Origin of the sequence: Microbacterium saccharophilum (assembly GCF_007992455.1) — a bacterium.
GTDB classification, from domain to species: Bacteria; Actinomycetota; Actinomycetes; order Actinomycetales; family Microbacteriaceae; genus Microbacterium; species Microbacterium saccharophilum.
Window position 1 is genome coordinate 1 of record NZ_BKAH01000008.1, and the last position, 114,459, is coordinate 114,459.

Here is a 114,459-nt window from a genome sequence, read left to right on the forward strand (position 1 = left end):
GATCGCGGGGAAACGCCCGGAGCGCGGTGGCGCGAGCTGGCGCGAGCTGGCGCGAGCTGGCGCGCGCGAGGGTGTCCGCGCGAGCGGCTCAGATCGAGACGCGCAGCACTTCCTCGATGGTGGTGATGCCTTCGAGGACCTTGCTGAACCCGTCCTCGCGAAGGGGGATCATGCCCTCCTCGAGCGCCGCCTGCCGCAGCTCCGTGCCGGTCGCATGGGCGACGATCAGCTGCTCGAGCCGCTCGCTCACCTCCATCACCTCGTGCAGCGCGACGCGCCCGCGGTAGCCGGTGCCGGAGCAGTCCGAGCATCCGACGGCGCGGTACAGCACGGGCGGATCGAGCGGGTTGTGCGGGAACTTCACCGACGACAGCACGTCGCGCGACTCGGTGTACGCCTCCCGGCACCGCACGCACAACCGCCGAGCCAGGCGCTGCGCGACCACGGCCGACAGCGCCGTCCCGACGAGGAACGGCTCGCAGCCGATCTCCGTCAGACGCGTCAGTGCGCTGGGGGCGTCGTTCGTGTGCAGCGTCGACAGCACGAGGTGACCGGTCAGCGCCGCCTCGATGGAGATCGTCGCCGTCTCCTGATCGCGGATCTCGCCGACGAGCACGACGTCCGGGTCGGAGCGCAGAATCGAGCGCAGCGCCGCCTGGAAGGTCATTCCGGCGCGCGGGTTCACCTGCACCTGGTTGATGCCGGCCATCCGGTACTCGACGGGGTCCTCGACGGTGATGACGTTGATCCGCGGGTTCGCGACCGTGTTGAGCGCCGTGTAGAGCGTGGTCGACTTGCCCGACCCGGTCGGGCCGGTCACGAGCACCATGCCGTGCGGACGTGTGATGGCGCCGCGGAACCGCTGCTCGTTGCGCATGGAGAAGCGCAGGTCGCCCATCGTCAGCGACTGCGCCGAGCTGTCCAGGATGCGCATGACGATCTTCTCGCCCCACACCGTCGGCAGCGTCGCAAGACGCAGATCGATCTGGCGGCCGTCATGGTGCACCGAGAGGCGACCGTCCTGCGGCTTGCGACGCTCGGCGATGTCGACGGCGGCCATGATCTTCAGTCGCGACAGCACGCCGTCCTGGATGGCGCGGTCGGCCCGCTGCATCTCGTGCAGCACGCCGTCGATGCGGTACCGCACCGTGAGCTGCCGCTCGCCGGGCTCGATGTGGATGTCGCTCGCCCGGTCGTTGATGGCCTGCGCGATGAGCAGGTTCACGAACCGCACGACGGGGGCGTCGTCGACACCCTCCTCGATCGACTCCGTCGCCGCGGCGCCCGAGTCGGCGGCGGCGATCTCGCCGATCTGCTCCGACAGGTCGATGAGTTCCTCGTCCGACCGCAGGAACCTGCCGAACATCGCCTCCAGCGCATCGGCGGCCACGACGACGGGGCGGATGTTCAGCTCGGTCGCCGTCGCGACGTCGTCGATCGCGATGAGGTCGGTGGGGTCCAGCATCCCGATCGTGAGACTGCGGCGGCCTCGCTCGACAGGGATGAGGTGGTAGCGGCGGCACAGGGATGCCGGCACAGTCGCGATCGTCTCGGCGCTGAGACCGGCAGAACCGAGGTCGACGAACGCATACCCGGTCTGCTCGGCGATGCCTTCCGCGATCTGCGTCTCGGTCACGAGGCGCGCCGCGACCAGCTGCTGGCGCAGCTCGGGGCCGTCGCCGAACTGCGCGACGGCATCCCACATGTCCTCGGCGCGAATGATCCCAGAGCGCACGAGGGTCTCGGCGAGTCCCTTCACCGTTTCCCCTTCCCCTGGGGTTATCCTATGCGGCTGGTGGCACGGATGTGAACACTGAGATTCGTGTGACTTCCGTGACGGATGAGAAAGACGCGCGACCCCGCCCGCCCCTGTCAACCCCCGCCGCTCGATCCGCGCGCCTCGATAGCCTGGCGCGATGAACCTGCAGCGGATCACGGCCTGGGTCCTCTCCAAGAAGATCGTCCGCGCCTACCTGCGCTACAGCGAGCACCGCGGCCCCATGCTCGCCGACAGCGTCACCTACCGCACCCTCTTCAGCGTCTTCGCTGGAGTGCTCCTCGGCTTCTCGATCGCCGGACTCTGGCTCGCCGGCAACCCGGACGCCATGGACGCGATCGTCGAGGCGGTCGACAACGTCATCCCCGGCCTCGTCGGCGAGAACGGGCTCATCGACCCCGCCGAGGTGAGCGCCCCGCTCAGCCTGTCCTTCGCCGGGGTCCTCTCGGCCATCGGCCTCATCGGCGCCGCGATCGGCGCCATCGGGTCGCTGCGCACCGCGATGCGCATCATCGCCGACAAGCTCACGGAGGACACCCTCTTCATCTGGGTCCTGCTGCGGAACCTCGTCCTCGCCATCGGCATCGGCGCCGCCCTCGGCGCCTCGGCCGGCGTCACGTTCGTCGGCGCCGCCGGCCTCGGGCTCATCGGCGATCTCCTCGGGCTCTCCGAGGACAATCCGCTCATCGTCTTCGGCGGGCGGGCGTTCACGATCGCCGTCACCTTCCTGCTGGATGCCGTCGCCATCGCCGTACTCTTCCGCTTCCTCTCCGGCGTCAAGGCCCGCGCCCGCACGGTCATCGCCGGCTCCCTGCTCGGCGCCGTCGGGCTCACCGTCCTCCAGCAGCTCTCCGGCCTCTTCGTCGGCGGCGCCGGCTCGAACCCGCTGCTCGCGTCGTTCGCATCGCTCATCGCGCTGCTGCTGTGGTTCAACCTCTCGGCGCAGGTGATCCTCATCGCGACGTCCTACATCGTCACGGGCGTCGAAGAGGATGCCGACCGCGTCCGCGCCCGCTACGGCGCGAAGACATTCCTGCAGCGGCGCGTCCGCAAGGCCGAGGATGCCGTGCAGCTCGCGACCGACGAACTGCGCGCGGCGCGCACCGCCGAGGCGGAGGAACGCCGCAAGGCCGAGGCCACGTCGAAGTGACATCACAGTGATGTAAACATCTCGGATATTCACGCTGGGAACGGTCACAGTTCCCAGCCGCAGTGTGTACCGTCGTACCGTGCCTGAGAACCCTAACTCGCCCGCCACCCACCCCCTCGGAGCGACGCACCCGCTCGCCCTCGCTCCGGTCACCGGACCTGCCAGCTCCGTCGACGGCTTCGTACGGCAGTTCCTCCGGAACCTCAACTACGAACGCGGCGTGCCGCTGTCCGCCTCGAGCGTCAACGACCGCTACTTCGCGCTCGCGATGACGGTGCGCGACTACCTCATGGCGCGGTGGCTGGAAGACCTCCGTCGTCAGCGCGAGACGAAGCCGAAGGGCGTCTGCTACCTCTCCGCCGAGTACCTCCTCGGGCGCCAGCTCGACAACAACCTCCTGGCCTCCGGTCTCGGCGAGATCGCCACCGAGGCGATGGCGCAGTGCGGCATCGACATCGACGAGATGCGCGCGCAGGAAGTCGAGCCGGGTCTCGGCAACGGTGGTCTCGGCCGCCTCGCCGCCTGCTTCATCGACTCGCTCGCCACCATGAGCGTCCCGAACGTCGGCTACGGCATCCGCTACGAGTACGGCATCTTCCGGCAGACCTTCGTCGACGGCCAGCAGGTCGAGCAGCCCGACGCGTGGCTCACCCTCGGCTCGCCGTGGGAGTTCCCGCACCCCGAGGGTGCCCGCAAGGTGGCCTTCGGCGGCCACACCGAGACGTACGACGACGGCGGCGTCACCCGCTCGCGCTGGGTGCCGGGCTGGCACGTCCAGGCCGTCCCCTACAACTACATGGTCCCCGGCTACCTCAACGGCCGCGTCAACACGCTGCGCCTGTGGAGCGCCGTCGCCACCGACGCGTTCGACCTGCGCATCTTCAACTCCGGCGACTACGAAGAGGCCGTCCGCGCGCAGACGTTCGCGGAGAACATCTCCAAGGTGCTCTACCCGGAGGACTCCACACCCCAGGGCAAGGAGCTGCGCCTCCAGCAGCAGTACTTCTTCGTCGCGGCATCCATCAGCGACTTCCTCGCCACGACGCTCGGCGACGACGACATCGCGACGCTGCCCGACCGGGTCATCTTCCAGCTCAACGACACGCACCCCGTCATCGCCGTCCCCGAGCTCATGCGCGTGCTGGTCGACGAGCGCCACCTCGAGTGGGATGCCGCGTGGGAGATCACGAAGCAGTGCTTCGCGTACACCTGCCACACGCTGCTGCCCGAGGCCCTCGAAGTCTGGTCGGTCGACCTCCTCGGCCGCCTCCTGCCGCGCCACCTCGAGATCATCTACCGCATCAACGACGACTTCCTCGACGAGGTGCGCGAGCGTTTCGGCGACGACGAGATGCGCATCCGCAACATGTCGATCATCTCCGAGTTCCCGGAGCGCTCCGTGCGGATGGCGTACCTCGCGACGGTCGCCGGCTCCAAGGTGAACGGCGTCGCCGAGCTGCACTCCCAGCTGCTGCGCGACAAGGTCCTGCCCGACTTCAACGAGTTCTTCCCGGGCAAGTTCACCAACGTCACCAACGGCATCACCCCGCGCCGCTTCGTGCGCCTCGCGAACCCCGGCCTGTCCGAGCTCATCACCGAGGCCATCGGCACCGGCTGGCTCACCGACCTCGAGCGCCTCCGCGAGCTCGAGTCCTACGCCGAGAACCCCGACTTCCGCGCCGCGTTCGGCGAGGTGAAGGCCGCGAACAAGCGCCGCCTCAACGAGGTGCTCTTCGAGCGGGACGGCTTCGAGGTCAGCGACGGGCACATGCTCGACGTCATGGTCAAGCGCCTGCACGAGTACAAGCGCCAGATGCTCAAGGTGCTGCACATCGTCACGCAGTACGAGAGCATCACGTCGGGCCGCGTCGAAGCAGCCGACATCCAGCCCCGCACCTTCATCTTCGGCGCGAAGGCGGCGCCCGGCTACGCGATGGCCAAGCGCATCATCCACCTCGTCAATGCGGTGGGCTCGGTCGTCAACGCCGATCCGCGCGTCGAAGGGCGCCTGAAGGTGCTCTTCCCGCCGAACTACAACGTCACGCTCGCCGAGCGCGTCATCCCCGCCGCCGACCTGTCCGAGCAGATCTCGCTCGCCGGCAAGGAGGCCTCCGGCACCGGCAACATGAAGTTCGCCCTCAACGGCGCGCTCACGATCGGCACGGACGACGGCGCCAACGTCGAGATCCGCGAGCTCGTCGGGGACGACAACTTCTTCCTGTTCGGGATGAGCGAGCCGCAGGTCGAGGACCTGTGGGCGGCGGGCTACAAGCCGGCCGACTTCTACCAGGCCGACGACAACCTCCGCCGCGCCATGGACCTCATCGCCTCGGGCGCGTTCTCCGACGGCGACAAGTCGGTCTTCGAGCCGATCGTGTCGAACCTGCTCTACGACGACCGCTTCATGGTGCTCGCCGACTACTCGTCGTACATCGCCGCGCAGGCGCGGGTGGATGCCGCCTACGCCGACACCGACGCGTGGACCCGGTCCGCGATCCTCAACGTCGCGCGCTGCGGGTTCTTCTCGTCCGACCGCTCGATGCGCGACTACATCGACCGCATCTGGCACACGCCCCCGATGCTCTGATCGCGCGCCGCTGCGGCGGCGGCGCGCCGAGCGGGCAGCGCGCTCAGCGGGCGTAGCGCTGGGCGAACGTGCAGAGGATCTCGCCGGTGTGCGTCACCGGCATCCTCCGCACGGCCGCGAGCGTGTCCTCCAGCTCGTGGTCGGCGAAGTACCCGTGATCGGCGTACGCGTGGATGCGGGTCGTGATGCCGTCGACGTCGAGCTCGGGGTGGAACTGCGTCGCGTAGACGTTCTGACCCACCCGGAACATCTGCACGGGGCAGCCGGGGGAGGTCGCGAGGAGCGTCGCCGACGGCGGGAGGACGCGGATCGCCTCCTTGTGGCCGACGAACGCCGTGAACGTGTCGGGCAGCGCCGCCAGCAGCGGGTCGCCGCGCCCCGCATCGGTGCGGGTCACCTCGATGACCGAGATGGGCTCCCGGTAGGTGCGGTCGATGACCGCCCCCTGGTGCGCCCCGACGGTGCCGACGCCGTAGCAGGCGCCCAGGAACGGGAAGTCGCGGGCGACGACCTCATCCAGGAGCGCGGCGAACTCCGCCTCCACCCGCCGCTGCACGGCGGACTTGCTCGCCGCCGGATCGGACGCGTTGAACGGCCCGCCGCCGACGAAGATGCCGGAGAGCGCATCCAGGTCTACCTCGGGCAGCGGCCCCGCCTCCATCCGCACCCGGACGAGGTCGCGCTCGTCGAGACCGGTGTAGCGCAGGAAGAGCCCGTACTCCTCGTCCGCCGGGACGTCCTCGGACCGCGTTGCGAGGAGGAGGAAGGGCTTCACCCGCAGAAGTCTAGGCGGGCGCGGCGGCCTCCTCCGCCGCGGCGACCGGGGCCGCGTCGCCCTGCACGGCGCGGATGTGCGCCGTGATCGCCGCGAGCGTCTCCGCGACGGCGGGATTGCGCGGACCCTCGTCCCGCGCGACCGCCCAGTACGCCAGCGGATGCGAGAACGTCTCGGTCAGCACCGGGACGAGCCGCGCATCGGCGTCGCCCAGGAAGTCGGGGAGGATGCCGATGCCCGCCCCGGCCGCCGTCGCCGCGACGTGCGCGAACACGCTCGTCGACCGGATCGACGGGGGAGAGGCCGGCAGTTCCTGGATCGCGCGGTCGAGCTCGTCGACCTGCAGCGACGACTCGACGTAGTAGACGAGGGGATGCTCGGCGAGATCGGCGACGGATGCCGGCTCCCCGTGCGCGGTCAGGTACTCCGGCGTTGCGTACAGCCGCAGGTCGTAGGAGCACAGCGGCGTCGCGTACGCCCGCAGCACCTGCGGGCGGCCGACGACGATCTCGAGGTCGACGCCCGACCGGTTCTGCTGCGCGCGTCGCGTCGCGGCGAGCAGTTCGACGGCGAGCCGTGGATGCCGTTCGCGCAGCGCCGTCATGGCCGGGACGAGGAAGACCGAGGTGAAGGCCTCCGGCGCCGCGATCCGCACCATCCCGTGCACGGCGTCGCCGTCCTCGTCGGCGACGAGCTCGCGGAGCGACCCCTCGATGCGCTGCGCGATCGCGACCGCGCGGCGGCCGAGATCGGTGACCTCCCACCCGCCCGTCGTCCGCACGAGCACGCGGCCCCCCATCGCGTGCTCGAGCGCGGCGATGCGCCGCGACACCGTCGAGTGGTTGACGCCGAGCACCTCGGCGGCCGCGGTGTACCGCCCGAGGCGCGCGACGGCGAGGAACGTCATGAGGGCATCGAGCGGCGGCTCGGGGGCAGCGGCGGGCATGGGCCGAGTGTGCACCCGCGCACAGCCGGAGTGCAAGATTGCCACCACCGTGTGCGTTGATCCGCATCGCGGGCCTGCTTAGCCTGGGGGTGCGGCGCGGTCGAGGACGACCCGCCGGTGACCTTCGACGCTGCAGGGAGCACACACATGTCCACGATCGCCTGGATCGGACTCGGCCACATGGGAGCGCCCATGACCGCCCACCTCGTCGCCGCCGGACACACCGTCCGCGGGGTCGACGTCAATCCCGCCGCCGCCGAGGCCGCCGCCGCCCGCGGCGTGCAGGTCGTCGGCTCGATCCGTGAGGCGCTCGACGGCGCCGACGCCTGCTTCACGTCGCTCCCCAAGCCCGAGCACGTGCGCCTCGTGTACGGCGGGGAGGACGGAGTCTTCGCGCACGCGACGCCCGGGACGCTGCTCCTGGACACCTCCACCGTCGACGTCGACACGTCGCACTGGTGCCACGACGAAGCCGCCGCGCGCGGGCTGTCCTTCGTCGACGCCCCGATCTCCGGCGGCACGGCGGGCGCGGAGGCGCACACCCTCACCTTCATGCTCGGCGGCCGTCCGGACGACGTCGCGCGCGCCGCCGACCTCGTCGCCCCCATGGCCGGCAACGTCATCCGCTGCGGTGAGGCCGGCGCCGGCATCGCCGCGAAGCTCGTCAACAACATGATGCTGTTCATCTCCGTCATGGCGATGTCGGAGGGCTCGCAGCTCGCCGAGCAGCTGGGCCTGGACGCCAAGGTCTTCTGGGATGTCGCGAGCGTGTCCTCCGGCTCGTCCTGGGCCATGCGCACGTGGTACCCGGTACCCGGCGTCGTCGAGAAGGCGGCCGCCAACAACAACTTCGAGCCGACGTTCTCCGTCGACCTCGCCCGCAAGGACTGCGGCCTCGCGGTGCAGGCGGGGGAGGCCACCGGCGTGCACCTGCCCGCCGCCGAGCTCGCGCTCGCCCAGCTCGACGAGCTCATCGCGGAGGGCCTCGGCGGCAAGGACTGCACTCTCGTCGCCAAGCTCGCCTCGCCCGACGGCACGCTGCGCGGCTACGACCCGTCCCGCGACGCGGCGCCCGCCGCATCCGCCCCCACATCCGTCCCCGCATCCGCCTGAGCCCTGGAGGATTCCATGAGCACCACGATCGACACCACCGCACTCACCGCCATCCCGCACGTCGTCGGCGGCCGCCGCGTCACGGCCGACGACCGGGTCGGCCCGGTCTTCAACCCCGCCACCGGCCGTCAGACCGGCGAGGTCGCGCTCGCGTCGGCCGACTTCGTGCACGAGGCGGCCCGCACCGCGCAGGCCGCGCAGCGCGGCTGGCGCGACACCGGCCTCGGCAAGCGGCAGCAGGTCATGTTCCGGCTCCGCGAGATCATCTCCACCCGCGCGGAGGAGCTCGCCCGCATCATCACCGCCGAGCACGGCAAGACCGTCGACGACGCGCTCGGCGAGGTGGCCCGAGGCCTGGAGAACGTCGAGTTCTGCACGAGCCTCATGCACCATCTGAAGGGCGACTACTCCGAGCAGGTGGCCTCCGGCGTCGACGTGCACCAGGTGCGGCAGCCCGTCGGCGTCGTCGCGTGCATCACGCCGTTCAACTTCCCCGCCATGGTGCCGCTGTGGATGGTGACGACGGCGATCGCCGCCGGCAACGCCGTCATCCTGAAGCCCTCCGAGCGCGACCCCTCGGCTGCGGTCTGGCTCGCCGAGGCGTTCGCCGAGGCGGGGCTGCCCGACGGCATCCTCAACATCGTGCACGGCGACAAGGTGGCCGTCGACGCGATCCTCGACGACCCGATCATCCGCGCCGTCTCGTTCGTCGGGTCGACGCCCATCGCGAAGTACATCTACGCGCGCGCCGCCGAGAACGGCAAGCGCGTGCAGGCCCTGGGCGGTGCGAAGAACCACATGATCGTGATGCCCGACGCCGACCTCGACGCCGCGGCCGACGCCGCCGTGTCGGCCGGCTACGGGTCGGCGGGGGAGCGCTGCATGGCCGTGTCCGTCGTCGTGGCGGTCGGCGACGTCGCCGACGCGTTCATCGCGAAGGTGTCCGAGCGCGTCGGGAAGCTCAAGGTGGGCGACGGCGCCGACCCCGCGAGCGAGATGGGACCCCTCATCACGCGCGACGCACTCGAGCGGGTCACCGGCTTCGTCGCCGGCGCCGAGGGCGAGGGCGCGCGCGTCGTCGTCGACGGCCGGGACCTCCCCGTGGACGGCGACGGGTTCTTCATCGGGCCGTCGCTCGTCGACGGCGTGCAGCCCGGCATGCGCGTCTACGACGAGGAGATCTTCGGTCCCGTCCTCTCCGTCGTCCGCGTCGCGAGCTACGACGAGGCCGTCGACCTCATCAACGGCAACCGGTACGCCAACGGCACCGCCGTGTTCACCCGCGACGGCAAGACCGCCCGGCAGTTCGAGTACGACATCGAGGTCGGCATGGTGGGTATCAACGTGCCGATCCCGGTGCCGATCGGGGCGTTCTCCTTCGGCGGCTGGAAGGACTCGCTGTTCGGCGACACGCACATGTACGGGCCGGAGGCGTTCAACTTCTACACCCGCCGGAAGGTCGTCACGACACGCTGGCCGGAGCCCAGCGAGAGCCAGATCAGTCTCGGGTTCCCCACGCACTAGGCTGGCCGCAGGAGGTCACGATGGCTATCGCACGACTGCAGGGAGGCCCGCTCGACGGGCAGGTCATTCCGATCGACGACGAGACGCAGGATCGCCTGATCCTGCCGTACAGCGAGACCCAGGTCGTCTACAGGCGCGACGGGGCGCCGGAGAACACCGGCGAGCACGACGGGCCCACACAGGCCACGTTCCGCTTCCTCGAGGCGCAGGACGACATCGACCCCGAGCGCGACGAGGCCGACCGGGACGACCGGGGGCTGTGACCGGCGCGACCGAGCCGACGCGCTCGCTCGAGATCGAGCGCAAGTACGACGTCGACGCCGGCACGCCGCTGCCGGACTGGCTCGCCCTGCCGGGCATCGCCCGCGTCGGCGACGCCGAGCCACGCGCGCTCGACGCGCGCTACCTCGACACCGCCGACGGCGCGCTCGCCCGTGCGGCGACAGCGCTCCGCCGCCGCACGGGCGGTCCCGACGCCGGCTGGCACATCAAGCAGTCCACGCCGGAAGGCAAGCACGAGACCCACTGGCCGCTCGGCGACACCGGTGACGCTGCCGACAGCGCGGACGAGCCGGTCGTCCCGGCCGAGATCGTCGCGGCTCTGGCCGGCATCGCCGCGCCGCCGTTCCTCGCGCTCGCCCGCATCCGCAACGCCCGCACCGCGTACGCGCTGCGGGACGCGGACGGGGGCCTCGTCGCGGAGTTCGTCGACGATCGCGTCGAGGCGACCGACGTCCGCCGCGGTGTCATGGCCTCGTGGCGCGAATGGGAGCTCGAGCTCGGGCCCGCCGCGCCGGCCGACCCTGCCGGTCGCGCCGCGCTGTTCGCCGCCGCCGACGAGCTCGTCGCGCAGGCGGGCGGCCGTGTCGCGGCATCCGATTCGAAGCTCGCGCGGATCCTCGGCGGCACGGTGCCGACCGCCCCGTAACCCGGGCCCGGAAAGCACTGACGCCGCCCCCGGCTTCGATGGGGCGGCGTCAGTCGTGGGAGCCAGGTTACCCTGAGCGCCCGGAGTGCATGCTCAGAGGTTGATCATGTGTCCCGCAAGACCGTGGAACGCCTCCTGCAGACCCTCCGACAGCGTCGGGTGCGTGTGCACGTTCCGGGCCGCCTCGAGGGCCGTGAGGTCCCACTTCTGCGCGAGGGTCAGCTCGGGGAGGAGCTCGGACACGTCGGGGCCGATGAGGTGGCCACCGAGCAGCTCGAGGTGCTCGCCGTCGGCGATCAGCTTGACGAAGCCGACCGGCTCGCCGAGCCCGTTGGCCTTGCCGTTGGCGCTGAACGGGAACTTCGCGACCTTGACGTCGTAGCCGGCGTCACGCGCCTGCTGCTCGGTGAGGCCGAACGAGGCGACCTGCGGCGAGCAGAACGTCGCGCGGGGCATCATGCGGTAGTCGCCGAGGGTCTGCGTCTCGGCCTTGCCGATCGTCTCGGCGGCGACGACGCCCTGCGCCTCGGCCACGTGGGCCAGCTGCAGCTTCGCGGTCACGTCGCCGATGGCGTAGATGCCCTCGACGTTCGTGCGCATGTGGTCGTCGATCTCGATCGCGCCGCGGTCGGTGAGCTTCACGCCCGTCTTGTCCAGGCCGAAGCCCTCGATGCGCGGGGCGAAGCCGATCGACATGAGCACCTTGTCGGCCTCGATGGAGCCCTTCGCGCCGTCCGCGTTCGCGGAGTAGCTGACGGTGACCTTGTCGCCGGAGTCGACGACCGACTCCACCTTCGTGGAGGTGAGGATCTCGACGCCGTACTTCTTGTACTGGCGCTGGATCTCCTTGGAGACCTCGACGTCTTCGTTGGGGAGGGCACGGTCGAGGAACTCGATGATCGTGACCTTCACGCCGTAGTTCGTCATGACGAACGCGAACTCCATGCCGATGGCGCCGGCGCCGACGATGACGATGGACTTCGGCAGGTCGCGGGTGAGGATCTGCTCCTCGTACGTGACGACGTTGTCGCTCAGCGTGACGCCCGGCAGCAGGCGCACGGTCGAGCCGGTGGCGATGATGGCGTTGTCGAAGGTGATGGTCTCGGTCGAGCCGTCGGCCTTCGCGACCCGGAGGCTCTTGGCATCCAGGAACGTGCCGCGACCCTCGTACTCGATCACCTTGTTCTTCTTCATCAGGAAGTGGATGCCCTTGACGTGGGTGTTCGCCACGGTGCGGCTGCGGTCCCACGCCGTCCCGTAGTCGAACTGGACATCGCCGCGGATGCCGAACAGCTCCGCCTTGTGCAGGAAGGTGTGCGCGAGGTCCGCGTTCTTCAGAAGAGCCTTCGAGGGGATGCAGCCGACGTTGAGGCAGACACCACCCCAGTACTTCTCTTCCACGATGGCGACGGACAGGCCGAGCTGGGCAGAGCGGACGGCCGCGACATACCCGCCGGGGCCGGCGCCGAGGATGACGACGTCGTAATGAGGCATGCCTCCAGCCTAGTCCTCGCGGGAGGGTCGTCTCCGTGCCAGCAGGACGGCGGCGAGGATGCCGGCACCGACGACGATCACGCCACCGCCGATGAGGAGAGGCGTCGCATCGAACGTCGATCCGTCGCCGCGGGGGGCGTTCGCTGCCTCGCACGTCGCATCCGCGCCGTCGTCGCCGACCAGGAAGGCGAACTCGCCGGAGATCGGGTGGCTGTCGCTGGAGACCGTCCGCCACAGCACCGTCACGGCGCCCGTCGCCTCGCCGGACAGCGCCTGCGTCACGCGGGTGCCGTCCACGACGGGCGCGCCGTCGGCGAGAGGCGTGCAGGAGGAGTCCAGCACGGAGACCTCGGTGGCCCCGGCGTCGGTCAGCAGCACGCCGGAGAACGTCAGCGTCAGCGACGCGGGCAGCGTCTCCACCGTGGTTCCCGCCGCCGGGTCGGTGCCGATGAGCTCATCGTGCGCGAACGCGGGCGAGGCCGTCACCGCCAGCAGGACTCCGAGCACGAGACCGGCCAGCGCCGTGGCGCGGCGGCGGGGACGAGGAGCGGGGGAGGTCACCCCAACGAGCCTAGCCATGCCTTCCGGAGGGGCGGCCGCCCGCCTAGCATGGCGGCAGGCGGGCACGCCGGCCCGCGGCTGACGAGAGCGGGTACGAGATGGACGCGATGATGAGGGACGCCATGTCGAAGGACATGATGTCGATGGAGGGCATGCCGGAGATCGACATGGCCGTCATGCAGGCGTGTATGGACGCGTGTGCGGCGTGTGAGCAGGCGTGCGTCGTCTGCTCCGTCCAGATGATGGACGGGCAGATGATGGACTGCGCGCCGGCGTGCATGAACTGCGCCGACATGTGCAACACGATGATGCGCGCCATGATGCGGATGCAGGGGATGACGCCGGCATCCCTGATGTCGATGCTCGACGCGTGCATCGCGATGTGTCAGACGTGCATGGACATGTGCATGCCGCACGCCGACATGAGCGCCGTGTGCAAGATGTGCGCGGACTCCTGCCGGGCCTGCATGGACGCGTGCATGGCGATGAAGAACGCGATGTCGATGGCGTGAGCCCCGACCGGTCCGCCGTCAGCCGAGGCGGAGCGCGTTGAACTGCCGCGTGCCGACACTCAGCACGTGGTAGCGGGGATGGAACGCGACGGGCGCGCCCGGCTGCACGGCATCCGCCGCGCCCGCCCCGTTCCAGAGCTCGATCCGCTCGCCGTCCAGCGTGTGGACGATGACCGTGCCGTCGTCGTGCCGCTCGCCCACGAGGGCGTCGACCCACTCGGCCGGCGTCGCGGAGACGAGCCGGGCCTGGATGAGGTGGACCGCATGACCCGGTGCGAACGTCGAGCAGGCTCCGCCGCGAGCGCACATGCACGCCGCGACCTGACGCACCGGGGTGGTCGTGAGGCGGCTGGGCTGCGGGGACACGGGATGCTCCTTGTGACTGAGCCGGTCGTTTCCGGCTGAGGCGGTCTCGGTAGGGAGAGGCTACGTTCCGGCCTCGAGCAGGTCACGCCCGCCGACACACGCGGAAACATTCCGCGCACAGCCCGAACCCCCGATTCGGCCTCTTCCTCGGAGGCCGTGATCCGTTAGGGTGTCAAAGGAGGAGGACACCGTGGAGGACAACGCTCGACCCGACGACGACATCCGGCGCGGCGCCGATGGTCGGGGACGTTCCGGATCGTCGGACACGACCCAGACATTCGGTCACGACGCCGACCTGTCGTTCATCCCGTTCGGGAGCGACTTGAGTGCTGTCGAGGTCGAAGCCATCGGTGCGCTGCCGTCCCGTTCCGCCCTGCTGCTGGTCCGCTCCGGCCCGACGGCGGGAGCCCGCTACCTGCTCGACACGGACGTGACCACGGTCGGTCGACACCCGGAGGCCGACATCTTCTTCGACGATGTCACCGTCTCGCGTCGGCACGCCGAGATCACCCGCACCGGCAACACCTTCGAACTCGTCGACCAGCGCTCCCTCAACGGCACCTACGTCAACGGGGAGCGGGTCGACCGTGCGGCACTGTCCGACGGGGCCGAGCTGCGCATCGGGAAGTTCCGGCTGAACTTCTTCGTGTCGCCTCTCGACCGCGGCGCGGTGACCGGAGAGTGACCCCGGCCGCAGCACCCCGCGGGCGTCCGTCGTCTGCGGGGCACCTCAGCATCGGCCAGGTGCTCGCGCGACTGACGCCCGAGTTCCCGAATCTCACCAGCAGCAAGCTGCGCTTCCTCGAGGTCCAGGGGATCGTCACGCCGATGCGGACCGAGTCCGGCTACCGCAAGTTCTCGCCCGCCGATGTGAACCGGCTCCGCGTGGCACTGACGCTGCAGCGCGACCACTACCTGCCGCTCGCGCGCATCCGGGAGTACCTCGAGGAGCACGGCCCCGACGCGGCCGCCGCACCCGGTGTCCCGGCATCCATCGTGCAGACGGCCCGCCGTTACCACCGCGACGAGCTGCTCAACGCCGCCGGCGCGAAGGCCGGCCTCCTCAACGACGCGATCAGCGCAGGCCTCATCACGGCGGCGGAGACGTTCGACGAGCGTGCGCTCGCGCTGCTGCGCACCCTCGTGGCGCTCGACGCCCACGGCATCCAGCCCCGCCACGTGCGGGGTCTCCGCCAGGCGGCGGAACGCGAGGTCTCGCTCGTCGAGAGCGCGCTCGCGCCGCTGCTGCGCCGGACCGACGCCGCCTCGCGCGGGCGCGCCGGGGAACTCGCTCCCGAGCTGCTGCGACGGCTCGACGAGGTCCGCGCGAGCTTCGTGCACGCGGCCCTCGAGCGGCTGCTGCCCTGACCGCGCGCGACACGCCGAACGCTCAGAGCGGATGTCGTTGCCGCACCGGCATCCCTCATCTAGCGTTAGAGAACGCCATGACACGCAGGAGGCTCACATGAACGCGCATGACGCGCCAGGCGGACAGCCGTTCGCCACCGACCTCCTGTTCACCGACGGCCTGCCGGCCATGGACGACGAGGTGGGCTACCGCGGCGCGGTCGCCGCCCGCGCGGCCGGCATCACGTACCGTCAGCTGGACTACTGGGCCCGCACCGAGCTCGTCGAGCCCACCGTCCGCGGTGCCAGCGGCTCCGGGTCGCAGCGGCTGTACGGCTTCCGCGACATCCTCGTGCTCAAGCTCGTCAAGCGGCTCCTCGACACCGGCATCTCGCTGCAGCAGATCCGCACCGCCGTCGAGCAGCTGCGCGCCGCCGGCATCCGCGACCTCGCCGGCACGACGCTCATGAGCGACGGCGCCTCGGTATACCTGTGCACGTCGAACGACGAGGTCATCGACCTCGTCAGCCGCGGCCAGGGCGTCTTCGGCATCGCCGTCGGCAAGGTGCTGCACGAGGTCGAGTCGACGCTGCTGGACTTCGACCCGCAGGCGCCGGACCCCGTCGACGAACTCGCCGCGCGCCGCTCCGTCAAGACCGCCTGACCCCGCGCCGCCTTCGCCCGGCTCGCCCGGGCGACGCGTCCGCCTGCGGGCCGCGGGTCTTCGCCCGCGCCGACATCCCTTCGCCCGGTCCGGCACGATCGCCCGCGCTGATTCGTTCGCCCGCGCCGATGTGCGGGTGTGCGCCGGTCTGATCCGCGATTTGACGCGGATGAGATTCAGCCCCGATGCTCGACCGCGCCGATGTGCGGGTTGAAGAGCTAGGGACCCGCAGTTTGCCCCGGATCAACGCGCCCGATCTTCGGCCAGGCTGACACCTCCGCCCGCGGCGACACGCTCGCCCGGGCCGCACCTCCCCCCGCGGCGACACGCTCGCCCGCGCCGATGTGCGGGTGTGCGGCGGTCCGACCCGCGATTCGGCGCGGATGAGATTCGGCCCCGGTGCTCGCTCGCGCCGATGTGCGGGTGGAGGAGCGGGGGACCCGCCGTTTGGCGCGGATCAACGCCCCCGATCTTCAGCACGGCTGACACCTCCGCCCGCGGCGACACGCTCGCCCGCGCCGATGTGCGGGTGGAGGAGCGTGGCACCCGCCCTTTGCTGCGGATCCACGCGCGGGCGCGGATGCCGGGCGGCGAGGCACTGGATGCCGGGCGCCGAGGCGCCGACGGCCCGGGGTCAGCCCGCGGCGCCGACGGCGGGGATCCGGCCGGTGCGGACGACCCGATCCAGCAGCGAGTCGAAGTCGGCCGCGAGCTCCTGGGCGGAGTCGCCGGGCCAGATGTGCAGCGGCTTCGCGGCGCCCTGCGCCTGCTGCAGCGACGTGCGCTCCGGCAGCTGCGGCGACAGCACGAGCGGGCCGAACATGTCGCGCAGCTCCTTGATGCGGAACTGGTGCTCGATCGACTGCGGGCGCACGCGGTTCACGACGATGCCGAGGGGCTGCAGGCGCGGCGAGAGACCGCGGCGGATCTCCTCGATCGCGCGCAGCGCGCGGTCGGCGGCGGCCACGGAGAACAGGCCCGGCTCGGTGACGACGATGACGCGGTCGGAGGCCGCCCACGCCGTGCGCGTGAGGGCGTTCAGCGACGGGGCGCAGTCGATCAGGACGAGGTCGTAGTCGGGCTCGATCGTCGCGAGCGCCTCCTCGAGCTTCCACACGTCGCGGACGCTCGGATGCGGTCCGTCGAAGTTGATCGCGGACGGGCTGCCGATCATGACGTCGATCGTGCCGGGGTGCACCTTCGCCCAGCCGCTGGAGGTGATCGCCTGACGGACGACCTTCTCCTTCGGGTTGGCCAGGACGTCGGCGACGTTCAGGCGACCGGCGACCTGGATGTCCATGCCCGTCGAGACATCCGACTGCGGGTCGAGATCGACCACGAGGGTCCGCACGCCCCGGGCGAACGCGGCAGAGGCGAGGCCCAACGTCACGGTCGTCTTGCCGACGCCGCCCTTCAGGGAGCTGACCGAGAGTACGTGCACGAGGCTCTACGTTACCTTCCCCTAGGCTGAGAGGGTACTCAGCCCGCTCGTGGCGGCCGCGCAGTGGCGCCCTAGGTCCATAGAGGTGCAGATGTTCCGCAAGATCCTGGTCGCAAACCGCGGTGAGATCGCTATCCGCGCATTCCGCGCAGCGTTCGAACTGGGGGCGCGCACCGTCGCCGTGTTCCCGTACGAGGACCGCTTCTCGTTGCACCGGCTGAAGGCCGACGAGGCATACGAGATCGGCGAGAAGGGCCACCCGGTCCGCGCCTACCTCGACGTCGCCGAGATCATCCGCGTCGCGAAGGAGAGCGGGGCGGATGCCATCTACCCCGGCTACGGCTTCCTCTCCGAGAACCCGGAGCTCGCCGCGCAGGCGGCTGCGAACGGCATCGCGTTCATCGGCCCGCCCGCCCGCGCCCTCGAGATGGCCGGCAACAAGGTCACCGCGAAGGAGCACGCCGTCGCCGCCGGCGTCCCCGTGCTCCGCTCCACGCCGGCCTCCGACGACGTCGACCTCCTCCTCGGGCAGGCCGACGACATCGGCTTCCCGATCTTCGTCAAGGCGGTCGCCGGCGGCGGCGGACGCGGCATGCGCCGCGTCGAGTCCAAGGATCAGCTGGCGCCCGCCCTCGCCGAGGCGATGCGCGAGGCCGACAGCGCCTTCGGCGACGCGCGCGTGTTCCTCGAGCAGGCCGTCCAGCGGCCCCGCCACGTCGAGGTGCAGATCCTCGCCGACAAGACCGGGCACACCGTGCACCTCTTCGAGCGGGACTGCTCCGTGCAGCGCCGCCACCAGAAGGTCGTCGAGATCGCCCCCGCGCCGAACCTCGACGACGGCGTCCGCACCGCCCTGCACGCCTACGCCGTCGCGTTCGCGGAGTCGATCGGCTACGAGAACGCCGGCACGGTCGAGTTCCTCCTCGAGACCGCCGGTCCCCGCACCGGCGAGGTCGTCTTCATCGAGATGAACCCGCGCATCCAGGTCGAGCACACCGTGACCGAGGAGGTCACCGACGTCGACCTCGTCCAGTCGCAGATGCGCATCGCCGCCGGGCAGACCCTCGAGGAGCTGGGCCTGCGCCAGGAGGACATCCGGCTGCGTGGTGCCGCGCTCCAGTGCCGCATCACGACCGAGGACCCGACGCAGGGCTTCCGCCCCGATACGGGCAAGATCACCACCTACCGCTCGCCCGGCGGGGCCGGCATCCGCCTGGACGGCGGCACGACCGCCGCCGGCTCGCAGGTGAGCCCCCACTTCGACTCGATGCTCGCGAAGCTCACCTGCCGCGGACGCGACTTCGCCTCCGCCGTGCAGCGCTCGCGGCGTGCTCTGGCGGAGTTCCGCATCCGCGGCGTCTCGACGAACATCCCCTTCCTGCAGCGCGTGCTCGATGACCCGGCGTTCATCGCCGGCGACCTCTCCACCTCGTTCATCGACGAGCGACCGGAGCTGGTCAAGGGCAAGGAGTCCAAGGACCGCGGCTCGAAGCTCGTCGCCTGGCTCGCCGACACGACCGTCAACCGCCCGAACGGCGACAACCCGCTCACCGTCGACCCCGCCTCGAAGCTCCCGAACGTCGACCTCACCACCGAGCCGGCACCCGGATCGCGGCAGCGGCTCCTCGAGCTCGGCCCCGCCGGCTTCGCGAAGGCGCTGCGCGAGCAGACCGCGCTCGCGGTCACCGAGACGACGTTCCGCGACGCCCACCAGTCGCTGCTCGCGACGCGTGTGCGCACGAAGGACCTCGTCACGGTCGCGCCCTACGTCGCCCGCCTGACCCCGCAGCTGCTGTCCGTCGAGGCGTGGGGCGGGGCGACGTACGACGTCGCGCTGCGCTTCCTCGGCGAGGACCCGTGGGAGCGCCTGGACGCGCTGCGCGCGGCGCTGCCGAACGTCGCGATCCAGATGCTGCTGCGCGGCCGCAACACCGTGGGCTACACGCCGTACCCCACCGCCGTCACCGACGCCTTCGTGAGCGAGGCCGCCGCGAGCGGCGTCGACATCTTCCGGATCTTCGACGCCCTCAACGACGTGTCGCAGATGCGTCCGGCGATCGAATCGGTCCTGCAGACCGGCACCGCCGTCGCCGAGGTCGCCGTCTGCTACACCGGTGACCTGCTGTCTCCGAGCGAGGACCTCTACACGCTGGACTACTACCTGCGCCTCGCGGAGCAGATCGTGGATGCCGGTGCGCACATCCTCGCGATCAAGGACATGGCCGGGCTCCTCCGCCCTGCCGCTGCCGCACGTCTCGTCACGGCCCTGCGGGAGCGCTTCGACCTGCCGGTGCACGTCCACACGCACGACACCGCCGGCGGGCAGCTCGCGACGCTGCTGGCCGCGAGCGCCGCGGGTGCGGATGCCGTCGACGCGGCCGCCGCCCCCATGGCCGGGACCACGAGCCAGCCCTCCCTCTCCGCCCTCGTCGCAGCCCTCGCGCACACGGAGCGCGAGACCGGACTCGACCTCGGCGCCGTGGCGGACCTCGAGCCGTACTGGGAGGCCGTGCGCCACATGTACCGCCCGTTCGAGTCGGGGCTCCCGGGCCCCACGGGCCGCGTCTACCACCACGAGATCCCCGGCGGCCAGCTCTCGAACCTCCGCCAGCAGGCGATCGCGCTGGGGCTCGCGGACGACTTCGAGCTCATCGAGGACATGTACGCCGGGGCGAACGCCATCCTCGGCCGCGTGCCGAAGGTGACCCCGTCGTCGAAGGTCGTGGGCGACCTCGCGCTGCACCTCGCCGCCGTCAAAGCCGACCCCGCCGACTTCGAGGCAAACCCCGAGAAGTACGACGTGCCGGACTCGGTGGTCGGCTTCATGGCCGGTGAGCTCGGCGACCTGCCGGGCGGGTGGCCGGAGCCGTTCCGCACGAAGGTGCTGCGGGGGCGCGAGGTGCGCGTCGGCGTCACCGAGATCTCCGACGAGGACACCGCGGCTCTCGCGGCCGACTCCGCGACGCGCCGCCACACCCTCAACACGCTGCTCTTCCCGGCGCCGACCCGGGCGTTCCGCGAGGTGCGCGACACGTACGGCGACCTCAGCGTGCTCGACACCGCCGACTACCTGTACGGTCTCGTGCCGGGCACCGAGCACGTCGTGGAGATCGAGCGCGGCGTGCAGCTGTACTTCGGGCTGGAAGCCATCGGCGAGGCCGATGACAAGGGCATGCGCACCGTCATGACCACCATGAACGGGCAGCTGCGGCCGGTCTTCGTGCGCGACCGCGGCATCACGGTCGAGGCGCGGCAGGCGGAGCGGGCCGACACATCGCGTCCGGGCCAGGTCGCGGCCCCCTTCTCCGGCGTCGTGACGCTGAAGGCCGGGGTCGGCGACACGGTCACGGCCGGTCAGCCGGTCGCGTCCATCGAGGCCATGAAGATGGAAGCGGCCATCACCGCATCCGTCGACGGCGTCGTCGAACGGCTCGCGATCCCCGCCACGGCGCAGGTGGAGGCGGGTGACCTTTTGCTGGTCGTCCGCCCCGCCGAGTAGTCTGGAACGTCGGGCGGACCGCCCGACAGCGACGTGGAGTGAGCACCAGTGACCCCTGACCGCAACAACCCGACGCCCGACGATCCCGAGAACGGCGTCCTCGACAGCACCGACAGCATCGACACGACGGGCATCGGCATCATCGACGGCGCCACGGCGCAGGTCGAGGTCGCGCTGCCGGCGTACGCCGCGGACGATGACGACGTCGACGACGACGTGGTCGACGACGGCCGCACGGAGCTCCTCGAGCAGGACGACGCCCCGACCGACGAGGTCATCGACACGGCGGCATCCGAGCCCGCGACGATCCACACCGACGACGTCACGGTCATCCCCGCCGAGGACGCGGCTCCTCCCGCGCCGGCGGCGGACGACGCCGACATCGAGGACGCCGTGATCGTCCCGTCCGTCACCGGGCCCCAGCCCGCCACGCGGCGCGCGGCGCACCACCTCGACGACGTCGACGCGAAGCACGCCGTCGAGCGCCTGCGCCACCCGCGCCCCGCCGACGTCTCGCTCCAGTCCCGCCGGCTCGACGACTTCGAGGCGAGCCGCGAGACCCCCGACCTGCTCACCGCCGACCGCCTGCTCGACCCCGCGCACGTCGTGCGCCCCGAGCCGGAGGGCGTCTGGCAGCACCTGCTCTACGTCGTCTCCGGTCACCGCCTCAACCTCGGGGACAGCAAGCGCGCCCGCGCCCGCAAGGAGATGGATCGCCGCATCGCGGCGCCCCTCACCGGCGGCGCGAAGTTCGTGCCGGTGCTGTCCCGCAAGGGCGGCGTCGGCAAGACGACCGTCACGACACTCCTCGGGATGGCGCTGGCCGACGCCAGGGAAGACCGGGTCATCGCGGTGGATGCCAACCCCGACCGCGGCACGCTCGCCGAGCGCGTCGGCAGCACGAGCGGCAAGACCGTCCGTGACCTCGTCCGCATGCGCGGCGAGGTCGTGGGCTTCAATGACCTCTCCGCGGTCGTCGCGCGGGATGAGACGCGTCTGGATGTGCTCGCCTCCGACGCCGACCCGCGCGTGTCCGAGGCGTTCAACGACCGCGACTACCACGACGTCGCCGCCGTGGCCGCGCACTACTACTCCGTCGTGCTGACCGACACCGGCACCGGCATCGTCCACTCCGTCATGGAGGCGACCCTCGAGCTGGCCGATCAGCTCGTCGTCGTCGCCGGCATGAGCGTCGACGAGGCGCGTCTCGCGTCCGAGACGCTGACCTGGCTGGAGACGAACGGCTTCGCCGAGCAGGTGCGCGGCGCCGTCGTCGTGCTGAACACCTCGCGCCCCGGTACGCCGCTCGTGCGCGCAGCCGAGCTCGAGGCGCACTTCCGCAGCCGTGTGCGCACCGTCGTGCGCGTCCCGTACGACCCGCACATCGCCGCCGGCAGTGCCATCAGCTTCCGCGAGCTCCGCCCCGAGACGCGCCTGGCCGCCCGCGAGGTCGCCGCCGCCGTCGTGGAGGGCCTGCGCGCCCTGTCCGCCGCCGCCTGATGGCCGTCCGTCCCATCCGCCTGTTCGGCGACCCCGTCCTCCGCACGCCCAGCGCGCCCGTGGACGTCGTCGACGACGGCATCCGCGCCCTCGTCCGCGATCTGCTCGATTCGGTCGAGCCCGCCGGCCGCGCGGGTGTCGCCGCGCCGCAGATCGGCGTCGGCCTCCGCGCGTTCAGCTACAACATCGACGGCGACATCGGGTACGTGCTGAACCCGGTGCTCGAGGTATCCGGCGACCCCGAGCCCGTCGGCGAGGGCTGCCTGTCGGTGCCCGGCTTGTGGCACGACGCGATCCGTCACCCGCACGCGAAGGTCACGGGCATCGACCTCGACGGCAACGAGATCGTGCTGGAGGGCGACGGGCTGCTCGCCCAGGCCCTGCAGCACGAGTGCGACCACCTCGACGGGAAGCTCTACCTCGACCGGCTCCCGGCGGAGACCCGCCGGCAGGCGATGCGCGAGATCCGCGAATCCAGCTGGTTCTGACAGCGGAGAGGGGCCCGGGCGGATGCCCGGGCTCCTCTCCGCGTCATCCGCCCGGTCAGCCGAGCGACACGTTCGTCGTGTTGACCGGCACCGCGTAGAGCTCCTCGACCTGGTCGGCGAAGTCGCTCATGATGACGTTCCGCTTGATGCTCATCTTCGGCGTCAGGTGGCCACTGGCCTCCGTCCACTCCGAGTCGAGGATCGCGAACTTGCGGATCGACTCGGCCCGCGAGACGTTCTTGTTCGCGATGTCGATGGCACGCTGGACCTCCGCGCGCACCTTCGGATCCTTCGCGGCGTCCGCGAGCGACATGTCGGCGGGCAGGTCGTTGTTCGCGAGCCACGTCGGCAGCATCTCGGAGTCGAGCGTGATCAGCGCGCCGATGAACGGCTTCTGGTCGCCCACGACGACGACCTGGCCGACGATCGGGTTGGCGCGGATCGGGTCCTCGAGGGCGGCCGGGGCGACGTTCTTGCCGCCGGCGGTGACGAGGATCTCCTTCTTGCGGCCCGTGATGGTGAGGAAGCCCTCCTCGTCGAACGCGCCGACGTCACCGGTCTTGAACCAGCCGTCGTCGAACGCCTCGGCGGTCGCCTCCGGGTTCCGCCAGTACTCCTTGAAGACGTTGATCCCGCGCACCTCGATCTCGCCGTCGTCGGCGAGGCGGACGCCGACACCGGGGAGCACGGGGCCCACGGTGCCGATCTTCGACTTCGTCGCGAGGTTCACCGTCGCCGGGGCGGTCGTCTCGGTGAGACCGTAGCCCTCGAGGATCGTGACGCCGAGGCTGTGGAAGAAGTGCCCGAGGCGCGGGCCCAGGGGAGCGGAGCCGGAGACGGCGTACTGGACGTTCCCGCCCATGGCGGTGCGGAGCTTGCCGTAGACGAGCTTGTCGAAGAGGCGGAACTTGATCGTCGTCAGCAGCGGGACCTTCTTGCCCTCCTGCTTGAGGCGGGAGTGCTCGACGGCGGTGTGCGCGGCGGCGCGGAAGATCTTGCCCTTGCCGCCGGCCTCCGCCTTCTGCTCTGCCGAGTTGTACACCTTCTCGAACACGCGCGGCACGGCGAGGAGGAACGTCGGCTTGAAGGAGCCGAGCGCGGGCAGCAGCTGCTTCGTGTCGGGCTGGTGGCCCGTCTTCACGCCGGCGTGGATGTCGAGGATCGAGATGAACCGTGCGAACACGTGCGCCGTCGTGATGAACAGCAGCGTGGACGCGCCCGGCTTGGCGACGACCTCGTGCAGCGCCTTCGCGGAGTTGCGGCTCAGTTCGACGAAGTTGCTGTGCGTGAGCACGCAGCCCTTCGGGCGGCCCGTCGAGCCGGACGTGTAGATGAGGGTCGCGATGTCGCTGCCCACGGCGAGGCCGCGGCGGCGCTGGATCTCCTCGTCGGCGACGTCGGCGCCCGTGGTGCGAAGCGTGTCGAGGTGGCCCTCGTCCATGACCCAGACGTCGCGGATGAGCGGCACCTCGGCGCGGATCTCGGCGATGCGGGCGGCGTGCTCCGCCGACTCGGCGATGACGGCGATGGCGCCGGAGTCGGAGAGGATCCAGCTCACCTGCGCCGCGGAGCTGGTCTCGTAGATCGGTACCATCACGGCACCGGCATAGAACAGCGCGAAGTCGACGAGGGTCCAGTGGTAGGTCGTGCGGGCGATGAACCCGACCTTGTCGCCGGGCTGGATGCCGGAGGCTGCGAGCCCCTTCGCGAGCGCGATGACCTCGCGCTCGAACTCGGCGGCGGTGATGTCGCGCCAGCCGTCGCCCTCCGGAACGGCGAAGAGCGCGAGCGAGGGCGTCGCCTTCACACGCTCGGCGAGAAGATCGGCGACGTTCGCCTGCGGGTCCGCGGGGACGATGGCAGGGACTTCGAACTGGACGGCGCTCATGGGCGGCAACTCCTTCGGTACCGGGTGGCGTCGGATGTGACGGGTTGGCACGAGTCTAGTCGCCCGCAGGCGCCTGCTAGTGAGACTCGGGTTCATCAATTGTGAAACCGGGATTCACCCGTTTCCAGCACGGCCGCCGCGCCTGCGGCGGCGACCGCCTGCGCACTAGAATTCACGGATGCCCCGCGGCGCACGCGGGCGGAAGGGATACGTGTGCTGAACGTCGGCATCGACATCGGCGGGACCAAGATCGCCGGTGGCGTCGTGGCAGAGGACGGGACGATCGTCGAGCAGCTGCGCGTCCCCACCCCGGTGGATCCCGCAGCACTCGCCGACGCGGTCGCAGCCATGGTGCGCGAACTGGCATCCCGGCACGACGTGCACGCCGTCGGCGTCGCCGCGGCGGGCTTCATCGACGCGACACGCTCCGTCATCATCCACGCGCCGAACATCGACTGGACCAACGAGCCGCTGCGCGCGGAGCTCGAGACCCGCATCGGCCGTCCCGTGACCCTCGAGAACGACGCGAACGCCGCCGGGTGGGGCGAGTACCGGTTCGGCGCCGGTCGGGGCTCCCGCAACATGGCGATGCTCACGATGGGCACGGGTGTGGGCGGCGCCGTCATCATCGACGGTGCGCTCCTCATCGGCGGCAACGGGATCGGCGGGGAGCTCGGCCACATCCGCTTCGTCCGCGGCGGCCGTCCCTGCGGGTGCGGGCAGAACGGATGCCTCGAGCAGTATGCCTCCGGGCGGGCGCTGCAGCGGGAGGCGAACGACATCGCGGACGCCGGCGGGATCGGCGCGCCCCTCGCCGCGATGCGCGACCCGGACGGGCACCTGCACGGCGCCGCCATCGCGCAGCTCGTCCTGGCGGACGACCCCGGCGCGCTCGAGGCGCTCCGCCGCGTGGCGACCGCCCTGGGCGAGGCGTGCGGCGGCTTCCAGGCGGTGCTCGACCCCGACCTCTTCGTCATCGGCGGGGGAGTGGCGAGCCTCGGCGACCGGCTGCTGGACCCCGTGCAGCTCGCCTACTCGACGGCGCTCCCGGGCTACGGCGACCGGCCCGTGGCATCCTTCGCGATCGCGACCCTCGGCAACGACGCGGGTCTCATCGGCGTGGCCGACCTCGCGAGGATCCGGGGCTGACCGATGTTCTACTGGTTCATGAAATACGTGGTCATCGGACCGATCGTGAAGGCGATCTTCCGGCCATGGATCGTGGGCCGCAACAACATCCCCTCCTCCGGTGCCGCCATCCTCGCGAGCAACCACCTGTCGGTGAGTGACTCGATTTTCCTGCCGCTCATGATCGACCGGCCCATGTCGTTCCTCGCGAAGAGCGACTACTTCACGGGGAAGGGCATCAAGGGCTGGTCGACCCGCATGTTCATGAAGGCGACCGGCCAGATCCCGATCGACCGCGGCGGCGGGAAGGCGTCGGAGGCGTCGCTGAACACTGGCCTGCAGGTGCTGGGCCGCGGCGACCTGCTCGGCATCTACCCGGAGGGCACCCGCAGCCCCGACGGCAAGCTCTACCGCGGCCGCACGGGCCTCGCGCGGATGGCGCTGGAGGCGCACGTCCCGGTCGTGCCCGTCGTCATGGTCGACACCGGCGCGATCATGCCCATCGGCCGCACGATCCCGCGCATCGGCCGCGTCGGCATCGTCATCGGCGAGCCGCTGGACTTCTCCCGCTTCCGCGGGATGGAGGGCGACCGGTACGTCCTGCGCTCCGTCACCGACGAGATCATGGTCGCCCTGCAGCGCCTCGGCGAGCAGGAGTACGAGGACGTCTACGCGTCGACCGTCAAGGGCCGCCGCCCGCCCGCGTAGCAAAGGCGAGAGGGGTGTTTCCGCGCCGGTAGACTGACCGAATGCCCTCCCCGCAGCACGATCTCGACCACTGGCGCACGCTCCCGATCAAGCAGCAGCCGCTGTGGGGCGACCTGGATGCCGTGGCCGCCGTGTCGAACGAGATCTCGACGCTCCCGCCGCTCGTCTTCGCCGGCGAGGTCGACCTCCTCCGCGAGCGCCTGGCGCGCGCGGCCAGCGGCCAGGCGTTCCTCCTGCAGGGCGGCGACTGCGCCGAGACGTTCGCCGGCGCGACCGCCGAGCAGATCCGCAACCGCATCAAGACGGTGCTGCAGATGGCCGTGGTCCTCACCTACGGGGCCTCGATGCCCATCGTGAAGATGGGGCGCATGGCCGGGCAGTTCGCCAAGCCCCGCTCCAGCGACACCGAGACCCGCGGCGAGGTGACGCTGCCGGCCTACCGGGGCGACATCGTCAACGGCTACGACTTCACCGAGGCCTCGCGCGCCGCCGATCCGCAGCGTCTGCTGAAGGGGTATCACACGGCCGCCTCGACGCTGAACCTCATCCGCGCGTTCACGCAGGGGGGCTTCGCCGACCTCCGCGAGGTGCACAGCTGGAACCGCGGTTTCGCGGAGAACCCGGCCAACGAGCGCTACGAGGGCCTCGCCGGCGAGATCGACCGCGCCATCAAGTTCATGGAGGCCGCGGGCGCCAACTTCGACGAGCTGCGCCGCGTCGAGTTCTACACGGGGCACGAGGGGCTCCTGATGGACTACGAGCGGCCCATGACGCGCATCGACTCGCGCACCGGCACGCCGTACAACACGTCCGCGCACTTCCTGTGGATCGGGGAGCGCACGCGCGACCTCGACGGCGCGCACGTCGACTACTTCTCGAAGATCCGCAACCCCATCGGCGTCAAGCTCGGCCCCACGACGTCGCCGGAGACGGCACTGGCGCTCATCGACAAGCTCGACCCGGAGCGCGAGCCCGGCCGCCTGACCTTCATCACGCGCATGGGTGCCGGCAAGATCCGCGATGCGCTGCCCCCGCTCCTGGAGGCCGTGAGGGACGCCGGGGCGACGCCGCTGTGGGTCACCGACCCCATGCACGGCAACGGCATCACGACGCCGACCGGCTACAAGACGCGGCGCTTCGACGACGTCGTGGACGAGGTGCGCGGCTTCTTCGAGGCGCACCGCGCCGTCGGCACGTTCGCCGGCGGCATCCACGTCGAGCTCACCGGCGACGACGTGACGGAGTGCCTGGGCGGCTCGGAGATGATCGACGAGGCCACCCTCGCGACCCGCTACGAGAGCCTGTGCGACCCGCGCCTGAATCACATGCAGAGCCTCGAGCTCGCGTTCCTCGTCGCCGAGGAGCTCGAGAAGCGCTGACCCGCTGCTCCTGGTCCCCGCGCGTTCGCGCGGGGTCAGCCGGTGGCGGTGATCTGGATCGTGACCGTCGTCCCGGCCCGGCGGAACGCGCCACCCTCGGGGTCCTGCGCGGTGACCTTCGTGAGACCGTCCGGCCACACGTTCCAGAGCGGGGAGTAGTTGACCTCGAAGCCGGCGTCCCGCAGGCGCTGCGCGGCGTTGTCGCGCGTCTGGCCGACGACGCCGGGGATCTCGAACAGCTGCGGGCCCTTCGAGACCACGAGGGGGATCGTGTCGCCGGGGCGGAAGTTCCCGCCGTCCGCGCGGGCGCCCATGCTGATGACGCGGCCCTGCTCGACCTTGTCGCTGAACGCCTCGGTCACCTCGGGGGTGAGCTCGACGGCCGTGAGCTTCTCCCGCGCCGCGTCGACGCTGTTGCCGACGACGTCCGGGACAGGGCCGAGCGACACGTACAGGTCGGCGCCGGAGCCCTCCAGCGCGGTGCAGCCGTCCTTGCAGTCGACACCCGCGCCGCCGTCGCGCGGCGTGAGGGTCGCGTCGATGACGGTGCCTTCGGCGGCATCCGTGAACCGGGAGTGGGTCGCCGTGACGGTCATCCGGATGTCGGCGAGGGCCTGCGTGGCCTGCTCCAGCGTCATCCCGGACAGCGTCGGCACCTGCTGCGAGGCGGGACCGGCGGAGACCACGACCGTGACCTCCGCCTCCTTCTCCACGCGCGCGCCCTCGCCGGGCTCGGAGCGGATCACGAGGCCCGCATCGACCTCGAGGCTCGTGTCGCTGCCCTCGACGGCCCGCAGCCCGAACTCCGCGAGCTCGGCCTGGGCCTCCGCGAACGTGCCGCCCCGGACGTCGGGCACCGCGATGAGCGAGCCCGGCCCCGACCCGAACCACCAGCCGACCCCGCCGGCGGCACCGGCCAGGATCAGCACGAGGACGAGGATCCAGACGCCCTTCGCCGCGTTGCGACGCGTGCGGCGGCGCAGCCGCGTCGCGTTGTCCTCGTCGGTCGTGACGGTCGGCGCCGTGAACGTGCCGGGCATCACCTTCGTGAGCTCGCCGGAGTCCAGTCCGTCGGCGTCGGCGAGCACGGCGGGGGAGGTGCGCACGACCTGCGGGTAGACGCCGAGGTCCTTCTCGATCTCGCGGAGCCGGTCGAGCATGGCCCGCGCGTCGACGGGGCGGTCGTCGGGCTCCCGCTCGGTGGCCCACATGACGAGCTCGTCGAACTGCTCCGGCACGCCCGGGTTCTTCGCGCTCGGCCGGGGCACAGAGTCGGTGGCGTGCTGGTAGGCGATCTGCATCGGCTGCTCGCCCTTGTAGGGCTGCTCGCCCACGAGCATCTCGTAGAGCATGATGCCGAGCGCGTAGATGTCGCTGCGGGCGTCGGCCGTGCCGCGTGTGACGAGCTCGGGCGCGAGGTACGCGATCGTGCCGAGGAGCATCTGACCCGTCGCGGTGTTCGCGCTCGTCGCCCGGGCCAGGCCGAAGTCGCCGATCTTGATGCGGCCGTCCTCGGCCAGCAGCACGTTCTCCGGCTTCACGTCTCGGTGCACGATCCCGGCGCGGTGCGCGGCGGCGAGGCCGGAGAGGACGGCATCCATGATGGTGATGGTCTGCGGGATCGTGAGGCGTCGCTGCTCGCGCAGCAGCTCGCGCATCGTGATGCCGGGCAGATACTCCATGACGAGGTACGCCATCTCGCCGTCCTGGCCCTGATCGAACACGTTCACGACGTGCGGATCGGCCAGGCGCGCGGCGGAGCGCGCCTCCTGGATGAACCGGCTCTGGAACACCGTGTCGTCGGACAGGTGACTGTGCATGACCTTGAGGGCGACCCGTCGCTCGAGGCGCAGATCGGTCGCGACGTAGACCGTCGCCATGCCTCCGCGGGCGATGCGAGCACGCACGCGGTATCGGCCGTCGACCAGACGGCCGATCAGCGGATCCGTCTGCTGGCTCGTGCTCACGCGAAGAGTCTACGGAGCGGATGCCCCGACGCCGGGCAGCGGCTCACCCCCGAACCGCGCGGGGTCGCGGGCGATCGCGCTATCCGAGCGCGGAGAGCCAGGCGTACGCCTGCTGCTCCCACTGCCCGTACCGGTCGGGGTAGGCCGAGACCTGTACCGCCTGCGCGGCGTGGGAGAAGTCCATGTCGTGCCAGCCGGGGATGTCGAGCAGCCCCCGGGAGAGCGCCCCGTTGGGGTCGCCCGGGCCGCCGTAGAACACGGCGGTGGCGCGCACGGGGTCCAGGACCTGCCCGGCGGTGCCCCAGCCCTGGCTGGGACGCTGCTGGAAGAGGCCGAGGGAGTCGCGGTCGCCCCAATCCAGGTTCCGCATCCACGATTCGACCATCGCCGTCGCGAGCGCGATCGCGATGCCCCGGTCGGGGACGCCGCGCTGGCGTCCGACCTGCACGATGAGCGTCGCGTTGGCGATCTGCTCGGCGGTCAGGCCGGCGAGGGCCCCGGGGTCGGGGAGCCGCAGCGTCTGGCCCGGGTAGATGATCGACGACGCGGACAGCCCGTTCGCGGCGAGCAGCGCGGAGACCGAGGTGCCGTGCTGCTGCGCGATGGCCCAGAGCGTGTCGCCCGGGGCGATCGTGTGCGATGCGGAGGCGGGTGGGGATGCGGGTGCCGCGGGCGGCGCCGGTGCCGCGGGCGGCGCCGGTGTCGTGCTCGCCGCCGGTTCCGCGGAGAGGGCGATCGCGAGCTGCTGTCCGGGCTGGATCACCGACGAGGCGCCGAGTCCGTTGAGGGCGCTCAGCGTGCTCACCGACATGCCGTAGGTGCGCGCGATGGCCCAGAGCGTGTCGCCGGCGCGGACCGTGTGGGTCGCCGCCGGTGCCGCGGCCGCCGGCGGAGGTGCGGTGCTCGCGGCCGAGGGGGAGAGGCGCAGGATCTGCCCGGGCCGGATGACGGACGTCCAGGTCAGGCCGTTCCACGCGAGGACGTCCGCCGTGCGGAGGCCGTATCGCGCCGCGACGGCACTCACGGTGTCACCGGCGGCGACGGTGTGCGCGGTGGCGGCCGGGGCGGCGGCGGCCTGCGGCAGGCTTGTGGAGGGGCGAAGGGCGGATGCCGGAGCGGCGCCGAGACCGGCTCCGCGCGGCGTACCGACATCGGCGGCCTGCGCGGGTGCGGCCGTGAGCGACAGGGCGAGCGCACCGACGACGGCCAGCGGCAGCGTCGTCGTCGGCAGGTTGTCAGGTCGTCGTCTCACGAGCTTCTCCCTCTGGTTCGACCTCCGCCACCGTGTCACGGAAGTGAATTCGAGTCAACCAGTGATAAAGGAGTGGCCAGTGTGATGGAAGTCGTCGAAGCAGCGTTCCGACCGAGGGCGCGCGGGAGTGGCGGTGAGTGGAATAGTGGACGTGTGACCGGAGAATCCACGCCGACCATCCCGACCGACTGGCTGACCCTGCCCGACCTCGTCGCGCTGACCGGGGAGCCCCTCGGGCGTATCCGGCGGCTGCTCGACGACAAGCACCTCGTCGCCTCGCGCCGTGACGGCACGGTCAAGGTGCCCGCCGCCTTCCTCATGGACGGGCACCCGCTGCCGGCGCTGCGCGGCACCATCATCGTGCTCGAGGACGGCGGATTCACCGACGACGAGGTGATCGACTGGCTGCTCGAACCCGAGGAGTCCATCGGCGTGGCCCCGATCGCGGCGCTCAGGGCCGGTCGCAAGAGCGAGGTCCGCCGCGTCGCGCAGGCGCTCGCCTGAGCGCCGCCCGTCACTGAGGCTGCCTCTGCCTCGGCGGCGCGTCGTCAGGCTGCGCGTGCCGTCGCCGCGAGGGCGAGGTCGCGCAGTGCCCCGACCGCCGTGGTGCCGAGGGGAGCGCCGCGGAGCGCGCGGTCGGCCTCCAGCGCGTACTCCGTGATGAGCTCCTCCACGCGGGCGAGGGCCCCGGTATCGACGATCGTGGACTGCAGGGCGGCGATCTGCTCATCGTCGAGTGCGGGGTCGCCGACGAGCTCGTCCAGCACGCGCCGCGCTCCCGGCGTCATCGCCTCGCGCGCGTACGCGATGAGGAGGGTGCGCTTGCCCTCGCGGAGGTCATCGCCGGAGGGCTTCCCGGTCACGGCGGCGTCACCGAACACGCCGAGGACGTCGTCCCGCAGCTGGAACGCCAGGCCGATGGGGTGGCCGAACCGCTCCAGCGCGTCGCTCTGCGCGGTGTCGGCCCCGGCGAGGGCGGCGCCCAGCAGCAGCGGATGCTGCACGCTGTAGCGCGCCGACTTCAGCGACGCCACCCGCAGGGCCCGCGCGACGTGCTCGCTGTCCGGGGCCGTGCGGTAGGCGGCCTCCTCGGCCACGTCGAGGAACTGCCCGACGGTGACGTCGCGGCGCATGACGGCGTAGACCCGGCGGGCCGGCGCCGCGTGCGCGGCATCCGCGGTCGCGAGTCCCTCCTCCAGGAGGTCGTCGCTCCACGCCACGAGCAGGTCGCCCAGCAGGATGGCCGCCGACCGGCCGAATCCGGCGGGATCGCCGTCCCACGATGCGTCACGGTGCGCGGACTCCCAGCGCCGGTGCGCCGCCGGCCGCCCGCGCCGGGTGTCGGAGTTGTCGACGACGTCGTCGTGCACGAGCGCGGCGGCGTGGAAGACCTCGAGCGCCGCCGCGGCGGCGACGACGTCGGGCGTCGGGGCGGCCGCACGGGCCCCCTGGAACTCCCGGACGGCCTGCCATCCGGTGAGGCAGAAACGAGCCCGGAGGCGCTTGCCGCCGTCCATCGCATCGGCACCGGACCGCACGAAGGCCTGCGCCTCGGCGCCCAGATCGGCGGCGGCGGAGAGCTGGTCGGCCGTGAACCTTTCCAGTCGCTGGGAAACAGCCTCGATCAGCGCATCAGGGAGGTTCACGGGCCTAGCCTAGTTCTCGCGGGGACGCGTAGAATCGTCCCAACGACACTCCACAGAGGGGGAAGCATGCCACTGTCAGAGCAGGAGCAGCGGCTGCTGGATGAGATGGAACGTCATCTCATGCGCAACGACGCCGATGTCGTGAGCGCGCCCCGTGAGGGGCAGTCCCTCAGCTACCGCAACATCGTCTACGGCTCCGTCCTGGTCCTCGTGGGCCTGGCCGCCCTCGTGGTGGGGGTCTCCACCAGCCTCATCGTGGTCGGCGTCATCGCCTTCCTCGTGATGGTGGGCGGCGTCGTGCTCGCCGTGACGCCATCGCGGGGTGGTGCGTCCGCGCGGCCCTCCGAGACCGCGCAGAAGAAGACCGGCCCGGCGACGCAGCCCGCCTCCTCCTTCATGGACCGCATCAACGAACGCTGGGACCGCCGTCACGACGGGGGCTGACCCGCCAGCAGCGCACACACCACAGAGCACCGACCTCCGGGTCGGTGCTCTTTTTCGTGCCCGGTGGGGAATGGGCTCAGATTTCGATAGTGAAGTGGAGTAAAGTGGAGTAAAGTGGCGGGTATCTGAGGCGGCCGGGCGCAGAAGGGGGTGGAGCCGATGTTGTTGGGCACCTACACCCCCAAGCTCGACGACAAGGGCCGCGTCATCCTCCCGGCGAAGTTCCGCACCGATCTCGGCGACGGCGTCGTCGTCACGCGCGGTCAGGAGCGCTGCCTCTACGTGTTCAGCACGAAGGAGTTCGAGCGGGTCTACGAGCGCATCCGCGAGGCCCCGCTGACGAACAAGCAGTCCCGCGACTTCCAGCGCATGTTCCTCTCCGGCGCGAGCGACGAGAAGCCCGACAGCCAGAGCCGCATCACCCTTCCGCCGCACCTGCGCGCCTACGCCAACCTCGGCCGCGAACTCGTCGTCACCGGCGTCGGCGCCCACGCGGAGATCTGGGACGCGGAGGCGTGGAGCGCCTACGCGGACTCGAACGAAGACAGCTACTCGGACATGGAGCAGGAGGTGATCCCGGGACTCTTCTGAGCCCCGGTCGTGACTCCCAGCCGCACGCCCTGACGCACTTCCCCGGTGTCAGGTCGGAGCGGATGGGGATCAGGACCTGGGATCGGACCCCTCGCATCATGAACCTCCGCGACATCCACACCCCCGTCCTCCTCGACCGCTGCGTCGAGCTGCTCGCCCCCGCCCTGGCCCACGAGGGCGCCGTCCTCGTCGATGCCACCGAAGGCATGGGCGGCCACTCCGAGGCGCTCCTCGAGCGCTTCCCCGGCGTCCACCTGATCGGGCTCGACCGCGACACCGACGCCCTCCGCATCGCGGGGCAGCGGCTCGCGCGCTTCGGCGACCGGGTCACGCTCGTGCACACCGTCTACGACGGCATCGCGGATGCGGTCGCCTCCACCGGCCGCACGCACGTCGACGGCATCCTCTTCGACCTCGGCGTCTCCTCGCTGCAGCTGGACGAGTCCGAGCGCGGGTTCGCGTACGCGCAGGACGCCCCGCTCGACATGCGCATGGACCAGAGCGCCGGGACGACCGCCGCCGACATCCTCGCGACCTACGGCGAGGGCGACCTGCGCCGCATCTTCGAGCGGTACGGCGAGGAGAAGCTCGCCGGCCGGTACGCCCGCGCCATCCTCGAGGCGCGCCGGACGGCGCCCATCGAGCGGTCCGGCCAGCTCGTCGACATCCTCATCTCCGCGACACCCGCCGCCGTGCAGCGCGAGCGCGGGCACCCCGCCAAGCGCGTCTTCCAGGCGCTGCGCATCGAGGTCAACGCGGAGCTCGCGGCCCTCGAGAACGCCCTGCCCGCGGCCCTGGACCTCCTGCCCGTCGGCGGGCGGATCGTCGTCATGTCCTACCAGTCCCTCGAGGACCGGATCGTCAAGCGCGCCCTCGCCGAGGCCACCGCCTCGACCGCGCCGGCGCGGCTCCCGGTCGAGCTCCCCGAGCACGCGCCGCGCTTCCGTCTGCTCGTCAAGGGCGCCGAGCTCGCCTCGGACGAGGAGAAGGCACGGAACCCGCGCGCCACCCCCGTCCGGCTCCGCGCCGCCGAACGTGTGCGGGAGGCGGCATGAGCGCCGAAGCCCTCCGGGTCGCAGCCCCGGCTCCGCAGCACACCCCCGGCCGGACGCTGCGCGCCCTCGACGCGCCGCTGCCCGCCCGCCGCCCCCGTCTGCTGTACGGCATCGTCGCCGTCGGGGGCGCCCTCGCGATCGCCGCGGCGCAGATGGGCCTGTCGATCCTCACGACGCAGGGCACCTACGAGATGTCCTCGCTGACGAAGCAGCAGCGCGCCCTGGCATGGGAGACGCAGATGCTGCAGGACGACGTCGCCGGTCTCAGCTCGCCGCAGTACCTCGCGGCCAACGCGTCGGCGCTCGGGATGGTCGTGGGCCAGACGCCCAACTACCTCCGGCTCAGTGACGGCGCCATCGTCGGCACCGGCGGCGCGGCATCCTCGTCGTCGTCCGTGAACGCGCTCACGCGCGCCGCCGTCACCAACGCGCTCATCAGCGGCGTCCCGCTCGTGACCGACCCCGACGCGAGCCTCGAGTCCGGCGCGACGGTCGATCAGACGCTGCTCCTCAATACCCCGACACCCCCCGCGATCGCCGACGGTCTGCCGACGCCCGCCACACACTGAATGACATGACGACACGAGCCACCCGCAGCCCGCGCCGCCGCACCGTCGTCGCCCTCGCCGTCGTCCTGGGCATCCTCGCGGCCTTCGTCATCCGCCTCGTCGACATCCAGGTCGTCAACGCCAACGACCACATCGCCGACTCCCGCGAGTACGCGACGGGGGCCTCCGTGACGCTGCACGGCGCGCGCGGCGCCATCGTCGACACCAACGGCAGCGTCCTCGCCACGAGCACCATCCTCTACGACGTCGGCATCGACCCGCTGCTGGCCATCGAGGGCATCGACGAGAAGGATGCCGACGGCGACATCGTGTACGGCGACGACGAGAAGGCCGTCAAGGTCACCTGGCCGGAACTCGCCGCCCAGATCGCGCAGGTGACGGGGCAGTCCGCCGCCGACGTCGAGGCGATCGTCGTGAACGCGCTGGCCGAGCAGCCCGGCGACCGGTTCGAGTACATCAAGCGGTACGTCTCCACGGAGGAGTACCGCGCCCTCGCCGACCTCGGCATCCCGTACCTCAGCTTCGACCAACATCCCTCGCGCACCTACCCGGACGGCGCCGTCGCCGGCAACCTCCTCGGCTTCGTCGGCTCCGACGGCACGCCGCTCGAGGGCGTCGAGGCGCTGCAGGACTCCTGCCTGGCCGCCACCGACGGTTCGCGCAGCTACCAGCGCGGCGCCGACGGCGTCATCATCCCCGGCACGGAATCGGTGACCCCCGCCGAAGACGGCGGCACCCTGCAGCTGACGATCGACCGCGACCTGCAGTGGTACATGCAGCAGCTGATCGCGGAGGAGACCGAACGGCTCCAGGCTGGCTGGGGCGGGATCATGGTCGTCGAGGTCGCGACCGGGAAGATCCGCGCCGCCGCCGAGACCGCGACCGTCGACCCCAACGACCCCGCTGCCTCCGACCCGGAGGATCGCGCGACCCGGCTGCTGCGCTACTCGTACGAGCCCGGCTCGACCTTCAAGCCCGTGACGGCCGCGACGGCGATCGAGCAGGCGGGCCTGACGCCGTGGTCGACGGTGCTCACCCCCGACCGGATGGAGTTCCCCAACGGCGCCGTCATCAACGACTCCGAGCACCACGCGACGCAGAACATGACCCTCACCGGCGGCCTCGTGAACTCCTCGAACGTCGCGATGTCGCAGTTCGGCACGACGGTCGACCCGCAGACACGTCAGGAGTACCTCGAGAGGTTCGGCGTCGGCAGCCCCTCGGGCCTCAACTGGTCCGGCGAGCCGGACGTCGGATTCTCGGCGGATGCCGCGGACTGGGACAACCAGACGTACTACACGACGACGTTCGGGCAGGCCTTCACCGTCACGGTGCCCCAGGTCGCGAGCGTCTACCAGACCTTCGCGAACGGCGGCGTGCGCGAGCCCCTCTCACTCGTGGAGAGCTGCACGCGCACCGACGGCACGGTGATCGAGCCCGACCTCCCCGAGCCCGAGCGGGTCATCGAGGAGTCCACGGCCGACCAGGTGAGCCTCATGCTGGAGAACGTGTTCGCGCAGGGCACCCTGGCGGAGGACATCGAGATCCCGGGCTACCGGATGGCCGGCAAGACCGGCACGGCGCAGGTCTCCGACGGCCAGGGCGGATACAAGGACAACCTGTACTTCACGTCCCTCATCGGTTACGCCCCCGCGGACGATCCGGAGTACGTTGTCATCGGCGTCTTCGACGAACCTGAGAAGGTGCGCATGTCGTCGGCCAACCGCTCCGTCTTCAAGAAGGCCATGACGCAGGTGCTGACGCACTACCGCATCATGCCGTCGGATTCGAAGACCCCCCTTCTTCCCATCACGGGATGACCCTTCACGGGGTAGAGACAGACGCGACAAGCACAGCGGCCCCCGGGCGCGCCGTGCACGAGGTGTTCACAGCATGATCCGCATGACCTTGACAGAGATGGCGCGCGCCGTCGCGGGGGAGCTCCGGCTCGCCGGCGCGCACACGCCCGACACGGTGGTCTCCGGGACCGTCGACACCGACTCCCGCAACATCGGGCCGGGCGACGTCTTCGTCGCCAAACCCGGCGAGGTCACCGACGGGCACCTGTTCGTCCCCGCCGCCGCCGACGCCGGCGCGGCCCTCGCCCTCGTCGAGCATCCCGTCGACGCGGACATCACGCAGATCGTCGTCCCCGACGTCGTCGCCGCGATCGCCGCGCTCGCGCGGGAGGTCGTCGCCCGCGTGCGCGCCGGCGGCCGGCTGCGGATCGTCGGCATCACGGGGTCCAACGGCAAGACCACGACGAAGAACCTCCTCGCGCGCATCCTGCAGGACGAGGGCGAGACCGTCGCCCCGCGGGCGTCGTACAACAACGAGGTGGGCGCGCCGCTGACGATGCTCCGCGTCACGGAGGACACCCGCTACCTCGTGAGCGAGTTCGGGGCGGCCGGCCCCGGCCAGATCGCTCGGCTCGCGGGGCTCGTCACCCCCGACGTCGGCGTCGTCCTCATGGTCGGGCTCGCGCACGCCGGCGGCTTCGGCGGTGTCGAGGCGACGCTCAAGGCCAAGACCGAGCTCGTCGAGGCCGTCCGCCCCGGCGGTGTCGCCGTCCTCAACGCCGACGACCCGCGCGTCGTCACGATGGGCGCCGTCGCGGCCGCCCGTGACGTGTCGGTGCGCTGGTTCGGCCGCGGTGCCGCCGCGGAGATCCGGGCGGAGGATGTGGAGGTCTCGGGATCCGGCACGACCTGCACGATCGTGCGCGGCGACGAGCGGATGCCGCTGCGCCTGCGCGTGCTCGGGGAGCATCACATCATGAACGCCCTCGCGGCGATCACCGCCGCCGACGCCCTCGGCGTCCCGCTCGCCGACGCCATCGCGCGGCTCGAGACCGTGGAGATCGCCGAGCGCTGGCGCATGCAGCCCCTCGGCTCGGACCGCATCCGCATCATCAACGACGCGTACAACGCCAGCCCCGACTCGATGGCGGCGGCCCTGCGCACCCTCGCGCAGATCACGGAGCCCGGCCAGCGCAAGGTCGCCGTCCTCGGCGCGATGAGCGAGCTCGGCGAGTACGCCGGGGAGGAGCACGACCGCGTCGGCCTCCTCGCGGTGCGGCTGCGGATCGAGCGCATCGTCGTGGTCGGCACGGACGCCCGGCGCCTGTTCATCTCCGCCATCGGCGAAGGCTCGTGGGACGGCGAGGCGGTCTTCTTCGAGACCGCGGACGAGGCGTACGACTACCTGATGGGCGAACTGCGCGACGGCGACCGCGTGCTGGTGAAGTCCTCGAACTCGGCGGGTCTCCGGCATCTCGGCGATCGTCTGGGAGAATCGTTCTCGTGAGATCCCTGCTGGCAGCCGCGACGATCTCCCTCGCCTTCACCCTCTTCCTGACGCCGCTGTTCATCCGGCTCTTCGAGAGGATCGGCTGGGGGCAGGTGATCCGCACCCCCGACGACGCCACCAACCCGAGCCATCACGCCAAGCGCGGGACGCCCACGATGGGCGGCCTCATCTTCATCGCGGGCTCCATCGTCGGCTACACGGTCGGCACGCTCACCGGCGGGGCCCCGCCGACGATCTCCGGCCTCCTCGTCATCTGGATGATGGTGGGCCTGGGCGCCGTGGGATTCATCGACGACTTCATGAAGGTGCGCCAGCAGCGCAGCCTCGGGCTGTCGGGCTGGCGGAAGATCGTCGGCCAGGTCATCGTCGCGCTCCCGTTCGCGATCGTCGCGCTGAACTTCCCCAACGACGTGGGGGAGACCCCCGCATCGCCGTACATCTCGTTCTTCCGCGACATCCCGATGCTCTCCTTCATGGCGCTCGGCGCCGTCATCGGCTGGCTGCTGTACCTCGCGTGGGTGTCGTTCCTGTCGGTCGCGTGGTCGAACGCCACGAACCTCACCGACGGCCTCGACGGTCTCGCGACCGGGGCGGGGATCTTCACGGTCTCCGCATACAGCCTCATCACCTTCTGGCAGTTCCAGCAGCGCTGCACGAGTGATTCGCTCGTCGCCGCCTACCAGTCGGCCTGCTACGACACCCGCGATCCCATGGACCTCACGATCGTCGCGGCGTCGTTCGTCGGCGCGCTGGTCGGGTTCCTGTGGTGGAACGCCCCGAAGGCGAAGATCTTCATGGGCGATGTCGGCTCGATGGCGATCGGCGGCGTCATCGTCGCGATGTCCGTCCTGTCGCGCACCGAGGTGCTCTCGGTCATCGTCGCGGGCATCTTCATCATCGGCCCCGGCTCGGTCATCCTGCAGCGGTACTACTTCAAGGCCACCGGGGGCAAGCGGCTCTTCCTCATGAGCCCCTTCCACCACCACCTCGAGATGCGCGGCTGGCCGGAGATCACGATCGTCGTCCGGATGTGGATCATCGCGGGCATGCTCGCCGTCAGCGGCGTCGGCCTCTTCTACGTCGCCTGGCTCGCGGCCCTATGAGCGCCCGGCTCGACACCCTCACCAGCTGGCACGCGGACTGGTCGGGTCTGCGCGTCGTCGTCCTCGGGCTCTCGGTGACCGGGTTCTCCGTCGCCGACACGCTCGCCGAGCTCGGCGCCGACGTGCTCGTGGCCACCGAGACGGCCGACGAAGAGTACGCCCGCCTCCTCCCGGTCATCGGCGCGCGGCTGTGGACCGGCACCCTCGACACCGTCCCGGACGCCGTCGCAGACCACGCGCCGGAGGTCGTCATCGCCTCGCCCGGCTTCCCGCCGCACCATCCCGTCATCGCCTGGGCGCGCGCGGAGGGCATCGCCCTCTGGGGCGACGTCGAGCTCGCCTGGCGCGTGCGCGACAAGGTCGTGCGCCCGGACGGCCGCCCCGCCGACTGGCTCACAATCACCGGCACGAACGGCAAGACCACGACGACGCAGCTCACCGCTGCGATGCTCGTCGCGGGGGGCCTGCGCGCCGCCCCGTGCGGCAACATCGGCGTGCCGGTGCTCGACGCCGTGCGCGACCCCGGTGGCTTCGACGTCCTCGTCGTGGAGCTCTCCAGCCACCAGCTCTGGTACCTGAGCCTGCAGACCGGCCCCGAGCCCCTCTCGCCGCACGCGAGCGTCTGCCTGAACCTCGCCGACGACCACCTCGAGTGGCACGGCTCGGCGCGCGGATACCGCGACGCGAAGGCGTTCGTCTACCAGAACACCCGCGTCGCGTGCGTCTACAACAAGGCGGATGCCGCGACCCGCGAGATGGTCGAGGACGCCGACGTCGTGGAGGGATGCCGCGCCATCGGCTTCGACCTCGGCGTTCCCGGTCCCAGCGATGTGGGCCTCGTCGACGGCATCCTCGTCGACCGCGCCTTCCTCGACGACCGGCGCACGAGCGCCCTGGAACTCACGACGGTGGATGACCTCGCCGCCCGCGGCCTCGGCGCTCCGCACGTCGTCGCGAACATCCTCGCCGCGAGCGCGCTGGCCCGGTCCCTCGATGTCGCCCCCGCCGCCATCCGCGACGCGCTGACGACCTTCCGCCTCGACCCGCACCGCATCGAGCTCGTCGCGGTCGCCGCCGGCGTCACCTGGATCGACGACTCGAAAGCCACGAACCCGCACGCCGCCGCGTCGTCGCTCGCGGCGTTCCCCGGCGCGGTGTGGGTCGTCGGCGGCCTCCTCAAGGGCGTCGACATCGCCGAGCTCGTCGCGGGACCCGGCACCGCCGTCAAAGCCGCCATCGTCATCGGCGTCGAACGTGCCGCGATCACGGCGGCGTTCGAGCGACACGCGCCCGCGGTCCCGGTGTTCGAGGTCGACGCCGCCGAGACTGAAGACGTCATGACAGAGGTCGTCGAACTGGCGGCGGGCATCGCGCGTGACGGAGACGTGGTCCTCCTCGCTCCCGCCGCGGCATCCTTCGACCAGTTCGCGTCCTACGCGGACCGCGGGAAGCGGTTCGCGGACGCGGTGCAGGAACGGATCGGAAGGGGAGCCGGTGGCGACGACCACGACGGGGCGAACCCGACCGAGCACCCCGCCGGCTGACGGCGGCCCGAGCGGCCCGAGCGGTTTCTCGGCGCGGGTCTCCCTGGGCCGGGCGTTCGCGCCGGTCCCGAGCGAGTTCCTGCTGATCGCCTCGACCGCCCTGCTGCTGACCGGCTTCGGCCTCGTGATGGTGCTCTCGGCGACGATGGCGACCTCGACGGCCGGTGGGCAGAGCCCGTTCGAAGTCGTCCTGAAGCAGGCGGTGTTCGCCGTCATCGGCATCCCGCTGATGTTCGTCGTGAGCCGTTTCCCGCTGCAGTTCTGGAAGCGCATCGCGTGGCCCGCGCTCATCGGCGCGCTCCTGTTCCAGCTGCTCGTCTTCGTGCCGGGGCTCGGCATCACCAACGACGGCAACACCAACTGGATCGCGATCGGCGGGTTCCAGGCGCAGCCGTCGGAGTTCCTCAAGCTCACGCTGGCGCTGTGGCTCGGCTACGTCCTGTACCGCAAGCAGACCCTGCTCGGCCTCTGGCGGCACGTGTTCATCCCCGTCGTGCCCGTCGGGATCATCGTCATCGGCACCGTCATGGCCGGTCACGACCTCGGCACCGCCATGATCCTCATGCTGATCCTCCTCGGCTGCCTGTTCTTCTCCGGCGTGAAGCTGCGGATCTTCCTGCTGCCGCTCGTGGGCGTCCTCATCGCCGCGGCGGCGTTCGCCGTCACGAGCCCGAACCGCATGAAGCGCATCATGAGCTTCCTCGACGTCGACAGCCTCGCCTGCTACGACACGTCGTGCTACCAGCCGCTGCACGGCGTGTGGGGGCTCGCCAACGGCGGTGTCTTCGGGCTCGGCCTCGGCAACTCCCGCGAGAAGTACGAATGGCTGCCGGCCGCCGCGAACGACTACATCTTCGCCATCGTCGGCGAGGAGCTCGGCCTCATCGGCTGCATCGTCGTGCTCGCCCTGTACACGCTGTTCGCGGTCGGCGCCTTCCACGTCATCCGCAAGACCCACGACCCGTTCGTCCGCATCGCCGCGGGCGGCATCACGGTGTGGGTCGTCGGGCAGGCCCTCATCAACATCGCCGTCGTGCTGCGGCTCTCGCCCGTGCTCGGCGTGCCCTTGCCGTTCATGTCGCAGGGCGGCACGTCGCTGCTGTCGGTCCTGCTCGCGTGCGGCGTCCTGCTGTCGTTCGCGCGCACGCTGCCCCCGCCCGTCGACCGGATGCCGGTGCCCGCCCGGCCCGTGCGGACGACGCGCGCCCGGTAACCTCGACCGGGTGACGACGTATCTGCTCGCCGGCGGCGGGACCGCCGGCCATGTCAATCCCCTCCTCGCCGTCGCCGACGCGCTGTGCGCCCGCGACCCGGAGTCGACGGTGCTGGTGCTCGGCACGAAGGAGGGCCTGGAGGCCCGGCTCGTGCCCGAGCGCGGCTACGAGCTGCTGGTCGTCGACAAGGTCCCCTTCCCGCGCCGCCCCGACGGCGCCGCGCTCAGATTCCCGGTGGCCTTCCAGCGCGCCATCGCGCAGGTCCGTGCGCACATCCGCGACCGCGGCGTCGATATCCTCGTCGGCTTCGGCGGCTATGCGTCGGCGCCCGGCTACGTCGCGGCGCGCCGGGAGCGCATCCCGTTCGTCGTGCACGAGGCCAACGCACGGCCGGGACTCGCGAACATCCTCGGCGCCCGCTCCGCCGCCGGGGTCGGAGTCGCCTTCGGCGGGACGCCGCTGCGGGGAGCCCGCACGGTCGGGATGCCGCTGCGCCGCGAGATCGTCGACCTCGACCGTGCCGCGCTCCGCGGCGAGGCGGCGGCGCTGTTCGGACTGGATGCCGACAAGCCCGTGCTGCTCGTCTTCGGCGGGTCGCTCGGCGCCCGCCGCCTCAACGAGACCCTCGCCGCGTCGTGGCAGGACATCACGGCCGCCGGCTGGCAGGTGCTGCACGCCGCGGGGGAGCGCAACGACGCCACGGACTCCGGCGACCCGGCGTACCGCGTCGTGCCGTACATCGACCGGATGGACCTCGCGTTCGCCCTCGCCGACGTCATCGTCTCCCGCGCCGGCTCCGCGACCGTGAGCGAGATCAGCGCCCTCGGCATCCCCGCCGTCTACGTCCCCTACGCCGTCGGCAACGGCGAGCAGGCGCTCAACGCCGCCTCCGCGGTCGCGGCGGGCGCTGCCCGCCTCGTCACGGATGCCGACTTCGCGCCGGCGTACGTCCGCGACGACCTCGTGCCGCTCCTCCGGGACTCCGCCGCGCTGGAGCGCATGCGGGATGCCGCCGGGGCCGTCGGCACCCGGACGGGCACGGAGAACGTCGTCGCGCTGATCGACGAGGCGCTCGCGCGCTGACGACCCGGCATTCCTCGGCCAGCGCGCCGCAGGCTCCGGCTCGGCGGGTCCGACCTAGACTTGTCGGGTCATGATTCGACCCGACCTGAGCCTTTCCATCCCCGAGGACATCACCGCCGCCCACTTCATCGGCATCGGCGGTTCCGGCATGTCCGGTCTCGCCGGGATGTTCCTCGACCGCGGCATCCGCGTGTCCGGCTCGGACCGCGCCGACAGCCCCACGCTGCGCGCCCTCGCGGCGCGCGGCGCGACCGTCCACGTCGGCCACGACGCGGCGAACCTGCCGGCGGACGCCGACACCGTCGTGCACACCGGCGCCATCTGGCCGGAGAACCCCGAGTTCCTCCTCGCGAAGGAGCGCGGCCTGCACGTCATCCACCGCTCGCAGGCGCTGTACTGGCTCATCGGCGGACGCCGGCTCGTGAGCGTCGCCGGCGCGCACGGCAAGACCACCTCCACCGGCATGATCGTGACGGCGCTCCGCAGCCTCGGCACGGCGCCCACCTTCGTCAGCGGCGGCGTCATCGCCGATCTCGGGGTCTCCAGCGGCACCGGCGGCGATGAGCTGTTCGTCATCGAGGCCGACGAGTCCGACGGCACGTTCCTCCTCTACGACACCTCGGTCGCACTCATCACGAACGTCGACCCCGACCACCTCGACCACTGGGGCACGCGCGAGGCGTTCTACGACGGGTTCGTCCGGTTCGCGAACGAGGCGCGGGAGGCCGTCGTCATCTCCGCGGACGACGCCGGCGCCCGGCAAGTCGCCGCAGGCCTCACCCACCCGAACGTCCTGACCTTCGGCGAGGCCGAGGGGGCGGACGTCCGCCTCACCGACATCCGCACCGACGGACCCGTCACCTTCACGCTGAGCCACGGCGGCGAGAGCGTCGCCGGGCACCTCACGGTTCCCGGCGCGCACAACGCGATCAACGCCGCGGGCGCCGTCGCCGTGCTCCTGACGCTCGGCTACGCCCTCGAGCCCGCCCTCCGCGCCGTCGAGACCTTCGGCGGAACCGTGCGCCGGTTCGAGCTGCACGGCACCGAGCGGGGCGTCAGCGTCTACGACGACTACGCCCACCACCCCACCGAGGTCGCCGCCGCGCTGGCCGCAGCCCGCACCGTCGTGGGCGGCGGCCGCATCATCGCGCTGCACCAGCCGCACACCTACTCGCGCACGCAGGAGATGTACCGCGAGTTCGCCGACGTCCTCGAATCGCTCGCCGACCACACCGTCGTGCTGGACGTCTACGGCGCGCGCGAGGACCCGGTCCCCGGGGTCACGGGCGAGCTCGTGAGCGGCGCGTTCCACGACCCCGACAAGGTGCATTTCGTCGCGGACTGGCAGCAGGCGGCGGACTACACCGCCTCCGTCGCACGCGACGGCGACTACGTCATCACGCTGGGCTGCGGCAACGTCAACCTCATCATCCCGCAGGTCCTGCAGGCCCTCTCCGGGGCACGGGGGTAGTCGTGCGCCGGCCGAGCCCGCTCCCGCCACCGCCGCCGGCGGCCGAGCCGCGCGGACGGGTCGACCTCGACGAGACCGCGCCGATCGAACCGCTCTGGTTCGAGGAGGCGGCCACGCGTCGCCCCGACGAGATCGCCCCCGTCGTGCCCCTGACGGCGGATGCCGGCACCGGCGGCGATGACCGGATCGGCGTCCGCGACGTCTGGGCCGCCGCCCGTGCCCGCCGCCGCACGCTCCGCGCGGAGGTGCGGCGCTTCACCGTGCGCCAGCGCCGCCGCCGCATGGTGTGGCTCACCGTCGGCGTCGCGCTCGCGGCGCTGATCCTCGGCACCCTCGGCGCCGCCTACAGCCCGCTGTTCGCGGTGCAGAAGGTCAGCGTCGTCGGCGCCTCGACCCTCGACGCCGCCGCCGTCGAGACGGCGCTGGCGGATCAGATCGGCACGCCGCTGCCCCTCGTCGACTCCAGCGAGGTCAAGGCCGCCCTCGTCGCGTTCCCGCTCGTCGAGTCCTACGCGATCGAGGCGCGGCCGCCGCACGAGCTCATCATCCGGATCGTCGAGCGGACGCCGATCGGCTCGGTCCCCTCCGCCGCGGGGTGGACCCTCGTCGATGCCGCGGGCGTCGCGCTGTCGACGACCCCCGAGCCGCCCGCCGACCACCCGACGCTCGAGATCGCCGGGGGAGTGGGGTCCAAGGCCTTCACCGCCGCCGGCACCGTGTTCCGTGCCCTGCCCGACGACATCCGCGCGCAGGTCACCGGCATCTCCGCCACGACCGCGAACGACGTCACCCTCACCCTCGGCGGCACCGGCACGACCGTCGTGTGGGGAAACGCCGACGACTCCGCGCGCAAGGCGATCGTGCTCGCGCAGACGATGATCTCCCTCCCGCCGAGCGCGGTCGGCACGTACGACGTGTCCTCCCCGGCCGCCGTCGTCGTCCGCTGATCACGCCGCTCCGACGGCGACGCATCGAATGTGCGCGCCGATGTCGCGACACGCCCAGTGCCTGGCGCGCCGCGGCATCCCGCCCGCTTACTTTCAATCAAGGAATTGCATACTCGGCAATTCTTTAAACCTCTACTTGAGGTTCAAGGTTTAGACATTGTGGTTCGGATGAGACGGAGGCCGGCATGAGCCAGAACCAGAACTACCTCGCGGTGATCAAGGTCGTGGGTGTGGGTGGCGGCGGCGTGAACGCCGTCAATCGGATGATCGAGCTCGGGCTGCGAGGTGTGGAGTTCATCGCGGTCAACACCGACGCGCAGGCGCTGCTGATGAGCGACGCCGACGTGAAGCTCGACGTCGGACGCGAGCTGACGCGCGGCCTCGGCGCCGGCGCCGACCCCGAGGTGGGTCGCCGCGCGGCGGAGGACCACGCGGAGGAGATCGAGGAGGCGCTCGCGGGCGCGGACATGGTCTTCGTCACCGCCGGTGAGGGCGGCGGCACCGGCACGGGCGGCGCGCCCGTCGTGGCCCGGATCGCCAAGTCCATCGGCGCCCTGACCATCGGTGTCGTCACGAAGCCGTTCTCGTTCGAGGGCCGCCGCCGTCAGCAGCAGGCCGAGCTCGGCGTGTCGAAGCTCAAGGAAGAGGTCGACACCCTCATCGTGGTGCCGAACGACCGCCTCCTGGAGATCAGCGACCGCGGCATCTCGATGATCGAGGCGTTCGCCACGGCCGACCAGGTGCTCCTCGCCGGTGTCCAGGGCATCACCGACCTGATCACGACGCCGGGTCTCATCAACCTCGACTTCGCCGACGTCAAGTCGGTCATGCAGGGCGCGGGCTCCGCGCTCATGGGCATCGGCTCCGCGCGGGGCGCGGACCGGGCGATCAAGGCGGCCGAGCTGGCCGTCGAATCGCCGCTCCTGGAGGCCTCCATCGAGGGTGCGCACGGTGTGCTGCTGTCGATCCAGGGTGGCTCGAACCTCGGCATCTTCGAGATCAACGACGCCGCCCAGCTGGTGAAGGAGGCCGCGCACCCCGAGGCCAACATCATCTTCGGCACGGTCATCGATGACACCCTCGGCGACGAGGTGCGCGTCACGGTCATCGCCGCCGGCTTCGACAGCGGCGAGCCGACTCTCAAGGTCGAGCCCATCGCCGTGAGCCGTCCGGCCTCCACGCCGGTCCTGCCCGCCGTGCCCGCCGAAGAGGCCGCGCGCGACCTCGAGGTCGCCGACGTCAAGGAATCGGTGTCCGTCTCGGCGCCCGTGACGACGGGCTACGAGTCCGCCTTCGGGGACGACGACCTGGACATCCCGGACTTCCTGAAGTAACGAGCCCGTGGACCTCGCGGAGCGTCTCGCCGACGTCGACGCCCGCATCGCCAGCGCGATGCGGGCGTCGCGGCGCGCTCCGGAGACGGTGACGCGCATCGTCGTGACGAAGTTCCACCCGCCAACCCTCATCGAGAGCCTCTACGCACTGGGTGTCCGCGACCTGGGGGAGAACCGGCAGCAGGAGCTCACCGCCAAGCACGAGGCGCTGGCGGGCCTGCCCGGCCTCCGCTGGCATTTCATCGGCCAGGGGCAGACGAACAAGGCGCGCGCGATCCGCGCGGCCGCGGATGCCGTCCATTCGGTCGACCGCGCCAAGCTCGCCGACGCGCTGCATGCGGCCGCGCCCGACGCGGCACCCCTCGACGTGCTGCTGCAGGTCAACCTCACGGGCGACCCGGGCCGCGGGGGCACGCAGCCGGCCGACCTGCCCGCCCTGGCCGGACACGTCGCCGAAGCCTGCCCCTCGCTGCGCGTGCGGGGCGTCATGGCCGTCGCGCCGCTCGGTGAGGATCCCGCGCCGGCATTCGCCCGCCTGGCCGACGCCGCCGCCGTCGTCCGCGCCGTGGTCCCCGACGCCGACTGGATCTCCGCCGGCATGACCGGCGACTTCGAGGCGGCCATCGCTGCCGGTGCGACACACCTGCGGATCGGCTCCGCAATCACGGGTCCGAGGCCCGTCCACGGTTAACCTCAAGACAGACAGCAAACGGAGGATGCGATGTCGAACCCGCTCAAGAAGACCATGGTGTACCTGGGCCTCGCCGACGAGGAGGAAGCCTACGACGAGCCCGTCGCCGAGACGCCGAACCGTCGCGAACGCTCCGTCGAGAAGGCAGCCCCTGTGACCCCGATCCACCGCCCCACGGTCGTCCGCCAGCCGACGGCCGGCACGGTCAGCGAGATCCTCACGGTGCACCCCAAGCAGTACCGGGATGCGCAGATCATCGCGGAGAACTTCCGCGACGGCATCCCCGTGATCATCAACCTCTCGCAGATGAGCGACGCCGACGCGCGCCGGCTCATCGACTTCGCGAGCGGACTGTCGCTGGGCCTCTACGGCCGTATCGAGCGCGTGACCAGCAAGGTCTTCCTGCTTTCGCCCGAGAACGTCGCCGTCTCCGGCGACGGGGCCGTCGCGCAGGCCGACCCCGAGGCTGCGCCCTTCTCGAACTAAGTCGTGGAGCTCGTCCGGCTGATCGCCCAGATCGCCAACGTCCTGCTGCTCGTCTACATCCTTCTGCTGCTCGCGCGGCTGATCATGGAGTACATCCCGCTGTTCAACCGCGAGTGGCGCCCCCGCGGGTTCGGGCTCGTGCTGGCGGAGATCGTGTACACGGTCACCGACCCGCCGATCAAGCTCTTCCGCCGCCTCATCCCTCCGCTGCGTCTCGGCGTCATCGCCATCGATCTCGGGTTCCCGCTGACGATGCTGCTGTGCTTCATCCTGCTCTCCGTCGTCCGCACGATCGCCCAGATGTGACGTTCTCGCGACCGTGTGGCGCGCGGTCTATGCTGGGGGAGTACGGCTCGCGGCACGCGGGCCACCCCTGAATCGGCCCGAGTTCGGGCCCCGATAAGAGGAAACACCATGGCTTTGACCCCCGAAGACGTCGTGACCAAGCAGTTTCAGCACGTCCGGTTCAAGGAAGGGTTCGACCCGGATGAGGTCGACGACTTCCTCGACGAGATCGTCGTCGAATGGCGCAAGACGATCGCCGAGAACGAGGAGCTGAAGGCCAAGCTCGCCGCGTACGAGTCCGGCTCCACGCCGGCTCCCGCCGCCGAGGCTCCGCAGGAGCAGGCCGAGGAGACGCCCGTCGTCGAGGAGGAGGCGCCGGCCCCCGTCGCCGCCGTCGAGACCCCCGCGCCGGCTCCGGCCGCCTCCGCCGCTCCCGCCGCCGCATCGGCCGGCATCATCGAGCTGGCCCAGCGCCTGCACGACGAGCACGTCGCCGAGGGTCTCGCGCAGAAGGAGAAGCTCATCTCCGAGGCTGAGGGCAAGGCGGCGTCGATCGTCGCCGAGGCCGAGGCCCGCGCCCGCGACGAGGTCGCCCGACTCGAGGGCGAGCGCGCCAAGCTCGAGGGTCGCATCACCGAGCTCCGCCAGTTCGAGCGCGACTACCGCACCCAGCTGCGCAACCTGATCGAGGAGAAGCTCCGCGAGCTCGATGTCGCGGGCACGGGTTCGGGCGCCACGCCGATCTCCGCCTCCTAGGCCTCGCCTTTGACAGGCAAGGCCCCCCTGCGTGCTGCGGCGGCCGGCACCATCATCGCGTTCCTCGCGGTGCTGGTGCTGGCCGCCGATCAGTTCAGCAAGCATCTCGCGCTCGAGAACCTGCCCTACCAGGAGCGGGTCCCCGTGGTCGGCGACTTTCTGCAGTTCTACCTGACCCGCAACCCCGGCGCCGCGTTCTCGCTCGGCGAGGGCGTGACCTGGGTCTTCACGATCATCCTCGCCGCGGCAGCCGTCACGATCGTCGTCCTGGCCGTCCGGCAGGTCCGGTCGCGCTGGTGGGCCGTCGTCCTGGGGCTCTTGCTCGGCGGCATCCTCGGCAACCTCACGGACCGGCTCCTGCGCGAGCCGGGCTTCCCGACCGGGCACGTGGTCGACTTCATCCACACGCCCTGGATGATGCCCGCGATCTACAACGTCGCCGACATCTTCATCGTCTCGATGATGATCACGGTCGCCCTCCTCGTCCTGCTGGGGCTGCACCTCGACGGCACCCGGGAGCGCCGCAGCGCGGCGCACGGCGAGGATGCCGTCACGTCCGCGGACGCCTGACATGGATTCGCGCAGCCTCCCCGTCCCGGACGGCCTCGACGGCGTCCGCGTGGACGCCGCCCTCGCCAAGCTCCTCGGGTTTTCCCGCACCTTCGCGGCCGAGGTCGCCGAGGCCGGCGGCGTGACGCTGGACGGGCGCTCGCTCGGCAAGTCCGACAAGCTCGCAGCCGGCGGCTGGCTCGTGGTGACCTGGCAGGCTCGGCGCGAGCCGGAGATCGTGCCGATCGCCGTCCCCGACCTCGGGATCGTGTACGACGACGACGACATCGTCGTCGTCGACAAGCCGGCCGGGGTCGCCGCGCACCCCTCCGTCGGCTGGGAGGGTCCCACCGTGCTCGGTGCGCTCGCGGCCGCCGGATTCCGGATCGCCACGACCGGCGCCGCCGAGCGCCAGGGCGTCGTGCACCGACTCGACGTCGGCACGAGCGGGCTCATGGTCGTCGCGAAGAGCGAGCGGGCGTACACGGCACTCAAGCGCGCGTTCAAGGAGCGCGAGGTGGACAAGATCTACCACGCCGTCGTGCAGGGGCACCCCGACCCGCTGGCCGGCACCATCGACGCGCCGATCGGCCGGCATCCCACGCACTCGTGGAAGTTCGCGGTCACGCCCACGGGCAAGGACTCCGTCACGCATTACGAGACGATCGAGGCGTTTCCCGGAGCCTCGCTCCTGGAGATCCACCTCGAGACCGGGCGCACGCATCAGATCCGCGTGCACATGGCCGCGCACCGTCATCCGTGCGCGGGCGACCCGCTGTACGGCGCGGACCCCACCCTGTCGGCGCGCCTGGGTCTCACCCGCCAGTGGCTGCACGCCCATGAGCTGTCCTTCGCGCACCCCACGACGACGGACTGGGTGACCTTCACGTCGGACTACCCGGCCGACCTCGCCCACGCCCTCGACGTCCTCCGCGGCGACCAGGACTGAGCGCCGGTCTCCGCGACGACGGCGGCCTCTGGCATCCTGTCGGCATGACGATCGGCATACGGCCGGCTCCGTGCTGAACGGGTACCCGCGCGTGCTCATGCGAAAGGACCTCCGATGACCGCGACCTCTGTGCTCGGCCGGCGTTTCGCCCGCGCGAACCTCCTCTGGCTCGATCTCCTGAGCGCCCTCACCGCCGCGCAGCTCGCGGCGCGCCTGCCGGGACTGCCGTCGAATCCGATCGGCGAGCAGCTCTGGTGCGTCCTCGGGGCGCGGGAGAGTTACCCGCGCGCGGCCCGGGCGGGCAGCTGGCAGGGCTTCACGAGTCCCGTCACCCACGAGCAGACCACGGATGCCGTGGTGCTCCGCGCCGCACTGGAGTCCACCGCGGCCGACGTCGCGGAGTGGCTCGACACCGTCGACTCCGACGATGACTGGCAATACGCGCTCGCGCTCCTGGAGCACGAGACGCAGCACCACGGCCAGCTCATCCGCTACCTGTACGGGCTCGAGATCCCTCGTCCGGCATCGTGGCAGCAGCAGTACGCGCTCGACGAGCAGTTCTAGCCCACGCCATCCCTCAGCGCGGGTTCAGGCGATCCGCCGGAGTCAGGCGGATCCCGCGGCGATGTGCCTGAGCCGGGCTGATCGCCTGATCGCGGCAGACGGGGGCGGCGACGGGCGCGGCGACGGGCGCGGCGCGGCGCGCGGCGTTCAGCGGCCGCCGCGGAAGGTCGCCGGGTCGTCCTCCGCGATCGCCAGCGCCACGAGACGCACCTGCTCGGGTGCGAGCTCGCCGAGCTCGCCGAGACCGAACCAGCCGACCTCGGTGAGCTCGCCGTCGGCCGGGTGCGGGTCGCCGGAGACCCACGTGCACCGGAACACGAGGTCGAGGTAGTCGGCCTGGTCGCCGTTGGCGTACGTGATGCGCGGCACCTGGTGCACGAGCGCGAGCCGCTCGACGCGCACGACGACCCCCGCCTCCTCGAGGCACTCGCGGGCAGCGGCGTCGGCAGGCTCCTCGCCGGGATCGACGATCCCGGACACGCACCGCCACTCGCCGTTGTCGGCGCGCTTGCCGAGCAGCACCTTCTCGTCGCGGAAGACGACGGCGGTCGTGCCGACCAGGGGGAGCGGGGCGGTGCCGATCTTCTCGCGCAGCGCCAGGACGAATTCGGGAGTGGCCATTCGTCCAGGCTAGAGGCTTGACCTTCAACTCAAGGGTGAAGCGACCTGCCGCCGGCACGGCCTGCCCGGACCGGGGATGTCGGGAGTCTTCGTAGACTCGACGGGTGGCATCCGACTCCTTCGTACACCTGCACGTGCACAGCGAGTACTCGATGCTCGACGGGGCTGCGCGCATCGGTCCGATGGTGCAGGAGGCGGCCCGGCAGGGCATGCCCGCCATCGCCGTGACCGACCACGGCAACACCTTCGCGGCGTTCGAGTTCTACAAGACGGCGAAGGATGCCGGCATCAAGCCGATCATCGGCATCGAGGCCTACGTCACCCCCGGCACGCACCGCAGCGACAAGTCGCGCGTGCGATGGGGGAGCCCGGACCAGAACAGCGACGACGTGTCGGGGTCAGGCGCCTACACCCACATGACGCTCCTGTCGGAGACGACGGAGGGGATGCACAACCTCTTCCGGCTCTCCAGCAAGGCGTCGATCGAGGGGTACTATTTCAAGCCCCGCATGGACCGCGAGCTGCTGCAGCAGTACTCCAAGGGACTCATCGCGACGACCGGCTGCCCCTCCGGCGAGGTCCAGACCCGCCTGCGCCTCGGCCAGTACGACGCCGCGCGTGCCGCGGCGGCGGAGTTCCAGGACATCTTCGGCAAGGAGAACTACTTCGCCGAGATCATGGACCACGGGCTGTCCATCGAGCGCCGGGTCATGACCGACCTGCACCGCATCGCGAAGGACCTCTCGATCCCGCTCGTCGCGACCAACGACCTGCATTACACGCACCAGCACGACTCGACGAGCCACGCCGCCCTCCTGTGCGTGCAGTCCGGTTCGACGCTCGACGACCCCAACCGGTTCAAGTTCGACGGGGACGGCTACTACGTCAAGACACCGGCCGAGATGCGCCAGATCTTCCGCGACCACGAGATCGCATGCGACAACACGCTCCTCATCGCGGAGCGCTGCGACGTCGAGTTCAACACGTCGGCCAACTACATGCCGCGCTACCCCGTCCCCGACGGCGAGACCGAGGAGAGCTGGTTCGTCAAGGAGGTCGAGAAGGGGCTGCGGTACCGCTACCCGCACGGCATCCCTGACGAGGTGCGCCGGCAGGCGGAGTACGAGACCGGCGTCATCGTCCAGATGGGCTTCCCGGGGTACTTCCTCGTCGTCGCCGACTTCATCAACTGGGCGAAGGATCACGGCATCCGCGTCGGTCCTGGCCGCGGTTCCGGCGCCGGCTCCATGGCCGCGTACGCCATGCGGATCACCGATCTCGACCCGCTGCGCCACGGCCTCATCTTCGAGCGCTTCCTCAACCCCGACCGCGTCTCGATGCCCGACTTCGACGTCGACTTCGACGACCGCCGCCGCGGCGAGGTCATCCAGTACGTCACCGAGAAGTACGGCGACGAGCGTGTCGCACAGATCGTGACCTACGGCACCATCAAGGCCAAGCAGGCGCTGAAGGATGCCGGCCGCGTGCTCGGCTTCCCGTTCAGCATGGGCGAGAAGCTCACGAAGGCGATGCCCCCGGCCGTCATGGGCAAGGACATGCCGCTGGAGGGCATGTTCGACCCGAAGCACCCGCGCTACAAGGAGGCCAGCGAGTTCCGCGCTGTCATCGAGACCGACCCGGAGGCGAAGACCGTCTTCGACACCGCGGTGGGCCTGGAGAACCTGAAGCGCCAGTGGGGCGTGCACGCGGCCGGCGTCATCATGTCCTCGGAGCCGCTGATCGACATCATCCCGATCATGAAGCGGGAGCAGGACGGCCAGATCGTCACGCAGTTCGACTACCCGTCGTGCGAGTCCCTCGGTCTCATCAAGATGGACTTCCTGGGGCTGCGGAACCTCACGATCATCGACGACGCGCTGGACAACATCGCTGCCAACCGCGGCGAGAAGCTGGTCCTGGAGGATCTGACCCTCGACGACCAGGCGGCGTACGACCTGCTGGCCCGCGGCGACACGCTCGGCGTCTTCCAGCTCGACGGCGGGCCCATGCGCTCGCTCCTGCGCCTGCTGAAGCCGGACAACTTCGAGGACATCTCCGCCGTCATCGCCCTGTACCGTCCGGGCCCGATGGGTGCGAACTCGCACATCAACTACGCGATGCGCAAGAACGGCCAGCAGGAGATCACCCCGATCCACCCCGAGTTCGAGGAGTCGCTCAGCGAGATCCTGAGCACCAGCTACGGCCTCATCATCTACCAGGAGCAGGTGATGGCCATCGCGCAGAAGGTGGCCGGGTTCAGCCTCGGCCAGGCCGACATCCTGCGCCGCGCGATGGGCAAGAAGAAGAAGTCCGAGCTGGACAAGCAGTTCGAGGGCTTCCAGGCCGGCATGCGCGCCAACGGGTACTCCGACGGCGCGGTGGAGAAGCTGTGGGAGATCCTCCTGCCCTTCTCCGACTACGCGTTCAACAAGGCGCACTCCGCCGCGTACGGTCTCGTGTCGTACTGGACCGCGTACCTGAAGGCGCACTACCCCGCGGAGTACATGGCCGCGCTCCTCACGAGCGTCGGCGACGCGAAGGACAAGCTCGCCGTGTACCTCAACGAGTGCCGGCGCATGGGCATCCGCGTCCTCCCGCCCGACGTGGGGGAGTCGATCCGGTACTTCGCGGCCGTCGGCGAGGACATCCGCTTCGGGCTCGGCGCGATCCGCAACGTCGGCGCGAACGTCGTCGACGGGATCGTGCAGGCGCGCCAGGACGATTCGTTCGTGAGCTTCCACGACTTCCTCACGAAGGTGCCGATCCACGTCGCGAACAAGCGCACCGTCGAGTCGCTCATCAAGGCGGGAGCCTTCGATTCGCTGGGGTCCACCCGCCGCGCGCTCATGGAGATCCACGAGGACGCCACCGAGGCGGCCGTGGACACGAAGCGCAAGGCCGCCACCGGCGCCATCGGGTTCGACTTCGACAGCCTCTACGACGAGGCCGAGGAGATCATGCCGGCCAAAGTGCCGGACCGCCCGGAGTGGACCAAGAAGGACAAGCTCGCCTTCGAGCGGGAGATGCTCGGCCTATACGTCTCCGATCATCCGCTCGCGGGTCTCGAGATCCCCCTCGCCAAGCACGCCAGCACCTCGATCCACGATCTGCTGGCCTCCGACGACGTGCAGGACGGCGATCAGGTCACCGTCGCCGGGCTCGTCACGAGCGTGCAGCATCGGGTCGCGAAGCAGAGCGGCAACCCGTACGGCATGATCACGATCGAGGACTTCGACGGCGAGGTCACCGTCATGTTCATGGGCAAGACGTACGCCGAGTTCCAGTCGCTGCTGGTATCGGATGCCATCCTCGTCGTCCGGGGACGGGTGTCGCGCCGCGACGACGGGCTGAACCTCCATGGGCAGACGGCGTTCGTCCCCGACCTCGGCGCCGTCGACGCGTCCGGTCCGCTCGTCCTGCTCATGCCGGAGCATCGCGCCACGGAGACGATGATCGAGCAGCTCGCCGAGGTGCTCGGACGCCACCGGGGCTCCACCGAGGTCGCGCTCAAGCTGCACAAGGGCGGCACGGCGAAGGTGTTCGAGGTGCCCCTGCCGGTCTCGGTGAGCGTCGACCTGTACGGCGAGCTGAAGGGCCTTCTCGGGCCGCAGTGCCTGGGGTGAGGCGGGTAGGATCGCAGACGCCCGTTGAACGGCCCCGGAAGGATCATCGTGAACGACGAGAAGCCCACCCCCGACAGCATCCACGAGACGGCGGCGACCCCGTCCTTCGGAGGGCGCTCCGCGGACGACACCGCGTCGGATGCCGGGACGGTCGCGCCCGCGGCCGACAGCCCCGCTGACGACCACCCCACCGGCCCCTACGGCGTCGGGCCCTTCTCCCTCCGCGAGGTCGCGCTCGGCGGCGTGTGGCTGCTCGCCTTCATCGTCTCCTTCTTCCCGATCTACGGTCCCATCGGGTCGGGGGTGACCGTGTGGGGCGCCGGCATCGACTGGGTCCTCACGATCGGCGTGCCCTCGGTCGCCGTCTTCCTCCTCGCACTGCGCCGCCTCTCGCCGGACGGCATCCGCCGCGTCGGCTCGCTGGGAATCGATCAGTTCGCCTCCGTCGCGTTCTCGGTCTCCGCGGTCGTCTGGCTCAGCATCCTGTGGAGCGCGTTCGTCTCGCTGGCCGGCTCGCGCGTCTTCGTCGCGACCTGGGTCGTGTGGGTGGAGTTCTTCCTCATGCTCGCGGGCGTCGTCCTGACGGTGTTCGCCCCGATCCTCCCGACCCTCGGCGACGACTTCCGCGGCCGCACCGAGATCGTCGCGCACCGCGTCGCCCGTCCGACGCGCTCCGTGGTCCCGCGCCCCGCCCGGCCCGCACGCCCGGAGCGGCCCGAACCGCGAGGATCTGAGGATGCGGCTGTGCCCGCGTTCGTCGCGCCGGCGCAGGACGCTCCCGTCGATCAGCCCGCGGACGCATCATGGCCGGACGCGAACGAGCCGGCGGACCCCACCGCGGTGCTCTTCCAGGAGCCGCAGCCCGACGACGCGCAGCCCGCCGCGCACCAGGCGTTCTGGGCGCTCTCCCCGGTCGAGCGCGACGTCGTCGACGAGCTCGGGATGCCGCTGTTCACGGTGGGCCCCACCGCCTGGGCGCTCGTCATCGAGGACCGCGGCGACACCTTCGTGGTCCGCCACGAGGACGGTCGCGTCGGCTACCTGCACGACACGTCGGGCGTGACGCGCGGCTGAGCGTCCCGGTCGCGCACCGGTAGTCTGGAGTGATGCTCCGCACGATCGATCTGCGCGGCCGCGCCCTCACTCCGGCCGAGCTGCTGGCCGCCGTGCCGCGCGCCACCGCCGCGCGTGACGAGGCCCTCACGACCGCCGCCCGCATCGTGCATGACGTCGCGGCGCGGGGCGAGGAATCGCTGCGCGAGCAGGCGGAGCAGTTCGACGGGGTCGCCGGCCACGACATCCGCGTCCCGGACGCGCACCTGGACGAGGCGCTCGCGGGGCTCGATCCCGACGTCCGCCGTGCCCTCGAGGAGGCGATCCGTCGCGTGCGGCTCGCGTCGGCCGCCCAGGTGCCGCCGCCGGTCGTCACCGACCTCGGCCCCGGCGCGCGCGTCGAGCAGCACTGGGTGCCCGTCCGCCGGGTCGGCGTCTACGTCCCCGGCGGCAAGGCGGTCTACCCGTCGAGCGTCGTCATGAACGTCGTCCCCGCGCAGGTCGCCGGGGTGACGCAGGTGGCGCTCGCCTCGCCGCCGCAGCGCGAGCACGGGGGACGCGTGCACCCCGTCATCCTCGCCGCCGCGCGTCTCCTCGGCATCGCCGAGGTCTACGCGATGGGCGGCGCGGGCGCGATCGGCGCCTACGCCTACGGTGTGCCGTCGCTGGGCCTGGCGCCGGTCGACGTCATCTCCGGGCCGGGCAACAACTTCGTCGCCCTCGCCAAGCGCGTCGTGGCCGGCATGGTCGGCACCGACTCCGAAGCCGGCGCCACCGAGATCCTCATCGTCGCCGACGACTCGGCCGATCCCGCGCTCGTCTCCGCCGACCTCATCAGCCAGGCGGAGCATGACGAGCAGGCCGCCGCCGTCCTCGTCACGACTTCCGCGCGGCTGGCCGAGGCGGTCCAGGCCGATGTCGCGGTGCGCGCGCCGGCCACCCTGCACGCCGCCCGGATCGCGCAGGCGCTCAGCGGCCCGCAGTCCGCGATCGTCCTCGTCGACGATCTCGCCGTCGCCACGGCATTCAGCAACGCCTACGCGCCCGAGCACCTCGAGCTCCACCTCGCCGAGCCGCGCGTCGCCGACTTCGTCAACGCGGGCGCGATCTTCGTCGGCGACCACTCGCCGGTGAGCCTCGGCGACTACCTCGCCGGGAGCAACCACGTGCTGCCCACCGGCGGGCAGGCCCGCTACGCCGCCGGACTGTCGGCATCCACGTTCCTCCGCCCGCAGCAGGTGATCGCGTACGATCGTGCGGCGCTGGCGGCGGTGCGCGAGGACATCGTCGCGCTCGCCACCGCCGAGGTGCTGCCCGCGCACGGCGAGGCCGTCACCGCACGGTTCGACGCGTAGGCTGGAGCCGCCATGCACTGCCCCTTCTGCCGTCACTCCGATTCGCGCGTCATCGACTCCCGGACCAGCGACGACGGCCTCAGCATCCGTCGCCGTCGGCAGTGCCCGGAGTGCGGCGGACGATTCTCGACGATCGAGACCGCGAGCCTGAACGTCATCAAGCGCTCCGGCGTCATCGAGCCGTTCAGCCGGGAGAAGGTCATGTCCGGGGTCCGCAAGGCCTGTCAGGGTCGCCCCGTGACGGAGGCGGACCTCGCGGTCCTCGCGCAGGCGGTCGAAGAGGCCGTGCGGCAGACCGGCTCGTCGCAGATCGACACGAACGAGATCGGCCTCGCGATCCTCGGCCCCCTCCGCGACCTCGACGAGGTCGCCTACCTGCGCTTCGCGAGCGTCTACCAGGCGTTCGACTCGCTGGAGGATTTCGAGGCCTCGATCTCGCAGCTGCGCGCCGATCACGTCGCGCGCGCCGTCGACGGCGATTCATAAACCCGGGACGCGGGCAGGACGGCACGCCCCGTGACCGTAGGCTGGACGCGATGTATCCCTTCGTCTTCCGCCACGTGTTCACCCGCATGGACCCCGAGACGGCGCACCACGCCGCGATGCTCGTGATCCGCGCCCTGGGGGTCTGGCCGCTCCGGCCGCTCGTGCGCGCCATGACCCGCCCCGACACGCGGCTGCGCACCGAGGCGCTCGGCCTCGTCTTCGACTCGCCGTTCGGGATCGCGGCCGGATTCGACAAGGACGCGACCGCCACGGCCGGGATCTACGCGCTCGGCTTCGGGCACGTCGAGGTCGGCACCGTCACGGCCATCCCGCAGGACGGCAACCCCCGTCCGCGGCTGTTCCGGTTCGTCGCCGACCGGGCACTGGTCAACCGGATGGGCTTCAACAACGCGGGGGCGGCGGCCGCCGCAGCACGCCTGCGGACGGCGCGTCGCCGCGCGGGCACTCTCGTCCTCGGCGCGAACATCGGCAAGAGCCGCGTCGTCGACGTCGCGGCGGCGACCGAGGACTACGTCGCGAGCACGCGGGAGGTCGCGGCCGTCGCGGACTACCTCGTCGTCAACGTCTCCTCGCCCAACACCCCCGGTCTCCGTGGACTGCAGGCCGTGGAGACCCTCCGGCCTCTGCTGACCGCCGTGCGGGATGCCGCGGGCACGACGCCGCTCCTGGTGAAGATCGCGCCCGACCTCGCCGACGACGAGGTGGACGCGATCGCGCGCCTCGCCGTCGACCTGGGACTGGCCGGCCTCGTTGCGACGAACACGACGATCTCCCGTGCCGGACTGACCACGCCGGCCGAGACGGTGGATGCCGCCGGCGCGGGCGGGCTGTCCGGCGCGCCGCTGCGCGCCCGCGCCCTCGAGGTGCTCCGGATCGTCCGGGCCGCCGTGCCGGCGGAGTTCTGCATCATCGCGGCCGGCGGAGTCGAGACCGCCGACGACGTCCGCGAGCGTCTCGCCGCGGGCGCCACGATCGTGCAGGGCTACACCGGGTTCATCTACCGCGGCCCGTTCTGGGCGCGGCAGATCAACCGCGAGCTCGCGAAGCGCTGACGCCGGACCGGCGCGGGCCTCAGGCGGGGTGCTGACCGCGCTTGACCTGCGGCTTCGGCAGCCGCATGAAGCGCATCTGCACGCTGCGCATCGCCGAGTACCAGCCGAGGCCCTTCTCCACGCGGTCCGCGCCGAACTTCGCCTTCGCGAGCTTCTTCACGCGGATGCTGGTGATGATCATGTCGCCGACGGCGAAGAGGATGAACACCCAGAGGGCCACGAACGCGTAGTAGGTGACGGCTGCGTTGGGCACGAGGCTCAGCAGGATCACGACGACCATGAGCGGCATGAGCAGCTCGCCGAGGTGCCAGCCGGAGTCGACGAAGTCACGGGCGAAGCGGCGCTGCGGGCCGCGGTCGCGCAGCGGCAGATACTTCTCGTCACCGTTCGCCATGCCGATCCGCGCCTTCTCGCGCTTGGCCGCGAGCTCCGCCTTGGCGCGTGCCTTGGCTTCCTTCGTGTCGGCGACGAGCGGGCGCTTGCGGGCTGCCTCACGCTCGGCGCGCGTCGGCGTGGGCCGGTTCTTGCCGGGGCCGGAGGTCGCGTCCGACTCGGCGTCGGATGCGGGGACGGAAGGTGTCTTGGCCACGGGTGGGGTCCTCGGTTCGCGGGAAACGTGCCCTCTAAGATTACCCGCATGACTTCCGACCTGTCCCGCCGTGACGCCGTCCGCGACGCCGCGCTCTCCGCCGTGCCCGCCGCCCTCGCAGATCTGGGCACGCTCGTGCGCATCCCGTCGATCGCGTTCCCCGGGTTCGACCGGGCCGAGGTGCAGCGCAGCGCGGAGGCCGTGAAGGGGCTGCTCGACGGACTCGGCATCTTCGACGCCGTCCAGATCAAGACGGCGACGATCCCCGCGACCGGGAACCCCGGCATGCCGGCGGTCCTCGCCACGCGCGCCGCGCGGGGCGGCAAGCCCACGATCCTCCTGTACGCCCACCACGACGTGCAGCCCGTCGGCGACGAGGCGCTGTGGGAGACGCCGCCGTTCGAGCCGACCGTCCGCGACGGCCGCCTCTACGGGCGCGGCTCGGCCGACGACAAGGCGGGCGTGATGGCGCACGTCGGCGCCCTCCGCGCCCTCGTCGAGGCCCTCGGCGCCGACTTCGACCTCGGCGTGAACCTCTTCATCGAGGGGGAGGAGGAGGCCGGCTCCGCGTCCTTCGCGCAGTTCCTCCGCGACAATGCCGAGGCGCTCCGCGCCGATGTGATCGTCGTGGCCGATTCCGGCAACTGGGATGCCGTCACTCCGGCCCTCACCGTCTCGCTGCGCGGCAACGCGCGATTCACGCTGACCGTGCGGACGCTGGACCACGCCTCCCACTCCGGAATGTTCGGGGGAGCGGTCCCGGACGCCATGATGGCGACCGTCAAGCTCCTGGCGACCCTGTGGGACGACGACGGCGCCGTCGCGGTGGAGGGGCTCACCGAGCGCGACGCGGAGACCCCCGACTACACCGAGGAGACGCTGCGCAGCGAGGCGGGCCTGCCCGAGGGCGTGAGTCCTGTCGGGCGCGGCACCATCCTGAGCCGCATCTGGAACAAGCCGTCCATCACGGTGACCGGCATCGACGCCCCTTCGGTCCGCAACGCCTCGAACACCCTCAGCCCCGAGATCTCCGTCGTCATCAGCGCGCGGATCGCGCCGGGACAGAGCGCGAAGGACGCCTACGCCGCCCTGGAGGCCCATCTGCGGGCACATGCGCCGTTCGGGGCCGCGCTGGAGTTCACCGACGTCGACCTCGGCGACGCCTTCCTCGTCGACACGAGCGGCGCCGCCGTCGCGCAGGCGCGGGACGCGCTGGCGGAGGGCTACGGCGTCGATCCCGTCGACATCGGGGTTGGCGGCTCCATCCCGTTCATCGCCGACCTCGTCCGCGAGTTCCCCGCCGCGCAGATCCTCGTGACGGGTGTCGAAGACCCGCACGCCCGGGCGCACAGCCCGAACGAGTCGCTGCACCTGGACACGTTCCGCCGTGCGCTCGTGTCCGAGGCCCTGCTGCTGGAGAGCCTCGACGCGTCGACGCTCTGACGCGCGCCGTCGCCCAGCGCGGGCCCGGGCGCGTGCGGGCGGCGTAGAATCATGGCATCCAGCCGTCTGACAACGGCCCGAAACCTGGGAGCGCCATGACCGACATCGCCACGACCCCCGTCGAGACCACGCCGGCACACGGTGTCGGCCTCACCGCCGCCGCCGCCGCGAAGGTGAAGAGCCTGCTCGAGCAGGAGAACCGCGACGACCTGCGACTGCGCGTCGCCGTGCAGCCGGGTGGATGCTCGGGCCTGATCTACCAGCTCTACTTCGATGAGCGGTACCTCGACGGCGACGCCACGGTCGACTTCGACGGCGTCGAGGTCATCGTCGACGACATGTCCGTCCCGTACCTCGACGGCGCGTCGATCGACTTCAAGGACACGATCTCGGAGCAGGGTTTCACGATCGACAACCCCAACGCGGCGGGCAGCTGCGCCTGCGGCGACAGCTTCCACTGATCGCGCCGGAAAAACCGCGTCGGGCGACCCCCGACATCCTGGACGGTTGGCCTGGATCGGGTGAGAGGTTGCCCTAGACTGGCATCGATCGACCTTCATGACCCCGAAAGGTGAACCGTGCGCGCCAAACGCCGACTCCGCTGGGCCGTCATCCCGATGGGGGTTGCCTCCGCCATCGCGCTTGCAGGCTGCACCCCGTCCGAGCTGAACGGCTACCTCCCCGGCTTCCAGGAGGACGGCTCTCAGGCCACCAACCACACGGCCATGGTGTCGGGGCTGTGGGTGAACTCGTGGATCGTGCTGCTCGCCGTCGGCGTGATCACGTGGGCGCTCATGGGGTTCGCGGCCATCGCCTATCGCCGCCGGAAGGGCCAGTCGGGCCTTCCCGTGCAGATGCGGTACAACATGCCGATCGAGATCTTCTACACGGTCGTCCCGCTCATCCTCGTGCTCGGCTTCTTCGCCTTCACCGCGCGCGACCAGGCGGTCCTCGAGACCCAGTACGACGACCCGGATGTCTGCATCACGGCGATCGGCAAGCAGTGGGCCTGGGACTTCCAGTACACGGAGAGCGACTGCGAAGAGGCCGACGACGCGGTCTGGACGATGGGTGTCCAGGCGCAGACCGACGCGCAGGGCAACGTCACGACCGATCTGCCGACCCTGGTCCTTCCGGTCGACAAGGAAGTCAAGATCAAGCTCCAGTCGCGCGACGTCATCCACTCCTTCTGGATCATCGACTTCCTCTACAAGAAGGACATGTACATCGGGCGGGACAACTACTGGTCCTTCACGCCCACGCGCGAGGGTGAGTACGCGGGCAAGTGCGCCGAGCTGTGCGGCCAGTACCACTCGATGATGCTGTTCAACGTCAACGTCGTCTCCGACGCCGAATACCAGGACTACCTGGAGTCGCTGCGCGACGCCGGCCAGACCGGTGACATCAACGACGCCTACGACCGGCTGCAGAACCTGCCCGGCACCGGCGCATCCGAGGGAGAGAACTGATGGCTACCACGGTTCCGCTGCAAGCCGACACCCAGAGCCGCCCGACGACCCTGCCCCCGCGGCAGGCCGCACTGCTCAGCGCGTCCCGCGTTGACCAGAAGGGCAACCTGATCGTCAAGTGGATCACCTCCACCGACCACAAGACGATCGGGTACATGTACCTCATCGCGTCGGTGCTGTTCTTCCTCCTCGGCGGCGTGATGGCGCTCATCATCCGGGCGGAGCTCTTCGAGCCGGGCATGCAGATCGTCCCGACGAAGGAGCAGTACAACCAGCTCTTCACGATGCACGGCACGATCATGCTGCTGATGTTCGCGACGCCGCTGTTCGCGGGCTTCGCGAACGCCATCCTGCCGCTGCAGATCGGCGCCCCCGACGTCGCGTTCCCGCGCCTGAACGCCTTCGCCTTCTGGCTGTTCCTGTTCGGCTCGCTCATCGCGGTCGCCGGCTTCCTCACCCCGCAGGGTGCGGCCTCGTTCGGCTGGTTCGCGTATCAGCCGCTCGCGAATGCGACGTTCTCACCAGGCGCGGGTGGAAACCTCTGGATGCTGGGTCTCGGCATGAGCGGTTTCGGCACGATCCTCGGCGCCGTGAACTTCATCACGACGATCATCACGATGCGCGCGCCCGGCATGACGATGTGGCGCCTGCCGATCTTCTCCTGGAACACGCTCATCACGAGCATCCTCATCCTCATGGCGTTCCCGGTGCTGGCCGCCGCGATCCTCGCCGCCGCCGCCGACCGCGTGCTCGGTGCGCACATCTACGACCCCGCCAACGGCGGTGTCCTGCTGTGGCAGCACCTGTTCTGGTTCTTCGGGCACCCCGAGGTGTACATCATCGCGCTGCCGTTCTTCGGCATCGTGTCGGAGATCTTCCCGGTGTTCAGCCGGAAGCCGATCTTCGGCTACAAGACCCTCATCTACGCGACCATCGCGATCGCCGCCCTGTCGGTGTCGGTGTGGGCGCACCACATGTACGTCACCGGCGCCGTGCTGCTGCCGTTCTTCGCGCTCATGACGATGCTCATCGCGGTGCCGACGGGTGCGAAGATCTTCAACTGGATCGGCACGCTGTGGCGAGGCTCCGTGACGTTCGAGACGCCCATGGTCTTCGCGCTCGGCTTCCTCGTGTCCTTCGTCTTCGGTGGTCTCACCGGCGTCATCCTCGCTTCGCCGCCGCTGGACTTCCACCTGTCCGACTCGTACTTCGTCGTCGCGCACTTCCACTACGTCGTCTTCGGCACGGTCGTGTTCGCGATGTTCGCCGGCTTCTACTTCTGGTGGCCCAAGTGGACCGGTCGGATGCTCAACGAGCGTCTCGGCTACGTGCACTTCTGGATGCTGTTCATCGGCTTCCACATGACCTTCCTCATCCAGCACTGGCTGGGCGTGGACGGCATGGTCCGCCGCTACGCGGACTACTCCGAGGCTGACGGGTGGACGTGGGGCAACCAGGTCTCCACTGTGGGCGCCATGCTGCTCGGCGCCTCGATGATCCCGTTCCTGTTCAACGTGTGGCTGACCGCCCGCAAGGCGCCGCGGGTCACCGTGAACGACCCGTGGGGCTACGGCGGATCGCTCGAATGGGCGACCTCCTGCCCGCCGCCGCGCCACAACTTCACGTCGATCCCGCGGATCCGCAGCGAGCGTCCCGCGTTCGACCTGAACCACCCCGAGGCCGGCATCCCGGTCGGCGTGGGTCCCGCCAAGGACGCCCCGGATGCACCGGTCGTCGACACCGCCGAGGGAGAGGTCAAGTAAGTGAAGACCAACGTCAACCTCTGGTGGCTGCTGACCGGGTTCTTCCTCCTCGTCGCGGTCGTCTACACGGGGTGGAACATCCTCGCGCACCCCGACCTGCCGTGGCCCAACGCCATCGAGTGGGTCGGCACCGTCGCCCTGCTGTTCACCGCCTTCATGTCGATCCTCATCGGGTTCTACGTCAACCGCGTGCACCGCGCGCAGGGCGGCGAGCTGCCCGAGGACGTCCTGACGGCGGACATCGACGACGGCGACCCGGAGATGGGCGAGTTCAGCCCCTGGTCGTGGTGGCCCATCGTGCTCGCCTCCTCCGCCGCGTTCGGCATGATCGGTCTCTCGGTCGGAACGTGGCTGATGCCGATCAGCATCGCGATCTTCACGGTCGCGATCGTCGGCTGGGTGTTCGAGTACTACCGCGGGTACTTCGCACGCTGAGTCCGTCGCTCTACCGCCTGCGGGCCGGTGTCTCCTCGGACGTCGGCTCGTACCGCGAGGTCAACCAGGACGCGGCGTTCGCCGCGCCCTGGGCGGCCGCCGTCGCGGACGGCGTCGGCGGGGGACCGGCGGGCGACCTGGCCTCCGCGGCGCTCGTGCACCGCCTGGCGGCCGGGAGCCCCCGCTGCGCGGACGCCACCGAACTCGCCGGCCGCATCCGCGCCGCGAACTGGGACCTCGGCGCGCACGTACGCCGCGACCCCGCGCTCGCGGGCATGGCGACGACCTGCACGGGCCTGTGGCTCGCGGCCGGCGGCGCCCTGCTTCTCGCCCACACGGGTGACTCCCGCGCCTACCTCCTCCGGGGCGGCGCGCTCACGCGCCAGACGCGCGACGACTCCTTCGTGCAGGCGCTCATCGACCAGGGGCTCGTGCGTGCCGAGGACGCCTGGTCGCACCCGCGCCGCAACATCATCACGGCGTCGCTGAGCGGCGACGAGCGGGACGTCATCCGGGTGGAGACGCGCGACGCGCTCCTCGGGGACCGCTGGCTGCTCTGCAGCGACGGGGTCACGGACTACGTGCCCGAGCCGGACGTCGCGGCGATCCTCGCGACCACCCCCGACCCCTCCGAGGCGGCCGCGCTCATCGTGGCGCTCGCGCTCGACGCGGCCTCCCGCGACAACGTCACGGCGGTCGTGTGCGACATCGTGGACGGCGCCCCGGATCTCGCGGCGGTGCCGCGCCTGGCGGGCGCCGCGGCAGCCCGATTCGGCGAGGTCGTCGAAGAGGGCCTCGCGACCGCCTGAGCGCCGTCCAGGCGGCGGTTCAGGCCACGGTGCGGGCCGCGGTTCAGGTGACCGGGCCCACGCGCTCCCGGACGACCATCACGAGCGGGTCGAACGTGCGGGGGAGCGGGCCGTCCGCGTTCTCGATGGGCTGTCCCTCGCGCGCCCAGTACTCGAAGCCGCCGATCATCTCGCGGACGCGGTAGCCGAGCTTCGCGAACTCGAGGGCGCCCTTCGTGCCGGCGTTGCACCCCGGACTCCAGCAGTACACGACGACCTCGAGACCGGGGTCGATCTCGGCCGGCGCACGCTCGGCGATCTCGCGGTAGGGCATGTGGATCGCGCCGCGGATGCGGCCCTGATCCCAGGCATCCTGACCGCGCACGTCCACCAGGGCGAACCGCTCGCCGGCCTTCTGGGCGGCGTACACGTCGGAGGCATCCGTCTCGAGCTGGAGCTTGGCGGAGAAGTAGGCGAGCGCATCGGTCATGGCTCTCACGCTAGGCGAACGCGAAAGCGGCGAGGACGACCGTGACGGTCAGTCCTCGCCGCTTTCCTGCCGATGCGGTCAGTCGCCCTTCGTGGGCTTCTTCGTGGTCGGGTCGTCCGAGACGATGATGTTCGACGGACGGTTCGCCGTCTCGGTGTTGTGGCCGTCGTCGATCGGGTGCAGCGGCGCGTCGGGGACTCCGGCACGCTCGTGCGCACCCTGCAGCTCGAGCGCCTCTTCGTCGGCGATGTGGTCGAGCGAGTGGTGCTGGTGGGCCAGCGCCGCCTCGATCTCGCCCTGCGACAGCGGGGTGAGGCGGTCCTCGAAGAACCATCGCGACAGGCTCGCCCGCAGGTTCTCGTGCCAGGGGATGCGTCCCTTGTCGTTGGGGCGCACCACGAGGGGAGCCATCGTCTCGTTCTCGACGAGCTTGACGCGCTCGTACTCGTCGACGGGCTGGTGCACCTCGATGTACTCGCCGCCGGGGAGGCGGACGATGCGACCGGACTCGTAGCCGTGCAGGGCGATCTCGCGATCCTTCTTCTGCAGCGCGAGGCACATGCGCTTCGTGACGAAGTAGGCGATGACGGGGCCGACGATCAGGAGCGCCTGCAGCGTGTGGATGACGCCTTCCATCGTGAGGTGGAAGTGCGTGGCGATGATGTCCGAGGACGCCGCCGCCCACAGGACCGCGTAGAACGTGACGCCGGCGGCACCGATGGCGGTGCGGGTCGCCGCGTTGCGCGGGCGCTGGGCGATGTGGTGCTCGCGCTTGTCGCCCGTGATCCACGCCTCCAGGAAGGGGTAGATCAGGACGGCCACGATGAACAGGCCGATGACCGCGAGCGGCACCAGGATGCCGAACGACCAGGTGCGGTCGAGGAACACGATGTCCCAGTTCGACGGGGCGAGACGCAGGCCGCCGTCGGCGAAGCCGATGTACCAGTCGGGCTGGGTGCCGGCCGATACGGGGGACGGGTCGTACGGACCGTAGTTCCAGATCGGGTTGATCGTGAACAGCGAGGCGATCAGCACGATGACGCCGAACGTGATGAAGAGGAACCCGCCCATCTTCGTCATGTAGATGGGCATCATCGGGTAGCCCACGACGTTGCTGTTCGTGCGGCCGGGGCCGGCGAACTGCGTGTGCTTGTTGATGATCATCAGCATGAGGTGCACGACCAGCAGCGCGACGAGGATCGCCGGCAGCAGGAGGATGTGCAGCGTGTAGAGGCGGCCGACGATGAGCGAGCCGGGGAACTCGCCGCCGAAGAGCAGGAACGAGGTCCAGGTTCCGATCAGGGGGATGCCCTTGACCATGCCGTCGATGATGCGCAGGCCATTGCCGGAGAGCAGGTCGTCGGGGAGGGAGTATCCCGTGAAGCCTTCGGCCATCGCGAGGATGAACATGATGAAGCCGATGACCCAGTTCAGCTCGCGCGGCTTGCGGAACGCGCCCGTGAAGAAGATGCGCAGCATGTGCACGCCGATGCCGGCGACGAAGACGAGCGCGGCCCAGTGGTGGATCTGCCGGACCAGCAGTCCACCGCGGATGTCGAAGGAGATCCGCAGGGTCGATTCGAGCGCCGCGGACATCTCGACACCGCGGAGCGGGATGTACGCGCCGTTGTAGTGCGTCTCGGTCATGGAGGCCTGGAAGAAGAACGTCAGGAACGTACCCGAGAGCAGCACGACGACGAACGCCCACATGGCGATCTCACCCAGCATGAACGACCAGTGGTCGGGGAAGATCTTGCGGCCGAGCTCCTTGACGAAGCCCGAGATGCTCGTGCGCTCGTCGATGTAGTTCGCCGCACCCGCGACGAAGCGGCCGCCGAGCGGCTTCTCGTTCTGGGTCTTGTCAGTTCCTGTCTCAGTGACAGTCGCGGTGCTCAATGGCGCTCCCAGAAGCTCGGGCCGACAGGTTCGGTGAAGTCGCTCTTCGCCACGAGGTAGCCCTCGGCGTCGACGGTGATCGGCAGCTGCGGCAGCGGCCGAGCGGCCGGGCCGAAGATGACGGCGGCGCTGCGCGACACGTCGAACTGCGACTGGTGGCAGGGGCACAGCAGGTGGTGAGTCTGCTGCTCGTAGAGGGCGACGGGGCAGCCGACGTGCGTGCACACCTTGGAGTAGGCGACGATGCCGTCGTAGGCCCAGTCGAGGTTGTTGTGCTCGGCCGGCAGGTCCTCCGGGAGGAGACGCATGAGGAGAACGATGGCCTTGGCCTTCTCCTCGAGGTAGCCCTCGCTGTGACCGAGCTCGGCGAGCGATTCCGGGATGACGTGCACGGCGGAGCCGAGCGTGACGTCCGCGGCACGGATGGGCTCGCCGCTCGGGTCGTGCGCGAGGCGCTCGCCCTCCTTCCACATCGTCTGCTTGAGCAGCGCGACCGGGTCACCGGCGAGGGCTCCCTCCTCGGTCGACTTGTCGCTGTGCGGCGCGAGGCCGCGGAAGAGGGTGATGCCGGGGAGGATCGACGCGGCGACGGCGGCGATGAGGGAACCCCGGATGGCGGTACGCCGGCCGAAGCCGGACTCCTCGTTCGCGTCACGGAACGCCTGCACGGCGCCCTCGCGCGTCGCGTCGCGCCCACGCGTCGCGTGCCGGGGCTCGATGAACTCCTTGTCGGACATGACGGCCTTCGACCAGTGGATCGCGCCGAGTCCGAGTGCCAGCAGGGCCAGGCCGATGCCGAGGCCGATGAAGAGGTTGTTGTTGCGGATGTCGACGATGCGACCGCTCTCGATGGGGAACAGCATGTAGGCGGCGGTCGCCCAGATGCTGCCCGCGAGGGAGAGATAGAACAGGGTGTAGACCGTGCGAACCGCGCGGGTCATCGCCGCGGGGTCCTTGTCCGTCATCCGCGCCCGGTGCGGGGGCAGTCCGGGGTTCTGCACAGGGTCGGGAACCGCTACAGCGAGCCCGGGGGAGGGCTTCCATGAAGCCCTCTCGTGCTCGAGTGCGTCTTCCTCGTGTGCCATGGTGCTCCTCGTCCGTTCCGTACAGTCAGTGATCGATCAGTTCGACTTCGCCGTGATCCACACGGTGATGCCGATGAGTGTGCCGATGCCGAAGATCCAGATGAACAGACCCTCGGAGACCGGGCCGAGCGAACCGAGCGAGAAGCCCCCCGCGGACTCGTTCTCCTGCAGGAAGAGCAGCGCGGAGATGATGTCGCGCTTCTCCTCCGTGGAGAGGTTCAGGTCGTTGAAGACGGGCATGTTCTGCGGGCCGGTGACCATCGCCGCGTACATGTGCAGCGGGCTGGTCTCGGTCAGCGCCGGGGCGTACTTGCCCTCGGTGAGGGCACCGCCGGCCGCGGCCACGTTGTGGCACATGGCGCAGTTGATGCGGAAGAGCTCGGCGCCGTTGGCGACGTCCCCCTCGCCGTCGAGCACTTCGTCGTCCGGGTAGGTCGGGCCGGGGGCCACGGACTGCACCCACGCGGCCATGGCCTCGATCTGCTCCTGCGTGAACTGGACCGGCTTCTGCGGGGCCTGCGGGCCCTGCATCTGCAGCGGCATGCGGCCGGTGGCCACCTGGAACTCGACCGCGAGCTCGCCGACGCCGAACAGCGACGGGCCGTCGTTCGTGCCCTCGAGGTTGAGGCCGTGACAGGTGGCGCAGTTGGCCTGGAACAGCTTCTTGCCGTCGTCGACGGTGAGCTGGGTCGCCGCGGTGGGCGTCTCGGTCGCAGCCATGGCTGCCGACGCGCCGGCGTAGACGCCGCCGGTGACCAGCAGGCCGATCCCGATGAGGGCGGCCGTGGCCCACTTGCTGCGGCGTCCGGACGAGCGACGCGGGGTCTTCGATGCCATGGGAAGTTTCAGCTCCGCTCTGTCACTTGACGAAGTAGATGACGAAGAAAAGGACGATCCAGACGACGTCGACGAAGTGCCAGTAGTACGACACGACGATCGAGGTGGTCATCTCCTTGCGTCCGAAGTTCTTGACCGCGAAGGCGCGGCCGATGACCAGGAGCATGGCGATGAGTCCGCCGGTGACATGCAGGGCGTGGAAGCCGGTGGTGATGTAGAAGGCCGACGCGTACGAGTCCGCGCTGATCGGCATCCCCTCAGCGACGAGCGTGGCGTACTCCCACACCTGACCGGAGACGAACACGGCGCCCATGATGAAGCTGAGGAAGAACCACTCGACCATGCCCCACTGGCGGAACTGCCAGAACGAGCCCTTGCGGTACGGCTGGAACCGCTCGGCCGCGAACACGCCCGCCTGGGCCGTGAACGAGGACAGCACGAGGATGACGGTGTTCACCGCGGCGAACGGGATGTTCAGCAGCTCGGTGCGATCCGCCCACAGCTCCGGCGAGGAGTTGCGAAGGGTGAAGTAGATGGCGAAAAGGCCCGCGAAGAACATGACTTCGCTGCCGAGCCACACGATGGTTCCGACCGCGACCGGGTCCGGCCGCTTGACGGACCGCAAGGCCTGGGGATACGTCGCTGAAGAGGTCGTCACGCACCCCATTATGGCTGATATCGCCGCCAGGTTTTCGCATCCCTGAAGGTGATGTCGAGATTCCATGCGGTTAGGGGACCCTAAGAACCGGCCGGGAATGCGCCGGAAGTGTGCCGATAGGATCGGTGTCCATGGTGGAGCTCTACTCGTGGCCCGAGATTCTCACGTCGATCCTCGATCGGCGGGACCTCAGCGTGTCCGAATCGACGTGGGCGATGCGGAAGGTGATGACCGGCGAGGCGACCCCTTCCCAGCTCGCCGGATTCCTGCTCGCGCTGCGCGCCAAGGGGGAGACGGTCGATGAGATCGTGGGCTTCCGCGACGCCATCCTGGAGGCCGCCCTCCCGCTTCCCGTGCCCGCCGAGGTCCTCGACATCGTGGGGACCGGAGGCGACCGGTTCGGCACCGTCAACATCTCCACGATGTCCGCGATCGTCGCCGCCGCGAGCGGCATCCCCGTCGTCAAGCACGGGAACAAGGCGGCCAGCTCCGCGTCCGGCTCGTCCGACGTCCTCGGTGCTCTGGGGATCGATCTGACGCTCAGCCCCGAGCGCGTCGCCGAGGTGCTCGGCGAGGTCGGCATCACGTTCGCGTTCGCCTCGGCGTTCCACCCGGGCTTCCGGCACGCCGGTCCCACGCGTGCCGAGCTCGGCGTCCCCACCGTCTTCAACTTCCTCGGACCGCTGTGCAACCCGGCGCGCGCCGAAGCGAACGCGGTCGGCGTCGCGAGCCTGGACCGCGTGCCCCTCATCACGGGCGTGTTCCGCACGCGCGGCGCCACGGCGCTCGTCTTCCGCGGCGATGACGGGCTGGACGAGCTGACCACGACCGGGCACAGCCGCGTGTGGGAGATCAGCCGCGGCGACGTCCACGAACACGACCTCGACCCGCGGGACATCGGCATCCCGCTCGCCGACATCGGCGACCTGCTCGGCGGCGACGCGGCGCACAACGCCGCCATCGTGCATCGGGTCCTGCAGGGCGAGCCCGGCGCGGTGCGCGACATCGTGCTGCTGAACGCCGCCGCGGGCATCGTGTCGTATCGGCTCTTCCAGGATGCCGGGCAGGTGCAGCGTCCCATCGTCGAGCGTCTCGCGGAAGCACGCGACGCGGCGGCGGAGACCATCGACTCCGGCGCCGCGGCCGCGAAGCTCGACGCCTGGGTGCAGGCGACGGCCGGTTCCGCGACCTGACGCCTCCCGCGTCGGGCGGGGATTTGCACGGCCGCGCCCCCTGGCCCGGTGGGCGCCGTGTTCGCTACCGTGAGGGCACAACGAAGGCATCACAAGGCATCGCCGAGAGGACACCCCCCACATGTCAGAAGCAGCAGTCGGCACGGCCGACACCATCGAGTCGCCCCAGAAGAAGGCCGGCCTCGTCAAGGTCGTCGGCATCCTCGGCATCCTGGGCGGACTCGCCCTCATCATCGTCGGCATCGTCGTGTGGGTCATGGTCTCCAGCCAGCTCCGCGCCGAGAACATCACCGTTCCGGACGACGCGATGGCGTTCCAGGGCCAGACGGTCGCCGGCCCCTTCACCGCCTTCGTGCAGGCCGACATCATCCAGCACCACGCCCTGTCCGCATCCGAGGGCAAGACGTACGCCGAGCTCGAGCAGGACGACCCGGTGCGCGCCACGATGATGAACGCGTCGTTCCTCCGGGCCTCGCTGTTCACGTCGGTCGTGTCCTTCGGTGTCGCGGCCTTCGCGATCGGCATCGGCATCCTGTCGATCCTCTTCGGGTGGGCCATCCATCGCCTCGCGTCGATCCCGGTCGTCGTCCGTCGATCGACGGTCACCACCGCCTGACCCGGCAGGGCCCGCGCGAGCGGGCCCTTTCCGCGTATGCACCCCGTCGATGCGCTCAACGAGATCGCCACGCTCCTGGAGCGTGAGCGATCCTCGCGCTACAAGTCGAAGGCGTTCCGCGCCGCATCCGACGCCATCGCGGGTCTGAGCGAGGCAGAACTGAGGGATTCCGCGGCACTCCGGCGGCGAAAGGGCATCGGCGACTCGACGTTCGCGGTGATCCAGCAGGCGCTCGCGGGTGAGGTGCCCGACTACCTGGCCGAGCTCCGCGCCCGGAACGAGCCGGCCACGACCTCGCGGCTGCGGAGCCTGCTGCGCGGCGATCTGCACGCGCACTCCGAATGGTCCGACGGTCTCACGCCCATCGATCTCATGGTCGACGCGGCGCGCGCCCTGGGGCACGAGTATCTCGCCCTCACCGACCACTCGCCGCGTCTCACGGTCGCGCGAGGGCTGTCCCCGGAGCGGCTCCGCGAGCAGCTCCAGGTCGTCGCGGGATTCCGCGGGGACGGCTTCACGCTGCTGTCGGGCATCGAGGTCGACATCCTCGACGACGGCGCGCTCGACCAGGAGGAGGGCCTGCTCGCCGAGCTGGATGTCGTCGTGGCATCCGCGCATTCGAAGCTGCGGATGGAGCACGGCCCGATGACGCGGCGTCTCGTCGCGGCGGTGTCGAACCGGCATGTCGACGTCCTGGGGCACGTGACCGGGCGGCTCATCCGCGGGTCGCGCGGTGAGCGCCCGCCGTCGACGTTCGATGCGCGGGCCGTGTTCGCCGCGTGCGCGGCGCATGGCGTCGCGGTCGAGATCAACTCACGGCCGGAGCGCGAGGATCCGCCGGACGAGCTGATCGCGATCGCGCTCGCGGAGGGGTGCCTGTTCTCGATCGATTCCGACGCGCATGCCCCGGGCCAACTGTCCCTCCTCGATTACGGGGCGGTCCGGGCGGAGGCGGCCGGTGTCCCGCCGGAGCGCATCGTGACGACGTGGCCGCTCGCGCGCCTGCGGGAGTGGACGGCGCGCGGCTGAGCCGGCGGCGCGGGTGGGTCACGCGCGGTCGGGCGCGCGCGGGCGCGGTCGAGGGCGGTCAGGCGCGGTCGGCAGGCGGTCAGGCGCGCGCGGCGAGCGCGGCCTGTGCGCGCGTCGCGGAGGAGCCGAGCGCCCACTTCGCCGCGAGCGGGGCGACCGTGTCGTCGTCGGGCGCCGTGATGCGGCCGTCCACGTGGCCGAGGTCGAGGTCGCGCACGACCTGCACCACCGCCGGCGCGACGGCGAGATAGTCGTCGGCGGCGAGGATCTTCGCGCGGATGCCGGCCGTCAGCCCTGCCCCCTCCTGGGCGGCAGCGATGATGCCGGCGAGGTCGCCGTGCGTCGCGAGCAGGCTCGCGCCGGTCTTCTCGCCGATGCCCGCGACGCCGGGGAGGCCGTCGGAGGGGTCGCCGCGCAGGGCGGCGAAATCCGCGTACTGCGAGGGCAGGATGCCGTACTTCGCCACGACGGTCGCGTCGGTCAGCACTTCGAGGTTGCTCATCCCGCGCCCGGTGTAGATGACGCGCACGTCGCTCGCGTCGTCGACGAGCTGGAACAGGTCGCGATCGCCCGTGACGACGTCGACCGGCCGGGACGACTGCGTCGCGAGGCTCCCGATGATGTCATCCGCTTCGTGGTCGGCGCGTCCGATGATCGGGATGCCGAAGGTCTCCAGGGCCTCCCGGATGACGGGGATCTGCACCTCGAGCGGATCGGGGACGATCTCGACGTCGGGGGCACCCTCGACGACGACCGCGACGCGGTGCGTCTTGTAGCTCGGGATGAGGTCGACCCGCCACTGCGGCCGCCAGTCATCGTCCCAGCAGGCGATGAGGTGGGTCGGCTCGTAGGTCGTGACCAGTTTCGCGATCATGTCGAGCAGGCCGCGGGCGGCGTTGACGGGGCGGCCGTCGGGCGCCTTGACGGTGTCGGGGACGCCGTAGAACGCGCGGAAGTAGAGGCTCGCGGTGTCGAGCAGCATGAGGCGGTCGGTCACGGCCTCATCCTGGCATGCGCGGACGACACCCCGTCAGCAGCCCGGCCCGCCGGGGTCTTCGACGCAGGTGCGTTCGACGAGGGCCGTGCGCACCTCGAGCACGTCGACGGCGTAGGCACCCGTGGACAGCTCGAGGATGCCGGGGACGGCCGCCCAGCCGTTGCCGAAGTCGACGGCAGCGGAGTAGCGGACGGCGGCGTGCGCCGTGAACGTGCCGCGGGATCCGTACGCGTGGCTGGTGGCCGTCGCGCTGAACTGCGGCTGCCCGAGCTCCTCCCACGTCGCACCGCCCGTCGGCGCTTCGCGCGCCGTGCCGTCCCCGTGCACGAACAGGTACGAGACCGGTGTGAACCGGACGCTGACCGGCAGGTCGAAGAGCTCGCCCGTCACGGTGTGCGTGTCGGCGTCGACGACGAAGTTCGCCGGCATCCCCACGATCGCCACGCCGGTCGGCTGTCCTGTCAGCGGCGGCGCCTGCGGCGCGAACGAGGCGAGGTCGTTGAGCGTGACCTCCCGGAGGAGCTCGACCTCGTAGAGGATGTCGCAGCGGTCGAGCGGATCGGTGCAACCGGGGTTGATGGGTACGGAAGTCGAGGGAGGCTGGCGCCCGTTGCCCTCCAGGGGATCCCGGCCAGGCCTCGTTTGCGATGCGCCAATCGTGACTTCAGTGCCCGTGTTCTCGACGGGGCAAGCGGTCCACGCGGATTCGGCACCGCAGGCTGAAGCGGCCATGGGCGCGATTGCCAATTGGAGGATCAGGGCGGCTACATGCCACATAGTGCGCTCTCGATCGCGTCGCTGTCGGTGATCACTAACCCGCTGGCTGTGTTTGCGTGGCCGAATGTGACCTGCAACGGCTGTCGGTCTAGCCGGTCCTCAGGAACAACGGAGTTTTGGTCCGCGTCGAGCACATCGACTTGGGTTACGTCTAGGCAGAGCTCTAGGACGACATCATGGCCGCGGGCGCTCTTGAGTGTTGCTTGGTCAAAGTTGGTCGGACCGTTAACCGTCCATCCGTTCGCATGCATTTCGGAGAACGTCTTCTTCGATGACTCAAGGGAGTCCGCAGCAAGCCACGCGTACACTGGCTCGAACGTCTCCGGGTCGGAGAGGTCCACCTGGTTGAGGGCATCCACGTAGGCGCGATAGGTCTCCTCCGCCGCGGCGAACGCTTCCTCCTCCGACGCGAACCCCGTCGGCGACGGGCTCGGCTGGGGCCCCGGCGCCGGCGTGCAGGCGGTCGTCAGCGCGAGCGCCACGGCCGCAACGGCCCAAACGCCCGCCATCCGGCGGCCTCGGACGAACATGTGCCCCACGTTAGCCATCCGCGTCTGCACCTTCGAGGGTTCTCCACAACCTGGGCGGCGGTACGCAGATGCACGGGGCGGGGGAGGAGGCCCCGGTCGTCGCCAGCATGCCTCGCCCGGACACCCGTCCGCGCCGATGTGCGGGTGCGCGGCCTTGTGACTCGCACTTTGGCGCGGGTGAACGACCGTCCCGGAATTCATCCGCGCCGAACTGCGGGTGATATCGCGCCGCACCCACTCTTTGGCGCGGGTGAACGCGCCGTGAGAAGGCGGTCCAGGCGTGACCGTTCATCCGCGCCGATGTGTGGGTGCGCGGCCGCGTGACTCGCACTTTGGCGCAGGTGAACCAGCGTCCCGGACTTCATCCGCGCCGAACTGCGGGTCGTTGCCCGCGACACCCGCGATTCGGCGCGGGTGAACCACTGCCCGAGGTCGGCATGCGGCAGCCGCGACACACGCGGCTCGGCTACCGTCGACACCGGAGGTGCGCATGTCATTCGGAGCAGCCGCGTCGCGCCGGGGCGACCGTCCGCCGGCGAGCTCGCCGTGCCCGTGCGGGGGCGGCGCCTTCGGCGCCTGCTGCGGTCCCGTGCTCGCCGGAACCCCGGCATCCACGGCGGAGGCGCTCATGCGCTCGCGCTACTCCGCCTTCGCGCTCCGCGACGCCGGTCACCTCGCGGCGACATGGCATCCGTCGACGCGCCCCGCCGACCTGACGCTCGACGACGTCACGCGATGGGAGCGCCTCGAGATCCTCGGCACGGAGGCCGGCCGGCCCACCGACACGCGCGGCACCGTCGAGTTCCGTGCGCACTGGGTCGACGACCGGGGCGGCCGGGGCATCCTCCACGAGACAAGCCGGTTCGTCTTCCAGCGTGAGCGCTGGTGGTACCTCGACGGGTACCTCGACGGCGCGGTCGACGACGGCTAGGCCGTGGCGTCCTCCCGCACGAACCGCGGGCCCCGGTAGCCGTCGCGGTCCACTTCCTCGGACCACATCGCGAGCGGCCGCACCCACAACGACGGCTCGCCGTGCAGCGGACGGTAGACGACGAGCGGCTCCTCGGTCTCGCTGTGCCGCGCCACGCCGATGACCTCGTAGCGGGCGCCCTTGAAGTGTCGGTACACGCCCGGCTGCAGCTCATCCACGGGTTCAGCGTAATGAGCGGGCCGGAGCCGCCCCGCTTCCGCATGGGCGAGCCCGGATTCTGGTACCCTGGACTGTCACTCGTGTGGCTCTTTCGCCATGCGCTGGTGACATCGCAATCAAACTCCAACCGCTTCGGCTCGAGGCATCCGCTCGCTTTCGGATGCCGTCGACGGCGTGAAGCCCGACACCCCAACCCAACAAGGACAACCCACTACATGACTACCGCAACGACCGCCCCGGCCATCAAGCAGGTCGCCATCAACGACATCGGATCTGCTGAGGACTTCCTGGCCGCGGTCGAAAAGACCCTGAAGTTCTTCAACGACGGAGACCTCATCGAAGGCACCGTCGTGAAGATCGACCGCGACGAGGTCCTCCTCGACGTCGGCTACAAGACCGAGGGTGTCATCCCCTCGCGTGAGCTTTCCATCAAGCACGACGTCGACCCCAACGAGGTCGTCAAGGTCGGCGACGAGGTCGAAGCCCTCGTTCTCCAGAAGGAGGACAAGGAAGGCCGCCTCATCCTCTCCAAGAAGCGCGCGCAGTACGAGCGTGCCTGGGGAGACGTCGAGAAGATCAAGGAGAACGACGGCGTCGTCACCGGTTCGGTCATCGAGGTCGTCAAGGGCGGCCTCATCGTCGACATCGGCCTCCGCGGCTTCCTCCCGGCCTCGCTCATCGAGCTGCGCCGCGTCCGCGACCTCACGCCGTACCTCGGCCAGGAGATCGAGGCCAAGATCCTCGAGCTGGACAAGAACCGCAACAACGTCGTGCTCTCGCGCCGCGCCCTGCTCGAGCAGACGCAGTCCGAGTCGCGCACCACGTTCCTGAACAACCTGCACAAGGGCCAGGTCCGTAAGGGTGTCGTGTCGTCGATCGTCAACTTCGGCGCGTTCGTGGACCTCGGCGGCGTGGACGGCCTCGTGCACGTCTCCGAGCTGTCCTGGAAGCACATCGAGCACGCGTCCGAGGTCGTCGAGGTCGGCCAGGAGGTCACCGTCGAGATCCTCGAGGTGGACCTCGACCGCGAGCGCGTCTCCCTGTCGCTGAAGGCGACGCAGGAGGACCCGTGGCAGGTCTTCGCCCGCACCCACGCGATCGGCCAGGTCGCCCCGGGCAAGGTCACCAAGCTCGTTCCGTTCGGCGCGTTCGTGCGCGTCGCGGACGGCATCGAGGGCCTCGTGCACATCTCGGAGCTCTCCGGCAAGCACGTCGAGCTCGCCGAGCAGGTCGTGTCGGTCGGCGAAGAGGTCTTCGTCAAGATCATCGACATCGACCTCGAGCGTCGCCGCATCTCGCTGTCGCTCAAGCAGGCCAACGAGTCGGTCGACCCCAACGGCACCGAGTTCGACCCGGCCCTCTACGGCATGGCGACGGAGTACGACGAGAACGGGGAGTACAAGTACCCCGAGGGCTTCGACCCCGAGACCAACGCCTGGAAGGAAGGCTCCGACGAGGCCCGCGAGAAGTGGGAGGCCGAGTACGCGGCTGCCCAGGGTCGCTGGGAGGCGCACAAGGCTGCCGTCACCAAGGCCCTCGAGGCCGAGGCTGCCGCTCCCGCCGAGTCCTCCTCGAGCTCGAGCTCGTTCTCCTCGGACAGCAGCGCCGGCGGCACCCTCGCCGACGACGAGGCGCTCGCGGCTCTGCGCGAGAAGCTCTCGGGTCGTTGATCCACGCTCTACCCTGAGCACAGAAAGGGCCGGAACCTTCGGGTTCCGGCCCTTTCCGCATCCCCGGCGCCGGTGGCGCGGAGCGGCGCCGGACCGCGATAGCGTCGACGCATGACCGCTCGCGCTCCGTGGACCCTGGGCGCCGGCGCGGATGACCGAACGCGCGAGCGCGCCACCGGGATCAACCAGCTCCTCATGGGCCTCGTCGCCCTCGTCGCCACCGTGGTGATGGCCCTGAGCAACGCCATCCTCGACGTGGACCTGCTCATCGCGGGGGTCGTCGTCGTCTTCATCGCCACCGGCATCGCGGTCGCGGTTCCGTGGAACAGACTGCCCCCGCTCGCCAGCACGGCGCTGCCCGCGATCGACACCGTCGCGATCACGCTGCTCGAGATGTCCAGCCCCACCTCCGGGTTCTCGCTGCTGTGGGTCTTCCCGGCGCTGTGGCTGGCCTCCTCGTTCGGTCTCCTCGGGATGATCGCGGGAAGCGCGGCGGTCAGCTCGGCGTTCTGGGCCACCGCGATCCTGGTGCCGAGTCCGCACTTCCGCCCCACCATGGTGCTCCTGCCGCTCGCGATGACGGCCATCGCGTTCGCCGGGTACCTGACCTCCCGCCGCTCGACTGCGCAGCGCGTCCTCCTCAGCAAGCAGGGCGAGGCGCTCAAGCGCACCCTCGATCGCGCACGACGGCAGGAGGTGCTCGTGACGGAAGTGCTGGATGCCGTCGACTTCGGCGTCGTGCGCATCGACGCCGACGGCACGACCCCCGTGGCCAACGACGCGCACGCGCGCCTGCAGGGCGTCGCCGGCGGCGACCCGGTCTCGGCGCGGAAGCTCTACAGCGCCGACGGCGTCAGCCCGCTCGAGGAGGACGACGAGCCCATCGTCCGGGCCGCGCAGGGCGAGACCTTCGAGTCCGAGCTCATCTGGTACGGCGCGCCCGGCACGCGGCGACGCGCGTTGAGTGTCACGGCACGCCGCCTGCGCGGGGCGACCCCGGACGCCGACGGCGCCCTCGTCGTCTCCCGCGACGTCACCGCCGAGGTGATGGCCCTCCGGGCCCGCGAAGACCTCATCGCATCCGTGTCGCACGAGCTGCGGACGCCCCTGACCTCGATCCTCGGCTACCTGGATCTGGCGCTGGACCGCGACGACCTGCCGGCCCCGGCGCGGACGAACCTCGAGGTCGTCGAGCGCAACGCGAACCGGCTGCTGACCATCGTCTCCGACATCCTCGCCGCCTCCGCCGATGCCCGCGGCGGTGTCGCGCTGAGCTTCCACCGCGAGCAGACCGACCTTACGGCCATCGTGCACGCTGCCGTCGAAGGGATCCAGGCGTCCGCCCGCGCCCGCGGTCTCACGATCGACACCGCCGAGGTCGAGCAGGTGTCGGCGTGGGTCGACCCGGTGCGCATCCGGCAGGTCGTGGACAATCTCCTGAGCAACGCCGTCAAGTACCACCGCGACGGCGGCAGCATCGGCATCAGCCTCACCGCCGACATCGACGACGGGTGGATCGTCGTCCGCGACGACGGTCCCGGCATCCCCGCCGACGAGCTGCCGATGCTGTTCGACCGGTTCTACCGTGCGGATGCCGTCCGCAACACGTCGACGCACGGCAGCGGGCTGGGCTTGGCGATCAGCCAGGAGATCGTCCGCAAGCAGGGCGGCGACGTCACGGTGCGCAGCGGGGAAGGCGAGGGGAGCGCGTTCACCGTCCGCATCCCGCTGCGCAAGAGAAGAAGGAGCGCCTGATGGGACTCGATGCTTTCAGCGTCTCGGTCGTGACGGCGGTCGTCGTCCTCGTGGCGGGGACGCTGTTCCTGCTGGAGACCTTCCTCCGCAAGGCCGAGATGGTCGGCCGGATCTGGGCGCTCAGCTTCCTCGCCGGGATGCTGACGTCGGTGGCGTACATGATGTGGGCGCTCGACCCCGACTCCATCTGGCCGATCGCGCTCGGCAACGCCGCGTTCGTGAGCTCTGCCGGATGCATGTGGCTGGGATGCCGTCGCTTCAACGAGCGACACATCCCGGTCGCGGCCTCCGCGGTCGCCGGCGGCGCCGTCCTCACCCTCGCGGCGGCCCTGCTCGACGCGGCCGCGGGCGACTGGGCCGGGGCGTTCGTCATGTTCCTCCTCATCGCCCTGTTCGCCGGCCTCGGGGCGGGGGAGTCGTTCAGCGGCGAGATGCGGCGCAACCGCAACGCGATCGGCCTCGCGCTCATCCTCGCGGCGGAGAGCATCTACTACATCGCCCGCACCATCGTGTTCGTGACGCAGGGACCGGAGAGTGCGCTGTTCCGCACGTGGTTCAGCACGGAGTCCACGAGCATCGTCACCGTCGTGCTCACGATCGTCGCGCTGCTGACGACGTCGATCCTGCGCGCCGGGCTCGCGGGCGTCCGCGGCGTGAGCATCACCTCCGACCTGCAGCGCACCGACGACGGCGTGCTCCGCGCCGACTCGTTCGCCCGGCTGTTCGATGAACTCGTCCTGCGGGCCCAGGAGCGCGGCGAGACCGTCGGTGTCGTCTCCGTCCGCGTCGACGATCTCCCGCAGATCACGACGGCGTTCGGGCGCGGCGAGGCGGATGCCGTCGCGACGGCGTGGCGGCAGGCGACGCGCCGTGCCGCGCCGACGCAGTCCTTCGTCGGCGAGGACGGCAACGGCGGGCTGGCCGTGGCGCTGCTGCCGTCGTCGTCGTCCGAGGCGCGCTACATCGCCACCGCGGTGCGCGATGCCGTCTTCGACGGTGTCCGCGAAGCGGAGCTGAGCGTCCTGCCGGTCGTCACCGTGGGCACCGCCATCGCCTCACGCGCCGGCATCACGACGGAGGGTCTCATCGCCGCCGCCCGCGCCACGGCAGGGGAGACCGGGACGGATGTCGTCGACGTCGACGACGTCACGCCGTCTGCGAGCGGCCGCTAGCCTCGTCGGTCACCCGCGGACGCTGCAGCATCGCCTCGATCCGCGCGCGCAGTTCGCGGGGGCGGAACGGCTTCGTCACGTAGTCGTCGGCGCCGGCGCGCATGCCCCGCAGCGCGTCGATCTGCTCGGAGCGCGCGCTGACCATGATGATGTAGGTCGAGCTGACCGCGCGGATGCGTCGCGCCGCCTCGAAGCCGTCCATCCCGGGCATGCTGACATCGAGTGTCGTCACGACGGGATCCAGTTCCTCGCAGAGGGCCACACCCTCCTCGCCGCTGCTCGCGGCGTGCACGACGAACCCTCCGCCGCCCAGGACCTCGGCGAGAAGGGAGCGGATGTCCGCATCGTCTTCGACGACGACGGCGACGCGCTTCTCCACGTACTCATCCTCCAGGACGCCACGACCGGGGGGTGGGGTGGTGTCGTGGGTGATGCTATCCCACGACACCGGTAGGCGGGACCAGGCATGCCACGTCCGGCGGATCCGGCGACGGATCGGTCGGGCCGCGCGCATGGCACGATGAAGCCATGGCCCTCGTCGCTCTCACCGGCGGAATCGCATCCGGGAAGTCCACCATCGCCCGTCGTCTCGCCGAGCACGGCGCCGTGATCGTGGACGCCGACCAGATCGTGCGGGAGGTGCAGGCGCCCGGGTCGCCCGTCCTCGACGAGATCGCCGCGCAGTTCGGCTCCGCCGTCATCGGGCCGGACGGCTCGCTGGACCGTGCGGCTCTGGGCGGCCTCGTGTTCGCCGACGCCGCGGCGCGTGCCCGGCTCAACGCGATCGTCCACCCCGCCGTGCGCCGCGAGTCCGCGCGCCGGTTCGCCGAGGCGCTGGCCACCGACCCGGATGCGGTCGTCGTGTACGACGTGCCGCTGCTCGTGGAGGCGCGTGTCGAGGACCCGTGGGAGCTCATCGTCGTGGCGCACGCGCCGGCGGACCTGCGGCGTCGCCGGCTCGTCGAGCTGCGGGGCCTCACAGAGGCCGACGCCGCCGCCCGCATCGCCGCCCAGGTCGACGACGCGGCGCGACTCGCCGTCGCCGACGTCGTCATCGACACGGCGGGCAGCCTGGAGGACACCCTCGCGCAGACCGATGCGCTGTGGGAGCGCCTCCGCCCCGCTCAGGCCGACGGCGCGGCGTCGCGGTCCCTCTGACGGCGCCGTCGGCGCAGCAGGAGCACCGCGCCCACGACGAGCGCGATCAGCAGGATGCCGGCGATCACCGGCGCGAAGATCGCCGCCGCGGCGAGGGCGAGCGAGGAGACGTCCTCCGCCGTGGAGACGGCGGGAGCGGCGAGCCCGAGGGTCGCCGCGTTGGCGACGGGGCGGACGGTCGCCTTCACGAGATGCACCCCGAGCGCGATGGCGATGCCGACGGCGATGGGTATCCAGCCGTTGCCGGCGAACAGGGTCGAGGGGTCCTCGATGCGGAGGGTCTCCGCGCTCGAGCCCGCACCGAAGACGATGCCGCCCGCGGCGGGGCGGATGGCGGTCTGCAGGACGTCGTTGACCGAGTCGACGGCGGGGATCTTGTCCGCGACGATCTCGACGACCAGGAGCACCCCGGTGATCCACAGGGCGACATCGCTGGAGAGCCACGACCACCCGGCGGGGAGGTCGACGCCCGTGACGAACCGGTCCACGATCCCGAGCAGGAACAGCGGCATCCACGCGTTGAGGCCGGCCGCGGCGGCGAGGCCCGACCCGACGAGGAACTCCAGCACGCCCCCAGCGTACGCGCGCGCGGGTCGCCCACCGCGAACACCCGCCCGACTGTCGCAGGCCGCGCCTACGCTGGATGGATGCAGACCACGAGATCCGTGCGCCCTTTCGAGGTCGTGAGCGAATACATGCCCAGTGGCGATCAGCCGCAGGCGATCGCCGAGCTCGCGGCGCGCATCAATGCGGGTGAGACCGACGTCGTGCTCCTGGGAGCAACCGGAACGGGCAAGTCCGCGACGACGGCCTGGCTCATCGAGCAGGTGCAGCGGCCGACGCTCGTCCTGGCGCACAACAAGACCCTTGCGGCGCAGCTCGCGAACGAGTTCCGCGACCTCATGCCGCACAACGCCGTCGAGTACTTCGTCAGCTACTACGACTACTACCAGCCGGAGGCGTACGTCCCGCAGACCGACACCTTCATCGAGAAGGACTCCTCGGTCAACGCCGAAGTGGAGCGGCTGCGGCATTCCACGACGAACTCGCTGCTGAGCCGCCGCGACGTCGTCGTGGTGAGCACGGTCTCCTGCATCTACGGCCTCGGCGCGCCGGAGGAGTATCTCCGCGCCATGGTGGCCCTCCAGGTGGGGGAGCGGTACGACCGCGACGCCCTCATCCGCAAGTTCATCGCGATGCAGTACAACCGCAACGACGTCGACTTCTCGCGCGGCAACTTCCGCGTCCGCGGCGACACGATCGAGATCATCCCGGTGTACGAGGAGTACGCCGTGCGCATCGAGCTGTTCGGCGACGAGATCGAGGCGCTGTACATGCTGCATCCGCTCACCGGCGACATCGTGCAGAAGCTCGACAGCGTGCCCATCTTCCCGGCATCCCACTACGTCGCCGGCACCGAGACGGTGCAGCGCGCCATCGGGACCATCGAGCACGAGCTGGAGCAGCGGCTGAAGGAGCTGGAGGGGCAGGGAAAGCTCCTCGAGGCGCAGCGCCTGCGGATGCGGACGACGTTCGACCTCGAGATGCTGCAGCAGCTCGGGTTCTGCTCCGGCATCGAGAACTATTCGCGTCACCTCGACGGCCGGATGCCGGGGGAGCCGCCGCACACGCTGCTGGACTTCTTCCCCGACGACTTTCTGATGGTGATCGACGAGTCCCACGTCACGGTCCCACAGATCGGGGCGATGTACGAGGGCGACGCCTCGCGCAAGCGCACGCTCGTCGAGCACGGCTTCCGACTGCCCAGCGCGCTGGACAACCGCCCGCTGCGCTTCGACGAGTTCAAGAACCGCATCGGGCAGACCGTGTACCTCTCCGCCACCCCGGGCCGGTACGAGATGGGCATCGCGGACGGCGTGGTCGAGCAGATCATCCGCCCGACCGGCCTCGTCGACCCGGAGATCATCGTCAAGCCCTCCAAAGGCCAGATCGACGACCTGCTCGAGGAGATCCGGATCCGCGTCGAGAAGGACGAGCGCGTGCTCGTGACGACCCTCACGAAGAAGATGGCGGAGGAGCTCACCGACTTCCTCGGCGAGCACGGCGTGCGGGTGCGGTACCTGCACTCCGACGTCGACACCCTCCGCCGGGTCGAGCTGCTCACCGAGCTGCGCTCCGGCGTCTACGACGTGCTCGTCGGCATCAACCTCCTCCGGGAGGGCCTCGACCTCCCGGAGGTGTCGCTCGTCGCCATCCTCGACGCCGACAAGGAGGGCTTCCTCCGCTCCGGCACGTCGCTGATCCAGACGATCGGCCGCGCGGCGCGCAACGTGTCCGGTCAGGTCCACATGTACGCCGACAACATGACCGACTCCATGCGCAAGGCGATCGACGAGACCGACCGTCGCCGCGAGAAGCAGGTCGCGTACAACCTCGCGAACGGCATCGACCCGCAGCCGCTGCGGAAGAAGATCGCCGACATCACCGACGTCCTCGCCCGCGAGGCATCCGACACCGCCGAGCTGCTGTCCCGGAAGAACAAATCCGGTAAGGGGAAGTCGCCGACGCCGCAGCTGCGCAGGGAGGGCATCGCCGCCGAGGGCGCGAACCAGCTGGAGGCGACGATCGGCGACCTCTCCAACCAGATGCTGGCCGCCGCGGCGGAGCTGAAGTTCGAGCTCGCCGCACGCCTGCGCGACGAGGTGCAGGATCTCAAGAAGGAGCTGCGCGCCATGGAGCGCGCCGGCCACGCCTGACCCAGGGAGCCCGCCGATGCAGCAGCGCATCAGTCTCATCACGCTCGGCGTCGCCGACCTCGAACGGGCGGTCGCCTTCTACCGGGCGCTCGGCTGGGAGCCGCACGCGGCGTCGGTGCCCGGCGAGGTCGCGTTCTACCAGGCCGGCGGTATGGCGCTGGCGCTGTGGTCGCGCGCCGCGCTCGCGGAGGACTCCCGTGTCACGGACTGCGGCGGGTGGGGCGGCGTGACGCTCGCGCACAACGTCGCCGGACCGGCGGAGGTGGATGCCGTGCTGCGCGCGGCGCGCGACGCGGGCGGCGTGATCGGAAGGGACGGCGCACCCACGGCGTGGGGCGGCTACTCCGGCGTCTTCCTCGATCCCGACGGGCACCCGTGGGAGGTCGCCGTGAACCCGGCGTGGCCGCTCGCGGCGGACGGGTCGGTGCGGCTGGGCTGAAGCCGGGTCACGGGCAGGTCATGAGCGGCTTGGGGCCGGACCGGTCGAAGGAATGCGCCGACATGGGGTGGCCGCAGAGCGGGCAGGCGCGCTCGGTGCGCACGGGCTCCGGCTCGGTGTCGTAGGGGCCGACGGAGGCGGGGCCGGCGATCTTGATGAGCCGCATGTTCAGGTACGCGTACCATCCGCCCGCCTCGCGCACGCGCGTCCGCAGCGGTCGGGGATCGGATTCGTTTCGCGCCATGATGTTTAGTGTACTAAGCGATTCGCTACACTGACCGCATGGATCCGCGGGATGATCTGCTGAAGCTGGAGAACCAGCTCTGCTTCGCCATCGTGACGGCGGCGCGCAACGTCGTGTCGATCTACCGGCCCGTCCTGGAGCCGCTCGGGCTCACCCACCCGCAGTACCTCGTGATGCTCGCCCTGTGGGAGAGCGCACCCCGCTCGCTCGGCGAACTGGCCGACGAACTCGCGATGGAGCCGGCCACCCTCTCGCCCCTCGTCAAGCGCCTGGAGGCGCAGGGGCGGGTCACGCGGACCCGGCGCGCCGCCGACGAGCGCGTGCTCGAGATCGCCCTGACCGCGGAGGGACGGGCGCTCCGGGAGCGCGCCCTGGACGTGCCGGGGCAGGTCATGGCGCGGACCGGACTGGACCCGGCTGCGCTCGCCCGGCTGCGGGACGGCCTCGCGCCGTTCGCCGGAGCGGTCCGGGTCTGACGCCGCCCCGGGTCGCGGCGGCATCGCCGAGAGCGAAGTCGGAACCCCGTGTCGGAGGGCCGACCTAGACTTGACCGGTGCCCATCGTCCCCGTCGCCAGCCCCTCGAAGCTCACCGTCCGCGGTGCCCGCGTCCACAATCTCCGCAACGTCGACCTGGACATTCCGCGTGACGCCCTGGTCGTGTTCACGGGTCTCTCCGGCTCCGGCAAGTCGAGCCTCGCGTTCGACACGATCTTCGCGGAGGGTCAGCGCCGCTACGTCGAGTCGCTGAGCTCGTATGCGCGGCAGTTCCTCGGTCAGGTCGACCGTCCCGACGTGGACTTCATCGAGGGGCTGAGCCCCGCGGTGTCCATCGACCAGAAGTCGACGAACCGCAACCCCCGGTCGACCGTCGGCACGATCACCGAGATCCACGACTACATGCGCCTGCTGTGGGCGCGCATCGGCATCCCGCACTGCCCGGAGTGCGGCGAGCAGATCCAGCGCCAGACCGTCCAGCAGATCGCCGACCAGCTCATGGAGCTCCCGGAGCGCACGCGCTACCAGATCGTCGCGCCCGTCGTCTCGCAGAAGAAGGGCGAGTTCGTCGACCTCTTCAAGGAACTGTCCGCGAAGGGCTACGCCCGCGCCGTCGTCGACGGCGACCTCGTCCAGCTCGCCGAGCCGCCCGCCCTGAAGAAGAGCTACAAGCACGACATCGCGGTCGTGGTCGACCGTCTCGTCGCGGCTCCCGACATCCTCAGCCGCGTGACCGACTCGGTCGAGACGGCGCTGGGCCTCGCCGGCGGCGTCATGCAGGTCAACTTCGTGGACGAGGAGGGCGACGACGCGTGGCAGAGCTTCAGCGAGAAGCTCGCCTGCCCCAATGGGCATGCCCTGCAGCTGACCGAGATCGAGCCGCGCACCTTCTCGTTCAACGCGCCCTTCGGCGCATGCCCCGCCTGTTCCGGCCTCGGCACCCGCATGTCCGTCGACACGGATCTCATGCTCGGCGATGAGGACCTCTCGATCAACGAGGGCGTCATCATCCCCTGGACGACGCAGGGCAAGGGGCTCTACCAGTACTACGAGCGTCTCCTCGCGGGCCTGGCGGACGATCTCGGGTTCTCCCTCGACACCCCGTGGCGCGAGCTCAGCGCGGACGCGAAGAACGCGGTGCTGCGCGGCGAGAACTTCAAGGTCACCGTCAAGTGGCGCAACCGCTACGGCCGGGAGATGCGGTACACCTCCGGGTTCGAAGGCGTCGTGCCGTACATCGAGCGGCAGTACACCCAGGCCGAATCCGACACGCAGCGCCAGCGCTGGGCGGAGTACCTCCGCGAGGTGCCCTGCCCGGTCTGCAACGGCGACCGGCTCAAGCCCGAGGTCCTCGCCGTGCTCGTGCACGGTCACTCCATCGCCGATGCCTCGCGGCTCAGCCTCGGGGAGGCGCAGGAGTACTTCGCGAAGCTCGAACTCACCGACCGCGAAGCCCAGATCGCGGCCGCCGTGCTGCGGGAGATCCGCGCCCGCCTCGACTTCCTCATCCAGGTGGGCCTGAACTACCTGAGCCTCAGCCGGTCCGCGGGCTCGCTCTCCGGCGGCGAGGCCCAGCGCATCCGCCTGGCCACCCAGATCGGGTCTGGCCTGACCGGCGTCCTGTACGTGCTCGACGAGCCGTCGATCGGCCTGCACCAGCGTGACAACCGACGTCTCATCGAGACGCTCCTCAAGCTCAAGGGGCTCGGCAACACCCTCATCGTCGTCGAGCACGACGAGGAGACGATCCACGCGGCCGACTGGGTCGTCGACATCGGCCCCCGCGCGGGCGTCGACGGCGGACGCGTCGTGCACTCCGGGCCGCTCTCCTCGCTCCTCGAGGACCGTGACTCCCTCACGGGTGCGTACCTCAGCGGCCGCCGCGCCATCCCGACGCCGGCCCGTCGGCGCAAGGTGGACAAGAGCCGCCAGGTCACGGTCGTGGGCGCCCGGGAGAACAACCTGCAGAACGTCACCGTCGACTTCCCGCTCGGCGTGCTGACGGCCGTCACGGGCGTCAGCGGATCGGGCAAGTCCTCGCTCGTCAACGGCATCCTGTACGAAGTGCTCGCCACCCGCCTCAACGGCGCGCGCCGGGTCGCCGGCAAGCACACGCGCGTCACGGGCCTCGACAACCTCGACAAGGTCGTGCACGTCGACCAGGCGCCGATCGGCCGCACCCCGCGGTCGAACCCCGCCACGTACACGGGCGTGTTCGACCGCGTCCGCACCCTCTTCAGCGAGACGCCCGAGGCCAAGGCGCGCGGGTACCAGCCCGGCCGCTTCAGCTTCAACGTCAAGGGCGGCCGGTGCGAGGCCTGCTCGGGCGACGGCACCATCAAGATCGAGATGAACTTCCTGCCCGACGTCTACGTCGACTGCGAGGTCTGCCACGGGCAGCGCTACAACCGCGACACCCTGGCCGTGCACTACAAGGGCAAGAACATCGCCGAGGTGCTCGACATGCCGATCGCGGAGGCCGCGGAGTTCTTCGAGCCCATTCAGGCGATCCACCGCTACCTGAAGACCCTCGTCGACGTGGGCCTGGGCTACGTGCGGCTCGGGCAGTCGGCGACGACGCTCTCCGGCGGCGAGGCGCAGCGCGTCAAGCTCGCCACCGAGCTGCAGCGCCGCTCGAACGGGCGCAGCATCTACGTCCTCGACGAGCCGACCACGGGTCTGCACTTCGAGGACGTGAGCCTGCTGCTCGGCGTGCTGAACGGGCTCGTAGACAAGGGCAACACCGTCATCGTCATCGAGCACAACCTCGACGTCATCAAGTCCGCGGACTGGGTCATCGACATGGGACCCGAAGGCGGCGCCGGCGGCGGGCAGGTCGTCGCGACCGGCACCCCCGAGCGGGTCGCGTCGATCCCGGGCAGCCACACTGGCATGTTCCTCGCCGAGCTCCTGGGAGTCGAAGCGGCGCGCAAGGCCGGCTGACGTGGCATCACCGCTGTCCTACAAGCCGCGGCCGGGGGAGATCCCGACCAATCCCGGCGTCTACCGGTTCCGCGACGCCGACGGCCGGGTGCTGTACGTCGGGAAGGCGAAGAACCTGCGCGCGCGGCTGTCGAACTACTTCGCCCCGCTGCACACGCTGCACGAGCGCACCCGCCGGATGGTCACGACGGCGAGCTCTGTGGAGTGGACCGTCGTCGACAGCGACGTGGACTCGCTCCAGCTGGAGTACATGTGGATCAAGGAATTCGATCCGCCGTTCAACGTCCGCTACAAGGACGACAAGTCCTACCCGTACATGGCGATCACGCTCGCCGACGAGGCGCCCCGCGTCATCGTCACGCGCAACCGGAAGATCCGCGGCGCGAAGTACTTCGGCCCGTACCCGAAGGTGTGGGCCGTGCACGACACGATCGACCTCATGATCAAGGTCTTCCCGATCCGCACGTGCAGCGACGCGTCCTACAAGAAGGCGATGGCCACTGGGAGGCCGTGCTTCCCGGGGCAGATCGGCCGGTGCGGCGGGCCCTGCTCGATGAAGGTGACCGTCGAGGAGCATCGCGCGATCGTCGACGACTTCGTCGCCTTCATGTCCGGCGGGGATCAGCGCTTCACGAAGGCGCTCACCAAGCGGATGAACGAGGCGTCGGCGGCGATGGACTACGAGTCCGCGGCGCTCTACCGCGACCGGCTGCAGGCGATCGACGCGGTCCTGAACCGCAGCGCGCTCGTCCTCGCCTCCGACACCGACGCCGACCTGTTCGGCATCGCCGAGGACGAGCTGTCCGCGGCCGTGCAGCACTTCGTCATCCGCGGCGGACGCGTGCGCGGCGTGCGCGCCACGACGATCGACAAGGAGCTCGACATCTCCGGCGCCGACCTCGTCGATCAGGTGCTGCAGCGCACGTACGGGGAGGCGTCCGCCGCCGACATCCCGCGCCAGGTGCTCGTCCCCGTCCTGCCCGAGGACGAGGCCGAGCTCGAGCAGTGGCTGTGCGAGCGCCGCGGCAAGCGGGTGAGCATCCAGGTGGCCCAGCGCGGGCGCAAGGCCGACCTCATGCGGACCGCGACCCTCAACGCGAAGCAGGCGCTCATGCTGCACAAGACGCGCCGCACGAGCGACTACACGGCCCGCTCGCAGGCGCTCACCGACCTGCAGGAGGCGCTGGGGCTGGAGGAGGCGCCGCTGCGCATCGAGTGCTTCGACGTCTCCCACCTCAGCGGCACCAACGTCGTGGCATCCATGGTGGTGTTCGAGGACGGGCTCCCGCGCAAGGACCAGTACCGGTCGTTCGGCGTCGCGGAGACCACCGACGACACCGATTCGATGTACCAGGTGCTGCGGCGCCGGCTCGCCTACCTCGACCGCCCGGAGGAGGACGAGGAGGAGCGCCCCGCCGATCCGATGGCCGACGGCGAGGTCGTGACGACCCGGCGCAAGCCGCGGTTCGCCTACCGGCCGCAGCTCCTCGTGGTCGACGGCGGGCAGCCGCAGGTCGAGGCCGCCGCCCGGGCGCTGTCGGATGCCGGTCACACCGAGGTCGCCCTGTGCGGCATCGCCAAGCGCCTCGAGGAGGTGTGGCTGCCGGGGGAGGAGTACCCCGTCATCCTGCCGCGCACCTCGGAGGCCCTCTACCTCCTGCAGCGACTGCGCGACGAGGCGCACCGCTTCGCGATCACGCACCAGCGCAAGCGCCGCCGCCGAGACATCACCTCGGTGCTCAGCGAGGTGCCGGGCCTGGGAGATGCGCGCATCAAGGCGCTGCTGCGGCATTTCGGCTCCGTCGCGGCGCTGAAGGCCGCCACGACGGAGGAGATCGAGGCGCTGCCCGGCGTCGGCCCGAAGCTCGCAGCGACGATCCACCAGCATCTGTCCGCCGGGTAGGCTGGACCCGGAGGAACTGGGGCGATGAGCACGGGTGACGAAGCGGCTGTCGGCGAGGTGCTGATCGTCACGGGCATGTCGGGTGCCGGCCGGACCACCGCCGCGAACGCCCTGGAAGACCTGGGCTGGTACGTCGTGGACAACCTGCCGCCGCAGATGCTGCGACCGCTCATGGACCTCACCGGCCTCGCCGTCGGCGCGCTGCCGAAGATCGCCGCCGTCGTGGACGTGCGCGGGCGCGACCTGTTCGCCCAGCTGCCGGAGATCACGCGGGCGCTGCGCGACGGCCGGCACCTGCGGGTGCTGTTCCTGGATGCTGCCGACGACGTCCTCGTCCGCCGCTTCGAGTCGGTGCGCCGCCCGCACCCGCTGCAGGGGGACGGGACGATCCTGGAGGGCATCAGGCGGGAGCGCGCGCGGCTCGCCCCCATCCGCGAGAGCGCCGATCTCATCGTCGACACGTCGCGCGACAACGTCCACCAGCTCGCGACGCGCATCATCGAGGCGTTCAGCGAAGAGGGCGCCGCGCGGCACACCGTGACCGTCATGAGCTTCGGATTCAAGTACGGCCTGCCGCCCGACGTCGACCTCGTCGCCGACATGCGCTTCCTGCCGAACCCGTTCTGGATCCCGGAGCTGAAGGCCCTCACCGGCGAGGACGAGGCCGTGCGCGACTACGTCCTCGCCCAGGAGGGGGCCCGCGAGTTCATCGACGCCTACGCCGTGGCGCTGCGCCCCGTCCTGGAGGGCTACCAGCGCGAGAACAAGCGCCAGTCCGTCGTGGCGATCGGCTGCACGGGCGGCAAGCACCGCTCCGTCGTGACGGCGCGCGAACTCGCCGAGCGCCTCGGTCAGGTGCCCGGTGTGGCCGTGCGGGTGAAACACCGCGACCTGGGTCGCGAGTAGGCTGGACCTTCGTCCCCGAACCCCCGAAGCGAAGGATCGCCGTGCCGTTGACCGCTGACGTGAAGAGCGAGCTCGCAGCCGTTCGCGACGCTCGACCCACGGCCCGGGTCGCCGAACTGACGGCGCTCCTGCGCTTCTCCGGCGGACTGCACTCCATCGCCGGACGCGTCGCCGTCGAGGCGGAGGTCGAGACCGAACCGCTGGCCCGCCGGGTGGCGCGCGACCTCATGGAGATCTACGGGGTCCGCCCCGAGCTGCACCGCGTGCAGGCGTCCGGCGGACGCGCCGGCGGGCACTTCGCCGTCCGCGTCATCGAAGGCGGGGAGACCCTCGCGCGCCAGACCGGCCTCCTCGACCAGCGCCGGCGTCCGGTGCGCGGCCTCCCCAACAAGCTCACGACGGGCGCGCGCCCCGACCTCGCCGCAGTGTGGCGCGGCGCGTTCCTCGCGGCCGGATCGCTGTCCGAGCCCGGACGCAGCGCCGCCCTGGAGATCTCCTGCCCGTCCGGCGAGGCCGCGATGGCCCTCGTCGGAGCCGCCCATCGCCTCGGCATCGCCGCGAAGGCCCGCGAAGTGCGCGGCGTCCCGCGCGTCGTCGTCCGAGACGGGGAGGCCATCCGCCTCGCCCTCTCCGCGATGGGCGCCGCCCGCACCGCGGCGTCCTGGGAGGAGCTGCGTCAGCGGCGCGAAGTGCGCGCGGGCGTCAACCGCCTCGTCAACTTCGACGACGCCAACCTGCGCCGCTCCGCGCAGGCCGCCGTCGCCGCCTGCGCGCGCGTGGAGCGGGCGCTGGAGATCCTCGCGGACGAGGTCCCCGATCACCTCAAGCAGGCCGGCGAGCTGCGCCTCGCGCACCGCGACGCGAGCCTCGACGAGCTCGGCCACCACGCCGACCCGCCGCTGACGAAGGACGCCGTGGCCGGCCGCATCCGCCGTCTCCTCGCGATGGCCGACAAGAAGGCCGCCGTCGACGGCATCCCGGACACCGAGTCCGCCGTCCCCGCCGGCTTCGAGGACTGACGCCCCGCGCCGGGCTGCCGTCCGCCCCGTCGCGTTACACCCCGTCATCGGGGGAAGCAACCCGATGCCCGCGACGTTGCCAGTCAATAGGATGACAACGTCCCCCGCCGCGATCCGTCGCGGCGCAGATAGGAAGAAGAGATCATGGCGAAGTACACCCTCCCCGAACTCACCTACGACTACGCGGCGCTCGAGCCCAGCATCAGCGGCACCATCATGGAGCTGCACCACTCCAAGCACCACCAGGCGTACGTCACCGGCGCGAACACGGCGCTGGACCAGCTCGCCGAAGCGCGCGACAAGGGCGACTTCGCGTACGTGAACAAGCTCGAGAAGGACCTCGCGTTCAACCTCGGCGGCCACACCAACCACTCGATCTTCTGGACGAACCTCTCGCCCAACGGCGGCGACAAGCCGACCGGCGAGCTCGAGGCCGCCATCGCCGACCACTTCGGCTCGTTCGACAAGTTCCAGGCGCACTTCACCGCGGCCGCCCTCGGCGTGCAGGGCTCCGGCTGGGCGGGGCTCTTCTGGGACTCCATCGGCCAGAACCTCATCATCCAGCAGTTCTTCGACCAGCAGTCGCAGTTCGCCGCCGGCACCGTCCCGCTGCTTCTCCTGGACGTCTGGGAGCACGCGTACTACCTCGACTACAAGAACGTCCGCGCCGACTACGTGAAGGCGTTCTGGAACATCGCCGACTGGGCCAACGTGCAGACCCGCTTTGACACGGCCCGCCAGAAGACCGAGGGCCTCCTGGTACTGTCATGATCATGGAGGCTGCCCCTGCGGGGGGCCCGCCTGGACGCCGTTGTCCATTGATTGAAACCGCAACAACCGCGCATGAGCGCACGACAAAATCAGGAGAACTTCCGTGACTGTCAAGATCGGAATCAACGGCTTCGGCCGAATCGGACGCAACTTCCTTCGGGCGGCTCTCGCGCAGGGTGCGGACCTCGAAATCGTGGCGGTGAACGACCTCACCGACAACAAGACGCTTGCGCACCTGCTCAAGTACGACTCCATCCTCGGCCGCCTCGACCAGGACGTCACCTACACGGGCGACTCCATCACCGTGGGCGACAAGACGATCAAGGTCTTCGAGGAGCGCGACCCCGCGAACCTCCCCTGGGGCGAGCTCGGCGTCGACATCGTCATCGAGTCCACCGGCCGCTTCACCAATGCCGAGGACGCCAAGAAGCACCTCGCCGGCGGCGCGAAGAAGGTCCTCATCTCGGCTCCGGCCAAGGGCGAGGACGCGACCTTCGTCATCGGCGCCAACGAGGGCGACTACGACCCGGAGACGCACCACATCATCTCCAACGCGTCGTGCACGACGAACTGCCTCGCGCCGCTCGCCAAGGTCCTCAACGACAACTTCGGCATCGAGCGCGGTCTCATGACGACGGTCCACGCCTACACGGCCGACCAGAACCTGCAGGACGGCCCGCACAGCGACCTGCGTCGCGCCCGCGCCGCCGCCCTCAACATCGTCCCCACCTCGACCGGTGCGGCCAAGGCCATCGGCCTCGTCCTGCCCGAGCTGAAGGGCAAGCTCGACGGCTTCGCCCTGCGCGTGCCGGTGCCCACCGGCTCCGCCACCGACCTCACGGTCGAGCTGTCGCGCGAGGTCACGGTCGACGAGATCAAGGCCGCGTACAAGGCTGCCGCCGAGGGTCCCCTCAAGGGCATCCTGAAGTACACCGAGGACGAGATCGTCTCCAGCGACATCGTCACCGACGACCACTCCTGCATCTTCGACGCCGGGCTGACCCGCGTCATGGGCAACCAGGTCAAGGTCGTCGGCTGGTACGACAACGAGTGGGGTTACTCCAACCGCCTCGTCGACCTCACCGAGCTCGTCGCCAGCAAGCTCTGACGACCATGGCTCTGCGCACCCTCGATTCACTGGGTTCGCTTGCCGGCAAGCGCGTCATCGTCCGTGTCGACTTCAACGTCCCCCTGAAGGACGGCGTCATCACGGACGATGGCCGCGTGCGGGCGGCTCTGCCCACGCTGAACCACCTCATCAACCAGGGCGCGCGGGTCATCGCCTGCTCGCACCTGGGTCGCCCGGACGGCGCGCCGGACGCCAAGTACAGCCTCGAGCCGGTCGCCCAGCGACTGTCCGAGCTGCTCGGCAAGCCGGTCGCCTTCGCGCGCGACACCGTCGGCCCCTCGGCCAAGGATGCCGTCGCCGCCCTGGAGGACGGCGAGATCGCCGTCATCGAGAACCTCCGCTTCAACGCGGGGGAGACCGCGAAGGACGACGCCGAGCGCGGCGCCTTCGCGCAGCAGCTCGCCGAACTCGGCGACGCCCTCGTCTCCGACGGGTTCGGGGTCGTGCACCGCAAGCAGGCGTCGGTCTACGACCTCGCCGAGCTGCTGCCGTCCGCGGCCGGCTTCCTCATCGAGAAGGAGGTCGACGTGCTCGACCGCCTCACCGAGAAGCCGGAGCGGCCGTACGCCGTCGTGCTGGGCGGTTCGAAGGTCAGCGACAAGCTGGGCGTCATCGAGCACCTCCTGCCGCGCGTGGACAAGGTCCTCGTCGGCGGTGGCATGATGTTCACCTTCCTCGCCGCACAGGGCCACAAGGTCGGCAAGAGCCTGCTCGAGCAGGACCAGCTCGACACCGTGAAGGGCTACCTCGCCACGGCGCAGGAGCGCGGCGTCGAGATCGTCCTCCCGGTGGATGCCGTCATGGCATCCGGGTTCGCCGCGGACGCCGACCACGTGGTCGCCGCCGCGGACGCGCTGGAGGACACCGCGTTCGGCGCCGACGGCATGGGCCTGGACATCGGCCCCCGGACCGCGGAGCTCTTCGCGGACGCGATCCGCGGCGCCAAGACGGTCTTCTGGAACGGCCCCATGGGCGTGTTCGAGATGCCGGCGTTCGCCGCGGGCACGAAGGCCGTCGCACAGGCGCTGACCGAGGTCGACGGCCTGTCCGTCGTCGGTGGCGGCGACTCGGCGGCCGCCGTCCGTCAGCTCGGGTTCCCCGACGACCGGTTCGGGCACATCTCGACCGGCGGTGGCGCGAGCCTCGAATTCCTCGAGGGCAAGAAGCTGCCCGGATTGGAGATCCTCGGATGGCAGTGAGCAGAGTCCCGCTCATCGCGGGCAACTGGAAGATGAACCTCGACCACCTGCAGGCGGTCGCGTTCGTCCAGAAGCTGCATTGGACCCTCAAGGAGGCCAAGCACGAGGACGGCTCGGTGGAGGTGGCGGTCTTCCCGCCGTTCACCGACATCCGGACCGTGCAGACGCTCCTCGACGCCGACATGATCCCGTTCGCCCTCGGCGGGCAGGACCTGTCGACGAAGGACTCCGGCGCCTACACGGGCGAGGTCTCCGGTGCGTTCCTGAAGAAGCTCGACTGCACCTACGTCATCATCGGTCACTCGGAGCGGCGCGAGTACCACAACGAGACCGACGAGGTCGTCGCGGCGAAGGTGCAGGCCGCGCTGAAGCACGGCCTGGTCCCGGTCATCTGCGTCGGCGAGACCGCGGCCGACCTCGAGGAGTTCGGTGCGTCGGCTGTCCCGGTCGGACAGCTCGAGAAGGCCCTCGTCGGCGTCCCGGCGGATGCCGACATCGTCGTGGCCTACGAGCCCGTGTGGGCCATCGGCTCCGGACAGGCGGCCACGCCCGAGCAGGCCCAGGACGTGTGCGCCAAGCTGCGGCAGGTCATCGGCGCCGCGCTCGGCGCCGAGGCCGCCGAGCGGACCCGCGTCCTGTACGGCGGCTCGGTCAAGTCCGGCAACATCGCGAGCTTCATGCGGGAGCCGGATGTCGACGGCGCGCTCGTCGGGGGAGCCAGCCTCCTCGCCGACGAGTTCGCCGCGATCATCCGCTTCCAGAAGCACGTCGGCGTCTGATGTGAGCGGCGCGGCCCGGGACACCGGGCCGCGCCGCCCCAGCCGGTATACTCGACCCTTGTGCGATCGGACGTGATCGCCGCGAAAGGCTTCAACGACTGTGCAGACCCTCGAGTTCGTGCTGCAGGTGCTGCTGGGCATCACCAGCCTCCTGCTGACCTTCCTGATCCTTCTTCACAAGGGCCGCGGCGGCGGCCTGTCCGACATGTTCGGCGGCGGCATGAGCTCCGCGCTGGGCTCCTCGGGTCTCGCCGAACGCAACCTCAACCGTTTCACCGTCGTGCTCGCGCTGGTCTGGTTCGTCTCGATCGTCGCGCTCGGCCTCATCACCAAGTTCCAGGGGATCTGATGGCAACCGGAGGAAATGCAATCCGCGGCACCCGTGTCGGTGCCGGTCCGATGGGCGAGCAGGATCACGGCCACCACGCCGACCGCGTCGCCGTGTCGTACTGGGATGCGCTCGGCAACGAGACCGTGCGCTACTTCGCCGCCGGCATCGCCGCGGAGGAGATCCCCGAGACGATCGACTCCCCGCACTCCGGGCTTCCTGCCGGTCGCGACAAGGAGAACCCGCCGGCGCTCGCCAAGGCGGAGCCGTACAAGACGCACCTCGCCTACGTGAAGGAGCGCCGCACCGACGAAGAGGCCGACGCGCTCCTCGAGGACGCGCTGCAGCAGCTCCGCGAGCGGCGCGGCCAGAGCTGAGCAGAGCTGAGCTGAGGCTCAGTACTCCTGGTCGATGAGTTCGGCCGGGACCTGTGCGGCGGCGGCCTCGTCGACGAACAGGATCGTCCGCTTGCGCCCCTTGGCTCCCGCGGCGGGAACGCTCGCGTAGCTCGCGCCCGCGAGGGCCAGGCCCAGCGCCGAGGCCTTGTCGGGCCCGGACAGCACCATCCACACCCGCTTGGAGGCGTTGATCACGGGGCGCGTCAGGGTGATGCGCTCCGCCGGCGGGGCGGGGGAGTCGCGCACCGCGACGACCGCGCGGTCGGTGACCTGGATCTCGCCCCGGTCGGGGAACAGCGACGCGATGTGGGCGTCGGGTCCGACCCCCAGGAAGCAGATGTCGAAGGACGGCCAGGCGCGCTCCGCAGTCCCGAACGCCGCGAGTTCGGCGGCGTACACGTCCGCGGCGCCCTCGAGGTCGAGTCCGTCGTCGGACGCCGCCATCGCGTGCACGTTCGGCGCGGGCACGTCGAGGGCGTCCAGCAGCACGCCCCGGCCCATCGCCTCGTTGCGATCGGGGCTCGCCCGGGGAACGAAACGCTCGTCGCCCCACCAGAAGTGCACCCCGGACCAGTCGATCGCGGTGCGCCCGGGGTGGGTTCCGATCGCCTCGAGCACGTGCGTGCCGATGGCGCCGCCGGTCAGCGCGATGTGCATGCGCTTGCCGTCCGCCGTGCGCTTCGCGACGCGATCGAGGAAGCGTGCCGCGACGGAGGATGCCAGGGAATCGGCATCCGGGCTGACCACGACCCGCTTCTCGGTCCAGAACTCGGCCATCTGACTCCTAGATCGTGGGGGGTCCCAAAAGCTCCCAGCCCTCGGTGATCACCCGACCATACAGGACGTCGGGATCGAGGCGGCGGAGCTCCTCGGCGAGGCATTCGCGCAGCGTCCGGCGGGGCAGGACGATGTCGTGCGAGGGCTGTCCGGGCTGCGTGAGCGTCGCGTCGATGTCGTTGCTGCGCTCGAGGACGATGTCGCCCGAGGCCCGCACGAGACGCACGCTCTTGATGCCGTGGTCCCAGACGTCGCTGCGTGCGTACCGCCATGTGACGTCGACGTCGAGCTTGAGGCGGAGCCAGGCGGCCAGCAGCCCCGTCGACGGGGAGCTGCCCGCGCCGACGACCTCGACATCGGTCACGGGGTCGTACGGGGGCTGGTCGAGGACGGCGGCCAGCTGCTCGCGCCAGTGCGTGAGACGGGTCCAGGCGAGGTCGGTGTCGCCGGGCGCGTAGGAGGGGCCCAGGCGGGACAGGCGGTCCTTCGCGTACGGCTTCGTGGCGGCATCCGTGATGCGGCGCTGCGCCATCCGCCCGACCGGCGACTGCGCGGGCCGGGCCGGGGGCTCGTCCGGCCACCACGCCACGACGGGTGCGTCGGGCAGGAGAAGGCCGGTGACGAGGCTCTCCTCGTTGCTCGCGGCCTCGCCCTTGGCGCGGAGCACGATGACCTCGCTCGCGCCGGCGTCGCCGCCCACGCGGATCTGGGCGTCGAGCTTCGCCTCGCCCTCCGCGTCGCACATCAGCACGATGACGCGCATGGGGTGCTCGCGGGAGGCGTCGTTGGCCGCCTCGATGGCATCCTCCTGCAGGCCGTGGGTCGTCACGATGACGAGCGTCAGCACGCGGCCCAGCGCGACGGCGCCGCCCTCCTCCCGCACGTTGACGAGGGAGCGGGCGATCTTCGACACGGTGGTGTCGGGCAGATCGACGATCACGGGCGCCTCCAGACGCGGCCGTCGCGGGCCAGAAGTTCATCGGCGGATGCGGGACCCCACGAGCCGGGGGAGTACTGCTCGAGCGGACCGCCCTGGGCCGCCCAGTACTCCTCCACAGGGTCGAGGATCTTCCAGGACAGCTCGACCTCCTCGTGCCGCGGGAACAGCGGCGGGTCGCCCAGCAGGACATCGAGGATGAGACGCTCGTACGCCTCCGGGCTCGACTCGGTGAACGCGTGACCGTACCCGAAGTCCATCGTGACGTCGCGCACCTCGGTCGCAGCGCCGGGGACCTTGGAGCCGAACCGGATCGTGACGCCCTCATCCGGCTGGATGCGGATCACAAGGGCGTTCTGGCCGAGCTCGAGGGTCTGGCTGCGCAGGAAGAGATGCTGCGGGGTGCGTTTGAAGACGACGGCGATCTCCGTGACGCGACGGCCCAGGCGCTTCCCGGTGCGCAGGTAGAACGGCACGCCCGACCAGCGACGCGTCGCGATCTCGAGCTTCACGGCCGCGTAGGTCTCGGTGTGCGAGTCGGTGTCCATGCCGTCCTCGGCGAGGAACCCGGTGACCCGCTCGCCGCCCTGCCACCCGCCGGCGTACTGGCCGCGCGCGGTCGCGGTGGACAGGTCCTCGGGCAGCCGCACGGCGGCGAGGACCTTCTCCTTCTCGGCGCGGAGGTCCTTCGCGTCCAGGGAGATGGGCTCCTCCATGGCCGTGAGGGCGAGGAGCTGCAGGAGGTGGTTCTGGATGACGTCGCGCGCCGCGCCGATGCCGTCGTAGTAGCCGGCGCGTCCGCCGACGCCGATGTCCTCGGCCATCGTGATCTGCACGTGGTCGACGTAGTTGCCGTTCCAGATCGGCTCGTACAGCTCGTTCGCGAAGCGCAGGGCCAGGATGTTCTGGACCGTCTCCTTGCCGAGGTAGTGGTCGATGCGGAAGATCGAGTCGGAGGGGAAGGCCACCTCGAGGGCGTCGTTGAGTTCACGCGCCGACTGCAGGTCGCTGCCGAACGGCTTCTCGATGACGACGCGCCGCCAGCTCTCGCCGTCGTCGGCCGTGTCGTCGACGAGCCCGGAGTCCTTCAGCTGCTTCGCGACGATGGGGAAGTCCTTCGGCGGGATCGACAGGTAGTAGGCGTGGTTGCCCATCGTGCCGCGTTCCACGTCGAGTCGCTCCACGGTCTCCCGCAGGCGCCGGAACGCGTCCGGGTCACCGAACTCGCCGGAGACGAAGCGGATGCCCTGCAGCAGCTGCCCCCACGTCTCCTCGCGGAACGGCGTGCGGGCGTTCTGGCGGACCGCGTCGTACACGACCTTCGCGAAGTCCTGGTCCTCCCAGTCGCGGCGCGCGAAGCCGACCAGCGCGAAGCCGGGAGGCAGGAGCCCGCGGTTGGCGAGGTCGTAGACGGCGGGCATGAGCTTCTTGCGCGAAAGGTCACCCGTCACGCCGAAGATGACCAGCGCGCTCGGACCGGCGATGCGGTTCAGGCGGCGGTCACCGGTGTCGCGCAGCGGATTGCGCCCGTGCGAGATCTCGACAGTCATCTGGGGGAACTCCTACTGTGCCGCTTCGAAGAGCGTCAGGACGTCGGCCTGCGGGTCGGTGAGGGTGAGGGTGACGACGGGGCGCCCGTGTGCGGCGAGCACTTCGGCGTCGCCCGCGGCCTGCGCGCGGATGAGCTGCCCGAACGTGAACGGGCGTCCCGGGATCTCCAGGTCGACGTCGGTCGATTCGAGGATCTGCAGGAACACGCCGTGCGCCGGACCGCCCTTGTGGTACTGACCGGTGGAGTGCAGGAAGCGGGGACCCCAGCCGAACGTCGTCGGACGACCGGAATCGGCGGCGACGAGCTCGCGGAAGCCGGACAGCTGCGGCACGGCGACGCGGTCGACGTACGCCTGGACGGCGACGTACCCGTCGGCGGGCACGGCGCGCCAGAGCGCGTCGAGGACCCCGGCGAGGGTGCCGGAGGCGGCGAGGGCAGGGTCGGTGACCCGCACCTCGACGCCGTTCTCCGTGAACGCCGGTGCGCCCGGGGCGGGTGCGGCCTCCAGCATCCCGCGCGTCGCGGTCTTGGCGGACTCGACGTCGGGCTGGTCGAACGGGTTGATGCCGAGCACGCGACCCGCGATCGCCGTGGCGTACTCCCACACGACGAACTGGGCGCCGAGGGATCCGCTGACGAGCACCTCGTCGGGGTGCTGCTCGAGGATCTGGAAGTGCTGCGCGTCGTCGACGAGGCGGACGATCTGCAGGTCCGCGGGCGTCTGCTCGACCTCGGGGGAGACCGGCAGCAGGACGACCGGGAGGATGCCGGTGCGCATCTTGCCCGTCGACTCCGCGACGAGCTGCTCGATCCAGTCCGGAAGCCCCACGATGTGGGTGCCGTCGCTGACGAGCCCCATCTTGTCGCGGCGCGGCGCGCCGCCGGCGATGGCGGCGGCGAGCACGAGAGCAGGGTTCTTCGGGTCGTCGATGGCGACTTCGAGGAGCGTCGCCTCGGCCTCGTCGAGGAGCTCGGCGATGTCGACGCCGGCGAGACCGGCCGGGACGAGGCCGAACGCGGTGAGCGCGGAGTAGCGCCCGCCGACGGCGGGGTCGGCGTGGAACACCCGGTAGCCGGCGGCCTGGGACGCCTCATCGAGCGGCGAGCCCGGGTCGGTGACGACGATGATCCGCTCCGCGGGGTCGATGCCGAGGTCGCTCCAGGCGGCCTCGAACGCCCGCTTGGCGGAGTCGGTCTCGACGGTCGAGCCGGATTTCGACGCGACCACGAGGACCGTCCTGTCGAGGCCGCCGCTCTCGGCGTCGCCGTCGAGGGCCGCGAGGACCTGTCCGGGGGCCGTGGAGTCGAGGATCACGAGGGGCACGCCGGCGGTCGCGGCGATCACCTCGGGCGCGAGCGAGGAGCCGCCCATGCCCGCGAGGACGATCCGCGTGAGGCCCAGGGCGACGAGCTCCGCGCGCAGCGCGGCGATCTCCGCCACGAGCGGACGGGACACCGAGACGGCCTCGACCCACCCGAGCCGGCGTCCGGCCTCCTCGGCGGCGGCGGGACCCCACAGGTCCGCGTCGCCGGCGGTGATGCCGCTTGCCACGAGGCTCGCGACGAGCCCCGGCAGAGTCTGATCGACGACGTCCTTGACGTGGCCGGAGACGTGGATCTCGAAGCTCAACGTGCGCCCTCGGGCGCCGACTGCAGCGCAGCCGTGACGGTGCCCTGCAGGTCGTGCCACGAGGCGATGAACTTCTCGACGCCCTCGTCCTCGAGCAGCTGGGTGGCGTCTACGAGATCGATGCCGACCGCGGCGAGGCCGTCGAAGACGGCGTGCGCGTCGGCGTAGTTCCCGGTGACAGTGTCACCCGTGACGACGCCGTGGTCGAAGGTCGCCTCGAGCGTCTTCTCCGGCATGGTGTTGACGGTGCCGGGCGCGACGAGCTCGGTCACGTAGAGGGTGTCGGGCAGGTTCGGGTCCTTGACGCCCGTCGAGGCCCACAGCGGCCGCTGCACGTTCGCACCGGCATCCGTCAGCGCGGTCGCCCGGGCGTCGGCGAACTTCTGCTCGAACAGCTCATACGCGAGGCGGGCGTTCGCCACGCCGGCCTTGCTCTTCAGGGCCAGCGCGTCCTCGGTGCCGATCGCCGTCAGGCGCTTGTCGATCTCGGTGTCGACGCGCGACACGAAGAAGGAGGCGACCGAGTGGATGCCGGACACGTCGTGGCCGTTCGCCTGCGCCTGCTCGATGCCGGCCAGGTACGCGTCGATGACGGCGGCGTAGCGCTCGAGGCTGAAGATCAGCGTGACGTTGACGGAGATGCCTTCGGCGAGGACCGCCGTGATGGCCGGGAGGCCGGCCTTCGTCGCGGGGATCTTGATGAGCGTGTTCGGGCGGTCGACCTTCGCCCACAGCTTCTTCGCCTCGGCGACGGTCGCGTCGGTGTCGTGCGCGAGGTCGGGGGAGACCTCGATCGACACGCGACCGTCGACGCCCGCCGTGGCGTCGTACACCGGGCGGAACAGGTCGGCGGCGTCGCGCACGTCCTCCGTGGTCAGCTCGAAGATCGCCTCATCGACGTCGGCCCCGCGCGCCGACAGGGCGGCGATGCGCTCGTCGTACGAGTGGTCGGCGGTGTTGCCGATCGCGCCCTGGAAGATCGTCGGATTCGTCGTCACGCCGACGACATCCCGTGTCGCGATGAGCTCGGCGAGGTTCCCCGACTCGATGCGCGCGCGGGACAGGTCGTCGAGCCAGATGCTGACGCCGGCGTCGGACAGTGCCTTGGTGGGGGTGCTCATGAGTTCTCCTTGACAGTGGCGCGTGCGGCCTCGACGACCGCGTCGGCGGTGACGCCGAACTTCTCGAACAGGGTCTTGTAGTCGGCGGATGCGCCGAAGTGGTCGATTCCCACGGACACGCCGCGGTCGCCGACGACGCCGCGCCAGAGGCCCGTGGCCCCGGCTTCGACGGAGACGCGTGCCGTGACGGATGCCGGGAGCACCTTCTCGCGGTAGGCGGCGTCCTGCTCCGCGAACCACTCGAGCGACGGAGCCGACACGACGCGGGCGTTGACGCCCTCGGCGCGCAGGGTCTCCCGCGCCTCGACGGCCAGCTGCACCTCGGAGCCGGTGGCGATGAGGATGACATCCGGCGTGCCGCCGGGGGCTTCGGCGAGGATGTACGCGCCGCGGGCGACTCCGGCGGTGGAGGCGAACGTGTCGCCGTCCGCGTCGCCCTCGCCGCGGGCGAAGACCGGGATGTTCTGGCGCGTGAGCGCGATGCCGGTCGGGCCGCCGTGCCGGCGGAGGATCTCCAGCCACGCCGCCGCCGTCTCGTTCGCGTCGGCCGGGCGCACCACCGTGAAGTTCGGGATGAGGCGCAGGGTCGCGAGCTGCTCGATGGGCTGGTGGGTGGGGCCGTCCTCGCCGAGCGCGACGGAGTCGTGCGTCCAGACGAAGATCGACGGGACGTCCATGAGCGCTGCCAGTCGCACGGCGGGGCGCATGTAGTCGCTGAAGATGAGGAACGTGCCGCCGAACGCGCGCGTCGGACCGTGCAGCACGATGCCGTTGACGATGGCGCCCATGGCGTGCTCGCGGATGCCGAAGTGCAGGACGCGGCCGTACGGGTCGCCGGACCACTCGTGCGTGGACCACTCGGCCGGGATGAAGCTCTTGCCGGACTTGATCGTGGTGAGGTTCGACTCGGCGAGGTCGGCTGAGCCGCCCCACAGCTCGGGGAGCTGCTCGGCGAGGGCGTTGATGACCAGACCGCTCGCGGCGCGCGTCGACACGTCCTTGCCGGCCTCGAACGACGGCAGGGCGCCGTCGATGTCGGCGGGGAGCTCGTGGGCCTGGACGCGGTCGAGGAGGGCCTTGCGCTCGGGGTTCGCCGCAGCCCAGGCGTCGAAGGACTTCTGCCACGCGGCGCGGGCCTCGGCGCCGCGGTCGGCGAGCCCGCGCGTGCGCTCCAGGACGTCGTCCGCGACGACGAAGGTCTGCTCGGGGTCGAAGCCCAGGACCTTCTTGGTCGCGGCGAGCTCGTCGCCGCCGAGGGCGGAGCCGTGGATCTTGCCGGTGTTCTGCTTGCCGGGGGAGGGCCAGCCGATGATCGTCTTCAGGATGATGAGCGACGGCTTCGCGGTCTCGCCCTGCGCCGCCTGGATCGCGGCGTGGAGCTCCGCGACATCCTCGACGTACTCGCCGGTCTTCTTCCAGTCCACCGTCTGCACGTGCCAGCCGTAGGCCTCGTAGCGCGCCGCGACGTCCTCGGTGAAGGCGACATTGGTGTCGTCCTCGATGGAGATCTGGTTGGAGTCGTACAGCGCGATGAGGTTGCCGAGCTGCTGGTGGCCGGCGAGGCTCGAGGCCTCGCTCGTGATGCCCTCCTGCAGGTCGCCGTCACCCGCGATGACGTAGACGAAGTGGTCGAACGGGCTCTCGCCGGCCGCCGCCTCCGGGTCGAACAGCCCGCGCTCGTAGCGGGCCGCGTACGCGAAGCCGACCGCGGAGGCGAGGCCCTGGCCGAGCGGGCCGGTCGTGATCTCGACGCCGGACGTGTGGCCGTACTCGGGGTGGCCGGGCGTCTTCGAGCCCCACGTGCGCAGGGACTTGAGGTCGTCGAGCTCGAGACCGAACCCGCCCAGGTAGAGCTGCACGTACTGCGTCAGGGAGGAGTGTCCCGCGGAGAGGATGAAGCGGTCGCGGCCGAGCCAGTCGGTGTCGGTCGGGTCGTGGCGCAGCACCCGCTGGTACAGCAGGTAGGCCGCGGGAGCGAGGCTCATCGCGGTGCCCGGGTGACCGTTGCCCACCTTCTCCACGGCGTCCGCCGCGAGGATCCGGGCGGTGTCCACCGCGCGTCGATCGATCTCGTCCCACTGCAGCTCTGACACTCGGTCGCCTTTCGTCTGGGGATGTGCGCCCGATGCGGGCCGGATCGCGGCCTCAGGAGGAGGGGACCGGCGCGGGCGCGCAGATGCCCCTCAGCATAACGAGTCGGTATGCGCGACGGGTCATGGATGGCGTCGCGTGACGCCGATCCCTCCGGAGCGGATGCCATAGACTGGACAGGACCGATCAACAGCGGCGGGGGCGATGGACATCACGACGACGCGCGAGGTCGAGCACGCCTCGACACGCCAGTCCCTGGGCCGTACCGTCCGCGCGTACGTCGCGCTGACGAAGCCGCGGGTCCTCGAGCTGCTGCTCGTCACGACGGTTCCGGTCATGATCCTCGCGGCCGATGGACTCCCCGACCTGTGGCTGGTCCTCGCGACCGTCATCGGCGGCTCGATGAGCGCCGGCTCGGCCGCGTCGTTCAACATGTACCTCGATCGCGACATCGACGCGCACATGCACCGTACCGTGAACCGGCCGCTGGTCACGGGGGAGGTCACTCCGCGCGGCGCGCTCATCTTCTCCTGGACGCTCGCCGTGGCATCCACGGTCTGGCTGCTCGTGACGACCAACTGGCTCGCGGCGGCGCTCAGCGCGTTCGCGATCTTCTTCTACGTCGTGATCTACACGATCCTCCTGAAGCGCCGCACCGAGCAGAACATCGTGTGGGGCGGCATCGCCGGCTGCTTCCCGGTCGTCATCGGCTGGTCGGCCGTGACCGGCTCGCTCAGCTGGGCGGCCCTCATCCTCTTCCTGCTGGTCTTCCTGTGGACGCCGCCGCACTACTGGCCGCTGTCGATGAAGTACAAGGGCGACTACGCCGAGGTCGACGTGCCCATGCTCGGCGCGACGCGCAACGGCTCGCAGGTGGGGCTCCAGGTCATCCTGTACGCGTGGGCGACCGTGGCATCCTCGCTGCTGCTCATCCCTGTGGCCGGCATGGGCCTCGTCTACTCGGTGACGGCGGTCGTCTTCGGCGCCTGGTTCATCTACGAGGCGCACGTGCTCTACAACCGCGCCGTGCGCGGTGCCGACACGACCGCCATGCGCGTCTTCCACGCGTCGATCACCTACCTCACCCTCGTGTTCGTCGCGATCGCGGTCGACCCGCTGCTGCCCTTCTAGCGCCGGGCACCCTGGCGCGGCCGTTGCCGTGCTGCCGCGCGACCTGATGTGACCCGCGCCGGACCCGGGACCTGAGTGGCTCGCGTTCGCTGCCCAGGTTCACTCGCGCCGAAGTGCGGGTGCGGGGTGCGAGCACCCGCCATTCGGCGCGGGTGAGTGCCGGGGTGGCCGTTCGTCCGCGCTGAATGGCGGGTCGGATGCCGCGACACCCGCACTTCAGCGCGGTCGAACGCAGCGGCGGGGTCTCGCGGTGGTGAGCGCAGCGCGATGGGCGTGGGGCGGGCAGGCGCGAGCGGCGCCGCCCTCGGCGCCCGTGTTCATTCGCGTCGAAGTGCGGGTGCGGGGTGCGAGCACCCGCCATTCGGCGCGGGTGAGCGAAGAGGCCCACGCTCGTCCGCGCTGAATTGTGGGTCGGATGCCGCGACACCCGCAATTCGGCGCGGGCGAGCGCGGCGCGGTTGAACGCGGCGGCGGGGAGCGCAATGCGGGGAGCGCAATGCGGGTGCGCGGCGGGGGAGCGCGGCGCGAGCGCGCGCGGCGGGTGAGCGCCACGCCGCGGGTCGGGCAGGACGCCGCGGGTCGGGCGGGACGCCGCGGCGCGGAGCCGTCAAGACAGCACCGCGCCGCATCCGGGGACCCGAGGCTGGGCCTGGGTCCGGGATGCGGCGCGGTGCGACGCTGACGCGGGGACGTCAGCGGGTGACGGGGGTCTCCGCGACCTCGGTGTCCGCGGCGGGAGCCGGCGCGACGACGGTCTCGGCCGGCGCCTCGGCGACGGGCGCGACGGGAGAGGTCGCCTCGACGGGCTCGTCCCACGCGGCGGCCTCGATGACCTCGACGGTGGGGGCCGGGGCGAAGGCGCGCAGTGCGCCGAGCGTCAGGGCCAGGGCCAGGCCGATGAGGCCGACGCCGATGAGGATGGCGCCGAGAACGCCCCACACCTGTCCGGCGTAGACCTCGACACCGGTCGCGGTGCCGTCGGTGAGGGTCGTGACCATGGTGCCGATGTTGGTCGTCAGGACGTACGAGCCGACGCCCACCGAGGCGAGCGATCCGACCACGAGCAGCCAGAACGGGATGCTGCGGGTCAGACGGGGGCGGGGGTTCATGTGGTTCTCCTTGATGGTTGGGGTGGCCGTGCGGCGGCGCGATGCGTCCGCGGCCGGCGGAACGGCATCCGGATACTCTTGCGGTCCCGTCCGTGCGGGGCCGATGCGTCGCCTATGAAACGACTGTGGACGCGTCGTCGGTCGACGGCGCGGAGAGGACGCCGATCGGCGCCTTCAGATTCAGGATGACGACGGTCATCGCCGCCGCCGACAGGGAGGCGAGCACCATGTGGATGCCGACGAGGAGCTCGGGCAGCCCCTCCCGGGCCTGCCACACGCCGACGACGATCTGCACGGCGACGGCGGCGACGAGGACGAGCAGCCAGCGCCGCACGGGCAGGCGTCGCGCCCACGCGAGGACGGTCAGAACGGCCACGAGCGCCGCCAGGATGTAGCCCGGCCAGGCGTGCACGTGCGCGAGGAACGTCGCGTCGAAGCCGTTGCGGATGACATCCTCGTCACCCGAATGCGGCCCGTTGCTCGTGGTCAGCACGCCGAAGAGGATCGTCGCGGCGAGGGCGAGCGTCGTGACGTGGGCGAGCATCGCGAACCAGGACGGCACGGCCCGCTCGCGGGGCCCGGGGACGGCGGCGAGACGCACCAGATACGCGGCGGTCACACAGACGAGCAGCAGCGACGCGGTGTAGTGGAAGCCCACGACGAACGCGTTGAGGTCGCTGACGACGGCGAGGCCGCCGACGACGGCCTGGGCCATGACGCCCGCCAGGACGATCCACGCCAGCACGATGAGGTCGCGGCGGCGCTCCGTTCGCCGCACCGAGTCGACCATGGCGGCGAGGACTGCGAGCAGCAGCGCGCTCGAGAACCCGAACGCCCCGAGGCCCACCGGGTTCGCCACGACGTAGGCGCCGACGCCCAGCACGATGCCGCCCGCGGCGAACCACAGCGCGCGGGTCACGAGGCGCCGCCCCGCGAAGGCCGCGATCGTGAGCAGCAGCACGGCCAGGGCGATGATCCCCACGACGCCGGTCATCAGACGGTTGCCGAACTCGATGAGCCCGTGGATGCCCTGGGCCTGCAGCGGGACGAGCGAGTCCGGCGTGCAGAGCGGCCATTCCGTGCAGCCCAGCCCCGACCCGGTCAGGCGCACGGCGCCGCCGGTGCCGATGATGACGACCTCGGCGACGAAGGACGCCCACGCCAGGATCCGCAGCGGTCGGCCGACCCGATCCGGGCGGTGGGCCGAGCGGGGTGCGGTCTGCGCGAGGGTCATGCGCGGGTCCTCCTGTGTGTCGCCCCTGCGTCCACGGAGCGGCCACGCCGCGGGCAGACGTTGCCTGTAGACTTGAGGGGTTGTGACGACGGCGCGCGCGGCGTGCCGGGTCCACCCCAAGTCTAGGCGCGTCGTCAGCGCCACGAGAGCGGCCCTGCAAGCGGCATCCCACCCGCGGAACTCCACGAGGGACAGGGAATGCCGGGACGGTTGACACCGTTGCGGCCTAGAGGAGGTAAACGATGTCGGATGTGCTCATCGACCGTCCGGAGCTCGCAGGCCTGGGGGTGTACGAATTCGGCTGGCACGATGCCGACGCCGCCGGGTCCAGCGCCCGCCGCGGTCTCAGCGAGGGTGTCGTGCGCGACATCTCGGCCCTGAAGTCCGAGCCGGAGTGGATGCTGAAGACCCGTCTGAAGGGCCTGCAGCTGTTCGGCCGCAAGCCGATGCCGACGTGGGGCGCCGATCTCTCCGAGATCGACTTCGACAACATCAAGTACTTCGTGCGCTCCACGGAGAAGCAGGCGCAGTCCTGGGAGGACCTCCCGGACGACATCAAGAACACGTACGAGAAGCTCGGCATCCCCGAGGCGGAGCGTTCGCGCCTCGTCTCCGGTGTCGCGGCCCAGTACGAGTCCGAGGTCGTCTACCACCAGATCCAGAAGGAGCTGGAGGACCAGGGCGTCATCTTCATGGACACCGACACGGCCCTGCGCGAGCACCCCGAGTTCTTCGAGGAGTACTTCGGCAGCGTCATCCCCGCCGGCGACAACAAGTTCGCGGCGCTGAACACCGCCGTGTGGTCGGGCGGGTCGTTCGTCTACGTGCCGCCGGGCGTGCACGTCGAGATCCCGCTGCAGGCCTACTTCCGCATCAACACGGAGAACATGGGCCAGTTCGAGCGGACGCTCATCATCGCCGACGAGGGTTCCTACGTGCACTACATCGAAGGGTGCACGGCCCCGATCTACAAGTCCGACTCGCTGCACTCCGCCGTCGTCGAGATCATCGTGAAGAAGAACGCCCGCGTGCGCTACACGACGATTCAGAACTGGTCGAACAACGTCTACAACCTCGTCACCAAGCGCGCCGTCGCCCACGAGGGCGCGACGATGGAGTGGGTCGACGGCAACATCGGCTCGAAGGTCACGATGAAGTACCCGTCGATCTTCCTGATGGGGGAGCACGCCAAGGGCGAGACCCTCTCGGTCGCCTTCGCCGGTCCCGGGCAGCACCAGGACGCCGGCGCGAAGATGATCCACATGGCGCCGTACACGCAGTCCTCCATCGTCTCCAAGTCGATCGCCCGCGGCGGCGGCCGCGCCGGCTACCGCGGCGAGGTCCGCGTCGACGCCAACGCGCACCACTCCGCCAACACCGTCCGCTGCGACGCGCTGCTGGTCGACTCGATCTCGCGCTCCGACACGTACCCGTCGATCGACATCCGCGTCGACGACGTGCAGCTCGGCCACGAGGCCACCGTCTCGAAGGTCAGCGAAGAGCAGCTGTTCTACCTCATGAGCCGGGGGATGCCGGAGGCCGAGGCCATGGCCATGATCGTGCGCGGGTTCATCGAGCCCATCGCGCGCGAACTGCCGATGGAGTACGCCCTCGAACTCAACAAGCTCATCGAGATGGGCATGGAAGGATCCGTCGGCTGATGACGACAGCGACCCCGGCCCCCGCGCGCGTCGCGGAGGGCCACATCGACCCTGCGGCGGCATTCGTCCCCGTCCAGACCCGCTCGGAGCGTCCCTGGTCGTTCGAGCCCGCCGATTTCGGCGCGCCGACCGGCCGTGAGGTGAACTGGAAGCACACGCCCGTCGCGCGTCTGCAGCAGCTCTTCGTCGACGAGGCGGGACCGCACGACGTCATCGGCGTCGACGTCACCGCCCCCGCGGTCGTCGAGCAGCGCCGTCTGCGCGTGGGCGAGGCGCCGCGCGGCGAGGTCTTCCGCCCCGAGGACCTGCCGAGCGCGATCGCCTGGGCGCAGGAGGAGTCCGCGCCCCTCATCAGCATCCCGGCGGGGGTCGAGCTCGACGAGCCCGTCATCATCCGCCTCACCGGCACCGGCGGCCTCGCGCACGCGCACGTCGTGATCGAGGCGCAGGCGAACGCCCGCGGCGTCGTCGTGATCCGGCACGAAGGCACCGCCGTGCACGCCCAGAACGTCGAGATCATCGCCCGCGAGGGCTCGGCGCTCACCGTCATCTCCCTGCAGCGCTGGGACGACGACGCCGTGCACGCCGGCGCGCACCAGGCCCGCGTCGACCGCGACGCGACCCTGACCCACGCCGTCGTGAGCCTCGGCGGCGGCGTCGTGCGGATCAACCCCTCCGTGGAGCTCGCCGGCGACGGCGCGCACGGCAAGCTGTACGGCCTGTCGTTCGCCGATGCCGACCAGCACCTGGAGAGCCAGGTCTACCTCCACCACAAGGGCCGCCACACCGTCGGCGACGTCCTGTACAAGGGCGCCCTGCAGGGCGCCGGCGCGCGCAGCGTCTGGATCGGCGATGTGCTCATCGGCCCCGACGCCACGGGCACCGACTCCTATGAGGCGAACCGCAACCTCGTCCTCACCGACGGCGCACGCGCGGACTCCATCCCGAACCTCGAGATCCAGACCGGCGACATCGTCGGTGCGGGGCACGCGAGCGCGACCGGCCGGTTCGACGACGAGCAGCTCTTCTATCTGCAGGCGCGCGGCATCTCCGAGGACGAGGCCCGCCGTCTCGTCGTGCTCGGGTTCCTGACCGAGATCGTCCAGAAGCTCGGCATCCCTGCGCTGGAGGACGAGCTGACCGCTGCCATCGAGGCGGAACTCGCCCAGGAGGTTGACGCATGACCGCGCAGAAGGTGCTCACCATGGGCGACCTGCAGCAGGACACGCCTGTGCGGGTCGAGGTCGACGGCGTGCCCATCGCCGTCGTGCTCGATTCCAACGGCGACGTGCACGCGATCGGCGACACGTGCACGCACGGCGACATCTCGCTCTCCGACGGGTTCGTCGAGGGCGACACGCTGGAGTGCTGGGCGCACGGCTCCGCGTTCTCGCTGCGAACCGGACGCCCCCTCAACCTCCCGGCGTACGAGCCGGTCCCCGTCTACGAGGTCACGATCGACGGCGATGACGTGCTCATCGACCCCGCCGTGACCAAAGTTGTGAACTGAAGAAGGAAGTCAGCAATGTCTGTTCTCGAGATCCGCGACCTGCATGTGACGGTCGAGACGGATGCCGGTGAGACGCCGATCCTCAACGGCGTGACCCTCACGGTGCGCACCGGTGAGACCCACGCCATCATGGGCCCCAACGGCTCCGGCAAGTCGACGCTGGCGTACACGATCGCCGGTCACCCGAAGTACACCGTGACCTCCGGCACCATCACCCTCGACGGTGAGGACGTGCTGGCGATGACGGTCGACGAGCGCGCCCGCGCGGGGCTCTTCCTCGCGATGCAGTACCCCGTCGAGATCCCCGGTGTCACGGTCACCAACTTCCTCCGTACCGCCAAGACTGCGATCGACGGCGAGGCCCCGGCCATCCGCACGTGGACGAAGGACGTCAAGGGTGCGATGAAGAATCTGCGGATGGACCCGAAGTTCGCGCAGCGCAACGTCAACGAGGGCTTCTCCGGCGGGGAGAAGAAGCGCCACGAGATCCTCCAGCTCGAGCTCCTCAAGCCCGCGCTCGCGATCCTCGACGAGACCGACTCCGGGCTCGACGTGGACGCGCTGAAGATCGTCTCCGAGGGCGTGAACCGCGCCAAGGAGAGCACCGACCTCGGCGTCCTGCTCATCACGCACTACACCCGCATCCTCCGCTACATCACCCCCGACTACGTGCACGTCATGGTGAACGGCCGGATCGCGGAGGAGGGCGGCCCGGAGCTGGCCGACCGGCTCGAGGACGAGGGCTACGACCGGTACCTCCCCGTCGCCGAGCCCGCCGTCGAGGTCGAGAGCTAGGATCCCCTCATGACCGCGACCCTCACCCCCGAGAAGTACGACGAGGTCACCGAAGCGCTCAAGGACGTCATGGACCCCGAGCTCGGGATCAACGTCGTCGACCTGGGCCTCATCTACGACCTCTCCTGGGATGAGGAGAACGACGCCCTCGTCATCCACATGACGCTCACCTCCGCCGGCTGCCCGCTGACCGATGTGCTCGAGGAGCAGACGGCGCAGGCACTGGACGAGGTCGTCGCGCAGTTCCGCATCAACTGGGTGTGGATGCCGCCGTGGGGCCCGGAACGGATCACCGACGACGGCCGCGACATGATGCGCGCCCTCGGCTTCGCCATCTGACGGCGC

The 114,459-nt window shown here is 70.5% G+C and carries 108 protein-coding genes; 75 read left to right on the top strand and 33 right to left on the bottom strand.

What is annotated here, in order from left to right:
* Window positions 1-88 precede the first annotated feature (88 nt).
* Entirely contained in the window at window positions 89-1,759 is a 1,671-nt protein-coding gene (locus tag MSA03_RS09295; RefSeq protein WP_170245482.1) for a GspE/PulE family protein, read from the bottom strand.
* 157 nt (window positions 1,760-1,916) lie between these two features.
* On the opposite strand from MSA03_RS09295, the gene MSA03_RS09300 reads away from it, so the two are divergent.
* Window positions 1,917-2,927, top strand: coding sequence for a YihY/virulence factor BrkB family protein (locus MSA03_RS09300; RefSeq protein WP_147050681.1), 1,011 nt, complete (start codon window positions 1,917-1,919; stop codon window positions 2,925-2,927).
* A 79-nt stretch (window positions 2,928-3,006) separates the two neighbouring features.
* Complete coding sequence (locus tag MSA03_RS09305) at window positions 3,007-5,514, top strand: glycogen/starch/alpha-glucan phosphorylase (protein WP_244946384.1); 2,508 nt, start codon at window positions 3,007-3,009, stop codon at window positions 5,512-5,514.
* Window positions 5,515-5,557: 43 nt separating this feature from the next.
* Here MSA03_RS09305 and MSA03_RS09310 read toward each other — a convergent pair whose 3' ends face one another.
* A complete protein-coding gene (locus MSA03_RS09310) occupies window positions 5,558-6,289 on the bottom strand; it encodes a glutamine amidotransferase (RefSeq protein WP_147050685.1) in 732 nt (243 codons plus the stop codon).
* Window positions 6,290-6,299: 10 nt separating this feature from the next.
* Window positions 6,300-7,196 (bottom strand): LysR family transcriptional regulator, encoded by an 897-nt coding sequence (locus MSA03_RS09315; RefSeq protein WP_147050813.1) that lies wholly within the window; start codon window positions 7,194-7,196, stop codon window positions 6,300-6,302.
* A 186-nt stretch (window positions 7,197-7,382) separates the two neighbouring features.
* Here MSA03_RS09315 and MSA03_RS09320 point away from each other — a divergent pair, with 186 nt between their 5' ends.
* From MSA03_RS09320 to MSA03_RS09335, 4 genes are read left to right on the top strand one after another with little or no spacing between them, the layout of a single operon-like run.
* Window positions 7,383-8,348, top strand: coding sequence for an NAD(P)-dependent oxidoreductase (locus MSA03_RS09320; protein WP_147050687.1), 966 nt, complete (start codon window positions 7,383-7,385; stop codon window positions 8,346-8,348).
* Window positions 8,349-8,363: 15 nt separating this feature from the next.
* Window positions 8,364-9,872: a CoA-acylating methylmalonate-semialdehyde dehydrogenase gene (locus MSA03_RS09325; protein WP_147050689.1), complete on the top strand. Its 1,509-nt coding sequence runs from the start codon at window positions 8,364-8,366 to the stop codon at window positions 9,870-9,872.
* 20 nt (window positions 9,873-9,892) lie between these two features.
* Window positions 9,893-10,135 (top strand): response regulator, encoded by a 243-nt coding sequence (locus tag MSA03_RS09330; RefSeq protein WP_147050691.1) that lies wholly within the window; start codon window positions 9,893-9,895, stop codon window positions 10,133-10,135.
* Complete coding sequence (locus tag MSA03_RS09335) at window positions 10,132-10,800, top strand: CYTH domain-containing protein (RefSeq protein WP_147050693.1); 669 nt, start codon at window positions 10,132-10,134, stop codon at window positions 10,798-10,800. The genes MSA03_RS09330 and MSA03_RS09335 overlap by 4 nt, the downstream gene beginning before the upstream one ends.
* A gap of 93 nt (window positions 10,801-10,893) precedes the next feature.
* On the opposite strand, the gene lpdA is transcribed toward MSA03_RS09335, so the two are convergent.
* Both lpdA and MSA03_RS09345 read right to left on the bottom strand, forming a co-directional pair.
* Entirely contained in the window at window positions 10,894-12,294 is a 1,401-nt protein-coding gene (gene lpdA / locus MSA03_RS09340) for a dihydrolipoyl dehydrogenase (RefSeq protein ID WP_147050695.1), read from the bottom strand.
* Between the two features lie 9 nt (window positions 12,295-12,303).
* Window positions 12,304-12,855 carry a copper resistance CopC family protein gene (locus tag MSA03_RS09345; RefSeq protein WP_244946385.1) on the bottom strand — a complete coding sequence of 184 codons (552 nt, stop codon included), beginning with the start codon at window positions 12,853-12,855 and terminating at the stop codon, window positions 12,304-12,306.
* A gap of 122 nt (window positions 12,856-12,977) precedes the next feature.
* Here MSA03_RS09345 and MSA03_RS09350 point away from each other — a divergent pair, with 122 nt between their 5' ends.
* On the top strand, window positions 12,978-13,367 hold the full coding sequence (locus MSA03_RS09350) for a four-helix bundle copper-binding protein (protein WP_244946386.1): 390 nt from the start codon (window positions 12,978-12,980) through the stop codon (window positions 13,365-13,367).
* A gap of 18 nt (window positions 13,368-13,385) precedes the next feature.
* On the opposite strand, the gene MSA03_RS09355 is transcribed toward MSA03_RS09350, so the two are convergent.
* Window positions 13,386-13,733: a hypothetical protein gene (locus MSA03_RS09355; RefSeq protein ID WP_147050701.1), complete on the bottom strand. Its 348-nt coding sequence runs from the start codon at window positions 13,731-13,733 to the stop codon at window positions 13,386-13,388.
* A gap of 190 nt (window positions 13,734-13,923) precedes the next feature.
* On the opposite strand from MSA03_RS09355, the gene MSA03_RS09360 reads away from it, so the two are divergent.
* From MSA03_RS09360 to MSA03_RS09370, 3 genes are all read left to right on the top strand, one after another.
* The gene (locus MSA03_RS09360) at window positions 13,924-14,418 is read left to right on the top strand and encodes an FHA domain-containing protein (protein WP_028495908.1); all 495 of its coding nucleotides are present in this window, start codon (window positions 13,924-13,926) and stop codon (window positions 14,416-14,418) included.
* Window positions 14,415-15,101 (top strand): transcriptional regulator FtsR, encoded by a 687-nt coding sequence (gene ftsR / locus MSA03_RS09365; protein ID WP_028495907.1) that lies wholly within the window; start codon window positions 14,415-14,417, stop codon window positions 15,099-15,101. The genes MSA03_RS09360 and ftsR overlap by 4 nt, the downstream gene beginning before the upstream one ends.
* A 97-nt stretch (window positions 15,102-15,198) precedes the next feature.
* Window positions 15,199-15,744 (top strand): MerR family transcriptional regulator, encoded by a 546-nt coding sequence (locus tag MSA03_RS09370; RefSeq protein WP_028495906.1) that lies wholly within the window; start codon window positions 15,199-15,201, stop codon window positions 15,742-15,744.
* A gap of 634 nt (window positions 15,745-16,378) precedes the next feature.
* Here the strand turns inward: MSA03_RS09370 and MSA03_RS09375 are convergent.
* Window positions 16,379-17,185 carry a ParA family protein gene (locus MSA03_RS09375; protein ID WP_028495905.1) on the bottom strand — a complete coding sequence of 269 codons (807 nt, stop codon included), beginning with the start codon at window positions 17,183-17,185 and terminating at the stop codon, window positions 16,379-16,381.
* Window positions 17,186-17,276: 91 nt separating this feature from the next.
* Between MSA03_RS09375 and MSA03_RS09380 the strand changes: the two genes are divergently transcribed.
* The 3 genes from MSA03_RS09380 to MSA03_RS09390 are packed head-to-tail and all read left to right on the top strand — an operon-like array spanning window position 17,277 to window position 22,672.
* Window positions 17,277-20,684, top strand: a complete 3,408-nt coding sequence (locus tag MSA03_RS09380) for a pyruvate carboxylase (protein WP_147050703.1) — start codon at window positions 17,277-17,279, stop codon at window positions 20,682-20,684.
* A 48-nt stretch (window positions 20,685-20,732) separates the two neighbouring features.
* Window positions 20,733-22,184 (top strand): MinD/ParA family ATP-binding protein, encoded by a 1,452-nt coding sequence (locus tag MSA03_RS09385; RefSeq protein ID WP_174799874.1) that lies wholly within the window; start codon window positions 20,733-20,735, stop codon window positions 22,182-22,184.
* Window positions 22,184-22,672 (top strand): peptide deformylase, encoded by a 489-nt coding sequence (locus MSA03_RS09390; RefSeq protein ID WP_028495902.1) that lies wholly within the window; start codon window positions 22,184-22,186, stop codon window positions 22,670-22,672. Before MSA03_RS09385 ends, MSA03_RS09390 begins: the two co-directional genes overlap by 1 nt.
* A 55-nt stretch (window positions 22,673-22,727) precedes the next feature.
* On the opposite strand, the gene MSA03_RS09395 is transcribed toward MSA03_RS09390, so the two are convergent.
* Window positions 22,728-24,560: an AMP-dependent synthetase/ligase gene (locus MSA03_RS09395; protein ID WP_147050705.1), complete on the bottom strand. Its 1,833-nt coding sequence runs from the start codon at window positions 24,558-24,560 to the stop codon at window positions 22,728-22,730.
* A 213-nt stretch (window positions 24,561-24,773) separates the two neighbouring features.
* Here MSA03_RS09395 and MSA03_RS09400 point away from each other — a divergent pair, with 213 nt between their 5' ends.
* Genes MSA03_RS09400 through MSA03_RS09410 form a run of 3 tightly spaced genes read left to right on the top strand, consistent with a single transcriptional unit; the run spans window position 24,774 to window position 27,775 of the window.
* A complete protein-coding gene (locus MSA03_RS09400; RefSeq protein ID WP_028495900.1) occupies window positions 24,774-25,709 on the top strand; it encodes an ROK family glucokinase in 936 nt (311 codons plus the stop codon).
* 3 nt (window positions 25,710-25,712) lie between these two features.
* Window positions 25,713-26,396: a lysophospholipid acyltransferase family protein gene (locus MSA03_RS09405; RefSeq protein WP_051526188.1), complete on the top strand. Its 684-nt coding sequence runs from the start codon at window positions 25,713-25,715 to the stop codon at window positions 26,394-26,396.
* Window positions 26,397-26,437: 41 nt separating this feature from the next.
* Window positions 26,438-27,775, top strand: coding sequence for a class II 3-deoxy-7-phosphoheptulonate synthase (locus MSA03_RS09410; protein WP_028495899.1), 1,338 nt, complete (start codon window positions 26,438-26,440; stop codon window positions 27,773-27,775).
* Window positions 27,776-27,810: 35 nt separating this feature from the next.
* Here the strand turns inward: MSA03_RS09410 and pknB are convergent, their stop codons facing one another.
* Both pknB and MSA03_RS09420 read right to left on the bottom strand, forming a co-directional pair.
* Window positions 27,811-29,742 (bottom strand): Stk1 family PASTA domain-containing Ser/Thr kinase, encoded by a 1,932-nt coding sequence (pknB, locus tag MSA03_RS09415; protein ID WP_147050707.1) that lies wholly within the window; start codon window positions 29,740-29,742, stop codon window positions 27,811-27,813.
* A gap of 79 nt (window positions 29,743-29,821) precedes the next feature.
* The gene (locus tag MSA03_RS09420; RefSeq protein ID WP_244946387.1) at window positions 29,822-30,994 is read right to left on the bottom strand and encodes a LysM peptidoglycan-binding domain-containing protein; all 1,173 of its coding nucleotides are present in this window, start codon (window positions 30,992-30,994) and stop codon (window positions 29,822-29,824) included.
* 153 nt (window positions 30,995-31,147) lie between these two features.
* Between MSA03_RS09420 and MSA03_RS09425 the strand changes: the two genes are divergently transcribed.
* Window positions 31,148-31,498: an Rv2175c family DNA-binding protein gene (locus MSA03_RS09425; RefSeq protein ID WP_028495896.1), complete on the top strand. Its 351-nt coding sequence runs from the start codon at window positions 31,148-31,150 to the stop codon at window positions 31,496-31,498.
* A 44-nt stretch (window positions 31,499-31,542) separates the two neighbouring features.
* Here the strand turns inward: MSA03_RS09425 and MSA03_RS09430 are convergent, their stop codons facing one another.
* On the bottom strand, window positions 31,543-32,640 hold the full coding sequence (locus tag MSA03_RS09430; protein ID WP_147050709.1) for a polyprenyl synthetase family protein: 1,098 nt from the start codon (window positions 32,638-32,640) through the stop codon (window positions 31,543-31,545).
* Between the two features lie 66 nt (window positions 32,641-32,706).
* On the opposite strand from MSA03_RS09430, the gene MSA03_RS09435 reads away from it, so the two are divergent.
* From MSA03_RS09435 to MSA03_RS09530, 20 genes are all read left to right on the top strand, one after another.
* Entirely contained in the window at window positions 32,707-33,084 is a 378-nt protein-coding gene (locus MSA03_RS09435) for an SCO2097 family morphological protein (RefSeq protein ID WP_147050711.1), read from the top strand.
* Window positions 33,085-33,243: 159 nt separating this feature from the next.
* Complete coding sequence (mraZ, locus tag MSA03_RS09440; RefSeq protein ID WP_147050712.1) at window positions 33,244-33,675, top strand: division/cell wall cluster transcriptional repressor MraZ; 432 nt, start codon at window positions 33,244-33,246, stop codon at window positions 33,673-33,675.
* A gap of 98 nt (window positions 33,676-33,773) precedes the next feature.
* A complete protein-coding gene (gene rsmH / locus MSA03_RS09445; protein WP_028495892.1) occupies window positions 33,774-34,730 on the top strand; it encodes a 16S rRNA (cytosine(1402)-N(4))-methyltransferase RsmH in 957 nt (318 codons plus the stop codon).
* Window positions 34,727-35,299, top strand: coding sequence for a cell division protein FtsL (gene ftsL, locus MSA03_RS09450; RefSeq protein WP_147050714.1), 573 nt, complete (start codon window positions 34,727-34,729; stop codon window positions 35,297-35,299). Before rsmH ends, ftsL begins: the two co-directional genes overlap by 4 nt.
* A gap of 5 nt (window positions 35,300-35,304) precedes the next feature.
* On the top strand, window positions 35,305-37,119 hold the full coding sequence (locus tag MSA03_RS09455) for a peptidoglycan D,D-transpeptidase FtsI family protein (protein WP_147050716.1): 1,815 nt from the start codon (window positions 35,305-35,307) through the stop codon (window positions 37,117-37,119).
* 73 nt (window positions 37,120-37,192) lie between these two features.
* Entirely contained in the window at window positions 37,193-38,605 is a 1,413-nt protein-coding gene (locus MSA03_RS09460; protein WP_147050718.1) for a UDP-N-acetylmuramoyl-tripeptide--D-alanyl-D-alanine ligase, read from the top strand.
* Complete coding sequence (mraY, locus tag MSA03_RS09465) at window positions 38,602-39,711, top strand: phospho-N-acetylmuramoyl-pentapeptide-transferase (protein ID WP_028495888.1); 1,110 nt, start codon at window positions 38,602-38,604, stop codon at window positions 39,709-39,711. The genes MSA03_RS09460 and mraY overlap by 4 nt, the downstream gene beginning before the upstream one ends.
* Window positions 39,708-41,255: a UDP-N-acetylmuramoyl-L-alanine--D-glutamate ligase gene (gene murD, locus MSA03_RS09470; RefSeq protein ID WP_147050720.1), complete on the top strand. Its 1,548-nt coding sequence runs from the start codon at window positions 39,708-39,710 to the stop codon at window positions 41,253-41,255. Before mraY ends, murD begins: the two co-directional genes overlap by 4 nt.
* Entirely contained in the window at window positions 41,206-42,468 is a 1,263-nt protein-coding gene (ftsW, locus tag MSA03_RS09475; RefSeq protein WP_051526187.1) for a putative lipid II flippase FtsW, read from the top strand. Before murD ends, ftsW begins: the two co-directional genes overlap by 50 nt.
* A gap of 10 nt (window positions 42,469-42,478) precedes the next feature.
* The gene (locus MSA03_RS09480; protein WP_147050722.1) at window positions 42,479-43,552 is read left to right on the top strand and encodes a UDP-N-acetylglucosamine--N-acetylmuramyl-(pentapeptide) pyrophosphoryl-undecaprenol N-acetylglucosamine transferase; all 1,074 of its coding nucleotides are present in this window, start codon (window positions 42,479-42,481) and stop codon (window positions 43,550-43,552) included.
* 70 nt (window positions 43,553-43,622) lie between these two features.
* Window positions 43,623-45,023: a UDP-N-acetylmuramate--L-alanine ligase gene (gene murC / locus MSA03_RS09485; RefSeq protein ID WP_147050724.1), complete on the top strand. Its 1,401-nt coding sequence runs from the start codon at window positions 43,623-43,625 to the stop codon at window positions 45,021-45,023.
* Between the two features lie 2 nt (window positions 45,024-45,025).
* Entirely contained in the window at window positions 45,026-45,970 is a 945-nt protein-coding gene (locus tag MSA03_RS09490; protein WP_081782680.1) for an FtsQ-type POTRA domain-containing protein, read from the top strand.
* 185 nt (window positions 45,971-46,155) lie between these two features.
* A complete protein-coding gene (gene ftsZ, locus MSA03_RS09495; protein WP_028495882.1) occupies window positions 46,156-47,304 on the top strand; it encodes a cell division protein FtsZ in 1,149 nt (382 codons plus the stop codon).
* 7 nt (window positions 47,305-47,311) lie between these two features.
* Window positions 47,312-47,995: a YggS family pyridoxal phosphate-dependent enzyme gene (locus MSA03_RS09500; protein ID WP_147050726.1), complete on the top strand. Its 684-nt coding sequence runs from the start codon at window positions 47,312-47,314 to the stop codon at window positions 47,993-47,995.
* A 30-nt stretch (window positions 47,996-48,025) separates the two neighbouring features.
* The gene (locus MSA03_RS09505) at window positions 48,026-48,481 is read left to right on the top strand and encodes a cell division protein SepF (protein ID WP_028495880.1); all 456 of its coding nucleotides are present in this window, start codon (window positions 48,026-48,028) and stop codon (window positions 48,479-48,481) included.
* Window positions 48,482-48,484: 3 nt separating this feature from the next.
* Window positions 48,485-48,787, top strand: coding sequence for a YggT family protein (locus MSA03_RS09510; protein WP_028495879.1), 303 nt, complete (start codon window positions 48,485-48,487; stop codon window positions 48,785-48,787).
* A 108-nt stretch (window positions 48,788-48,895) separates the two neighbouring features.
* Window positions 48,896-49,522, top strand: a complete 627-nt coding sequence (locus tag MSA03_RS09515; protein ID WP_147050728.1) for a DivIVA domain-containing protein — start codon at window positions 48,896-48,898, stop codon at window positions 49,520-49,522.
* A gap of 9 nt (window positions 49,523-49,531) precedes the next feature.
* Window positions 49,532-50,092 (top strand): signal peptidase II, encoded by a 561-nt coding sequence (lspA, locus tag MSA03_RS09520; RefSeq protein ID WP_028495877.1) that lies wholly within the window; start codon window positions 49,532-49,534, stop codon window positions 50,090-50,092.
* Between the two features lies 1 nt (window position 50,093).
* Window positions 50,094-51,020: an RluA family pseudouridine synthase gene (locus tag MSA03_RS09525; protein ID WP_147050730.1), complete on the top strand. Its 927-nt coding sequence runs from the start codon at window positions 50,094-50,096 to the stop codon at window positions 51,018-51,020.
* Between the two features lie 114 nt (window positions 51,021-51,134).
* Window positions 51,135-51,584, top strand: coding sequence for a DinB family protein (locus MSA03_RS09530; protein ID WP_147050732.1), 450 nt, complete (start codon window positions 51,135-51,137; stop codon window positions 51,582-51,584).
* A 147-nt stretch (window positions 51,585-51,731) separates the two neighbouring features.
* Here MSA03_RS09530 and MSA03_RS09535 read toward each other — a convergent pair whose 3' ends face one another.
* Window positions 51,732-52,205 carry an NUDIX hydrolase gene (locus MSA03_RS09535; protein ID WP_147050734.1) on the bottom strand — a complete coding sequence of 158 codons (474 nt, stop codon included), beginning with the start codon at window positions 52,203-52,205 and terminating at the stop codon, window positions 51,732-51,734.
* Between the two features lie 152 nt (window positions 52,206-52,357).
* Here MSA03_RS09535 and dnaE point away from each other — a divergent pair, with 152 nt between their 5' ends.
* From dnaE to MSA03_RS09560, 5 genes are read left to right on the top strand one after another with little or no spacing between them, the layout of a single operon-like run.
* Window positions 52,358-55,828, top strand: coding sequence for a DNA polymerase III subunit alpha (dnaE, locus tag MSA03_RS09540; RefSeq protein ID WP_244946393.1), 3,471 nt, complete (start codon window positions 52,358-52,360; stop codon window positions 55,826-55,828).
* Window positions 55,829-55,876: 48 nt separating this feature from the next.
* A complete protein-coding gene (locus MSA03_RS09545; RefSeq protein WP_147050737.1) occupies window positions 55,877-56,902 on the top strand; it encodes a hypothetical protein in 1,026 nt (341 codons plus the stop codon).
* Between the two features lie 32 nt (window positions 56,903-56,934).
* Window positions 56,935-58,236, top strand: a complete 1,302-nt coding sequence (gene hisD, locus MSA03_RS09550) for a histidinol dehydrogenase (protein ID WP_147050739.1) — start codon at window positions 56,935-56,937, stop codon at window positions 58,234-58,236.
* A 12-nt stretch (window positions 58,237-58,248) separates the two neighbouring features.
* On the top strand, window positions 58,249-58,722 hold the full coding sequence (gene nrdR / locus MSA03_RS09555) for a transcriptional regulator NrdR (protein ID WP_147050741.1): 474 nt from the start codon (window positions 58,249-58,251) through the stop codon (window positions 58,720-58,722).
* A gap of 50 nt (window positions 58,723-58,772) precedes the next feature.
* Complete coding sequence (locus tag MSA03_RS09560) at window positions 58,773-59,795, top strand: quinone-dependent dihydroorotate dehydrogenase (protein ID WP_147050743.1); 1,023 nt, start codon at window positions 58,773-58,775, stop codon at window positions 59,793-59,795.
* A 19-nt stretch (window positions 59,796-59,814) separates the two neighbouring features.
* Here the strand turns inward: MSA03_RS09560 and MSA03_RS09565 are convergent, their stop codons facing one another.
* Complete coding sequence (locus tag MSA03_RS09565) at window positions 59,815-60,384, bottom strand: DUF3043 domain-containing protein (protein ID WP_147050745.1); 570 nt, start codon at window positions 60,382-60,384, stop codon at window positions 59,815-59,817.
* Window positions 60,385-60,432: 48 nt separating this feature from the next.
* On the opposite strand from MSA03_RS09565, the gene MSA03_RS09570 reads away from it, so the two are divergent.
* From MSA03_RS09570 to MSA03_RS09595, 6 genes are all read left to right on the top strand, one after another.
* Window positions 60,433-61,827 (top strand): dipeptidase, encoded by a 1,395-nt coding sequence (locus tag MSA03_RS09570; RefSeq protein ID WP_147050747.1) that lies wholly within the window; start codon window positions 60,433-60,435, stop codon window positions 61,825-61,827.
* A gap of 95 nt (window positions 61,828-61,922) precedes the next feature.
* On the top strand, window positions 61,923-62,288 hold the full coding sequence (gene erpA / locus MSA03_RS09575; RefSeq protein ID WP_028495867.1) for an iron-sulfur cluster insertion protein ErpA: 366 nt from the start codon (window positions 61,923-61,925) through the stop codon (window positions 62,286-62,288).
* A gap of 117 nt (window positions 62,289-62,405) precedes the next feature.
* Entirely contained in the window at window positions 62,406-63,296 is an 891-nt protein-coding gene (ctaC, locus tag MSA03_RS09580) for an aa3-type cytochrome oxidase subunit II (protein WP_028495866.1), read from the top strand.
* Entirely contained in the window at window positions 63,296-65,059 is a 1,764-nt protein-coding gene (gene ctaD / locus MSA03_RS09585; RefSeq protein ID WP_147050748.1) for an aa3-type cytochrome oxidase subunit I, read from the top strand. Before ctaC ends, ctaD begins: the two co-directional genes overlap by 1 nt.
* Complete coding sequence (locus MSA03_RS09590) at window positions 65,060-65,494, top strand: cytochrome c oxidase subunit 4 (RefSeq protein WP_028495864.1); 435 nt, start codon at window positions 65,060-65,062, stop codon at window positions 65,492-65,494.
* Window positions 65,407-66,303: a PP2C family protein-serine/threonine phosphatase gene (locus MSA03_RS09595; protein WP_244946388.1), complete on the top strand. Its 897-nt coding sequence runs from the start codon at window positions 65,407-65,409 to the stop codon at window positions 66,301-66,303. Before MSA03_RS09590 ends, MSA03_RS09595 begins: the two co-directional genes overlap by 88 nt.
* 43 nt (window positions 66,304-66,346) lie before the next feature.
* On the opposite strand, the gene MSA03_RS09600 is transcribed toward MSA03_RS09595, so the two are convergent.
* The 5 genes from MSA03_RS09600 to ctaE all read right to left on the bottom strand — a co-directional run bounded on the left by MSA03_RS09600 (window position 66,347) and on the right by ctaE (window position 71,257).
* Window positions 66,347-66,772 (bottom strand): rhodanese-like domain-containing protein, encoded by a 426-nt coding sequence (locus tag MSA03_RS09600; protein WP_147050750.1) that lies wholly within the window; start codon window positions 66,770-66,772, stop codon window positions 66,347-66,349.
* A 78-nt stretch (window positions 66,773-66,850) separates the two neighbouring features.
* Entirely contained in the window at window positions 66,851-68,668 is a 1,818-nt protein-coding gene (gene qcrB / locus MSA03_RS09605; RefSeq protein ID WP_028495861.1) for a cytochrome bc1 complex cytochrome b subunit, read from the bottom strand.
* Window positions 68,665-69,753, bottom strand: a complete 1,089-nt coding sequence (qcrA, locus tag MSA03_RS09610) for a cytochrome bc1 complex Rieske iron-sulfur subunit (RefSeq protein WP_147050752.1) — start codon at window positions 69,751-69,753, stop codon at window positions 68,665-68,667. Before qcrA ends, qcrB begins: the two co-directional genes overlap by 4 nt.
* A 36-nt stretch (window positions 69,754-69,789) precedes the next feature.
* Window positions 69,790-70,590, bottom strand: coding sequence for a cytochrome bc1 complex diheme cytochrome c subunit (gene qcrC, locus MSA03_RS09615; RefSeq protein ID WP_028495859.1), 801 nt, complete (start codon window positions 70,588-70,590; stop codon window positions 69,790-69,792).
* Between the two features lie 22 nt (window positions 70,591-70,612).
* Window positions 70,613-71,257: an aa3-type cytochrome oxidase subunit III gene (gene ctaE, locus MSA03_RS09620; protein ID WP_036272310.1), complete on the bottom strand. Its 645-nt coding sequence runs from the start codon at window positions 71,255-71,257 to the stop codon at window positions 70,613-70,615.
* A gap of 122 nt (window positions 71,258-71,379) precedes the next feature.
* On the opposite strand from ctaE, the gene trpD reads away from it, so the two are divergent.
* From trpD to MSA03_RS09635, 3 genes are all read left to right on the top strand, one after another.
* Window positions 71,380-72,441 (top strand): anthranilate phosphoribosyltransferase, encoded by a 1,062-nt coding sequence (gene trpD / locus MSA03_RS09625; RefSeq protein ID WP_147050754.1) that lies wholly within the window; start codon window positions 71,380-71,382, stop codon window positions 72,439-72,441.
* A gap of 121 nt (window positions 72,442-72,562) precedes the next feature.
* Entirely contained in the window at window positions 72,563-73,057 is a 495-nt protein-coding gene (locus MSA03_RS09630; RefSeq protein ID WP_028495856.1) for a hypothetical protein, read from the top strand.
* Window positions 73,058-73,093: 36 nt separating this feature from the next.
* Window positions 73,094-74,086, top strand: coding sequence for a PHP domain-containing protein (locus tag MSA03_RS09635; protein ID WP_147050756.1), 993 nt, complete (start codon window positions 73,094-73,096; stop codon window positions 74,084-74,086).
* A 79-nt stretch (window positions 74,087-74,165) separates the two neighbouring features.
* Here MSA03_RS09635 and MSA03_RS09640 read toward each other — a convergent pair whose 3' ends face one another.
* The 3 genes from MSA03_RS09640 to MSA03_RS09650 are packed head-to-tail and all read right to left on the bottom strand — an operon-like array spanning window position 74,166 to window position 76,390.
* Complete coding sequence (locus MSA03_RS09640) at window positions 74,166-75,083, bottom strand: 5'-3' exonuclease (protein WP_147050758.1); 918 nt, start codon at window positions 75,081-75,083, stop codon at window positions 74,166-74,168.
* A gap of 33 nt (window positions 75,084-75,116) precedes the next feature.
* Window positions 75,117-75,815: a hypothetical protein gene (locus MSA03_RS09645; RefSeq protein ID WP_147050760.1), complete on the bottom strand. Its 699-nt coding sequence runs from the start codon at window positions 75,813-75,815 to the stop codon at window positions 75,117-75,119.
* Window positions 75,816-75,847: 32 nt separating this feature from the next.
* A complete protein-coding gene (locus MSA03_RS09650; RefSeq protein WP_147050763.1) occupies window positions 75,848-76,390 on the bottom strand; it encodes a hypothetical protein in 543 nt (180 codons plus the stop codon).
* Window positions 76,391-76,880: 490 nt separating this feature from the next.
* On the opposite strand from MSA03_RS09650, the gene MSA03_RS09655 reads away from it, so the two are divergent.
* Complete coding sequence (locus tag MSA03_RS09655; protein WP_147050765.1) at window positions 76,881-77,321, top strand: YchJ family protein; 441 nt, start codon at window positions 76,881-76,883, stop codon at window positions 77,319-77,321.
* Here the strand turns inward: MSA03_RS09655 and MSA03_RS09660 are convergent.
* Entirely contained in the window at window positions 77,318-77,539 is a 222-nt protein-coding gene (locus tag MSA03_RS09660) for a DUF1653 domain-containing protein (RefSeq protein ID WP_147050767.1), read from the bottom strand. The two genes, MSA03_RS09655 and MSA03_RS09660, sit on opposite strands and share 4 nt — an antisense overlap.
* Window positions 77,540-77,755: 216 nt before the next feature.
* Here MSA03_RS09660 and rpsA point away from each other — a divergent pair, with 216 nt between their 5' ends.
* From rpsA to MSA03_RS09675, 3 genes are all read left to right on the top strand, one after another.
* Complete coding sequence (gene rpsA, locus MSA03_RS09665; RefSeq protein WP_028495850.1) at window positions 77,756-79,210, top strand: 30S ribosomal protein S1; 1,455 nt, start codon at window positions 77,756-77,758, stop codon at window positions 79,208-79,210.
* A 111-nt stretch (window positions 79,211-79,321) separates the two neighbouring features.
* A complete protein-coding gene (locus tag MSA03_RS09670; RefSeq protein WP_147050769.1) occupies window positions 79,322-80,965 on the top strand; it encodes a sensor histidine kinase in 1,644 nt (547 codons plus the stop codon).
* The gene (locus MSA03_RS09675; RefSeq protein WP_147050771.1) at window positions 80,965-82,137 is read left to right on the top strand and encodes a nucleotidyl cyclase domain-containing protein; all 1,173 of its coding nucleotides are present in this window, start codon (window positions 80,965-80,967) and stop codon (window positions 82,135-82,137) included. The genes MSA03_RS09670 and MSA03_RS09675 overlap by 1 nt, the downstream gene beginning before the upstream one ends.
* On the opposite strand, the gene MSA03_RS09680 is transcribed toward MSA03_RS09675, so the two are convergent.
* Complete coding sequence (locus MSA03_RS09680) at window positions 82,112-82,516, bottom strand: response regulator transcription factor (protein WP_051526180.1); 405 nt, start codon at window positions 82,514-82,516, stop codon at window positions 82,112-82,114. The two genes, MSA03_RS09675 and MSA03_RS09680, sit on opposite strands and share 26 nt — an antisense overlap.
* Before the next feature lie 149 nt (window positions 82,517-82,665).
* Here MSA03_RS09680 and coaE point away from each other — a divergent pair, with 149 nt between their 5' ends.
* Entirely contained in the window at window positions 82,666-83,295 is a 630-nt protein-coding gene (gene coaE, locus MSA03_RS09685) for a dephospho-CoA kinase (RefSeq protein WP_147050775.1), read from the top strand.
* Here the strand turns inward: coaE and MSA03_RS09690 are convergent.
* On the bottom strand, window positions 83,262-83,864 hold the full coding sequence (locus tag MSA03_RS09690; protein WP_147050777.1) for a DUF4126 domain-containing protein: 603 nt from the start codon (window positions 83,862-83,864) through the stop codon (window positions 83,262-83,264). The genes coaE and MSA03_RS09690 overlap by 34 nt on opposite strands.
* A gap of 78 nt (window positions 83,865-83,942) precedes the next feature.
* Here MSA03_RS09690 and uvrB point away from each other — a divergent pair, with 78 nt between their 5' ends.
* The gene (gene uvrB / locus MSA03_RS09695; RefSeq protein ID WP_028495847.1) at window positions 83,943-86,012 is read left to right on the top strand and encodes an excinuclease ABC subunit UvrB; all 2,070 of its coding nucleotides are present in this window, start codon (window positions 83,943-83,945) and stop codon (window positions 86,010-86,012) included.
* Between the two features lie 16 nt (window positions 86,013-86,028).
* The gene (locus tag MSA03_RS09700) at window positions 86,029-86,451 is read left to right on the top strand and encodes a VOC family protein (RefSeq protein ID WP_147050778.1); all 423 of its coding nucleotides are present in this window, start codon (window positions 86,029-86,031) and stop codon (window positions 86,449-86,451) included.
* Window positions 86,452-86,458: 7 nt separating this feature from the next.
* Here MSA03_RS09700 and MSA03_RS09705 read toward each other — a convergent pair whose 3' ends face one another.
* The gene (locus tag MSA03_RS09705) at window positions 86,459-86,695 is read right to left on the bottom strand and encodes a hypothetical protein (protein WP_028495845.1); all 237 of its coding nucleotides are present in this window, start codon (window positions 86,693-86,695) and stop codon (window positions 86,459-86,461) included.
* Window positions 86,696-86,733: 38 nt separating this feature from the next.
* On the opposite strand from MSA03_RS09705, the gene MSA03_RS09710 reads away from it, so the two are divergent.
* From MSA03_RS09710 to MSA03_RS09760, 11 genes are all read left to right on the top strand, one after another.
* The gene (locus MSA03_RS09710) at window positions 86,734-87,171 is read left to right on the top strand and encodes a MarR family winged helix-turn-helix transcriptional regulator (protein ID WP_147050780.1); all 438 of its coding nucleotides are present in this window, start codon (window positions 86,734-86,736) and stop codon (window positions 87,169-87,171) included.
* A 77-nt stretch (window positions 87,172-87,248) separates the two neighbouring features.
* Window positions 87,249-90,134 (top strand): excinuclease ABC subunit UvrA, encoded by a 2,886-nt coding sequence (gene uvrA / locus MSA03_RS09715; RefSeq protein ID WP_028495843.1) that lies wholly within the window; start codon window positions 87,249-87,251, stop codon window positions 90,132-90,134.
* Between the two features lies 1 nt (window position 90,135).
* Window positions 90,136-92,037, top strand: a complete 1,902-nt coding sequence (gene uvrC, locus MSA03_RS09720; RefSeq protein ID WP_147050782.1) for an excinuclease ABC subunit UvrC — start codon at window positions 90,136-90,138, stop codon at window positions 92,035-92,037.
* A 24-nt stretch (window positions 92,038-92,061) separates the two neighbouring features.
* On the top strand, window positions 92,062-92,943 hold the full coding sequence (gene rapZ, locus MSA03_RS09725) for an RNase adapter RapZ (RefSeq protein ID WP_028495841.1): 882 nt from the start codon (window positions 92,062-92,064) through the stop codon (window positions 92,941-92,943).
* A gap of 41 nt (window positions 92,944-92,984) precedes the next feature.
* The gene (gene whiA / locus MSA03_RS09730; protein ID WP_028495840.1) at window positions 92,985-93,962 is read left to right on the top strand and encodes a DNA-binding protein WhiA; all 978 of its coding nucleotides are present in this window, start codon (window positions 92,985-92,987) and stop codon (window positions 93,960-93,962) included.
* 144 nt (window positions 93,963-94,106) lie between these two features.
* Entirely contained in the window at window positions 94,107-94,733 is a 627-nt protein-coding gene (locus MSA03_RS09735) for a superoxide dismutase (RefSeq protein ID WP_147050784.1), read from the top strand.
* A 103-nt stretch (window positions 94,734-94,836) separates the two neighbouring features.
* Window positions 94,837-95,841 carry a type I glyceraldehyde-3-phosphate dehydrogenase gene (gene gap, locus MSA03_RS09740; RefSeq protein WP_028495838.1) on the top strand — a complete coding sequence of 335 codons (1,005 nt, stop codon included), beginning with the start codon at window positions 94,837-94,839 and terminating at the stop codon, window positions 95,839-95,841.
* A gap of 5 nt (window positions 95,842-95,846) precedes the next feature.
* Window positions 95,847-97,061 carry a phosphoglycerate kinase gene (locus tag MSA03_RS09745; protein WP_147050786.1) on the top strand — a complete coding sequence of 405 codons (1,215 nt, stop codon included), beginning with the start codon at window positions 95,847-95,849 and terminating at the stop codon, window positions 97,059-97,061.
* Entirely contained in the window at window positions 97,052-97,840 is a 789-nt protein-coding gene (gene tpiA, locus MSA03_RS09750; RefSeq protein ID WP_147050788.1) for a triose-phosphate isomerase, read from the top strand. The genes MSA03_RS09745 and tpiA overlap by 10 nt, the downstream gene beginning before the upstream one ends.
* A gap of 100 nt (window positions 97,841-97,940) precedes the next feature.
* Window positions 97,941-98,189 carry a preprotein translocase subunit SecG gene (secG, locus tag MSA03_RS09755; protein WP_028495835.1) on the top strand — a complete coding sequence of 83 codons (249 nt, stop codon included), beginning with the start codon at window positions 97,941-97,943 and terminating at the stop codon, window positions 98,187-98,189.
* The gene (locus MSA03_RS09760; protein ID WP_028495834.1) at window positions 98,189-98,545 is read left to right on the top strand and encodes an RNA polymerase-binding protein RbpA; all 357 of its coding nucleotides are present in this window, start codon (window positions 98,189-98,191) and stop codon (window positions 98,543-98,545) included. The genes secG and MSA03_RS09760 overlap by 1 nt, the downstream gene beginning before the upstream one ends.
* Window positions 98,546-98,563: 18 nt before the next feature.
* Here the strand turns inward: MSA03_RS09760 and pgl are convergent, their stop codons facing one another.
* From pgl to tkt, 6 genes are read right to left on the bottom strand one after another with little or no spacing between them, the layout of a single operon-like run.
* The gene (pgl, locus tag MSA03_RS09765) at window positions 98,564-99,343 is read right to left on the bottom strand and encodes a 6-phosphogluconolactonase (RefSeq protein ID WP_147050789.1); all 780 of its coding nucleotides are present in this window, start codon (window positions 99,341-99,343) and stop codon (window positions 98,564-98,566) included.
* A 7-nt stretch (window positions 99,344-99,350) separates the two neighbouring features.
* The gene (locus tag MSA03_RS09770; protein WP_147050791.1) at window positions 99,351-100,283 is read right to left on the bottom strand and encodes a glucose-6-phosphate dehydrogenase assembly protein OpcA; all 933 of its coding nucleotides are present in this window, start codon (window positions 100,281-100,283) and stop codon (window positions 99,351-99,353) included.
* Complete coding sequence (gene zwf, locus MSA03_RS09775) at window positions 100,280-101,830, bottom strand: glucose-6-phosphate dehydrogenase (RefSeq protein ID WP_147050793.1); 1,551 nt, start codon at window positions 101,828-101,830, stop codon at window positions 100,280-100,282. The genes MSA03_RS09770 and zwf overlap by 4 nt, the downstream gene beginning before the upstream one ends.
* Before the next feature lie 12 nt (window positions 101,831-101,842).
* Entirely contained in the window at window positions 101,843-103,462 is a 1,620-nt protein-coding gene (locus MSA03_RS09780; RefSeq protein WP_147050795.1) for a glucose-6-phosphate isomerase, read from the bottom strand.
* Window positions 103,459-104,583, bottom strand: coding sequence for a transaldolase (gene tal / locus MSA03_RS09785; protein ID WP_028495829.1), 1,125 nt, complete (start codon window positions 104,581-104,583; stop codon window positions 103,459-103,461). The genes MSA03_RS09780 and tal overlap by 4 nt, the downstream gene beginning before the upstream one ends.
* A complete protein-coding gene (tkt, locus tag MSA03_RS09790) occupies window positions 104,580-106,676 on the bottom strand; it encodes a transketolase (RefSeq protein WP_147050797.1) in 2,097 nt (698 codons plus the stop codon). Before tkt ends, tal begins: the two co-directional genes overlap by 4 nt.
* A 202-nt stretch (window positions 106,677-106,878) precedes the next feature.
* On the opposite strand from tkt, the gene MSA03_RS09795 reads away from it, so the two are divergent.
* Window positions 106,879-107,805, top strand: a complete 927-nt coding sequence (locus MSA03_RS09795; protein WP_147050799.1) for a heme o synthase — start codon at window positions 106,879-106,881, stop codon at window positions 107,803-107,805.
* Between the two features lie 692 nt (window positions 107,806-108,497).
* Here the strand turns inward: MSA03_RS09795 and MSA03_RS14565 are convergent.
* Both MSA03_RS14565 and MSA03_RS09805 read right to left on the bottom strand, forming a co-directional pair.
* A complete protein-coding gene (locus tag MSA03_RS14565) occupies window positions 108,498-108,914 on the bottom strand; it encodes a dinucleotide-utilizing enzyme (RefSeq protein WP_244946389.1) in 417 nt (138 codons plus the stop codon).
* A gap of 112 nt (window positions 108,915-109,026) precedes the next feature.
* Complete coding sequence (locus MSA03_RS09805; protein WP_147050801.1) at window positions 109,027-110,148, bottom strand: COX15/CtaA family protein; 1,122 nt, start codon at window positions 110,146-110,148, stop codon at window positions 109,027-109,029.
* Between the two features lie 242 nt (window positions 110,149-110,390).
* Here MSA03_RS09805 and sufB point away from each other — a divergent pair, with 242 nt between their 5' ends.
* Genes sufB through MSA03_RS09830 form a run of 5 tightly spaced genes read left to right on the top strand, consistent with a single transcriptional unit; the run spans window position 110,391 to window position 114,453 of the window.
* A complete protein-coding gene (sufB, locus tag MSA03_RS09810) occupies window positions 110,391-111,809 on the top strand; it encodes a Fe-S cluster assembly protein SufB (RefSeq protein ID WP_028495824.1) in 1,419 nt (472 codons plus the stop codon).
* On the top strand, window positions 111,809-112,993 hold the full coding sequence (gene sufD / locus MSA03_RS09815) for a Fe-S cluster assembly protein SufD (protein ID WP_028495823.1): 1,185 nt from the start codon (window positions 111,809-111,811) through the stop codon (window positions 112,991-112,993). The genes sufB and sufD overlap by 1 nt, the downstream gene beginning before the upstream one ends.
* Window positions 112,990-113,319 (top strand): non-heme iron oxygenase ferredoxin subunit, encoded by a 330-nt coding sequence (locus MSA03_RS09820; RefSeq protein ID WP_028495822.1) that lies wholly within the window; start codon window positions 112,990-112,992, stop codon window positions 113,317-113,319. The genes sufD and MSA03_RS09820 overlap by 4 nt, the downstream gene beginning before the upstream one ends.
* A 15-nt stretch (window positions 113,320-113,334) precedes the next feature.
* Window positions 113,335-114,114: a Fe-S cluster assembly ATPase SufC gene (gene sufC / locus MSA03_RS09825; RefSeq protein WP_028495821.1), complete on the top strand. Its 780-nt coding sequence runs from the start codon at window positions 113,335-113,337 to the stop codon at window positions 114,112-114,114.
* A 9-nt stretch (window positions 114,115-114,123) separates the two neighbouring features.
* Window positions 114,124-114,453, top strand: a complete 330-nt coding sequence (locus tag MSA03_RS09830) for a metal-sulfur cluster assembly factor (RefSeq protein ID WP_028495820.1) — start codon at window positions 114,124-114,126, stop codon at window positions 114,451-114,453.
* Window positions 114,454-114,459: the final 6 nt, after the last annotated feature.

Coding starts and splice junctions, on each gene's coding strand:
- MSA03_RS09300 (WP_147050681.1), top strand. CDS start 1,917: ATGAACCTGCAGCGGATCACGGCCTGGGTCCTCTCCAAGAAGATCGTC.
- MSA03_RS09315 (WP_147050813.1), bottom strand. CDS start 7,196: ATGACGTTCCTCGCCGTCGCGCGCCTCGGGCGGTACACCGCGGCCGCC.
- MSA03_RS09320 (WP_147050687.1), top strand. CDS start 7,383: ATGTCCACGATCGCCTGGATCGGACTCGGCCACATGGGAGCGCCCATG.
- MSA03_RS09325 (WP_147050689.1), top strand. CDS start 8,364: ATGAGCACCACGATCGACACCACCGCACTCACCGCCATCCCGCACGTC.
- MSA03_RS09330 (WP_147050691.1), top strand. CDS start 9,893: ATGGCTATCGCACGACTGCAGGGAGGCCCGCTCGACGGGCAGGTCATT.
- lpdA (WP_147050695.1), bottom strand. CDS start 12,294: ATGCCTCATTACGACGTCGTCATCCTCGGCGCCGGCCCCGGCGGGTAT.
- MSA03_RS09350 (WP_244946386.1), top strand. CDS start 12,978: ATGTCGAAGGACATGATGTCGATGGAGGGCATGCCGGAGATCGACATG.
- MSA03_RS09370 (WP_028495906.1), top strand. CDS start 15,199: ATGAACGCGCATGACGCGCCAGGCGGACAGCCGTTCGCCACCGACCTC.
- MSA03_RS09380 (WP_147050703.1), top strand. CDS start 17,277: ATGTTCCGCAAGATCCTGGTCGCAAACCGCGGTGAGATCGCTATCCGC.
- MSA03_RS09390 (WP_028495902.1), top strand. CDS start 22,184: ATGGCCGTCCGTCCCATCCGCCTGTTCGGCGACCCCGTCCTCCGCACG.
- MSA03_RS09395 (WP_147050705.1), bottom strand. CDS start 24,560: ATGAGCGCCGTCCAGTTCGAAGTCCCTGCCATCGTCCCCGCGGACCCG.
- MSA03_RS09405 (WP_051526188.1), top strand. CDS start 25,713: ATGTTCTACTGGTTCATGAAATACGTGGTCATCGGACCGATCGTGAAG.
- MSA03_RS09410 (WP_028495899.1), top strand. CDS start 26,438: ATGCCCTCCCCGCAGCACGATCTCGACCACTGGCGCACGCTCCCGATC.
- MSA03_RS09435 (WP_147050711.1), top strand. CDS start 32,707: ATGCCACTGTCAGAGCAGGAGCAGCGGCTGCTGGATGAGATGGAACGT.
- mraZ (WP_147050712.1), top strand. CDS start 33,244: ATGTTGTTGGGCACCTACACCCCCAAGCTCGACGACAAGGGCCGCGTC.
- rsmH (WP_028495892.1), top strand. CDS start 33,774: ATGAACCTCCGCGACATCCACACCCCCGTCCTCCTCGACCGCTGCGTC.
- ftsL (WP_147050714.1), top strand. CDS start 34,727: ATGAGCGCCGAAGCCCTCCGGGTCGCAGCCCCGGCTCCGCAGCACACC.
- MSA03_RS09455 (WP_147050716.1), top strand. CDS start 35,305: ATGACGACACGAGCCACCCGCAGCCCGCGCCGCCGCACCGTCGTCGCC.
- MSA03_RS09460 (WP_147050718.1), top strand. CDS start 37,193: ATGATCCGCATGACCTTGACAGAGATGGCGCGCGCCGTCGCGGGGGAG.
- murD (WP_147050720.1), top strand. CDS start 39,708: ATGAGCGCCCGGCTCGACACCCTCACCAGCTGGCACGCGGACTGGTCG.
- murC (WP_147050724.1), top strand. CDS start 43,623: ATGATTCGACCCGACCTGAGCCTTTCCATCCCCGAGGACATCACCGCC.
- ftsZ (WP_028495882.1), top strand. CDS start 46,156: ATGAGCCAGAACCAGAACTACCTCGCGGTGATCAAGGTCGTGGGTGTG.
- MSA03_RS09505 (WP_028495880.1), top strand. CDS start 48,026: ATGTCGAACCCGCTCAAGAAGACCATGGTGTACCTGGGCCTCGCCGAC.
- MSA03_RS09515 (WP_147050728.1), top strand. CDS start 48,896: ATGGCTTTGACCCCCGAAGACGTCGTGACCAAGCAGTTTCAGCACGTC.
- MSA03_RS09525 (WP_147050730.1), top strand. CDS start 50,094: ATGGATTCGCGCAGCCTCCCCGTCCCGGACGGCCTCGACGGCGTCCGC.
- MSA03_RS09530 (WP_147050732.1), top strand. CDS start 51,135: ATGACCGCGACCTCTGTGCTCGGCCGGCGTTTCGCCCGCGCGAACCTC.
- MSA03_RS09535 (WP_147050734.1), bottom strand. CDS start 52,205: ATGGCCACTCCCGAATTCGTCCTGGCGCTGCGCGAGAAGATCGGCACC.
- dnaE (WP_244946393.1), top strand. CDS start 52,358: ATGCTCGACGGGGCTGCGCGCATCGGTCCGATGGTGCAGGAGGCGGCC.
- hisD (WP_147050739.1), top strand. CDS start 56,935: ATGCTCCGCACGATCGATCTGCGCGGCCGCGCCCTCACTCCGGCCGAG.
- nrdR (WP_147050741.1), top strand. CDS start 58,249: ATGCACTGCCCCTTCTGCCGTCACTCCGATTCGCGCGTCATCGACTCC.
- MSA03_RS09560 (WP_147050743.1), top strand. CDS start 58,773: ATGTATCCCTTCGTCTTCCGCCACGTGTTCACCCGCATGGACCCCGAG.
- MSA03_RS09570 (WP_147050747.1), top strand. CDS start 60,433: ATGACTTCCGACCTGTCCCGCCGTGACGCCGTCCGCGACGCCGCGCTC.
- erpA (WP_028495867.1), top strand. CDS start 61,923: ATGACCGACATCGCCACGACCCCCGTCGAGACCACGCCGGCACACGGT.
- ctaD (WP_147050748.1), top strand. CDS start 63,296: ATGGCTACCACGGTTCCGCTGCAAGCCGACACCCAGAGCCGCCCGACG.
- MSA03_RS09600 (WP_147050750.1), bottom strand. CDS start 66,772: ATGACCGATGCGCTCGCCTACTTCTCCGCCAAGCTCCAGCTCGAGACG.
- qcrA (WP_147050752.1), bottom strand. CDS start 69,753: ATGGCACACGAGGAAGACGCACTCGAGCACGAGAGGGCTTCATGGAAG.
- qcrC (WP_028495859.1), bottom strand. CDS start 70,590: ATGGCATCGAAGACCCCGCGTCGCTCGTCCGGACGCCGCAGCAAGTGG.
- ctaE (WP_036272310.1), bottom strand. CDS start 71,257: ATGGGGTGCGTGACGACCTCTTCAGCGACGTATCCCCAGGCCTTGCGG.
- trpD (WP_147050754.1), top strand. CDS start 71,380: ATGGTGGAGCTCTACTCGTGGCCCGAGATTCTCACGTCGATCCTCGAT.
- MSA03_RS09630 (WP_028495856.1), top strand. CDS start 72,563: ATGTCAGAAGCAGCAGTCGGCACGGCCGACACCATCGAGTCGCCCCAG.
- MSA03_RS09635 (WP_147050756.1), top strand. CDS start 73,094: ATGCACCCCGTCGATGCGCTCAACGAGATCGCCACGCTCCTGGAGCGT.
- MSA03_RS09645 (WP_147050760.1), bottom strand. CDS start 75,815: ATGGCCGCTTCAGCCTGCGGTGCCGAATCCGCGTGGACCGCTTGCCCC.
- MSA03_RS09650 (WP_147050763.1), bottom strand. CDS start 76,390: ATGTTCGTCCGAGGCCGCCGGATGGCGGGCGTTTGGGCCGTTGCGGCC.
- MSA03_RS09655 (WP_147050765.1), top strand. CDS start 76,881: ATGTCATTCGGAGCAGCCGCGTCGCGCCGGGGCGACCGTCCGCCGGCG.
- rpsA (WP_028495850.1), top strand. CDS start 77,756: ATGACTACCGCAACGACCGCCCCGGCCATCAAGCAGGTCGCCATCAAC.
- MSA03_RS09670 (WP_147050769.1), top strand. CDS start 79,322: ATGACCGCTCGCGCTCCGTGGACCCTGGGCGCCGGCGCGGATGACCGA.
- MSA03_RS09675 (WP_147050771.1), top strand. CDS start 80,965: ATGGGACTCGATGCTTTCAGCGTCTCGGTCGTGACGGCGGTCGTCGTC.
- coaE (WP_147050775.1), top strand. CDS start 82,666: ATGGCCCTCGTCGCTCTCACCGGCGGAATCGCATCCGGGAAGTCCACC.
- uvrB (WP_028495847.1), top strand. CDS start 83,943: ATGCAGACCACGAGATCCGTGCGCCCTTTCGAGGTCGTGAGCGAATAC.
- MSA03_RS09700 (WP_147050778.1), top strand. CDS start 86,029: ATGCAGCAGCGCATCAGTCTCATCACGCTCGGCGTCGCCGACCTCGAA.
- MSA03_RS09705 (WP_028495845.1), bottom strand. CDS start 86,695: ATGGCGCGAAACGAATCCGATCCCCGACCGCTGCGGACGCGCGTGCGC.
- MSA03_RS09710 (WP_147050780.1), top strand. CDS start 86,734: ATGGATCCGCGGGATGATCTGCTGAAGCTGGAGAACCAGCTCTGCTTC.
- rapZ (WP_028495841.1), top strand. CDS start 92,062: ATGAGCACGGGTGACGAAGCGGCTGTCGGCGAGGTGCTGATCGTCACG.
- MSA03_RS09735 (WP_147050784.1), top strand. CDS start 94,107: ATGGCGAAGTACACCCTCCCCGAACTCACCTACGACTACGCGGCGCTC.
- MSA03_RS09745 (WP_147050786.1), top strand. CDS start 95,847: ATGGCTCTGCGCACCCTCGATTCACTGGGTTCGCTTGCCGGCAAGCGC.
- tpiA (WP_147050788.1), top strand. CDS start 97,052: ATGGCAGTGAGCAGAGTCCCGCTCATCGCGGGCAACTGGAAGATGAAC.
- MSA03_RS09760 (WP_028495834.1), top strand. CDS start 98,189: ATGGCAACCGGAGGAAATGCAATCCGCGGCACCCGTGTCGGTGCCGGT.
- pgl (WP_147050789.1), bottom strand. CDS start 99,343: ATGGCCGAGTTCTGGACCGAGAAGCGGGTCGTGGTCAGCCCGGATGCC.
- zwf (WP_147050793.1), bottom strand. CDS start 101,830: ATGACTGTCGAGATCTCGCACGGGCGCAATCCGCTGCGCGACACCGGT.
- tal (WP_028495829.1), bottom strand. CDS start 104,583: ATGAGCACCCCCACCAAGGCACTGTCCGACGCCGGCGTCAGCATCTGG.
- MSA03_RS09795 (WP_147050799.1), top strand. CDS start 106,879: ATGGACATCACGACGACGCGCGAGGTCGAGCACGCCTCGACACGCCAG.
- MSA03_RS14565 (WP_244946389.1), bottom strand. CDS start 108,914: ATGAACCCCCGCCCCCGTCTGACCCGCAGCATCCCGTTCTGGCTGCTC.
- MSA03_RS09805 (WP_147050801.1), bottom strand. CDS start 110,148: ATGACCCTCGCGCAGACCGCACCCCGCTCGGCCCACCGCCCGGATCGG.
- sufB (WP_028495824.1), top strand. CDS start 110,391: ATGTCGGATGTGCTCATCGACCGTCCGGAGCTCGCAGGCCTGGGGGTG.
- sufD (WP_028495823.1), top strand. CDS start 111,809: ATGACGACAGCGACCCCGGCCCCCGCGCGCGTCGCGGAGGGCCACATC.
- MSA03_RS09820 (WP_028495822.1), top strand. CDS start 112,990: ATGACCGCGCAGAAGGTGCTCACCATGGGCGACCTGCAGCAGGACACG.
- sufC (WP_028495821.1), top strand. CDS start 113,335: ATGTCTGTTCTCGAGATCCGCGACCTGCATGTGACGGTCGAGACGGAT.
- MSA03_RS09830 (WP_028495820.1), top strand. CDS start 114,124: ATGACCGCGACCCTCACCCCCGAGAAGTACGACGAGGTCACCGAAGCG.